This window comes from Microcoleus harperi Pol14_C6 (assembly GCF_036701295.1).
Classification (GTDB): domain Bacteria; phylum Cyanobacteriota; class Cyanobacteriia; order Cyanobacteriales; family Microcoleaceae; genus Microcoleus.
Genome location: NZ_JAUBQN010000020.1, coordinates 1 through 115,343 on the forward strand (window position 1 = coordinate 1; position 115,343 = coordinate 115,343).

General features: G+C 46.1%; 99 protein-coding genes (1 of these 99 running past the window's edge). 42 read left to right on the forward strand and 57 right to left on the reverse strand.

The genetic code is table 11. From position 1 onward, the window contains the following. Positions 1 to 118: 118 nt before the first annotated feature. The 6 genes from QUA27_RS15060 to QUA27_RS15085 all read right to left on the reverse strand — a co-directional run bounded on the left by QUA27_RS15060 (position 119) and on the right by QUA27_RS15085 (position 4,373). Complete coding sequence (locus tag QUA27_RS15060; RefSeq protein ID WP_333068833.1) at positions 119 to 982, reverse strand: DUF1822 family protein; 864 nt, start codon at positions 980 to 982, stop codon at positions 119 to 121. Next, a complete protein-coding gene (locus tag QUA27_RS15065) occupies positions 982 to 1,938 on the reverse strand; it encodes a hypothetical protein (protein ID WP_333068834.1) in 957 nt (318 codons plus the stop codon). Before QUA27_RS15065 ends, QUA27_RS15060 begins: the two co-directional genes overlap by 1 nt. 294 nt (positions 1,939 to 2,232) lie before the next feature. Further along, complete coding sequence (locus QUA27_RS15070) at positions 2,233 to 2,442, reverse strand: CsbD family protein (protein ID WP_333068835.1); 210 nt, start codon at positions 2,440 to 2,442, stop codon at positions 2,233 to 2,235. Positions 2,443 to 2,642: 200 nt separating this feature from the next. Further along, the gene (locus QUA27_RS15075) at positions 2,643 to 3,470 is read right to left on the reverse strand and encodes a PHP domain-containing protein (RefSeq protein ID WP_333068836.1); all 828 of its coding nucleotides are present in this window, start codon (positions 3,468 to 3,470) and stop codon (positions 2,643 to 2,645) included. 304 nt (positions 3,471 to 3,774) lie between these two features. Then, a complete protein-coding gene (locus tag QUA27_RS15080) occupies positions 3,775 to 4,056 on the reverse strand; it encodes a hypothetical protein (RefSeq protein ID WP_172186971.1) in 282 nt (93 codons plus the stop codon). A gap of 38 nt (positions 4,057 to 4,094) precedes the next feature. Continuing rightward, positions 4,095 to 4,373, reverse strand: a complete 279-nt coding sequence (locus tag QUA27_RS15085) for a hypothetical protein (RefSeq protein ID WP_333068837.1) — start codon at positions 4,371 to 4,373, stop codon at positions 4,095 to 4,097. A 154-nt stretch (positions 4,374 to 4,527) separates the two neighbouring features. Here QUA27_RS15085 and QUA27_RS15090 point away from each other — a divergent pair, with 154 nt between their 5' ends. Then, positions 4,528 to 4,854 carry a hypothetical protein gene (locus QUA27_RS15090; protein WP_333068838.1) on the forward strand — a complete coding sequence of 109 codons (327 nt, stop codon included), beginning with the start codon at positions 4,528 to 4,530 and terminating at the stop codon, positions 4,852 to 4,854. Positions 4,855 to 5,002: 148 nt separating this feature from the next. On the opposite strand, the gene QUA27_RS15095 is transcribed toward QUA27_RS15090, so the two are convergent. After that, positions 5,003 to 5,470: a tetratricopeptide repeat protein gene (locus tag QUA27_RS15095; protein WP_333068839.1), complete on the reverse strand. Its 468-nt coding sequence runs from the start codon at positions 5,468 to 5,470 to the stop codon at positions 5,003 to 5,005. A gap of 55 nt (positions 5,471 to 5,525) precedes the next feature. Between QUA27_RS15095 and QUA27_RS15100 the strand changes: the two genes are divergently transcribed. Together QUA27_RS15100 and QUA27_RS15105 are read left to right on the forward strand one after the other, a co-directional pair. After that, positions 5,526 to 6,146 (forward strand): histidine phosphatase family protein, encoded by a 621-nt coding sequence (locus QUA27_RS15100; RefSeq protein WP_333068840.1) that lies wholly within the window; start codon positions 5,526 to 5,528, stop codon positions 6,144 to 6,146. Positions 6,147 to 6,206: 60 nt separating this feature from the next. Next, positions 6,207 to 6,584, forward strand: coding sequence for a VOC family protein (locus QUA27_RS15105; RefSeq protein ID WP_333068842.1), 378 nt, complete (start codon positions 6,207 to 6,209; stop codon positions 6,582 to 6,584). A gap of 152 nt (positions 6,585 to 6,736) precedes the next feature. Here QUA27_RS15105 and QUA27_RS15110 read toward each other — a convergent pair whose 3' ends face one another. Then, the gene (locus QUA27_RS15110) at positions 6,737 to 7,027 is read right to left on the reverse strand and encodes a hypothetical protein (protein ID WP_190661269.1); all 291 of its coding nucleotides are present in this window, start codon (positions 7,025 to 7,027) and stop codon (positions 6,737 to 6,739) included. Between the two features lie 42 nt (positions 7,028 to 7,069). Then, on the reverse strand, positions 7,070 to 7,741 hold the full coding sequence (locus tag QUA27_RS15115) for a phosphoribosyltransferase (RefSeq protein WP_333068843.1): 672 nt from the start codon (positions 7,739 to 7,741) through the stop codon (positions 7,070 to 7,072). Positions 7,742 to 7,909: 168 nt separating this feature from the next. Between QUA27_RS15115 and QUA27_RS15120 the strand changes: the two genes are divergently transcribed. Then, positions 7,910 to 8,587, forward strand: coding sequence for a uracil-DNA glycosylase (locus tag QUA27_RS15120; protein WP_333068845.1), 678 nt, complete (start codon positions 7,910 to 7,912; stop codon positions 8,585 to 8,587). Between the two features lie 263 nt (positions 8,588 to 8,850). On the opposite strand, the gene QUA27_RS15125 is transcribed toward QUA27_RS15120, so the two are convergent. From QUA27_RS15125 to tyrS, 3 genes are read right to left on the reverse strand one after another with little or no spacing between them, the layout of a single operon-like run. Beyond that, on the reverse strand, positions 8,851 to 9,447 hold the full coding sequence (locus QUA27_RS15125) for a hypothetical protein (protein WP_333068848.1): 597 nt from the start codon (positions 9,445 to 9,447) through the stop codon (positions 8,851 to 8,853). A 37-nt stretch (positions 9,448 to 9,484) separates the two neighbouring features. Then, positions 9,485 to 10,195 carry an orotidine-5'-phosphate decarboxylase gene (gene pyrF / locus QUA27_RS15130; protein ID WP_333068849.1) on the reverse strand — a complete coding sequence of 237 codons (711 nt, stop codon included), beginning with the start codon at positions 10,193 to 10,195 and terminating at the stop codon, positions 9,485 to 9,487. A 39-nt stretch (positions 10,196 to 10,234) separates the two neighbouring features. Continuing rightward, positions 10,235 to 11,467, reverse strand: a complete 1,233-nt coding sequence (tyrS, locus tag QUA27_RS15135) for a tyrosine--tRNA ligase (RefSeq protein ID WP_333068850.1) — start codon at positions 11,465 to 11,467, stop codon at positions 10,235 to 10,237. Positions 11,468 to 11,775: 308 nt separating this feature from the next. On the opposite strand from tyrS, the gene QUA27_RS15140 reads away from it, so the two are divergent. Then, complete coding sequence (locus QUA27_RS15140) at positions 11,776 to 13,695, forward strand: transglycosylase domain-containing protein (RefSeq protein ID WP_333068851.1); 1,920 nt, start codon at positions 11,776 to 11,778, stop codon at positions 13,693 to 13,695. Positions 13,696 to 13,786: 91 nt separating this feature from the next. Here the strand turns inward: QUA27_RS15140 and QUA27_RS15145 are convergent, their stop codons facing one another. The 3 genes from QUA27_RS15145 to QUA27_RS15155 all read right to left on the reverse strand — a co-directional run bounded on the left by QUA27_RS15145 (position 13,787) and on the right by QUA27_RS15155 (position 17,795). Then, the gene (locus QUA27_RS15145; protein ID WP_015176373.1) at positions 13,787 to 14,110 is read right to left on the reverse strand and encodes a DUF1825 family protein; all 324 of its coding nucleotides are present in this window, start codon (positions 14,108 to 14,110) and stop codon (positions 13,787 to 13,789) included. Positions 14,111 to 14,313: 203 nt separating this feature from the next. After that, positions 14,314 to 14,907: a signal peptidase I gene (gene lepB / locus QUA27_RS15150; RefSeq protein WP_333068852.1), complete on the reverse strand. Its 594-nt coding sequence runs from the start codon at positions 14,905 to 14,907 to the stop codon at positions 14,314 to 14,316. A 410-nt stretch (positions 14,908 to 15,317) separates the two neighbouring features. Further along, the gene (locus QUA27_RS15155) at positions 15,318 to 17,795 is read right to left on the reverse strand and encodes an ATP-dependent Clp protease ATP-binding subunit (protein WP_333068854.1); all 2,478 of its coding nucleotides are present in this window, start codon (positions 17,793 to 17,795) and stop codon (positions 15,318 to 15,320) included. A gap of 488 nt (positions 17,796 to 18,283) precedes the next feature. On the opposite strand from QUA27_RS15155, the gene QUA27_RS15160 reads away from it, so the two are divergent. After that, positions 18,284 to 18,589 (forward strand): cyclic nucleotide-binding domain-containing protein, encoded by a 306-nt coding sequence (locus tag QUA27_RS15160; protein ID WP_333068855.1) that lies wholly within the window; start codon positions 18,284 to 18,286, stop codon positions 18,587 to 18,589. Positions 18,590 to 18,668: 79 nt separating this feature from the next. Here the strand turns inward: QUA27_RS15160 and rimI are convergent, their stop codons facing one another. Then, positions 18,669 to 19,340: a ribosomal protein S18-alanine N-acetyltransferase gene (gene rimI / locus QUA27_RS15165; RefSeq protein ID WP_333068856.1), complete on the reverse strand. Its 672-nt coding sequence runs from the start codon at positions 19,338 to 19,340 to the stop codon at positions 18,669 to 18,671. 19 nt (positions 19,341 to 19,359) lie between these two features. Beyond that, complete coding sequence (locus QUA27_RS15170; protein WP_333068857.1) at positions 19,360 to 20,571, reverse strand: RNA-guided endonuclease InsQ/TnpB family protein; 1,212 nt, start codon at positions 20,569 to 20,571, stop codon at positions 19,360 to 19,362. A 259-nt stretch (positions 20,572 to 20,830) separates the two neighbouring features. Between QUA27_RS15170 and lysA the strand changes: the two genes are divergently transcribed. The 3 genes from lysA (at position 20,831) to uppS (ending at position 24,133) form a co-directional block, all read left to right on the forward strand. Beyond that, positions 20,831 to 22,249, forward strand: a complete 1,419-nt coding sequence (lysA, locus tag QUA27_RS15175) for a diaminopimelate decarboxylase (RefSeq protein WP_333068858.1) — start codon at positions 20,831 to 20,833, stop codon at positions 22,247 to 22,249. 223 nt (positions 22,250 to 22,472) lie between these two features. After that, on the forward strand, positions 22,473 to 23,366 hold the full coding sequence (gene cdaA / locus QUA27_RS15180) for a diadenylate cyclase CdaA (protein ID WP_333068859.1): 894 nt from the start codon (positions 22,473 to 22,475) through the stop codon (positions 23,364 to 23,366). A 20-nt stretch (positions 23,367 to 23,386) separates the two neighbouring features. Then, positions 23,387 to 24,133 (forward strand): undecaprenyl pyrophosphate synthase, encoded by a 747-nt coding sequence (gene uppS / locus QUA27_RS15185; protein WP_172185480.1) that lies wholly within the window; start codon positions 23,387 to 23,389, stop codon positions 24,131 to 24,133. A 112-nt stretch (positions 24,134 to 24,245) separates the two neighbouring features. On the opposite strand, the gene QUA27_RS15190 is transcribed toward uppS, so the two are convergent. From QUA27_RS15190 to QUA27_RS15215, 6 genes are all read right to left on the reverse strand, one after another. Next, positions 24,246 to 24,518: a DUF3143 domain-containing protein gene (locus QUA27_RS15190; protein ID WP_333039717.1), complete on the reverse strand. Its 273-nt coding sequence runs from the start codon at positions 24,516 to 24,518 to the stop codon at positions 24,246 to 24,248. Between the two features lie 76 nt (positions 24,519 to 24,594). Then, the gene (locus tag QUA27_RS15195; RefSeq protein ID WP_333068860.1) at positions 24,595 to 25,074 is read right to left on the reverse strand and encodes a J domain-containing protein; all 480 of its coding nucleotides are present in this window, start codon (positions 25,072 to 25,074) and stop codon (positions 24,595 to 24,597) included. Between the two features lie 151 nt (positions 25,075 to 25,225). Continuing rightward, a complete protein-coding gene (locus tag QUA27_RS15200; RefSeq protein WP_333068861.1) occupies positions 25,226 to 26,812 on the reverse strand; it encodes a chloride channel protein in 1,587 nt (528 codons plus the stop codon). Between the two features lie 399 nt (positions 26,813 to 27,211). Continuing rightward, the gene (locus QUA27_RS15205) at positions 27,212 to 28,648 is read right to left on the reverse strand and encodes a hypothetical protein (RefSeq protein WP_333068862.1); all 1,437 of its coding nucleotides are present in this window, start codon (positions 28,646 to 28,648) and stop codon (positions 27,212 to 27,214) included. A gap of 49 nt (positions 28,649 to 28,697) precedes the next feature. Beyond that, the gene (locus QUA27_RS15210) at positions 28,698 to 29,213 is read right to left on the reverse strand and encodes a methyltransferase family protein (RefSeq protein ID WP_333068863.1); all 516 of its coding nucleotides are present in this window, start codon (positions 29,211 to 29,213) and stop codon (positions 28,698 to 28,700) included. A gap of 106 nt (positions 29,214 to 29,319) precedes the next feature. Next, the gene (locus tag QUA27_RS15215) at positions 29,320 to 30,264 is read right to left on the reverse strand and encodes an aldo/keto reductase (protein ID WP_333068936.1); all 945 of its coding nucleotides are present in this window, start codon (positions 30,262 to 30,264) and stop codon (positions 29,320 to 29,322) included. 142 nt (positions 30,265 to 30,406) lie between these two features. Between QUA27_RS15215 and QUA27_RS15220 the strand changes: the two genes are divergently transcribed. The 3 genes from QUA27_RS15220 (at position 30,407) to QUA27_RS15230 (ending at position 32,973) form a co-directional block, all read left to right on the forward strand. Next, positions 30,407 to 31,840, forward strand: a complete 1,434-nt coding sequence (locus QUA27_RS15220) for a BCD family MFS transporter (RefSeq protein WP_333068864.1) — start codon at positions 30,407 to 30,409, stop codon at positions 31,838 to 31,840. A gap of 72 nt (positions 31,841 to 31,912) precedes the next feature. Beyond that, positions 31,913 to 32,743: an inositol monophosphatase family protein gene (locus QUA27_RS15225; protein ID WP_333068865.1), complete on the forward strand. Its 831-nt coding sequence runs from the start codon at positions 31,913 to 31,915 to the stop codon at positions 32,741 to 32,743. Positions 32,744 to 32,808: 65 nt separating this feature from the next. Further along, entirely contained in the window at positions 32,809 to 32,973 is a 165-nt protein-coding gene (locus QUA27_RS15230; RefSeq protein WP_190661231.1) for a hypothetical protein, read from the forward strand. A 256-nt stretch (positions 32,974 to 33,229) separates the two neighbouring features. Here QUA27_RS15230 and QUA27_RS15235 read toward each other — a convergent pair whose 3' ends face one another. The 5 genes from QUA27_RS15235 to QUA27_RS15255 all read right to left on the reverse strand — a co-directional run bounded on the left by QUA27_RS15235 (position 33,230) and on the right by QUA27_RS15255 (position 36,219). Beyond that, positions 33,230 to 33,400: a hypothetical protein gene (locus QUA27_RS15235; RefSeq protein ID WP_333068866.1), complete on the reverse strand. Its 171-nt coding sequence runs from the start codon at positions 33,398 to 33,400 to the stop codon at positions 33,230 to 33,232. 34 nt (positions 33,401 to 33,434) lie between these two features. After that, entirely contained in the window at positions 33,435 to 34,016 is a 582-nt protein-coding gene (locus tag QUA27_RS15240) for an NADPH-dependent FMN reductase (protein ID WP_333068867.1), read from the reverse strand. Between the two features lie 44 nt (positions 34,017 to 34,060). Further along, positions 34,061 to 34,936, reverse strand: a complete 876-nt coding sequence (locus QUA27_RS15245) for a ChaN family lipoprotein (protein WP_333068868.1) — start codon at positions 34,934 to 34,936, stop codon at positions 34,061 to 34,063. Between the two features lie 549 nt (positions 34,937 to 35,485). After that, the gene (locus QUA27_RS15250; protein WP_333062924.1) at positions 35,486 to 35,848 is read right to left on the reverse strand and encodes a cupin domain-containing protein; all 363 of its coding nucleotides are present in this window, start codon (positions 35,846 to 35,848) and stop codon (positions 35,486 to 35,488) included. 95 nt (positions 35,849 to 35,943) lie between these two features. Then, on the reverse strand, positions 35,944 to 36,219 hold the full coding sequence (locus QUA27_RS15255; protein WP_333068937.1) for a hypothetical protein: 276 nt from the start codon (positions 36,217 to 36,219) through the stop codon (positions 35,944 to 35,946). Between the two features lie 160 nt (positions 36,220 to 36,379). Here QUA27_RS15255 and QUA27_RS15260 point away from each other — a divergent pair, with 160 nt between their 5' ends. The 4 genes from QUA27_RS15260 (at position 36,380) to QUA27_RS15275 (ending at position 39,406) form a co-directional block, all read left to right on the forward strand. Continuing rightward, entirely contained in the window at positions 36,380 to 37,018 is a 639-nt protein-coding gene (locus tag QUA27_RS15260) for a peroxiredoxin (RefSeq protein ID WP_006632618.1), read from the forward strand. 334 nt (positions 37,019 to 37,352) lie between these two features. Then, positions 37,353 to 37,934, forward strand: a complete 582-nt coding sequence (locus tag QUA27_RS15265) for a Uma2 family endonuclease (RefSeq protein WP_333068869.1) — start codon at positions 37,353 to 37,355, stop codon at positions 37,932 to 37,934. Positions 37,935 to 37,999: 65 nt separating this feature from the next. Further along, a complete protein-coding gene (locus QUA27_RS15270) occupies positions 38,000 to 38,974 on the forward strand; it encodes a cysteine synthase A (RefSeq protein WP_333068871.1) in 975 nt (324 codons plus the stop codon). A 132-nt stretch (positions 38,975 to 39,106) separates the two neighbouring features. Further along, a complete protein-coding gene (locus QUA27_RS15275; RefSeq protein WP_333068872.1) occupies positions 39,107 to 39,406 on the forward strand; it encodes a (2Fe-2S) ferredoxin domain-containing protein in 300 nt (99 codons plus the stop codon). A gap of 11 nt (positions 39,407 to 39,417) precedes the next feature. On the opposite strand, the gene QUA27_RS15280 is transcribed toward QUA27_RS15275, so the two are convergent. The 7 genes from QUA27_RS15280 to QUA27_RS15310 form a co-directional block, all read right to left on the reverse strand. Then, positions 39,418 to 40,650, reverse strand: a complete 1,233-nt coding sequence (locus tag QUA27_RS15280) for a hypothetical protein (RefSeq protein WP_333068873.1) — start codon at positions 40,648 to 40,650, stop codon at positions 39,418 to 39,420. 171 nt (positions 40,651 to 40,821) lie between these two features. Further along, positions 40,822 to 41,226, reverse strand: coding sequence for an HNH endonuclease (locus tag QUA27_RS15285; protein ID WP_333068874.1), 405 nt, complete (start codon positions 41,224 to 41,226; stop codon positions 40,822 to 40,824). A gap of 38 nt (positions 41,227 to 41,264) precedes the next feature. Beyond that, positions 41,265 to 41,888, reverse strand: coding sequence for a cytochrome c oxidase subunit 3 (locus QUA27_RS15290; RefSeq protein WP_333068876.1), 624 nt, complete (start codon positions 41,886 to 41,888; stop codon positions 41,265 to 41,267). A gap of 196 nt (positions 41,889 to 42,084) precedes the next feature. After that, positions 42,085 to 43,890 carry a cytochrome c oxidase subunit I gene (gene ctaD, locus QUA27_RS15295; RefSeq protein WP_333068877.1) on the reverse strand — a complete coding sequence of 602 codons (1,806 nt, stop codon included), beginning with the start codon at positions 43,888 to 43,890 and terminating at the stop codon, positions 42,085 to 42,087. Positions 43,891 to 43,968: 78 nt separating this feature from the next. Next, positions 43,969 to 44,970: a cytochrome c oxidase subunit II gene (locus QUA27_RS15300; RefSeq protein ID WP_333068878.1), complete on the reverse strand. Its 1,002-nt coding sequence runs from the start codon at positions 44,968 to 44,970 to the stop codon at positions 43,969 to 43,971. Between the two features lie 221 nt (positions 44,971 to 45,191). Further along, complete coding sequence (locus QUA27_RS15305) at positions 45,192 to 45,950, reverse strand: class I SAM-dependent methyltransferase (RefSeq protein WP_333068938.1); 759 nt, start codon at positions 45,948 to 45,950, stop codon at positions 45,192 to 45,194. A gap of 97 nt (positions 45,951 to 46,047) precedes the next feature. After that, positions 46,048 to 47,085 (reverse strand): S66 peptidase family protein, encoded by a 1,038-nt coding sequence (locus QUA27_RS15310; RefSeq protein ID WP_333068939.1) that lies wholly within the window; start codon positions 47,083 to 47,085, stop codon positions 46,048 to 46,050. A gap of 73 nt (positions 47,086 to 47,158) precedes the next feature. Between QUA27_RS15310 and QUA27_RS15315 the strand changes: the two genes are divergently transcribed. Together QUA27_RS15315 and QUA27_RS15320 are read left to right on the forward strand one after the other, a co-directional pair. Beyond that, the gene (locus tag QUA27_RS15315) at positions 47,159 to 48,592 is read left to right on the forward strand and encodes a carotenoid oxygenase family protein (RefSeq protein ID WP_333068879.1); all 1,434 of its coding nucleotides are present in this window, start codon (positions 47,159 to 47,161) and stop codon (positions 48,590 to 48,592) included. 758 nt (positions 48,593 to 49,350) lie between these two features. Continuing rightward, a complete protein-coding gene (locus tag QUA27_RS15320; protein ID WP_333068880.1) occupies positions 49,351 to 50,172 on the forward strand; it encodes an SDR family NAD(P)-dependent oxidoreductase in 822 nt (273 codons plus the stop codon). Between the two features lie 320 nt (positions 50,173 to 50,492). Here the strand turns inward: QUA27_RS15320 and QUA27_RS15325 are convergent, their stop codons facing one another. Both QUA27_RS15325 and QUA27_RS15330 read right to left on the reverse strand, forming a co-directional pair. Further along, positions 50,493 to 54,188: a CHAT domain-containing protein gene (locus QUA27_RS15325; protein WP_333068881.1), complete on the reverse strand. Its 3,696-nt coding sequence runs from the start codon at positions 54,186 to 54,188 to the stop codon at positions 50,493 to 50,495. 49 nt (positions 54,189 to 54,237) lie between these two features. Continuing rightward, positions 54,238 to 57,294, reverse strand: coding sequence for a CHAT domain-containing protein (locus tag QUA27_RS15330; RefSeq protein WP_445251512.1), 3,057 nt, complete (start codon positions 57,292 to 57,294; stop codon positions 54,238 to 54,240). A gap of 150 nt (positions 57,295 to 57,444) precedes the next feature. On the opposite strand from QUA27_RS15330, the gene QUA27_RS15335 reads away from it, so the two are divergent. Continuing rightward, positions 57,445 to 57,708: a hypothetical protein gene (locus QUA27_RS15335; protein ID WP_333068884.1), complete on the forward strand. Its 264-nt coding sequence runs from the start codon at positions 57,445 to 57,447 to the stop codon at positions 57,706 to 57,708. Positions 57,709 to 57,768: 60 nt separating this feature from the next. Beyond that, on the forward strand, positions 57,769 to 58,599 hold the full coding sequence (locus QUA27_RS15340; protein ID WP_333068885.1) for a hypothetical protein: 831 nt from the start codon (positions 57,769 to 57,771) through the stop codon (positions 58,597 to 58,599). A gap of 25 nt (positions 58,600 to 58,624) precedes the next feature. Here QUA27_RS15340 and tsaB read toward each other — a convergent pair whose 3' ends face one another. The 3 genes from tsaB to QUA27_RS15355 form a co-directional block, all read right to left on the reverse strand. Then, positions 58,625 to 59,284 carry a tRNA (adenosine(37)-N6)-threonylcarbamoyltransferase complex dimerization subunit type 1 TsaB gene (gene tsaB / locus QUA27_RS15345; protein ID WP_333068886.1) on the reverse strand — a complete coding sequence of 220 codons (660 nt, stop codon included), beginning with the start codon at positions 59,282 to 59,284 and terminating at the stop codon, positions 58,625 to 58,627. A 2-nt stretch (positions 59,285 to 59,286) separates the two neighbouring features. Further along, the gene (locus tag QUA27_RS15350) at positions 59,287 to 60,999 is read right to left on the reverse strand and encodes a protein kinase domain-containing protein (protein WP_333068888.1); all 1,713 of its coding nucleotides are present in this window, start codon (positions 60,997 to 60,999) and stop codon (positions 59,287 to 59,289) included. A 226-nt stretch (positions 61,000 to 61,225) separates the two neighbouring features. After that, positions 61,226 to 61,474 carry a Ycf34 family protein gene (locus QUA27_RS15355; RefSeq protein ID WP_006632635.1) on the reverse strand — a complete coding sequence of 83 codons (249 nt, stop codon included), beginning with the start codon at positions 61,472 to 61,474 and terminating at the stop codon, positions 61,226 to 61,228. 108 nt (positions 61,475 to 61,582) lie between these two features. Here QUA27_RS15355 and QUA27_RS15360 point away from each other — a divergent pair, with 108 nt between their 5' ends. Beyond that, positions 61,583 to 62,830, forward strand: coding sequence for a tRNA nucleotidyltransferase/poly(A) polymerase-related protein (locus tag QUA27_RS15360; RefSeq protein ID WP_333068889.1), 1,248 nt, complete (start codon positions 61,583 to 61,585; stop codon positions 62,828 to 62,830). Between the two features lie 131 nt (positions 62,831 to 62,961). Here QUA27_RS15360 and QUA27_RS15365 read toward each other — a convergent pair whose 3' ends face one another. The 3 genes from QUA27_RS15365 to QUA27_RS15375 all read right to left on the reverse strand — a co-directional run bounded on the left by QUA27_RS15365 (position 62,962) and on the right by QUA27_RS15375 (position 64,883). Next, positions 62,962 to 63,309, reverse strand: a complete 348-nt coding sequence (locus tag QUA27_RS15365) for a DUF952 domain-containing protein (RefSeq protein ID WP_333068890.1) — start codon at positions 63,307 to 63,309, stop codon at positions 62,962 to 62,964. 104 nt (positions 63,310 to 63,413) lie between these two features. Then, complete coding sequence (locus tag QUA27_RS15370; RefSeq protein ID WP_445251513.1) at positions 63,414 to 63,851, reverse strand: cupin domain-containing protein; 438 nt, start codon at positions 63,849 to 63,851, stop codon at positions 63,414 to 63,416. A 261-nt stretch (positions 63,852 to 64,112) separates the two neighbouring features. Beyond that, on the reverse strand, positions 64,113 to 64,883 hold the full coding sequence (locus tag QUA27_RS15375; RefSeq protein ID WP_333068892.1) for a cysteine hydrolase family protein: 771 nt from the start codon (positions 64,881 to 64,883) through the stop codon (positions 64,113 to 64,115). Positions 64,884 to 65,303: 420 nt separating this feature from the next. Between QUA27_RS15375 and QUA27_RS15380 the strand changes: the two genes are divergently transcribed. From QUA27_RS15380 to QUA27_RS15400, 5 genes are all read left to right on the forward strand, one after another. Then, positions 65,304 to 66,563 (forward strand): serpin family protein, encoded by a 1,260-nt coding sequence (locus QUA27_RS15380; RefSeq protein ID WP_333068893.1) that lies wholly within the window; start codon positions 65,304 to 65,306, stop codon positions 66,561 to 66,563. A gap of 131 nt (positions 66,564 to 66,694) precedes the next feature. Beyond that, positions 66,695 to 67,897 (forward strand): glycoside hydrolase family 10-like protein, encoded by a 1,203-nt coding sequence (locus tag QUA27_RS15385; protein ID WP_333068894.1) that lies wholly within the window; start codon positions 66,695 to 66,697, stop codon positions 67,895 to 67,897. Between the two features lie 14 nt (positions 67,898 to 67,911). Next, positions 67,912 to 68,589, forward strand: a complete 678-nt coding sequence (locus QUA27_RS15390) for a TIGR02117 family protein (RefSeq protein ID WP_333068896.1) — start codon at positions 67,912 to 67,914, stop codon at positions 68,587 to 68,589. Positions 68,590 to 68,720: 131 nt separating this feature from the next. After that, positions 68,721 to 69,494: a 1-(5-phosphoribosyl)-5-[(5-phosphoribosylamino)methylideneamino]imidazole-4-carboxamide isomerase gene (hisA, locus tag QUA27_RS15395; RefSeq protein ID WP_333068898.1), complete on the forward strand. Its 774-nt coding sequence runs from the start codon at positions 68,721 to 68,723 to the stop codon at positions 69,492 to 69,494. A 126-nt stretch (positions 69,495 to 69,620) separates the two neighbouring features. Further along, entirely contained in the window at positions 69,621 to 71,030 is a 1,410-nt protein-coding gene (locus QUA27_RS15400) for a cation:proton antiporter (RefSeq protein WP_333068899.1), read from the forward strand. A gap of 352 nt (positions 71,031 to 71,382) precedes the next feature. Here QUA27_RS15400 and QUA27_RS15405 read toward each other — a convergent pair whose 3' ends face one another. The 3 genes from QUA27_RS15405 to QUA27_RS15415 form a co-directional block, all read right to left on the reverse strand. Then, complete coding sequence (locus tag QUA27_RS15405) at positions 71,383 to 74,214, reverse strand: PAS domain S-box protein (protein ID WP_333068900.1); 2,832 nt, start codon at positions 74,212 to 74,214, stop codon at positions 71,383 to 71,385. Positions 74,215 to 74,255: 41 nt separating this feature from the next. Further along, positions 74,256 to 75,350 carry a BMP family protein gene (locus QUA27_RS15410; protein WP_333068901.1) on the reverse strand — a complete coding sequence of 365 codons (1,095 nt, stop codon included), beginning with the start codon at positions 75,348 to 75,350 and terminating at the stop codon, positions 74,256 to 74,258. A 250-nt stretch (positions 75,351 to 75,600) separates the two neighbouring features. Continuing rightward, positions 75,601 to 77,775: a glutamine synthetase III family protein gene (locus tag QUA27_RS15415; RefSeq protein WP_333068902.1), complete on the reverse strand. Its 2,175-nt coding sequence runs from the start codon at positions 77,773 to 77,775 to the stop codon at positions 75,601 to 75,603. Positions 77,776 to 78,283: 508 nt separating this feature from the next. On the opposite strand from QUA27_RS15415, the gene QUA27_RS15420 reads away from it, so the two are divergent. Continuing rightward, positions 78,284 to 78,532 carry a hypothetical protein gene (locus QUA27_RS15420; RefSeq protein ID WP_333068903.1) on the forward strand — a complete coding sequence of 83 codons (249 nt, stop codon included), beginning with the start codon at positions 78,284 to 78,286 and terminating at the stop codon, positions 78,530 to 78,532. A gap of 140 nt (positions 78,533 to 78,672) precedes the next feature. Here the strand turns inward: QUA27_RS15420 and QUA27_RS15425 are convergent, their stop codons facing one another. The 4 genes from QUA27_RS15425 to QUA27_RS15440 form a co-directional block, all read right to left on the reverse strand. Then, entirely contained in the window at positions 78,673 to 79,923 is a 1,251-nt protein-coding gene (locus tag QUA27_RS15425; RefSeq protein WP_333068904.1) for an alpha/beta hydrolase fold domain-containing protein, read from the reverse strand. A gap of 356 nt (positions 79,924 to 80,279) precedes the next feature. Continuing rightward, a complete protein-coding gene (locus QUA27_RS15430; protein ID WP_333068905.1) occupies positions 80,280 to 82,082 on the reverse strand; it encodes a serine hydrolase in 1,803 nt (600 codons plus the stop codon). 71 nt (positions 82,083 to 82,153) lie between these two features. Further along, a complete protein-coding gene (locus tag QUA27_RS15435; protein WP_333068906.1) occupies positions 82,154 to 82,888 on the reverse strand; it encodes a calcium-binding protein in 735 nt (244 codons plus the stop codon). A gap of 348 nt (positions 82,889 to 83,236) precedes the next feature. Next, a complete protein-coding gene (locus QUA27_RS15440) occupies positions 83,237 to 87,280 on the reverse strand; it encodes a Calx-beta domain-containing protein (RefSeq protein ID WP_333068908.1) in 4,044 nt (1,347 codons plus the stop codon). A 288-nt stretch (positions 87,281 to 87,568) separates the two neighbouring features. Here QUA27_RS15440 and QUA27_RS15445 point away from each other — a divergent pair, with 288 nt between their 5' ends. Further along, positions 87,569 to 88,921 carry an AAA-like domain-containing protein gene (locus tag QUA27_RS15445; protein ID WP_333068909.1) on the forward strand — a complete coding sequence of 451 codons (1,353 nt, stop codon included), beginning with the start codon at positions 87,569 to 87,571 and terminating at the stop codon, positions 88,919 to 88,921. Here QUA27_RS15445 and QUA27_RS15450 read toward each other — a convergent pair. Together QUA27_RS15450 and QUA27_RS15455 are read right to left on the reverse strand one after the other, a co-directional pair. After that, the gene (locus QUA27_RS15450) at positions 88,918 to 89,775 is read right to left on the reverse strand and encodes a calcium-binding protein (protein ID WP_333068910.1); all 858 of its coding nucleotides are present in this window, start codon (positions 89,773 to 89,775) and stop codon (positions 88,918 to 88,920) included. The two genes, QUA27_RS15445 and QUA27_RS15450, sit on opposite strands and share 4 nt — an antisense overlap. A gap of 79 nt (positions 89,776 to 89,854) precedes the next feature. Continuing rightward, positions 89,855 to 90,751: a calcium-binding protein gene (locus QUA27_RS15455; protein ID WP_333068912.1), complete on the reverse strand. Its 897-nt coding sequence runs from the start codon at positions 90,749 to 90,751 to the stop codon at positions 89,855 to 89,857. A 298-nt stretch (positions 90,752 to 91,049) separates the two neighbouring features. Here QUA27_RS15455 and QUA27_RS15460 point away from each other — a divergent pair, with 298 nt between their 5' ends. Further along, positions 91,050 to 94,883, forward strand: a complete 3,834-nt coding sequence (locus QUA27_RS15460) for a WD40 domain-containing protein (protein ID WP_333068913.1) — start codon at positions 91,050 to 91,052, stop codon at positions 94,881 to 94,883. A gap of 328 nt (positions 94,884 to 95,211) precedes the next feature. Here the strand turns inward: QUA27_RS15460 and QUA27_RS15465 are convergent, their stop codons facing one another. Then, positions 95,212 to 95,823 (reverse strand): 2OG-Fe(II) oxygenase, encoded by a 612-nt coding sequence (locus QUA27_RS15465; protein ID WP_333068914.1) that lies wholly within the window; start codon positions 95,821 to 95,823, stop codon positions 95,212 to 95,214. Between the two features lie 638 nt (positions 95,824 to 96,461). Between QUA27_RS15465 and QUA27_RS15470 the strand changes: the two genes are divergently transcribed. Further along, on the forward strand, positions 96,462 to 96,821 hold the full coding sequence (locus QUA27_RS15470; RefSeq protein ID WP_333068915.1) for a group I truncated hemoglobin: 360 nt from the start codon (positions 96,462 to 96,464) through the stop codon (positions 96,819 to 96,821). A 255-nt stretch (positions 96,822 to 97,076) separates the two neighbouring features. Here QUA27_RS15470 and QUA27_RS15475 read toward each other — a convergent pair whose 3' ends face one another. Continuing rightward, entirely contained in the window at positions 97,077 to 98,681 is a 1,605-nt protein-coding gene (locus QUA27_RS15475; RefSeq protein WP_333068917.1) for an alkaline phosphatase D family protein, read from the reverse strand. Between the two features lie 909 nt (positions 98,682 to 99,590). On the opposite strand from QUA27_RS15475, the gene QUA27_RS15480 reads away from it, so the two are divergent. The 5 genes from QUA27_RS15480 to QUA27_RS15500 all read left to right on the forward strand — a co-directional run bounded on the left by QUA27_RS15480 (position 99,591) and on the right by QUA27_RS15500 (position 106,256). After that, positions 99,591 to 99,728 carry a hypothetical protein gene (locus QUA27_RS15480; protein WP_333068918.1) on the forward strand — a complete coding sequence of 46 codons (138 nt, stop codon included), beginning with the start codon at positions 99,591 to 99,593 and terminating at the stop codon, positions 99,726 to 99,728. A gap of 174 nt (positions 99,729 to 99,902) precedes the next feature. Next, a complete protein-coding gene (locus QUA27_RS15485; RefSeq protein WP_333068919.1) occupies positions 99,903 to 102,239 on the forward strand; it encodes a glycoside hydrolase family 31 protein in 2,337 nt (778 codons plus the stop codon). 288 nt (positions 102,240 to 102,527) lie between these two features. After that, the gene (locus tag QUA27_RS15490; RefSeq protein WP_333068920.1) at positions 102,528 to 103,676 is read left to right on the forward strand and encodes an AAA family ATPase; all 1,149 of its coding nucleotides are present in this window, start codon (positions 102,528 to 102,530) and stop codon (positions 103,674 to 103,676) included. Next, complete coding sequence (locus tag QUA27_RS15495) at positions 103,673 to 104,290, forward strand: hypothetical protein (protein ID WP_333068921.1); 618 nt, start codon at positions 103,673 to 103,675, stop codon at positions 104,288 to 104,290. The genes QUA27_RS15490 and QUA27_RS15495 overlap by 4 nt, the downstream gene beginning before the upstream one ends. Positions 104,291 to 104,360: 70 nt before the next feature. Continuing rightward, positions 104,361 to 106,256, forward strand: a complete 1,896-nt coding sequence (locus tag QUA27_RS15500; protein ID WP_333068922.1) for an ABC transporter ATP-binding protein — start codon at positions 104,361 to 104,363, stop codon at positions 106,254 to 106,256. Between the two features lie 53 nt (positions 106,257 to 106,309). On the opposite strand, the gene QUA27_RS15505 is transcribed toward QUA27_RS15500, so the two are convergent. Beyond that, a complete protein-coding gene (locus tag QUA27_RS15505) occupies positions 106,310 to 106,732 on the reverse strand; it encodes a hypothetical protein (RefSeq protein WP_333068923.1) in 423 nt (140 codons plus the stop codon). Between the two features lie 293 nt (positions 106,733 to 107,025). On the opposite strand from QUA27_RS15505, the gene gnd reads away from it, so the two are divergent. Beyond that, complete coding sequence (gene gnd / locus QUA27_RS15510; RefSeq protein WP_333068924.1) at positions 107,026 to 108,480, forward strand: decarboxylating NADP(+)-dependent phosphogluconate dehydrogenase; 1,455 nt, start codon at positions 107,026 to 107,028, stop codon at positions 108,478 to 108,480. A gap of 60 nt (positions 108,481 to 108,540) precedes the next feature. Here gnd and QUA27_RS15515 read toward each other — a convergent pair whose 3' ends face one another. Continuing rightward, the gene (locus QUA27_RS15515) at positions 108,541 to 110,025 is read right to left on the reverse strand and encodes an alpha-amylase (protein ID WP_333068926.1); all 1,485 of its coding nucleotides are present in this window, start codon (positions 110,023 to 110,025) and stop codon (positions 108,541 to 108,543) included. 345 nt (positions 110,026 to 110,370) lie between these two features. Here QUA27_RS15515 and QUA27_RS15520 point away from each other — a divergent pair, with 345 nt between their 5' ends. The 3 genes from QUA27_RS15520 (at position 110,371) to QUA27_RS15530 (ending at position 112,312) form a co-directional block, all read left to right on the forward strand. After that, positions 110,371 to 110,841, forward strand: coding sequence for a restriction endonuclease (locus QUA27_RS15520; RefSeq protein ID WP_333068928.1), 471 nt, complete (start codon positions 110,371 to 110,373; stop codon positions 110,839 to 110,841). Positions 110,842 to 110,916: 75 nt separating this feature from the next. After that, positions 110,917 to 111,330: an alternative ribosome rescue aminoacyl-tRNA hydrolase ArfB gene (arfB, locus tag QUA27_RS15525; protein ID WP_333038823.1), complete on the forward strand. Its 414-nt coding sequence runs from the start codon at positions 110,917 to 110,919 to the stop codon at positions 111,328 to 111,330. Between the two features lie 316 nt (positions 111,331 to 111,646). After that, positions 111,647 to 112,312: a sulfotransferase family protein gene (locus QUA27_RS15530; protein ID WP_333068930.1), complete on the forward strand. Its 666-nt coding sequence runs from the start codon at positions 111,647 to 111,649 to the stop codon at positions 112,310 to 112,312. A 157-nt stretch (positions 112,313 to 112,469) separates the two neighbouring features. Here QUA27_RS15530 and QUA27_RS15535 read toward each other — a convergent pair whose 3' ends face one another. Next, positions 112,470 to 112,751, reverse strand: a complete 282-nt coding sequence (locus QUA27_RS15535; RefSeq protein WP_333068931.1) for a helix-turn-helix domain-containing protein — start codon at positions 112,749 to 112,751, stop codon at positions 112,470 to 112,472. Between the two features lie 361 nt (positions 112,752 to 113,112). Here QUA27_RS15535 and QUA27_RS15540 point away from each other — a divergent pair, with 361 nt between their 5' ends. The 3 genes from QUA27_RS15540 to QUA27_RS15550 all read left to right on the forward strand — a co-directional run. Next, positions 113,113 to 114,111 carry a hypothetical protein gene (locus tag QUA27_RS15540; RefSeq protein WP_333068932.1) on the forward strand — a complete coding sequence of 333 codons (999 nt, stop codon included), beginning with the start codon at positions 113,113 to 113,115 and terminating at the stop codon, positions 114,109 to 114,111. A gap of 7 nt (positions 114,112 to 114,118) precedes the next feature. Continuing rightward, a complete protein-coding gene (locus QUA27_RS15545) occupies positions 114,119 to 114,280 on the forward strand; it encodes a hypothetical protein (RefSeq protein WP_246276752.1) in 162 nt (53 codons plus the stop codon). A gap of 417 nt (positions 114,281 to 114,697) precedes the next feature. Further along, positions 114,698 to 115,343: the 5' portion of a TIGR04255 family protein gene (locus tag QUA27_RS15550; RefSeq protein WP_333068933.1), read on the forward strand. 176 nt of this gene lie beyond the right edge of the window; the window shows 646 of its 822 coding nt (coding positions 1-646); the start codon lies at positions 114,698 to 114,700; the stop codon falls past the right edge of the window.

The window sequence follows — 115,343 nt, forward strand, 5'->3', positions numbered from 1 at the left end:
GGGATTTTAAAATCCCAAAAGCCTTTCGACCCCAATTATTTGACTGCTACCCCTTGACAGGTCAAGACAGTATCTACAAGTCATGGAAATTTATCCAGATTTCTGGGAGATTGCCGATTTATGACAAGGCAAAATCATCACCATCTCCCCAAATCTCAGCCAACTTCTCCAACAAATCTTCAGCAATCAGATTCAGTTCCGCTTTCACATCCTCCTCAATATCTGAAGGTTTCTCAACAGGTGAAGATTTATCACCAGAGAAAGATATATCTCTCTTTCCCAAACCTCGACTACTATAACCACTTCCCGCTAAAGCCTTCCCCCCTTCATATCCCCAGTCAGATTTCTCACTACTGTGCAAAACTTTATTCAAAATTGCCACTATTTCAGAAATAGATTTATTTTGCAATTTTTCCCGAACTTGTGCTTGTACAGGGTCATCTTCTTCCAAATCAGATAGCAACTCTTCAATTTCATTTTGCACTAGCGGAATTGCCAACTCAATCCGATCCAAATACTCCCACAACTCCTCAACTGGTTTGAGATTAGTTAGAGAAAACTCTTCAGTTTCATCCAGAATTTCCACAGCCGGAATAAAGCCCAAAAGTTTCACCTTATCGAAAGGTTCGGCAAACTGAACGACGATATATGCAATGCGATTTTCCCGCACTTCCGGCAGAGAAATAGCCCATTCTCCGATCTGAACCGGACAGCATTCTATCTTGCCAATTCCCGGCAAAACCAAATCGCCCACATCCACAACCGCCCGCATTACTGGATTCCAACTATCACCGCCATCAATATCGGTTTCCATTTCCATCCATTCCAAGAAATAGTTAACCGCCCAAACCGCCAGGGTATTGAAATAAACCCGCTTGCCTTTTTGCGGATTAGCTTGCTCTGAAGCAAATTGCAGAGCCAAATTGCGGGCAGTTTGCTCCAGAGGAATTTCTAACAAATAAGTATCTATGCTATTCACCATTATTCCTCGGGTTGATATCCAAACTTAAGTGCAATCTCTTTGACGAGAGCCAAACCTGTTCTTTTCCAGTGAGAGTTGAGAGTTTGATAGTCAATGTTTAACTCTGTGGCAATTTTAGACAATTTATCTGGAGGGTCTTGCAACAGCAATCGCAGTGCGAGTACGTGAGAATTGGCATCCGGCCGAGGGCGGCGATTTTCGGGATGATTTGGCTTCTTCTTATCTATTTTTTCATTGGGATAACTGTTTCGCAGTTCTCCCGTCGGATCGTCTTCAATACACTGCCATAGTTTGCGACCGATGCGCTGCTTGTTTTGAGCTTGTTCTCTCTCGATGAGTTGCTCAATCCCATTTTTCGTAGTATCGTCTATCGGTTCTTGAGCCTCAAATTTTTCACCTCGGTTGCTCGTAATCGGAGCATCAAAACTAAGAGTGAAAATCTGTTGCTGCCTCCGGCGATATTGGTCATAGACTTTGTTCTTAAGAGTTTTATTGAACCGCTGAACCACTCGGGTTCGCAACACATCAGCAGCGAGATTGTCGAGGTCAATTCCCCTCAAAAATGCCGAAAGCGTTTTGAGAAAACCGCAATAAGCTTCCTGCATCATTTCCTCTAAATCAATATTAGGATAAGGATGCTTGCGAATTCCGGGCAAATGGGGAATGAGTTGGCACAATTGATTTTTGAGTCTTTCTTGTTCCTTACTACTCTCTTGCGAGTCTTTCAAGAGTTGGAGAAGTTGGCGTAACTGTTCGTCGGTGTTCACAGGCACGTTCGGATGACATCGAGATAATTCGATTATCCCAGGGAAAATAGCGCTGTAACGTGCCAGCAATAACAAAGTCAACGAAATCGGTTTTAGTTCCCAACCCCTAGGTGGAAGCAACAAGTTGAAACTTGCCGCTACAGGAACTAAACCTGCTAAGGCTTCGACGGGGGTATAATGTCTCGTCATAGTCCAGTTTTTGCGTGTAGATACTCTGATATCGCAGGTTTTGGCGGCTTTATGCAGAATAGAGCAAAAATTTTTCGTAAAGGCAATGCGATAAGGACTTCAGTCCTTACTACGAAATTAATCCGGTGTAAAATTAACAATTATAGGGACTTCTCCATTGCGCTTTTGAAGAGATATCGCAGGAGTCACTCAGTTTATGCACATTCCAAAAATAAATCATATCAAACCCTATTGATAGCAAAGGATTTGATATGAAGCGAATTCTATTAGCCCGGATTTGGTATAACGCAGTTTCTACAATTTGTCGATCGACCTTTTGGCTTTATCTGCCAGATTTCTCACCGCATTTTTAGCATCTTCTGCTGCGTGGCGGGCGGCGGCTTCCGCTTGTTTGGCTTTGCCTTCAACCTGGTCTTTTCTGTTGCCAGTAATATTACCGAAAATTTCCTGAGCTTTGCCTTCTAAATTTTTGCCGATCGCCTTCGCTCTGTCTTCTGTAGTCATGATAAGCTCCGTTTGGCAAGTTGCTTTAGTAACATTGTAAAATTAACTCGCCTGCAATTGCCTTTAACTTCATATTAATTTATATTCTGCTTGACCTCGGTCTTCTTCTAAGGACTTACTTCGTGCAAATTCCTCACTCAAGAAGTAAACACTTCCTTTTTTTGACAACTGTATACGTCGGCAAAATTCGTCCTAAAAAACTATTTCAAACTCGCCGCCGCAACTTTAATCGGTTCGAGCAATTCTAACGGCAAATGCAGCATATTCAATTGGGTGCTATCTCCTGCTTTCCTTTCAGGATCGGGGCCGTGATAATCGCTGCCACCAGTTGCCAGCAAACCGTAATGAAGGCACAAATCTTTCAACTTTTGGATTTGGCTAGAACTGTGGCTGGGATGGTATACTTCAACTCCCATTAAACCAGCATCTACTAATTCTTGTAAGACTTCCTCAACAGCGCCGCCGCGAAATAAATAAGGGTGAGCCCACACTGGTACGGCGCCGCAACTCTTCAGTAAATCAATGCCTTCGACGATCGAGAATTTCTCGTAATGAACATAAGCCGGGCCGTCATCTCCCAGCCAGCGATCGAATGCTTCTCGCGATGATTTCGCGTGACCGGCTTTTACAAGTGCAGAGGCAATATGAGGTCTTCCCGGTGCCATTCCTGGGGATGTTTTTGGCAGTTCGATCGCGTATCCCATTGCTGCTAATTTTTCGACCATTTCCTGCGATCGGCGAAACCTTCCTTGCAGGCGATCGTTCAAAGGAACTCGCAACTTATTTGCATCGGGATAAAAACCTAAAATGTGCAGCGAACGGCCGTTGTGAACGGTGCTGAGTTCGAGTCCGGGGACTATTTCGATACCGTGCAAAGCAGCAGCGGCGAAGGCTTCATCCCAACCCGACATCGTATCGTGATCGGTGATTGCCAAGGCGCGAACCCCCGAAGATGTGGCGGCGGCTACGAGTTCGGCAGGGGTGAGAGTGCCGTCGGAATAAGTAGTGTGACAGTGGAGCTCTAGCATTTTTTTTTGTAAGTTAAAGTCTGTAAAACCTGCAATTATTCCCCTCACTCATGTGAGATATATCCTCATACTATTTTATATTTTAGATTTTAAATTGGTAATGAGTGATACTATAAGGGCTTCGCTCTTGTCTAAAGTTGCATTTTTTTTGGAACAGGTTTCACGGTCAGCAACCTTTTTTTCTCGTTATTTGTAATAACTTGTTGCGCTTTTAATTGGTACATTTATGTTTATTCAAACTCTGCATGACCTGGTGGATATTCCGCCCGCCTTTTCAGTTGAATTTAGATGCAGAACACCTTAGCTATTTCTTGATTTCTCGCATTGGGGAAATGACACCCTCTGGCAATTTGGGAGGAACTGGCGATATTTCAATACTTTGTATGTTGTGAACTGGGATAACTACCAGTTTATCTGCCAATTCGAGAATTATCGGGTCTGCCGTCAACATTTTGTGCAGGCGAGTGCCTAAAGTTGCTTGCTCTCCTACTGTTCCCTCTGGTGCACTGAACTGGAAGTGTTGCTGTTTGCCGTTGGTATAGTGGATTGTCAGATCGATAATTCTTTCTTGGTTGGTTGCTTGCATAATTTTTTTCCCTAACAGTCGATGGGGACTTGGCAAAATTAACAATAAATCAAAACTGGCGATCGCACCACGATTGGAAAGCTCGTTGCAAAGCTTTTGACCAAACCAGGCTGTCGGTACGAAAGCCCGCTTACTGCTAATTTTATCACAAAAACTGTACTGAAAGTTGCCAACTTACCCAGTATAGAATTGCCAGTTGCACTGTCTTCGCTCCCCAATGCGGGAGATCCTTCGCCAGCAATATTTGGTCGATCGGGCTTTCTTGTATGCCACTTGGCAAAGTGGTTCAATTTAGCCTGTCTAGCGACTTGAGTCAAAGCGGTCTCAAGCCATACAGCAGAGGCATTTGAGCGCTTTGGGTGTCAAGGTTTTTCGAGGTGCGAACTGTGGAGGTTAGGATAGTGGCATTCTGCGGTCACTGACCTAGAGGATTTTTTTATAAATTAATAACATAACATTCAGGTACAGCTTATGAAATCCACACTTTGTTTTCCCGAAACTTCTCTTTACTCTAACGCAGTCACTGTTAATAATAATGCTATTGACTCTTGTATCCTTACAGCTTGGATTGACTTAGTAGGAGGAGATTTTGAGAGCTTGGGAGGAGATGATTGGCTTCCCTTGTGCGGCGACATTGATGACGGCGAAATTTACCGGGAATGGTTTTTGTGGCAAGACAGCGAAGTAACTCAAGAGTGGGAGGCTTACGATCCCATTACTAATTATCGAGTTGTGGCACCTAGCCGAGAAATGATGATTGCTAAAATCGACCAAATAGAAGCTTCCAGAACAATTTAGTTGAACAGGAGAAGGTTAAATCTTGAGTTTCAACTTTAATAAAAATTTTGTAAACCAACCCGGTTTCTCCCAACCACACTCAAGAAACCGGGTTTTTCCGACCACAAATCTAAGGTTTGGTTGAGTTCCACTGGCCCAACATAATAATTTAGGTCGCTACTGCTTTTTGTTTTTCTCGTTCTAATTTGCGCTGCTTCAATACTGCCAGATTTTGTTTAATCGTGTCGAGCGCAAATCCAGCCCCCTGCTGTTGGTATAATTCGCTGGCACGGATAAAATCTGCAACGGCCTCCTCGTCCGATCGCAAATTCGCACAAGCCAAGCCGCGATTGTGGTAAGCTTCTGCCAAAGTTGAAACTTGTTCTAAAGCGCTGGTAAATTTATCTTTTGCTTTGCGGTACTTTCCTGACTGATAAGCCTCAATTCCTTGTTGAAAATAAACGGAAGCTTTGCTGCCGCTGTCGGTATCGGGAAATTCTGGGTAAGTTAAAATTGGTTCTTTAAAGAGTACAGAAATGCTGCCCTTGCCGAAGTAAGCCCAAGTCATTGTTCCCAACCCAATCCCCAGCACGAGGGCAATAATGACAGACAGAGCAATAAAATTGGTGAGTTCCATAGAGCAATATTTGTTGTATTATAATATGATAAGTTAATTCCTAACTTCTGCACCAATGGCTGCGCGGATTGACCTCAACTGGAAATGGTTTTTCGGATCGCTAGCTTTAGTATTGTTGATCGGCTTAATTACTGTAACTCCAAGTTCTGACGCAGCAACCAACCCGCAAACTCAAGCAGGGTGGCAATTGTTGCAGCGGGGGGAGACGGGGTTGGTGGTAGCAATGCGACACGCGATCGCCCCTGGTACGGGAGATCCTGCTAACTTTAAGTTAGGCGACTGTTCCACCCAGCGCAATTTATCAGCACAGGGAAGAAGCCAAGCCAAGCAAATTGGAGCCGAATTTCGCAACCGCAACATCAAAGTGGCCAGAGTTTTATCGAGTCAGTGGTGTCGGTGTTTGGAAACAGCAAAACTGATAAATTTAGGCAAAGTCGAACCGTTCCCAGCGCTGAACTCGTTCTTTAGCGATAGCACTAAAGAAGCCAGACAAACAGCGACTATTCGCAAATTAGTTGTTGATAATCGCAACACAACAGGCGCGATTATTATGGTAACTCATCAAGTAAATATTACCGCTATCACTGATATTGTACCGCAAAGCGGCGAAGCTGTCATTCTCAAAAGCGATCGACAAGGTAAAATCCAAATAGTCGGACGAATTGGAGGATTTTAAATAGAGAGAAAGTTATAATATTATCAATCTCCCATTACCAATTCCCCATTACTAATTTATATGAGTTTCCTATACAGCGCCGCCCTAGTGACTTTAGCAGACCTTGATAAGGAAGTTCTCGTTAAATTTTACAAAAATTTTCTAGACATAGAACCAAACCCTTATATTCCCAATACTTATGCTGAATTTCAACTCCCAGGTTTAAGGCTTGGCATATTCAAACCCAAAGATTCCCACAAATCGGAATTTGCAAATCGATCAAAAACAGGCATGAGTCTGTGTTTGGAAGTCAGCGATATCGAAACTGCGATCGCCAGAATTTGGGCTTTAGGTTATCCGCCCAACGGAGAAATTATTAAAGCTTCTCACGGTCTAGAAATTTATGCCTTCGATCCTGCAGGTAACCGCATAATTTTACATCAATCCAATCAGCCGTAGAGACTGTAGAGAAGACTGGGCGATTTCAATCGCTACTACACTTGCTTCTCGTCCGAACTCAGAGTGGCTAAGAAATCAAGGGGATATTTAAGGCGGACTGGCTATCAAACCAGCACTTACCATTCAAAACTCAAAACTCAAAACTGCCTTAACTATCTAATCAGTTCAGCAAAACTATAAAAACTGATAATTAATAACAACAATGCTGTCAGATGAGTTAGTTGAAATTGAGGCCGTGGGCCGATAGATTCCCGCACCAAAATTGAAAAAGACGAACCAATTATATAACTCAGAGACAGCGTTAAATACTGCCACTGCAATGTTACACTCCACAGCCCGAGCAAAATCATCGCCAAAGTTAACATTACCAGCTCAACAAAGCGAGGCGGATTGTGCTGAGTAGACAGAATCAAAGTGTCCAACCAATATTGCCAAGGTCTCATGTTTTAGCGATCGAGCTTTTAGATTTAGCCTTCTAGCTTAACCTACGATCGCCATTCAGTTTGTTGCTGCAAACACCTTAAAGCCTCCGCCGTCTCAACCTGCGGAAATTGCCCGTAAAAGCGACTGACACTGTAAAAAGGGTGAGGAGTCTCCAGAACAATCAACTTATCGCCCATCTGGGCCAAAAATCCTATCAAATCTGCCGGGGCGACAGGCGCGCAAATCCACAAAGCCGCCGGTTGCTGCGACTCCACAGCCTTAGCCGCCACAGCCATCGTCATCCCCGTAGCAATGCCGTCATCTACCAAAATTGCCAAAGCCCCAGCCACGCTGATATTTGGGCGTCCAGGAGACAAATCTGCCAGCAGAGATTGAGCATTATTTTGAGCCCGGGGCAGGGCTGATTTTTGCAAGCGTAAATTGTGCTGCTTTTGCTTTTCCCAGAGTACGTGACCGTCAGCCGTTGCAGCCCCGATCGCCAATTCTAAATTATCTGGGCGAGTAATTTTCTTGGCGACAACCACATCCAAAGGACAGCCCAAGCGGCGCGCAATCGGCACCGCAACGGGCAAACCCCCGCGCGGCAAGGCGTAAACAACCGGTTTCACCGTCTTCTGTGCCATTAAACTCAACTTGCCGAACTCGTCCACAACTGCCTCGGCCAGTTTTTCGCCTGCATCGGCGCGATCGTCAAAAAACGGGTTAGAGAACATATTTTTGCCTGTACGAGCTCAACCAAACAATTGGAGATTGTGCCAGTGTTAATTGGATATTGTGCGCTCGACAGCATCGCACACAAGCTTCTAGCCAATCTCAAATCACCAAACCCGATCTAAACTATAAACTCTAGACTCCAAAATCTCTCCCTAATTGTAAAATTTATGTCCAGCGACTTGCAACTCAGCCTTTTTGACAACAATCAAAGTGCCACTTTCCAAACAGACTCAATACCAGCAAATGCCAAAATTCCCATTCCTCCCGGCACTTATCAAAATATGGAACAAATTGGCGAGCACTGCAACCGCTGCTACCGCTGCGAATTGGGCAACAGCCGCACTCACGCCGTCATCGGGCGCGGCAATCCTCAAGCCTCAATTTTGATTGTGGGAGAAGCGCCCGGACAAAACGAAGACGAAACCGGATTGCCCTTCGTCGGGCGATCGGGCAAACTGTTAGATAAGATTTTAGAATCCGTGGGATTGAGTGCAGAAACCGACGTATTCATTGCCAACGTCATCAAATGTCGCCCTCCCAACAACCGCCCTCCGACAGCAAAAGAAATCGAAGCTTGCAAACCATACTTGCTCGAACAAATTCGCATTTTAGATCCCAAAATTATTTTATTAACCGGTGCAACAGCCCTCAAAGGTTTGCTAAGCGACAAGCGGCCAATTAGTAAAATCCGAGGTCAATGGATTGAATGGGAAAATCGTTTGTGTATGCCGATTTTTCACCCATCGTACTTGTTGCGAAATCCCTCCCGCGAACCGGAGACTCCGAAATGGTTTATGTGGCAAGATATGCAAGCTATCAAGGCGAAATTGGATGAATATAAATAGCAATTATAATAACTTTTTGTTTTTGCGTTGTATGGGCGGGTTTCACAAACAATAATTTCCTAAAACAGATAATCTCGTAAACCCGCCCCCCACGGTAAATCGCTCAACCAAAAATTCGTGGATTTTCTGATACCTCTGTCAGGAACAGGCATCTTGCCTGTTCCACAATAAAATTATTTTCTGTCAGGAACAGGCAAGATGCCTGTTCCACAATAAACAATATTTCATGTGGGGTGGGCGTCTCGCCCGCCCCAAAATACAATTTAGTTGCGGGACAACTTATTTTTTGCATTACAATCGCGCAACCACAAACGAATCGCCTCAGCAATTTCGCTTTCACTATCTTGGCCTAATAAAGGACGAATATCCGCTGCAGTACCAAACCGAGAAAAGATTTTTGCCAACTCCCAGCCGTTCTCCGTTTGAGTTAAAAACAGCCAATGATATTGCTGAATTTCAACTCGTTGTCCCCTGCGATACTGCCGTTCTAAAGTAGTAATGAAAACTTGACTGGCATTTTCAGGAAGCGCATCTTTAAAATTTAAAGGTAACGGTTCAAACTCCGGGCGGCCGGCTAAAATTATTTGAGGCAGCGCGTAACCGGATGGTGTGTTTTTGTTAGAAGAAAAGTGCGATCGCACAATTACGCGATTAGCATAACTCGGCAAATCTTGCAACAGGCGCTCGACCAAAGTTTCTAAATCTGCCGGACAGGGCGATCGCACTAACAAACCATACCGACTTGCATTCATACTATTAGTATGATTTGTCACAAAATTAACTGCAAAAGTCGGAGTTGCAACCGCAGATATCAGCAGATAAACACAGATAAACGCAGATAAAATTTTATTGGCGTTCATCGGCTTTTATCGGCGGTAAAAAACAACATTTCTATTGTTACTCCAACTCTTCACAAATACGGGTAAAAGCCGCCACTGGATCGGGCGCAGCAGTAATTGGCCGCCCAATCACCAGATAATCCGCACCAGCTTTCAAAGCAGCCTTTGGAGTCATCGATCGCCTTTGATCGCCCCCATCAGCCCATTTCGGACGCACACCGGGACAAACTAACAGAAAATCATCCCCGCAACTCATTCTTAACTGTTCTACTTCTTGCGGAGAACAAACAGCCCCAGCTAAACCCGTTTCCTTAGCCAACAATGCCATGTGCAAAGCAAATTCCGGCAACTCCAAAGGTATTTTCAACTCAAAAGCCAACTGTCGCGAATTCAAACTCGTCAACAGAGTAATTGCAATCAACTTAGGACTCGGTTTATCCACAGCCGCCGCCCCTTCAGTCAAAGCCAACTGTGCCGCTTTCAAAGCATCTTTACCGCAAGTAGAATGGATAGTCAATAAATCCACATTGTACTTAGCAGCAGCCCGACAAGCACCAGCCACAGTATTCGGGATATCGTGAAACTTCAAATCGAGAAAAATCCGCTTTTCCCGCTGTTTTAAAATTTCCAAAATCCCCGGCCCGGAGCTCACAAACAGTTCCAAACCCACTTTCCAGAAAGATACTTGCGGCAGTTTGTCCAGAAGTGCGATCGCATCTTCCTGACTCGAAACATCCAAAGCAACAATAATTCGATTATCAGCGTTCATCAGCATTCATCAGCCTTCATCTGCGGTAAAAAAAGAGATTCAAGACACCAATCGCACAAACTTATTCTTCCCAACCTGCAAAACCTTACCGCATAAATCAGTCGGTGATTCAAAAGTAAGATTAACATCAGAAACCCGATCGCCCTCCAACTTCACCCCGCCGCCCTGCATCAGCTTCCGCGCATCACCGCTGCTTTTACAAAGCCCGCTAGCACTGAGAATATAAAACAACTTAGCCGGAAACTGCACACTTGCCAAAGAAAACTCCGCCACAGCATCAGCTTGTCCAGCAGCACCTTTGACCAGCGCCATTGCATCTTGTTGTGCGCGTTCGGCCGCTTCCTTCCCCCGATACTGGCGCACCACATCCACAGCCAAAAGTTTCTGTTTTTCTCGCGGATTTTCTGGCAATTCATCAAGCGGCCAATCTGTCAATAGTTCAAAATACTGGGCGATCGAATTATCAGCAATTTTCTCCAATTTAGAATACATAGTCAGCGGGTCTTCCGACAAACCTACATAATTTCCCAAAGACTTCGACATCTTTTGTACGCCGTCAGTGCCGATCAGAATTGGCATTAGCAAACCAAACTGCGGTTTCATCCCAAAATGCCGCTGCAAATCTCTCCCCACCGCAATATTAAACTTTTGGTCGGTTCCCCCCAACTCAACATCAGCTTCCAAAGCCACCGAGTCGTAACCCTGCATTAGTGGATACAGAAACTCATGCAGATAAATCGCATTTTCCTGCTGCATCCTGTTATCAAATCCCTCTTTAGCAAGCATCTGCTGGACCGTCATCGTCCTCAGCAGTTCCAAAATCTTCGCCAAGTCCAATTTCGACAACCACTCGGAGTTGTAGCGAATTTCCAAACGTCCGGGTGTGTCAAAATCTAGAATCGGACGCACTTGGTCTAAATAAGTCTTGGCATTTTCCGCCACTTGTTCGGCTGTCAACTGGCTGCGTGTCTCCGATTTCCCTGTCGGATCGCCAATTCTTGCGGTAAAATCTCCGATGACCAGTACCGCTGTGTGACCGGCATCTTGAAAAGCCCGCAGCTTGCGGACGCAAATGCTGTGCCCCAAGTGAATGTCACTCCCAGTGGGGTCAATTCCCAGTTTGACGCGCAACGGTCGATCGACTTTTGCCAGCAGTTGGGCTAAATTTTCGTCAGGGTTGCTAGAATCAGGTCGATCTGGAAAAATCTCGCTGACGCCGCGGTAAAGCGCTGAAAGGTTAGGAGTTATCATCGGGAAGCGATCGTTCATCATAGTTTTGCCAAAGTGCAGCAGAATTAGTTACACTCACTGGTTGACGCATAAAAACATAACTATCAAGCTACTATAATCCCAAAGCTGACCGGCTTTCATTAGCTGACCCCGCCCAAAAACGGATACTAGCCCCCGACAACAGTCGTGGAGATCCCCAAATTTTAGACTCTTGTTCAAACCCCCAGATTCATCTGTGGAATAAATCTAAAATCTAAAATCTAAAATCTAAAATCGACTGACAGTCTTTAGGGTTCGCATCTAAAATTAAAAGTCTTAAACCCCAAATCGAGTGAGGAAGTGAAATCCACGTGTCAACCAACGCCGTCCGCAATAACACGGAAAACTCAGCCCCCGTATTCGAGTTTGTTCAGTCAGTCAGTAAAGTGACCGCCGGAACCATACTCAGCATGACAATGCTTGCCAGTTCCGTAGTCGCTGGCGGACTGGTTGGCTTAGCGATCAGCTTCCGCAATTTGCCAGATGTTCGGATCTTGCAAACCTACTCTCCTACAGAAACTACCCACATTTACGACATCAACGGCAAGCCCCTAGCCAGCATCCACGACGAAGCCAACCGGGATGTCGTACCCCTTGACCAAATCTCCCCGAACCTAAAACGAGCTGTTCTGGCGATCGAAGATAGCAACTTTTTCACCCACAAAGGCATCAACCCTGGCGGGATAGCCCGAGCTCTTCTAGTCAACCTAGAGAAAGGTAGAACCGTGGAAGGGGGCTCGACTATGACTATGCAGCTAGTCAAGAACCTGTTTCTTTCTCCCCAGTCAAAATTTAGTCGCAAGGTAGCTGAAGCGGTAATGTCTATCCGCTTGGAGCAAATTCTCAACAAAGACCAAATTCTGCAACTATACCTGAATCAAATCTACTTAGGTCACAACTTGTATGGCGTAGAGACAGCCTCTCGAAGCTATTTCAACAAGTCAGCAAGTAATTTGACTCTTTCAGAAGCAGCGATGCTGGCCGGCTTAATTTCTGCCCCCGAAGAATACAGTCCTTTCGTCAATTACAAGTTGGCAAAAGAGCGGCAAACAATCGTTTTAGGCCGCATGAAGGATCTTAAATGGATTACGCCCGCCCAAGAGACTGCTGCCCGCCAGGAAAAAATTAAGCTAGGCAAAATTACCTCTTTTGGCGGCTCTCAAGTTCCTTACGTAACACAAGCCGTAGTCCAAGAACTGACAAGGCGTTTCGGGCGGGATGCCGTGGTTAAGGGAGGAATGCGCGTTCAAACCACGATCGACCTCAGAATGCAGCGCATAGCCGAAGAAACCGTCAAAGCGTGGCACAATCGGCTTTACTACCAAGGGCTGTTTTACGATCGCGAGGAAGGTCAAATTGCCCTAGCCGCCGTCGATCCCCGCACCCACTTCGTCAAAGCAATGGTGGGCGGCGTCGATTACGAAAAGAGTCAGTTCAACCGCGCCATCCAAGCACGCCGCCAGCCCGGATCTTCTTTTAAGCCTTTTGTCTACTACGCTGCCTTTGCTAGCGGCAAATACACCCCGGATTCAGTTGTCTACGACTCCCCTGTCGGCTACCGCGACGGCGACGGCTACTACTATCCTCAAAACTACGGCGGCGGCTTCTCCGGTGCCGTCACCATCCGCAGAGCTTTGGAATCATCTCTGAACATTCCCGCCATCAAGCTTGGACAAGAAGTCGGATTGAATAAAGTGATTGAGATTTGTCGCGTGCTCGGCATCAGAAGTCCCATGGAACCGGTGATTTCTTTGCCCTTGGGTGCCGTTGACCTCACTCCTTTAGAAATGGCCGGAGCTTTTGCTACCTTTGCCAACAACGGCTGGCATTCTGACACCACGTTTATAGTGCAAGTAACTGACAGCAGCGGCAACGTCTTGCTCGACAACACCCCCAAACCCAAATTAGTTCTCAATTCCTGGGCGGCGGCATCTGTCAACAGCGCCCTGCAAGGGGTAATTAACAACGGAACGGCAAGGGCTGCTCAACTTGGGCGACCGGCTGCTGGGAAAACTGGTACAACTTCCTCAGAACGAGATATCTGGTTTGTAGGTTACGTGCCGCAGTTGTCGGTGGCTGTTTGGATGGGCAACGACAATTACAGACCGATGAGCTACGGTGCTACTGGCGGTACTATTGTCGCCCCTGTTTGGCGTGATTTTATGAGCCAAGCTTTGGAAGGCGTTCCCGCAGAAAGTTTCAAACCTGCTTCATCTTTTGAGCGACCTTAATTATCAGTCATTAGTCATTGGGCATTGGGCATTGGGAATACTTTCTTTTTCTTCCTTCTTCCTTCTTCCTTCTTCCTTCTTCCCTCTGACACTAAGACTGTTTTTCCAGCTCAGATTTCATCCGCTCCAGCGTTGAGTTCATTTGCTCAAACATCTGCTGGGGCGTGATACCAAATTGATTGAGCTGTGTTTTTAACTGCTCTACAGTCATCTGAGCCATGAAGTCCTCCGACAGCTCGAAGCGCTTCATAAAAATACGGTAGCGCTCCATCATTGATTCCATCTGAGCGATGAACATTTTCTTGCCTTCGCGATCGAATTTGCCGTAACTGCCACCTAGTTTGATGAGAGATTGATAGTCTTCAAACAATAGCTTGGCTTCTTGCTGAACAATTTCTGAATCAAAAAATCCCATAGCTTTCCTAAATTTTTAATATTCAACTAATTTTGATCGAGGCGAGAAATCTCTCTGCTTTTTCTACCATTTTATCAGTTGCCGGAGGAAGTCCCTACCCCTTAAGGCACAAGAATAAGTAGAAATTTCCGTACAGCATAAGGGATGGGCATTGGACATTGGGCATTGGGCTGGCGATAACAACAGTCAACTGTCAACTGACTTCAAACTTGACCGATGCGTTCTAGAGGCCAAAATCGCACGACAGCGCGGCCGATGATGTTCTGCTTAGGTAAAAATCCCCACCTGCTGGAGTCGTTGCTGTTGTTGCGGTTGTCTCCCATCACAAAGTATTCATTTTCTGGGACGCGATAAGGCCCCCACTGGTATTTAGGAGGTTCGGCAATATATTTTTCGACGAGGGGTTGGTCGTTAAGATAAACTAAACCTTTTTTAACGGCGACGGTTTGACCCGGTAAGCCAATTACCCGCTTGATGAATGCTTGGTCTTGGGTAAAGCCTTGTTCTTGCAACTTTTCGGGGGGAGTAAATACTACGATGTCGCCAGTTTTTGGAGGTTCGAGGTAGTAGGAGATTTTTTCGACGACGACCCGATCGCCCACGTGCAAAGTGGGTACCATAGAATCTGAGGGTATATAGCGCGGTTCGGCGACCAAGGCTCGAATCACTATTGCTAAACTCAAAGCAATAATCACTATCTGAAGATTTTCTCGCTGCGACTTCCACGCTTTCTGCCACCAGCTTTCAGGCGGATTTTCTGCTACTTGTGTACCCAACTTATTTTTTTCAGATGTCATGAAAGTCCTCGCTAAATAGTTGCCATTAATTATCTGATTAAGCTCGCTCAGCATTTAAATTGCATCTCAAGAAATAATCCAACCATGAGCGAGCTGGACACGCGAACCCGCCCAAAATATACAATTTAAATGCAGTACAGCTTACCATTGAAGTATGTCGCTGTTAATTACTAGACGTGAAATGCAGGCATTCGCAAACAATCTTGAAAAGCATCTGCGTTGCATCTGCGTTGCATCTGTGGTTTCCCTATCAATCAAAGATTTATGCAATAAGTCTCCTCTTGATATTAACTCATAAAAAAGGCAGAGAATTTAAATTCTCTACCTTTTTTATTTGAGGATTTTGAGTTGTTTGCGACTGCGAGATTGGTTATTTCCAAACTTAACTCGCGATCGCAAACAACTCAATCTTACTCAGCGCCTTGGGGCAGCAATTCCCGCTTTTGACCTTGCAGCACCTTAACAATTCCGTCCTCGCCCACATCCACAACAGCGGTGTCGCCGTCTTTGATGCGGCCAGAAAGGATTTCCTCAGCCAAACTGTCTTCCAGCAAGCGCATGATGGCGCGGCGCAGGGGTCTGGCTCCGTAGCTGGGGTTGTAGCCTTCTTCTACCAGCCGTTCTTTGAATTTTTCGGTCACTTCCAGGGTGATTCCCTGTTCTGTCAAACGACTGAATACTTCTTTGAGCATGATGACCGCGATTTCCTTGACTTCTTCCTTGTTCAACTGGCGGAAGACGATAATTTCGTCGAGTCGGTTGAGGAATTCAGGGCGGAAGTAGTTTTTGAGTTCTTCATTAACCAAGGAACGAATGCGGTTGTAATTAGCATCGGCTTGGTTGTCGCTGAACTCGAAGCCGAGGCCGCCGCCGCCTTTTTCAATCACCTTAGAACCGATGTTTGAGGTCATGATCAGCAGCGTGTTTTTGAAGTCCACGGTGCGACCTTTGGCATCTGTTAAGCGGCCGTCTTCCAATATTTGCAAAAGCATATTGAAGACATCGGGGTGGGCTTTTTCGATTTCGTCGAACAGCACGACGGTATAAGGACGGCGGCGGACTGCTTCTGTGAGTTGGCCGCCTTCGTTGTAGCCGACGTAGCCTGGAGGAGAACCGATGAGTTTGGAGACGGTGTGCCGTTCCATGTACTCCGACATATCCAACCGAATCATGGCGTCTTCGGAACCGAAGAAGTAGCCGGCTAGGGCTTTGGTGAGTTCGGTTTTGCCGACGCCGGTGGGCCCGGAGAAGATGAAACTGGCGATCGGGCGATTGGGATTTTTCAAGCCAACGCGAGCGCGACGGATGGCGCGGGAAACAGCTTTCACTGCTTCTTCCTGCCCGATCAAGCGCTGGTGCAAGGTATCTTCCATGTGCAGCAGCTTTTCGGATTCGGATTCGGTCAGTTTATTTACCGGGACGCCCGTCCAGCTTGCCACGATTTGAGCGATATCTTCTTCGCTGACTACTGGCGAGGGGTCTGTTTCGCCGGTGCGGGCCGAGTCGGTTTTTTTGGCTTGGGAAATAGCGCGAATTTCGGCTTTGATCGTCATTTCTCGATCGCGCAATTCGCCGGCTTTGTCAAAGTCTTGAGAACGCACCGCTTCGTCTTTATCTTTGAGGACTTGGCGCAGTTCTTTGTCAAGTTCTTTGGCTGCGGGGGGCAGTTGGGAGTTGATCAGGCGGACTCTCGAACCTGCTTCGTCTACCAAGTCAATTGCTTTGTCTGGAAGGAAGCGATCGGAGATGTACCGGTGAGAGAGTTTGGCTGCGGCTTCCAGCGCCGTGTCCAAGATTTTCAGCTTGTGGTGCTGTTCGTAGCGTTCCCGCAGACCGAAGAGAATCTCGATCGTCTCGTCAACGGTGGGTTCGCCGACCATGACGGGCTGGAAGCGCCGTTCTAGGGCTGCGTCGCGCTCGATGTGCTTCCGGTACTCGTCTAGGGTGGTAGCACCGATACATTGGAGCTCGCCTCTTGCCAGAGCCGGCTTGAGAATGTTCGCTGCGTCGATCGCCCCTTCAGCCGCACCTGCACCGATCAAAGTGTGTACTTCGTCAATCACCAAAATCACGTTACCCGCTGTGCGGATTTCGTCCATGATTTTTTTGAGGCGTTCTTCAAATTCGCCCCGGTATTTAGTACCGGCAACCAGCAAGCCGATGTCGAGGGTGACGACGCGCTTTTCTTCAAGGATGTCTGGGATATCGTTGTTAGCGATGCGTTGGGCCAGGCCTTCGGCGATCGCGGTTTTGCCAACTCCGGGTTCCCCAATGAGCACCGGGTTATTTTTGGTGCGGCGACCGAGGATTTGAATTACCCGTTCGATTTCTTTTTGGCGTCCGACTACTGGGTCTAGTTTCCCATCGACCGCCATTTGAGTGAGGTTGGCTCCAAATTCGTCGAGGGTTGGGGTTTTGGTGCGGGCACCTCCGCCAGTGGCTGCGACTTCTGCGGTTTCTCCCAGCATCCGAATCACTTGGGTGCGGACTTTCGACAAGTCTACTCCCAGGTTTTCTAATACTCTGGCCGCTACTCCCTCACCTTCGCGGATCAGGCCCAGCAGCAGGTGTTCGGTACCGATGTAGTTGTGTCCGAGTTGACGAGCTTCTTCTAGGGATAGTTCTAGAACCCGCTTGGCGCGGGGGGTGAACGGAATTTCTACTGCTACGAAGCCGGAACCGCGCCCGATGATTTTTTCCACTTCAATGCGCGCGTCTTTCAGGTTTACGCCCATTGATTTGAGGACTTTCGCTGCAACCCCGGTTCCTTCTCCGATCAGACCCAGGAGGATCTGTTCTGTCCCTACGAAGTTGTGACCCAGGCGGCGAGCTTCTTCCTGGGCCAACATGATTACTTTTATTGCTTTTTCTGTGAAGCGTTCAAACATGATTTATTCCCATCACCTGCTGCTATGTGCCCGTTTCGAGGTCACGCTCGCACAACGAGCGTTTGTGTTCGAGTGTTAACTCGTACTGCTTATTCTAGCGCGACACTCCCAACCTATCTGCCGCACTCGGCTGCGGTTGCAGATTCCAGGCTCATGTTGCAGGGTGGCTTTCAACTGGGAAGACCCAAATGGTGGCTGACCTACAACCTCCCCTAGACTGCAAGAAGATTGCTCTTCTCGGCCCGTGCCCAACCTACGACTGCGTATTGATGGATTCTAGCATAATCTTTTTGGCTGTCATGCAGGCGCAAAATGGATATTTCTCGAAGTGTAGGACAGTTTTTTTACAAAAGTTCTTGGTTAGATGGGCGATCGATCCCTAAACTCACCCTTAAGCTGTTGTCAATCTCAAGAATCTGTTGGTTTGGGAGGGCGAGAGCGAGCTGGGCTTTCTTCATCTAAAATTTTGCCCCCGATTCGTTGAAAATTTGGGTATTGTTCCTGTTGTCAGTTGTGCGATCGATCCTGCATCAATTAGTGAGGTAATGACTATCTTGCGCGGTGAGTTTTTTGGTGAGAGGGCACTGTTTAGTGGAGAACCAAGTCCGGTATCAATCGCTGCCGTTGACGATTTGCAAGTTCTTGTCATCGACTCAGATGCTGTAAATACGATGATTGAACGTCAACCCAGCTTGGGGCGCGATATCAGTCAAATTATCGAAGCGCGAAGCAAAGCGGTAAGGATGGCCCGGCAGGCAGATGTTTCTTCCCATGCTGAGGTTGATTCCCTATGAGGATTTTGAACTAAATTGATATCGAGTAACCAATTATTTGTCAATGCCAGTTAAAGAGGCAACAAATTACACTCAAAAATCAAAATTTATCGATCGCCAAATGCCAGTTTTTCTGACGCAGCCGAGCGCAAATTTGCACTTTTTTAACCGCCAAATATTGCTGAAATTCTGGTTTCTCTATGCCGCTGCGCCACATTACCAGAGCATCTTCTCCGGTGTCTTCGTAGTACCGTTTCCGCCGTCCTGCCTCTTTAAACCCAAATTTTTGGTAAAGAGAAACTGCGGCTAAATTAGATTCCCGTACTTCTAACGTTGCCCGTTCTAATTGTCTATAGTGAGCCTTTTTTAGTAAATCCCAAAGCAGAGCTTGTCCTAAACCCTGACCTTGAAAGCGAGGATGAATTGCCAAAATTGTAATATGAGCTTCTTCTAAAATTGCCCACAGGCAGCCCAAGCCGATCAGGGTTGGGGTAAGTTTTGAGTTCGGAGTTGCTGGCGAGGAACTCTCAACACTCAGCGGTTTTGAGTTGAGAATGCTGTTCGGCTCGATCGACTCAAGTTCGCTGTCGAATCTTTCTGATTTGCCGACCTCGGTTTCCGATGCCCACAAACCCAGTAAATCGCTGTTAGGACTGCCTAACTCGCGCCCATAGCCTTCGATAGTCCACAGTCCGCCAAAACATAGGCGATCGAGTTCGACTGCACTGTTGAGGTCTTCGGTGGCGAGATGTTTAATTTGTAGAAAACGCACGGCTTTGACACTCCTAGGCCTAAAGGCGAGAGGATTCTTTGTTCATAGACCCAACTTGCCCAGACAGGATTTCTCCAGCCAAAGTAGAGGTCGAATCTCCCAAAGCGTTCGGATCTAAAATCCAAGTTCCGGTATGCCCTACCGTACTCAATGCCCTTTTCAGGATATTAATCGCAGCGTTCCAATCCCTATCCATAACGAACCCACATTCACAAACATGGGTTCTTACGGATAGGGATTTTTTTACGATTGCGCCGCAGTTAGAACATTTTTGTGATGTGTAGGCAGGGTTGACGGCAACCGTTACCCTGTCAAACTTCACTCCCAAATACTCTAACCACTTCCTGAACTGATACCAACCAGCATCATTAATCGACTTCGCAAGACAGTGATTTTTAACTAAGTTTTTAATCCTCAAATCTTCGTAGGCTACCAAATCGTTAGATTGGATTACGCAACGCGCCAGTCTCTTAGCGTGTTCTTCGCGTTGCCTACTTATTTTGAGGTGTACTCTTCCTAGTCGATTAATGGCTTTCTTGCGGTTAGCCGAGCCTTTCTTTTTACGAGAAACGATCCGATGCCTAAACTTCAGCCGTTTTTCACTCTCTCGATAAAACTTGGGGTTAGGTTCGCTGTGACCGTTAGAGTCAGTATAAAACTCTTTAAGTCCAACATCTAAGCCAAGCGTTTTGCCTGTCGGAGCTGCGTCTACTTTGTTCTCAGCACCGATTAAGAACTGAACGTAGTAGCCGTCAGCACGGCGAATTAAACGCACCCGTTTTATCTGGTCGAGTTGGTAGAAGTTTAAATCCCACGTTCCTTTGAGCTTAAGCTTGCCAATTCCTTTCTTGTCAGTGAAAGTGATTTGCTTCCGCGTTTCTGAAAGTTTCCAGCCGCTAACTTTATATTCGACTGAGCGACAGTTTTTTTTGAATTGCGGATACCCCTTCTTTCCGGAGATAGCTTTTTTGCAATTATCGTAGAACCGAGCAATTGCAGAATAAGCTCTTTCGACTGAAGCTTGGCAAGCGCTAGAATTCAAGGATTTGACAAAGGAAAACTCTTCTCTCAGTACGGTGCTGTGACGGTACAGTTCTTTTTGCCCTACGCCTCGGTTATCCATCCAGAAACGGATGCACTTGTTCCGAACGAACTGAGCAGTCCTGATTGCCTCGTCTATTGCTGCGTACTGATTTGGCTTTCCTTTAGCCTTGAATTCTAAAGCAAACATTTTACGTGTAAAGTCGCTACGTTAAAATACTAGCACAAAGCCGTCCTAAAAGGACGGGGCTTTAAACCCAATTTTCTGGTAAATTGTACACTGGAAAACACAGTAGCGATTAGCTGTTTGTTGCTAGTTTTGAGTCATGACTCACAAGTCTCCAGACATTAGTCTACTGCCAACGACCAATGACTGCTGATTAATGACTGCCGACTGCTGACTGCTGATTAATGACTGCTGACTAATAACCTAGGATAGTTATTGCGCGATGGTATCAACTCAATCTTTCGGGGTCGAATCGGGACTTAAGTATCTGTCTGAGTCGAAGCCGGCCCTGCAAAATCGATCGCCAAATCAAGAACTGTTACCGCTGACAGCCAGTGTTAACAGCAGCGATCGGTTGGAAATCGGAGGCTGCGAGGTGACAGCTTTGGTGGAGCAATTTGGCTCGCCGTTGTATATTTTAGACGAAGAAACGCTGCGGGCGGCTTGCACCCAGTACCGGGATGCTTTCGAGCGTTACTATCCGGGCGAATCCCAAGTGCTTTATGCTTCTAAAGCTTGGAGTTGTTTGGCAATTTGCGCGATCGCAGCTTCCGAAGGCTTAGGCATCGATGTCGTATCCGCCGGAGAAATCCACACTGCACTGCAAGCCGGCGTGGGTCCCGACAAAATCTACTTCCACGGTAACAACAAGTCTCGCGAGGAACTACAGCTAGCTGTCGAAAACGGCTGCATTACCGTAGCCGACAATTGGCGGGATTTAGAGACTTTAGCAGAGTTGGGAGAATTGGGTGTCAGCAGCCTCACAGGTGGGCCGACACGAGTTATGGTGCGGTTTACTCCTGGAATTGAGTGTCACACCCACGAGTACATTCAGACGGGTCAAATCGACAGTAAATTTGGCTTCGATCCCAACTCGCTCGATCGAGTATTTACTTTTATCAGCCAACAGCCGTCGTTATTTTGCGTGGGAGTGCACGCTCACATCGGCTCTCAGATTTTTGAACTGCAACCCCATGACGATTTAGCCGAAGTCATAGTTCAGGCATTGACAAAAGCACAGAGTTATGGTTTGCCAGCAACAGAAATTAATATTGGCGGTGGGTTGGGCATTCGCTATACTGAAGCGGACGATCCTCCTAGCATTGAAGATTGGGCTCGTACGATTTGCAAGGCAGTGGTAGCAGCTTGCGAGCGGCAGCAATTGCCCTTGCCTAAATTGCTTTGCGAACCTGGTCGATCGCTCGTGGGTACAGCTTGCGTTACAGCTTACACCGTTGGCTCTAAAAAAGTCATTCCGGAAATGCGGACGTATATAGCTGTCGATGGCGGGATGTCGGACAATCCGCGTCCTATTACCTATCAATCAGTTTATCGAATCCTCGCAGCCGGCAAAATGTCTGCTCCCTTAACGGAAACAGTGACAATTGCTGGAAAACACTGCGAGTCAGGCGATGTTCTGATTAAAGATGCCAAATTGCCAGAGTGTCATGCCGGAGATGTCCTCGCGGTTACGGCCACAGGGGCATACAATTACAGTATGGCTTCTAACTACAACCGAGTACCCCGACCGGCCGCGGTTTTAGTGAGAAATGGGGAAGTTAACACGATTATACAGCGGGAAACTTACCAGGATTTGCTGAGGCTTGACCGCCTTCCTGAACGACTCGGAACTCAAAAGTAAAAACTTAGAAGTTAAAAGTTAAAAGAAAGACAATCCATGTTTACTTAGTGAGGATTGCCTTTTCACTTTTAACTTTTGCCTTGTTCAGTCACGCGATTGGATTGACACTTCCCGGTCTAAAAATACGGGGATTTTCAGCATATTCCTTATAACAACTGTTCATGGTTCATGGGTTCGAGTGCATCACGGTTCGCGGTTCACAGGCGGTAGCGTTCGATGAACCATGAACAATCAACAATCTGGCTTTGACTTGGCCCTGGTTCAGTCCTTATTGATTCAAGGGATAGATATTGGACTGGTTTTTGCCCTTGCGTATTTGGTACTCGTCATTGTTGGCGAGCGCAGAACGCTGTGGATGGTACGGGGATTTATTATTTTGATGCTGGCGGCGGCGGTGAGCAACTGGGCTGGATTGAGGCTATTGCACGTTGCCCTCAACAGCTTGGTGACTGGTTCGGCTGTGGCAATGGCGGTAATATTGCAGTCGGAGTTTCGCCGATTTCTGGAACAATTGGGTCGGGGGGAATTTCGGCAATTGTTTGGACGCGATCGCCGACCAAATCCCGAACCGGACAGCGTAATAGATGAAATTGTGGACGCAGTAAAAGAACTTTCGCAAAACCGCACGGGCGCTTTACTAATTATAGAAACAGATTCCCCGATCGACGATCGAGATTTTTCGGTGCCGGGACTAAAGCTAAATGCTGAAGTTTCTAAAGAATTGTTGCAGACAATCTTTCAGCCGCAAACTTTGCTGCATGACGGAGCTGTTTTGATTCGAGGTTCGCGGATCGCGTCGGCGGGGGTAATTTTGCCTTTGTCCGATCGCAGCGCGTCGCGCCAGTTGGGAACCCGCCACCGGGCTGCGATGGGGATTACGGAACGGGTGCAAGCTTGCGTGTGCGTGGTGGTGTCCGAGGAAACGGGTTCTATTTCTTTAGCCCAGATGGGACTTTTAAATCGACCTTTGACTAGCAGCAAACTTAAGGAATTGCTGGAAGCAAAGCTGTTTCCGTCCGAGGGAGAAAGAGTTGTGGCTCCAATTCCGATCGGCAATCTCGGACGCCAGATAGGATTGAAGGGAGTGACGCTATTAAAACGGATACTGCGCCGTTAGTCGGGTAATCGGGAGAAACCATGAGTCAAGGAATTTGCTTGGAAAAGTTGCCGGAGGATCTGCAACAAGAACTACTGCCTAAGCACATAGCAGTGATTATGGACGGGAACGGGCGCTGGGCTAAGAATAAGGGGTTGCCGCGGATTGCGGGGCACCGCCGAGGAGCTAGCACTCTGAAGGAACTGCTGCGCTGCTGCAAAGATTGGGGGATTCCAGCTTTAACGGCCTATGCTTTTTCGACGGAGAATTGGGGGCGGCCGGCCGGAGAGGTCGATTTTTTAATGAGTTTGTTTGAGGGAAAGCTGCGGCAAGAATTGCGGGAGATGGTGGACGAGGACGTGCAAATTCAATTTATGGGGAATTTGCAGGCTTTGCCGAAGTCTTTGCAAGCCGAAATCGAGCGCTCTGTGACGGCCACTCAGCACAATCAGGGGATTTTGTTTACGGTGGCGACGAATTACGGGGGGCGTCAGGAGATTGTACAAGCTTGTCGGGCGATCGCCACTCAGGTGAAAGAGGGCAAGTTGCAGCCGGAGGAGATTGATGAGGTTTTATTTAAACGCTATTTGTATACTGCTGATGTTTGTGACCCGGATTTGCTGATCCGGACGAGTGGGGAAATGCGGTTGAGCAATTTTCTATTATGGCAAATGGCTTATTCGGAAATTTACATTACTGAGACGCTGTGGCCGGATTTTGATCGATCGGAGTTTCACCGCGCTTTGTCTACTTATCAGCAACGCAACCGCCGATTTGGCAAAGTCTAACTATTTTGGATTTTAGATTTTGGATTTTAGATTAATTTTTCACTTTCCAATTAGGTAGATTCTGAAATGTATTTCTCAATCTAAAATCTAAAATCGCCCATCTAAAATCAAATTAGGGGCCGGAGAAAACGGCCGCTTCAATGTCCTGACGTGAGAGGGAGTATTTGAATGCTCGCTGAATGTCTTGGCCGTCGGCTCCAGCATCGATGTAGCGGACGGTAAGTTGGTCAATATCGAGGGAGAGTTCTGCTTTCCATGTAAGTTGCTCGATCTGCCAGCAGTGGAGTTCTCGCCGATCTTGCTGGCAGCCGCGGCTTTTTAGCCACTGCTCGATTTCAGGGAGTGGGTGGTTGTACAAAGGAGTGTCAGCGGAAGGAAGAGTCATGGGATTTTAGATTTTAGATTTTAGATTTTAGATTGGGGATTTCCGATTGAGGATTGGAGATTGGGGATTGGAGGCTTTAATTGCCGCGAATTAAGCCGATCGCGATCGCCAGTACCAAACATCCGATTAAGCTAGCTCCCATGATAAACAGAGCGAACATTTCTCCAGGAGAAAGAGGTCGATCGGTGGGATCTAGGTAAGCGGAGTTGTAAGTTTTTTTGCCGGAGCCCGAAACCGGAGCATCGAAGCCTGGGGGTGGCCCAATCACGTTCAGGCGAGAATAGCCTATTTTGAGGTCGTAGGCGAGCCGACGTTCTGGGTTGCTGAGGGTGGCGTAGGCGTTGTTGAGCTGCTGAAATTTGGCGGTGGCGACTGCGGGTGGCAGCTCGGTGGTATCGGGATGGTAGAGTTTGCTCAGTTCCCGGTACGATCGCCGAATTTCAATTACTGAGGCTGAAGGATGCAGCCCTAACAAGCTGTAATGAGTGGAACCCAAGGGGGTTTTTCCGGGTATTTTTTGACTTTTGTTTTTTGCAGTTGCCTCGTTTCCTGCCACCGAAGCCCCTCTCTGCCTATTGTTAATAATATTTGGTTATTTTAGCGGAAATCTGAAGGAAGAGGAATTAACCGCAGAGGGCGCGGAGAACGCAGAGGGAATAATTCTCAATTCTCCCGTTCTTTTGCTGTTGCTGCTGTCACGCTGTTTTTTATTCTTTATTGGGGTTGACTTTGTCCGAGGAAGGTCGATTTGCTAGGGCTAGCACTGGAGCGTCGGTGGGTTCTCGTCGATCGATACTGTGTTCGCCGTCGGTGGGCAGTGGGCAAGAAATCAGTTCTGTGACGATGCGATCGCCCAGAGCGTCTTCCCAATCTTGCAACTGTTCTCTGGCTTTGATCGGTGTATTGAGAGCCACGTCTACGCCCATTTGCTGAAGGTTGAGGCTGTGGGCAGTCGATCGACGGTTGACACACTCCACCAGCCAAACGCTCAATCCGACTGCTGCCATCAAAGGCAAGACAATCCGATAATCGCGGGTTAATTCAAACATCAATAGGATGGCTGTCAGCGGTGCTCTGGCACTGCCGGCGAGGACTGCGGCCATTCCCACCATTGCGTAGGCGGGAGGGCCGGCGACTCGATCGCTCATTGCCGGCAGCATTTCCAAAAAGAGGCCGTAAGCCGAACCCAGGGAAGCTCCCAAAAACATCGCCGGAGCGAAGATACCGCCCACTAAACCGCTGCCGAGGCTGATTGCTGTCATCGCCAGTTTTACAAACAGCAGCAGCAGCAGCAAAGGCAAGGAAAATTTAACATCTTGGAGCATTGCTTGGACTGTTTCGTAGCCGACACCCAAAATTTGAGGAAATTGCAGGGCGACTAAGCCGACGCAGGCCCCGCCGATGAGGGGCTGAAGCGGCCGGGGCATTCGTCCGAGCCAAGCAAATCCTCGGATTTTGCCTTGAAAACAGCGATCGGCCAATTGAATTGCTTCTGTGTAGGCTAAGGAGACTCCGCTCGCCAAAAGTCCCAATCCCATGTACAGAGGTAGTTCTAAGGGGCTGCGGACATCGTAAACCGGCAAAGCAAAGGCCGGCTGAGATCCCAAGCAGATTTGAGCGATCAGCGCTGAAACTACGGCGGAGAGCAAGACAACGCTGACTGACGAAGTGGCGAAGGTGCTGCCGAGTACGACTTCTAAAGCAAAGAAGACTCCAGCGATGGGAGAGTTAAACCCGGCGGATAAGCCTGCAGCAGCTCCGGCGCCCAGGAGCAAGCGCTGCCGTTCTGGGGAGAGCTGCAAGACTTGAGCCAGCAGCATTCCAAAATTAGCGCCGATTTCGACGCTAGGGGCTTCCGGGCCCAGGGAGGCGCCGGTGCCGAGGGAAACTGAGGCTGCCACCATTTTGGTGATGGGTTTGAGGGGGGAGAGTTCTTGCAGCCCGCGGGTGGCTGCAATTAAGGAAGACATATTCGGGCCAAAATCCCGAAACCGCCACCGCATCAGCCCGATGATGACTCCGCCGAGGGTGGGAATGCAGGCTAGCGTCCAAGAGCCTTTCGACGCGATCGCACCCATGAAGTCTTCCAGCATCAGGCTGTGGATGAAGTGGATGAGGTAGTGAAAAGTGACGACGCCTGCGCCCGTAACTCCCCCTATGACTAGGGACAGGATGAGCAAGAGGGTTTCTGGGCTGGGGTGCAGGCGGTTGAATAGCGGGCTTAGTCGGGAGGCTTGGGGAGTTGCTGCAGTTGGCCCGGGTGGCGGCAGATCCACAGGAGGGATGGCTCTCATTTAGCGGTTAATTCTTCGGTGAGAAGTTATATAATATTACAATTTATTTCTTATTTTCATTTTGAGTGATTTTAGGGGAATTGACAACTTAATTAAGGCGTATTTTAGGGTAAATTTTTTGGGCGGCCCGCTGGGGTGGAATGACTGATTCTGAGGAGCGGCGGATTTGGCGTGATTGTATGCTAAGTTACATTCAAACTTAGATATAATACTCTGGCGATAATGCTAATTAACTATATTTAGCGTGTTGGCGTTTAGGGCGATCGCATCAATGAACGGGTCATATCATATAACTCACTGCAAAACAACTTTCAAATTAAAGAATTGGCGATTTGAGGTTTTACCTTACAATCACAAATCTCAAATCTCCAATTTTAAATTCCTCGATCGCGCATAATCTCACATCGGTTGTTTAGTGGGTGGGATTCTTGGTCTGGGTTTGGCGATCGACATTAGCGGATCGCCGATGGTGGCGACTTTCCAGGGTGGGGATTCTAGCTGGCGTGCTGCGATTAAAAAGGGTGCGCCTCGCTTCAGGCGATCGACCATTAATTTAGGTGGAATAAAGGCAGATAAAAAAGGTTCGCTGACGCTGCCAATATATACGTAAGCACCATTTTCTAACCACCTTCCGGCAACCGTGTTGTTGTCATCTGGGGCGGCTGCTGACCAACTGTGGATCATGTGGATTGCTGCGGGAAATTGGAGTTTTGGTATGTCCTCAACTGAAGCGTCGCCGTTGCCGACTTGGAATGATTTAGGATAGCCTTTGGAATTCATTAATATTAAGTCAAATGTCCACGGTTTTGAGGCTAAACTCCGCCACTTTTCCAGGCTAGATTCGGGTTTCTGCACTACTTCGACATTCAAACCTATAGTTTTTAGTCCGCTAGCTGCTGCCTCCATTTCATATTTCCCCCAATTTCCTTCCTTGGGGTAACTGTCATAAAGCATGGCGGTTTCGGTATCGAGAAATATGGCACACATCGCTTGATAGATCGATCGTACCTCGGAGCCGTAAATCCAGCCGGCAGCCGCCCAGCGTTCGCCGTTGGGGTGCCGTCCCAAACCGTCGGTAACAGCTAGTTGTTCGTCGGGTTTTTCAGGAGATTGATATTTGACTGCTAGTTGGCGTACAATGGTTATTGTGTCGATCGGGTCTGCGAGTTGAGAGTAAAAATATCCGGTTGATTCGACAGCTTTTGTAACTGCTAGTTGCAGATTTTTCCACTGTGTGTTATTGAGGGTATCGTTGGGTTTGCCGAAGTTGTCTTCTAGAAATACTAAAGGTTCGCCGTGAGCGGCTGCTAAGGCAACTGCTGCTAAGCGTGCCGGGTCATTTTCTGATGTGATTACTACTCCTGGGGGTTCCCAGCCGAGTTGCTTCCATTGTGCTTTTAAGGTTGGAGTATCGGTGGCATTCCAGGCTGCTGCAGCGCTGTTGAGCATTAGTTGTTGGAGTTTTTGATTTTTTGGCAGTTGCTGTTTGATGCTGGGCAAACGCACTATTTCTTCGGGTTGAAAGCGCTGCACAAACATGGGCGTATATTTTTTGTCTTCGATGAGAATAGGCCAGTTTCCTTTGAGATTCCATTTTTGGATTGCTGCTAAGAATGTGCCTTCGTCTGGTACTAAAACTATGCGGTTGACTGTTGGTATGTTGTCGCGGAGTATGGCTGTTCGGAGGCCTGTTTGAATTGGCCAGGGTTCTTGTTTGGCTGAGGCGGGAAGTTGAAAGGGTTTTTTGAGAAAGCTGCACGCTGTTAATTGCTGTGATAAGCATAAAAATAGTGTTAAGGCTAGCAGTAGAATTTGTATTTTTTTGTTATATTTCATTTTTTAACCGCAGATAGAAGCAGATTAACGCAGATGCAGATGGGATGTGTTAATAGATTCCGGGAATTAGTTTTTTGACTCGCTGGCTGTATTCTGAATAGTCGGGATATTTTTTGGTTAACCAGCTTTCTTCTCGGTTGGCTTTGATCTCGAAAAATATTATTAATAGTGCGCTGGCTATTAAGTGGGATATACTCATTTGAAAAATTGTCCAGCCGAAAGCTGATAAAATTAAGCCGCTGTATAATGGGTGTCGCACAATTCCATAAATGCCTGTTTGGATTAATTCTCCATCTTCTCTGGGATAGGGTAAAGGTGTGAGGTTTTTACCCAAATCTATCAGCCCTTTGACAATTAAAATTAATCCGCCTAAACCGAGAATACTTGCTATAATCCAGGTCAGATAAATTAATTGAGTTGATGCGATTTTGAATTTCGGCGGTTGATAAACAGGCAAGAGTATAAATGCTGTAAGCAGGGCTCCTTGCAGCAAAACTAAATATTCGCCGCGGCTGTTGTTGCGCCAGCCTTCGCGCGTGAAACCCCAGTCAGTTAAAATTTTCATAATAGAAGGAAGAAGGGAGAAGAAAGTGAACTGTAGGTTGGGTAGACTGAAGTAAAACCCAACCTACGGTGAACAGTCAACAGTCAACAGTCAACAATTAACAAATTTATTCTCGCCAGGGACGAGTCATTAATTCTAGTTGGTTAACTTCATCTTCGCTCAAATTCCAGCCTAATGCGCCTGCATTTTCTTGGGCTTGTTTTGCGGTTTTGGCACCGGGAATGGGGATGACTCCGTTTTGGCATATCAACCAGTTTAGGGCTACTTGGGCGGGCGTGCGATCGCGCTTTCTGCCCATTTTCCGCAGGGTGGACATGACTAATTCAATTTTTTGAAGGCCGCTTTTACTGAAGCGGGAGTCCATTTTGCGGGCTCCTGTAGGTTGTTCTTGGGCTGTGTATTTGCCGGTAAGCAATCCTTGGGCTAAGGGGCTGTACGCTAAAATTGTGACTCCCAATTCGCGGGCTGCACTCACAATTCCTTGTTTTTCTACTTGCCGCGACAGCAAGGAGTAACGGACTTGATTTGTTGCTAGGGGAACGCCTCTTGCTGCTAGTATTTTGTGGGCTTGCCGCATCTGTTCTACTGAATAGTTGCTGACTCCTACTGCTTGAATTCTGCCTTGTTTTACTTCATCCGCTAAGGCGTTCATCAGGGTTTCTTGACTCAGTAAAAAAGTGAAGGGCCAGTGCACTTGGTAGAGGGCTATTTGTTCTACTTGCAAGCGTTTTAAGCTGGCACTCAAAGCGTCGGAAACTGATTTTCCTGTAATCCGCCAAGGTACGGGGCCGAATTTGGTGGCTATCTGCACGGGTTGGGTGGTTTTTTTGAGAAACTGCCCCAGTAATTCTTCTGACAAGCCGTTACCGTAGACTTCGGCTGTGTCGAAAAAGTTGAGTCCGCTGTCTAGGGATGTTTTGAATGCTGCTTCGACTTCGGCGGCGCCGTAGTTGCTGCCGTAGTTCCAAAATAGTTTGTCGCCCCAAGCCCAAGTTCCGACGCACAGGGGAATGACGGCTGGGCCATTTTGTCCTAGGGTAATGGTTGTCACGGTTGGTAAATCCACAATTCTTTATTGTCTATTATTTTTCTATAAATAGTCGCCATCGAGCTTCTAGCCGGGGGAGGAAACGCGGCTGGTGGCGAGTATGTCAGTTACTATAAATGCAAATGCTGTGTTTATTTGAATAGCTATGTCGATCGACCGTTTGCCAGATTCAAGATTAACAGATTCCGCGACTCCTGCCATCAAGAGAGTTACCCTCCTGACTATGTTCCGGTTGGGTTTGTTTCAGATGGGATTGGGCATGATGTCGATTTTGACGCTGGGGGTGCTCAATCGCGTGATGATTAAGGAGTTGGCGATTCCAGCTACTGTGGTGGCGGGTACGCTGGCGATGCACCAGTTTGTCGCCCCGGCTAGGGTATGGTTCGGGCAAATGTCTGATGCTAAGCCTTTGTTTGGCCATCACCGCACGGGTTATGTGTGGGTAGGAAGCGTTTTGTTTGTGATTTCCGCTTTTTTGGCGGTGCAGGTGATGTGGGGCCTGGGCAGCAGTTTGGAGACTGTGGGGTGGACGACTGCTACTTACGGTTGGGTGGGTTTGTTGGGTTTGATTTTTGCGCTTTACGGTATTGCTATTTGTTCGAGTTCGACTCCTTTTGCTGCTTTGTTGGTCGATGTTTCGGATGAGGAAGATCGATCGAAGTTGGTGGGGGTGGTGTGGTCGATGCTGATGGTTGGTATTATTATCGGGGCGATTGTTAGCAGCGGTTTGCTGAAGCAAATTGATGGGGACGTGTCGCGGGAAGTGTTGCAGGCTTCGATTAATGGTTTGTTTGTGAAAGTGCCGGCGGTTGTTTTATTTTTGGTGGGGATTGCGACTTTTGGGGTTGAGAAAAAGTATTCGCGGTACGGCGTGCGATCGTCGGCAGTGAATCGAGAAGATAAAATTACTCTGGGAAGTGCGCTGCGGATTTTGACTGCTAGCCGCCAAACCGGTTTGTTTTTTACTTTCCTGCTGATTATGACAATTTGCTTGTTTATGCAGGATGCCGTTTTGGAACCTTACGGCGGGGAAATTTTTAAGATGCCGATTTCGGAAACTACGCGGTTGAATGCTATTTACGGTACTGGTACGCTGATCGGTTTGGCTACTACTGGTTTTTTAATTGTGCCGCGAATTGGCAAGCAAAATACGATTAGGTTGGGCTGTTTGTCGGTGGCGGTTTGTTTTGGCTTGATTATTTTATCTGGATTCACTGGTAATCCAATTGTGTTTAAGTCGGCTTTAATGTTGTTTGGTTTAGCTTCGGGAATTACGACGACGGGGGCGCTGAGTTTGATGTTGGATTTGACTGCTGCGGAAACTGCTGGGACTTTTATTGGCGCTTGGGGTTTGTCGCAGGCGATGGCGCGGGGTATGGCAACCGTTAGCGGCGGTGCTATTTTGGATTTGGGCAGGAGTTTGTTTGGGGTGCCGATGTTGGCTTACGGGTTGGTGTTTGCTGTGCCGGCGGTGGGTATGATTCTGGCTGTTTGGCTTTTGGGTAGGGTGGATGTTGGGGAGTTTCAGGATAATGCTAAAAGTGCGATCGCTACTATTCTTGAAAATGAATTAGACTAAGGTTTTGTCAGTTAGTCGGTGGCTTGTGGCAGTTGTTAGTTCCAATAACGAATAACGAATAACGAATAACTAATGACTAATTTTTGGGATTCTATTTTAAGTTTTGCACGGGTTACTGTCGAGAGAGTCGGACAGCAGTTGCTGCAAGATTTCGGTTCCGCACAAGCGGATGAAAAGGATGACGGGAGTTTGGTGACGAAATCCGATAATTGGGCGGATGCAGAAATTAGAAGTGCGATCGCATCTGCTTTCCCCAGTCACGGCATTTTGAGTGAGGAAGGAGAACAAGTTTTCCCCGATACTGAATGGTGTTGGGTTGTCGATCCTTTGGATGGTACAACTAATTTTGCTAGGGGAATTCCGATTTGGGGTATTTCTTTGGGTTTGTTGTATCGCGGAACTCCGGTTTTTGGCTGCGTGCATTTGCCGCCAATTAATCAGTCTTTTCACGGTTTTTTTGCACCTGATTTGGCGGGCGGCCTGTTTGACAATATGCCTCAAGGTGCGTTTTTAAACGGGCAGCCAATTCGGCCGAGTGCTGATAAAATGAGCGGCAATCATTTTTTTAATTTGTGTTCGCGGAGTGTGGGAATGGGGCCTCATCTTCCGAGTAAAGTTCGGATGTTGGGTATGGCTAGTTACAATTTTTTAACTGTGGCTTCGGGTGCGGTGTTGGGAGGAGTGGAAGCGACGCCGAAAATTTGGGATATTGCCGGGAGTTGGGTAATTGTGAAGGCTGCTGGTGCGGTTTGGTTGCCGCTGGAACCCCAGGCAATTTTTCCGCTGGAAGTGGGTAAGAATTACGCTAGGGTTTCTTATCCGACTTTGGTGATGAACCGGCAGGAGTTGGTGTCGGTGTTTTTGCCGTTTGTGGAGGCTTGGAAGAAGAAAAAAAGGGGGTGATTTGTGCGAAGGGAAGCTATCCCGTAGGAAATCGAACAATTATTAAATAAAACTGCAGGGCAGGCGTGACGGAGGAGTCTCCCACGCCTGCCGTGCTGTTTGGAAGAAATATACCGACCGATGACCGATGGTTCAAGTATGCCTACTCTTGTCTATTTCTGCCAATCTGCGATCGGGTGGTTTTATTTTACGTCGATCGGGTGATGCGGTTTTGGTACAATTTGTGGTAATTTTTGAACTCGCTATTATATCTGAGAAATAAAATTATACCCGTTTTCAAGTAGAGGCACAAGGGTAAATTGATTTACTGCGGTGTTGGAAAAAGTAGATGAGTGGTATATGGGCTAGGTCGAAGAGTTAGCTTGTGGGAAGATACAAGAATAAACTTTGGAAGAAACTGGGAAAAGTCTGCGGTTGGCGATCCGGCTAATCTCGATAGTAGAATTTCAGGGATTCACCAGACGGATGATTTTCTAAGGGCAATTCTCAAGCGCGACTACTCGTTTTAGCAGGTGCTGAGTCGGGAGATCCGGTAAATGTCATGTTAATTTGCGGGTGAGAATAACAGTCAACCGACTCGGATCGTAGCAATTCTGCGGCGCGATCGCACTTGATGCAGCCAGCGAAATAACAGATGCTGGGATTGGGACACAACATTGCTGTGTCCCTACTGCCAAATGAATTTAGTGCTTCAGGCGATTAATTTCGACAGCACATTAGACAACTTAGCACCGAGATTTTCAACAGCGTCCTGCTGTTTGGGGTCTTTCATCGTACCGTCAGCATTAAATGCTTCAAAAGCTTGGGGAATTGCTTTCTGATCGGGGAGTACCAATACGTTAATATTCCCCAGGATCGATCGCAAATGCACTAATCCCCGCAAACCGCCCATTCCCCCTGGGGAAGCACTCATAATTACCGCTACTTTGCCAGTAAATGCCACCAATCCCGGTTCACCCGGTGCTGGGCGCGATACCCAATCGATCGCATTTTTCAACACAGGCGTAATTGAACTGTTATATTCAGGGGAAGCTATCAAAAACCCGTCATGCGCTACCATCAATTCCTTCAATTTTCGGGCATTTTCTGGCATTCCCTCTTTTGCTTCCAAATCTTCGTCAAATAGCGGCATCGGCAAATCGCGCAAATCTACATAAGTAACTTCTGCGCCCGCCGCCCTCGCCCCAGCCGCCGCAACTTTTACCAGCAGTTTGTTATAGGATGCTTCGCGGGTACTTCCGGCAAATGCGAGAATTTTTGGTCTGTTTGTCATTGATTTTTTCCTGATTATTGCTTGCGCGTATAATTGTACTATTTCTAGTGATTCCAAACAAAGTCAGCAATGGGTTTATCTGCCGATAAAGCAGGATTGTCACTGGAATTTAATAAAACCGATCGCACTTTGAGATTTCCGACTCCCAAACGCCTCTCGACGCGACTGGGAATGCCGTAACCGTACATAATGTGTCCTTTACCCGCCAACACGACAACTTGATAGTCGGGGTTTGCTTTGACAAATTCAGCTATTTTTTCCGCCATAGTTTCGTCCCACAAAACTTGGGCTTGCAAGAATCTTTCAAAAGCCGTACTATTTCCCTGTTCTGCCTTTTGGTGTTGCTGGTAAACTTCTAGCAGCAGTTGCCGATATTCGGCGTTGTCGGTGCGAATTTCGGATATTGGGGGAATATGCTTTTTTTCCTCTGCTGTGAGGCTTTCTAAACCTTGAGACGCAACTTTTCTCGTTACTTCGGATGGTGTATTTAAGGCGAGGACGGGTAGTTGATTTTCTTTGGCAAACCGCAAAATGGGGGCGTAAGATTCCCAGGGAAAACGCCATCTGCGATCGTACTCTGTTTGCTCGACTAATTGCTGTTCAGTCAGTTTACCTGCTAAGTAGTTGTCGATCGCGCTTTGAAAGGGACGCTGAAACATTTCCATCGCGATCGCAATTTTCCGATTTTGGCGCTGCATTTCTCGGATAATCGCCAGTTGAGCTTGATGGTCTTCCGCGCTATCGTGGGTTTCTCCCAGATACACGACTTTTGCCTTTACCAACTGTTGCAGAATCTCTTGGTTCGTGTAAGTTTGCGGAGGTTGAGGGTTTGCTGTCGTTTGCGCTGTCACTGCACTGCTGCACAGCAGGAAGATGCCGAGCGATAAGGCGCACAGTTTGATGAGTTTGGTTGTTTTCATACAAATATTATGCCGTTTCTCGCAGCAGCAAGCACAGCCGAACTCTACTATTTTAGCTGAGCAGCTAGAAAGCTCAATGCTTAATTTAAGTTCATAATTATCCACCCTTACGTCTAAAAATGTAAAGTTTAGTTGCAGGTACTTGCGCTTCTAGAAGAAGGTGCTAAATTAATAATATGAAGCGAACAAAAAGCTTCTCTGACAGATACAACCTCTAGATACCACAGCGAAGTTCACAATAGAATCTAAGGAGTAAAAACGCTGTTTAATCTCACATCTGTCTCATCAAAAACCAATAGCAGCACCCACCAACAAAGCTGACACTTCCTCAACTAATTAGAGGGGAGCAATGCAACTGAATCTGAGGATTATTGCAACTCCACATCGAAGTTGAAAAAAGAGGAAATCACTCGGTACATATGGCTGGGTGCTGTTGTTGTTAAAAGAGATTTTCGGTTTGTGATGTTTTTTTAAGTAGAGGCAGAGCTTCTAGATAGGCGTTACCGGGCAGAGCCGGGTAACGAGCCTCAAATGAGAAAAACTAGAAAATTACTGGAAAATAGTCTCGTCTTCCTTTCGCCACGCGGGATCGACGATACAAATAAATATTAGCGGCTCTGTGCCACAGTTGTAAATAAACTGCTTGGCGTTTGGCGGAATGTAAACTGCATCTCCGGCTTCCACGAATTGATTTTCGTCGTCGATGTGCATCTCTCCAACGCCGCTAAGGATGTAATAAACTTCAGAAGTTGTCAGGGAGTGCAGCGCAGAAGTTTGTCGCGGTGGCAAAACGGCGTGGGCTAAACTGTAACGCAAATCCACAGCTTGTTTGTCTGGATGCAATAATTCTCGCAGTTGAGTACCGTCGCCAGCAATAAACTCATCGCAGGCATTTAGCTTTTGAATTAGCATTCTTTCCCCTCTCCTGAAAATCTCTTTACCACAACTTAAGTTTAATTGAAAGAGCCAGAGATGTTAAGAAATATGTATAGCGGCGGCCGGATTTTTTAACCGTAAATTCCCGAATGCGCTCGATAATCAGGACAGTCGATCGCATCTTCAGATAAAGCTATAGTAGGCTGAACGGGACACTTGAGGTGGTAGTCGCCGGTGAAAAATACGCAGTTAGCACAAGGGATTTGGTGCATCCGCTGAGCTCGACGCAGGGAGTCGGTGACAGCACGCCCGACACTCAAAAAAAGCAAAAAAACTAAACCCCAGGCGGACACAAAACACAGCGGGACTAAAATAGGCTGTATTGCCTTCAGCAGAAAGTAAAGCATAGCAAGAAAATTTAGCGGTATAAGCCACACATACATTACAGTAGTGGAATTGCCGATCGATCGACCAAAAAGTTTAGAATCCTTTACAGCTCGATCGAGAAACCGGGCAATTATGGCATGATAAGGAACAGTCCTTAAATAAAATTAGAGGAAATCAGTTATGACTCTGCGATTAGGCGATACAGTTCCCAACTTTACCCAAGCTTCGTCTGAAGGCGAAATCAATTTCTACGACTGGGCTGGGGATAGCTGGGTCGTGTTGTTTTCTCACCCGAAAGACTATACTCCAGTTTGCACCACAGAACTCGGTGCAGTGGCCCGTCTAAAGTCTGAATTTGAAAAGCGGGGCGTTAAAACCATTGCCCTCAGCGTCGATGATGTGGATTCTCACATGGGCTGGATTAAAGATATTGAGGAAACTCAAAATGTCACCCTCAATTATCCGATTTTAGCAGATGGCGATCGTAAAGTCTCCGACATTTACGACATGATCCATCCCAACTCGCTGAACAACTTAACAATCCGCACAGTTTTTGTGATTGACCCGGAAAAGAAATTGCGTTTAAGCATTACTTATCCGGCGAGTACGGGTCGCAATTTTAATGAAATTTTGCGAGTAATTGATTCCTTGCAACTTACCGACAAATATAGCGTTGCGACTCCAGTTGATTGGAAAGATGGCGACGATTGCGTAATCGTACCTTCGATTACCGACCCGAAAGAGTTGGAAGAGAAATTTCCTAAAGGTTATACGCCGATTAAGCCTTATTTGCGGATGACTCCTCAGCCGAATAAATAGGTTTAATTTACCACCCTGTTTGTAGTAAGGACTTTAGTCCCATTCGTGTCAACTTAACGTCAAAAGTAGTATCAGTATACCGTCTACCGATTAACCCCTCGATCCCCCCTAGCCCCCCTTATTAAGGGGGGGACAGGAAGCACTCAAAGTCCCCCTTATTAAGGGGGATTTAGGGGGATATAGACTCAGGTAAGAGCGATATTTATCAAGGGTTTTAGGCTTAAGTTTACACCAATGCTTTAGTCCTTAACCCTGATTTTTGAGGACTAAAGTCCTAACTACAAAAAAAATTGTGCAATCTTGTGTAAACACTTTAGATTTGAGGAAAGGCAAAATGCTGTCATCAACAATTGTGTTGCGAATACCGCCCAAATTGCAAATGACAGACGACGAGTTTTTCGAGTTCTGTCAAATCAATAGTGAATTACGCATTGAACGCAACAAATCGGGAGAATTGCTAATTATGCCTCCTACTGGTTCGGAGACGGGAAATCGCAGCGGTAGCGTGTTTGGAGAGTTGTATATTTGGGCCGGGCAAGATGGAACTGGTATCTGTTTTGACTCCAGTACGGGATTTAAGCTTTCAATGGGTGACAAGTCTCCAGATGCCTCGTGGATTAAACTGGAACGGTGGAATGCTTTGTCACCAGAACAAAAGCAAAAGTTTGCCCCGATTTGCCCGGATTTTGTAGTAGAACTGAGGTCGGCTTCTGACAATCTCAAACCATTGCAAGAAAAAATGCAAGAATATATGAGAGAACCCGGAGTGCAGTTAGGCTGGTTAATTGACCGCAAAAATCGCCGAGTTTATATTTACCGTCCTGGTTTGCCAGAGGAATGTTTGGAGAATCCCGCGACAGTCAGCGGCGACCCCGTTTTGCCCGGATTCATACTCAATATGAGCAAGATTTGGTAAAAGTGGTAGCAATAAATATCAACTTATTGTAAAAATTAATCATAGGATACACACACGCCAAAAATATGGATATTAAAAATGGCTTTGTAGGCACAATCGGCAACACACCACTAATTCGCTTAAACAGCTTCAGCGATGAAACTGGCTGCGAAATTCTCGGCAAAGCAGAGTTTCTAAATCCCGGCGGTTCCGTTAAAGATAGGGCTGCTTTATACATCATCAAAGACGCAGAAGAAAAAGGCTTGCTGAAACCGGGCGGCACCGTTGTTGAAGGCACTGCCGGCAATACTGGCATCGGTTTAGCCCACATTTGCAACGCTAAAGGTTACAAATGTTTGATCGTGATTCCCGATAACCAATCTCAAGAAAAAATAGATGCTTTGAAAACCTTGGGCGCTGAAGTTCGGACTGTTCCGGCGGTTCCTTACAAAGACCCGAATAATTATGTCAAATTGTCGGGAAGAGTGGCTGCGGAAATGGAGAATGCAGTCTGGGCAAATCAGTTTGATAATTTAGCCAACCGCCGAGCTCATTACGAGACAACGGGCCCGGAAATTTGGGAACAAACCAACGGGAAAGTTGATGCTTGGGTAACAGCTACTGGTACCGGCGGCACTTTTGCTGGCGTAGGAATGTTTTTGAAAGAAAAAAATCCTGCTGTTAGAATTGTCTTGGCAGACCCGATGGGCAGCGGGCTTTACAGTTATTTCAAAACAGGGGAAATTAAGACTGAAGGCAGTTCGATTACTGAGGGAATTGGCACCACTCGCGTCACTGCAAATATGGAGAATGCCCCGGTAGACGACGCCATTCAAATTGACGATACTGAAGCTGTCCGGGTGATTTACCAACTGCTGAGGAAAGAAGGGCTGTTTATGGGCGGTTCTGTGGGGATTAATGTAGGGGCGGCAGTGGCTTTAGCGAAGCAAATGGGACCTGGACATACGATTGTTACGGTACTCTGCGACGGCGGGGCTCGGTATCAGTCGCGTTTGTTCGATCGACAATGGTTGGCTTCCAAAGGTTTGTCACCAGATTAACCCTAGGGTGCGTTGCGGCGCACCTTAAAATTTGGGCCTATCTCAAATCTGGGCAATCTGGGCATATATGCGCGCACCTATTCCCATGATAAAAAAATAGCATATATGTAGCAGAATGTCAAGTAAAAAAACATGAAAATGATCGAATCTTCTAGGCAAGTTCTTGTTTGCCAAAACCGCACTTGTCGCAAGCAAAATTCAGCAAAGGTACTGGCAGCTTTTCAGAAATTGTCGCCCTCAGAAGTTGAAGTTGTTGCTAGCAGTTGTTTGGGACAGTGCGGCAACGGGCCGATGGTGTTAGTGCTGCCAGAAGAGGTTTGGTACAATGGCGTTTGCCCTGAAGAAGCTGCGACAATAACTGACCAACATTTGCGGGGAGGAAAGCCGGTAGAGAGGATGCTTTACCGCAAGTTTCACCGACTTTCTAAGTAGTCGATCGCCCTTTAAAATTCTTCCGCAAACAACCGGCGGAGAATTTCCGTGACTTCGGCGCAAAATCTGGCGTCGAGTTCGATCGCCAAGCGATCGACATTGGTGGAACCGCCTACAGCTTTTTCGGCCCGCAAACTCATGGCTAAAGTTCTGAGTTTTGCCGGCTTTCCCGCAGCCTTCGGCCGCTCGTCAACAAACCGCACTAAAGCCACATAAACTGTTTCTAGGGTTCCCCTGATCGAGCTCAGTCCGTAACCCAATTTTGAGATAATTACTGGAGAAGTGATAAGGCTATCCATCCCCAAAGTTTTAATTGCTACGTCCACATATCGAGCCGTGTCATTTCCCATTGCTCTGACAATGCTTTCTAAGCTGTTCCACTGAGATGCTTTCATGCGCGATCGCTGTTCGATGTGGAAGTGCCATCCTAACATGGAAATCAGCCTGGTTAAGTCATAAGCAGATACGGAATTTTTTTGTTTGGTGGTGTTTAATGCTGCACTTAGCAGCACTTGTTTTTTGGTGAGATCGAAGATTTTAGGGTTGTTGAGATAAGGATTTTCGCCGTAATCGCCGCGAAAAATTAGGTCATTATTGCCAGTAGCGCTCTTCAGCCATTGCTCTAGTCCTATGCGAGTATCGAAGCGTTTGAACATCGCGGCTAAGGAGTTTGAACTTGCTATAGTTGAGGCATAGCTAATCATGTCTTTTGCTACATCATAAAAGTAAAAATCATGTTTTAGCCCGTTCCCATCTCTAACAACGCAGTTGTCAATGTCGCAGTCGGGATATTTGTTATTTACTTGACTGACGATATTAAGGAGTGCAATAATTTTAGTGGCACTCCACTGCTCAGCATTGGTAAGTGCGTTTTTTCCCAGCCACTGCGCCTGAATTTTGCCGTCTACAAAAGTACCAATGCAAACGCAGGCTTCTTTGATGTCTTCGTGGAGAAAATTTAAAGCTTGAGAGTTAATTTGAGGTACTTCTCCCAGACTGGGAAACGGGGTAAGTTTGAGGGGATTATTGGGGCCGGGAATAGAGCTAATTACTTTTAAGCCGTCGGGTTTCTGTTTGAGATAATCAGGATAGTTTTTAATTTCTTGTTGGTAAGGGGATTTTTCAAGGCCCCGGTCTAAAAAAGCTAGTTTGTTTATGTTAGCTTTGCCATCTATTTCCATTTGGAGGTAGTTTTTGAAGATGCGCGCTCGGTCTTTTGCGAGTTCGAGGGAGGTGAGGTTCATAATAATTGTTGGCAGCTTGTTACTAATAAGTAAATTACTATACTAGGATTTATGCAAAAAAACCGGGTTTGTCTGCAAAATTTTAGTTTCGTAAACTAAAATTTTATGAATAAACCGGCTTTGAGACAGTAACTGCGTCCAGGACTATATATCTGAGTCGGGGCCCTACGATCAAGCTTTTTTGCCGCGTACTTGAATGCGTTTGTCGGTTTTTTGTTTCTTAATCCAAGAGAGAAATTTCTGGAGTTCAGGGTCATTTTTGAGCTTTTCCACGGTGTTGAGCTCTTGGGCGAGGTGTTTGTTGTCAAATAGAGAGTGAATCTGGCGGTGACAAGCGGAGCAAATGTCGATTGTCGGGCTGGGATCTTCGTTTTTCCGCTTGGTGTTTTGTTTGGGGATGAGGTGATGGGCGGTTAATGCTTCCATTTGTCGATCGCACAATTCGCACTGCATAATTTTCTCAATGCTGCTGGATAAGAGAATTGCTACTTTTAGTTTAGCGCGATCGGCTTTGAGGAAGTGAATGAAAGTCGATCGCACTCTCCAAACAATAAAAAACCCCCAATTGGGGGTCATACAAATCTCTTGCGGCAGAGGCCCAAAAGCCTCTGGGATTACAAAATATACAGCAGCAGAAACAACACAATCCAAATTACATCCACAAAGTGCCAGTAAATCTCAGTCGCTTCGATTCCGAAGTGGTGCTCGCTAGAATAGTGACCTTGCGCGCGCGATCGCCACACCACCGCCACCATCAACAGCACTCCCAACGTAACGTGCAAACCGTGAAAAGCAGTCAAAACGTAAAAGCAACTGGCATACAAATTCGTCGTCAAGCCAAACTCTAAATGAGTGTATTCGTAAACCTGGCCGAACAAGAAAACTGCGCCCATAGCAATAGTTACGAGCAACCAATTCCGCATTCCGGTGGCATCATTTTTTTTGATTGCAGTATCAGCATTGTGAATCACAAAACTGCTAGCAATCAGAATTACCGTATTGATTCCCGGTAGCAATAACTCTCGCGCTGGCGTACCTTCAGGAGGCCACACGGGGGCCATCGCCCGATAAATCAAATACGCGGCAAACATACCGAAAAATATCATGCCTTCAGCACACAGGAACACAATTACACCTAACATTCGGTGGTCGGGATGCTCGACGCCGTGTGCTTCTACTTCACCCTCGTGGTGGTAATTTAGGGCTGTTTTTGTCGGATCGATCGCTGGAATTTGCATAATTAAATTGCTAGTTGGTAATGGGATATTGAAGGAAGAGGGAAGAAGCAAGAGGGGAAAATTTTTATCCCTACATCGCTGGTGTGCTGTTACTATCAAAAGTCATTTGTCCCAAGTTGTGATATTGCAACGAGCAATAACTAATAACTAATGACTAATGACTTTTGACTAATAAATGATGAATGATGACTAATAACTATTCGCCATCTTGACTCTCATCAGCAGGAGAATCAGCATTTACCTCTGATTCAGGAGCGACCAAAGTTGCAGTACGGCCCAAGAAAGTTGAAGCTTGAGCCTCCGCAATAGGAATACCTGTTTTCTGGGCGTTGCGGGTGGCATTTTCCCTCAGCTTAAGCCTGAGACGTTCCCCAGTATGCTGAATTTTTTCCATGCCGTAATCGTAGGGCCCCGTTGCCAATACCGGCACTCCTTCAAAATTTTCGATGGGGGGCGGCGAAGTCGTCATCCATTCCAAACTCAAAGCTTGCCAAGGATTGTCACCTGCTTTCGGGCCGTACCTCCAGCTCCAAATCACATTAATGATAAATGGGATTGTAGACACTGCCAGCATATAAGCACCGACAGTACAAATGACATTAATTGTGGTAAATTTCGGGTCGTACATTGCCACGCGCCGGGGCATTCCTTGCATCCCCAAAGCGTGCATCGGCAAGAAAGTTACAGTAAAGCCAACATAGGTTAAAACAAAGTGAACTCTACCCCAAAATTCATTAATCATCCGCCCCGTCATTTTGGGGAACCAGTGGTAAAAAGCAGCGTAAATGCCAAACACTGAGCCGCCAAACAGCACGTAGTGTAGGTGAGCGACGACAAAATAAGTGTCGTGAACGTGAATGTCGAAAGGTACGGAAGCCACCATGATTCCGGTGATGCCACCGAGCACAAATGTTGAGATAAAACCCATCCCAAATAGCATGGCGCTAACAAGCCGGAGTTTTCCTCCCCAAATAGTTGCCAACCAGCTAAATATTTTAATCCCAGTTGGTACGGCGATGATCATAGTCGTGATCATAAAAAACATCCGCAGCCAGCCGGGAGTGCCGCTGGTAAACATATGGTGCGCCCACACGATCAAGCCCAAAAAGCTGATCGCGAGACTGGAATATGCGATCGCCAAATAACCAAAAATTGGCTTGCGGGAATGCACCGGCAAAACTTCTGAAATCACCCCGAAAAAGGGCATAATCATAATGTAAACTGCCGGGTGCGAATAAAACCAGAATAAATGCTGGTAGACGATGGGATCGCCGTTGCCGGTGGGGTTAAAAAATGCCGTCCCTGCTAACAAGTCAAACGACAGCAAAATCAAAGCTGCGGCTAAGACTGGAGTCGCAATCAAAGTCAGCGCTGAAGTCGCAATCATCGCCCAGCAAAACAAAGGCATTTCATTGAGACTCATGCTCGGAACGCGCATGGTAAAGATGGTAACGGCAAAATTCACCGCGCCCAAAATCGAAGAAGTTCCCAGAATCAAAACGCTGAGAATCCAAATTTCTTCCCCGGCTTGAGCAGTAACTAAGCTCAAAGGCGGATAGGAAGTCCAACCAGCCTGCGGAGCTCCTACCAAAAAACTGCTCAACAGCAACACGCCGCCTACGGGAATCATCCAAAAGGCGATCGCATTCAGCCGGGGAAATGCCATATCTTTTGCCCCAATCATTAAGGGGATCAAAAAGTTAGCAAATCCCGCTCCGGCGGGTACGATCCACAAGAAGATCATCACCGTGGCGTGAACAGTAAATAAACTGTTGTAGAGTTCGGGGGTGACAAAATCGGCGTCGGGGGTGGCGAGTTCTGTTCGCACCAAAGTTGCCATCACGCCGCCGATTAGATAGAAAATAAATGTTGTTACCAGGTATTGAATACCGATGACTTTGTGATCGGTATTAAAAGTGAAGTAGTCGCGCCAGTGTCTATCAGCGGGCGCTGTTCCGCGAGCCTCAGTGTTTGCACTTTCTTGGAACTGTGCTTGTGTCATAGTTATTAGTCATTAGTTATTAGTCATTAGTTATTAGCTGAGGAGCAAAGACCCAGTAGCCAGAACTAATGACTATTTTTAGTGATGAGTTGGGTGAAGTTGTTCTAGGGCTTCGGAATTAATTTTTATTTCCCTGACGTAGGGAGCCAAAAATTCTCCTTCTGACAATTCCCCTGGATTGACTGCAACTGCTTGCTCTAAGTTTTGACTGCTAGCAACTTGCTGGCTTTGCAGCCAAGTGTCGAATTCTTCTGGCGTGTGAACGACTGCTAGAGCTTTCATCGCTCCGTGATAAGCGCCGCACAATTCAGCACAAACAACCCGGTATTCGCCGGTTTTAGTTGGTGTAAATCTCAGTTCGCTCGGCCGCCCGGGAATTGCATCTTGTTTGAGGCGAAATTCCGGCAGCCAAAATGCGTGCAGCACGTCTTGAGCTGAGATATTTAGCTGTACGTCGCGGTTGACTGGCATATGCAGTTCGCCGGAACTAACGCCGCTTTCTGGATAGCTAAAAATCCAGGCGTACTGCAAACCTGTGACATTTACAACTAAGTCTGCTGGTTTGTCTTCATTTTCTGGGGAAGCGCCTACGCCTAAAGCAACGAGTTTTTGAGACGGAATTTGAGGGGCGTTTTGGGGTGTATCTGAGAGTGTGGCTGCGATCGCACTTCCGCGCATTTTTGAGTGCGCTTGCATGGTGCCGTGGTCGTGATTGCCCATCGGATCGAGGCCTCCCATTGAGTTGTAAATCTCAAAACTGTAGACTCCGATTCCTAAAATAATCACCGCTGGCACGGCTGTCCAAAGAATTTCTAAGGGAAAATTGTCATGCCAAGGTGGCCCGTCTGTGTTGTCTCCTTGACGGCGGCGATATTTAATTGCAGCAAAGATTAGCACTCCCTGGACCATGATAAATAATCCAGTGGAAATGGTCATCATTGTATTGAAGAGTGCGTCTATGTCGGATGCTTCATCAGAGGCGGCGATCGGGAGTAAACCGTGATTCTGCCCGTACCAGAGACTGATCAGAGTCACTACGATGCCGGCGAGCATGGTGAGGATGGAACTTGGAATGTTCACGCTGGTACTTCTTAATAGCGACACTTCTTCGCTTGAAAAATGAAGGAAGCGCCTCTGGGTTATCAATTTTTAATTGTAAATGGTATTTTTAGTAAAATGTCTATCTTAAGGGTTACTTAAGGCTTAGTATGTGTGACCGATCGCCCGCGCGCCTCAAAAATACGTCTTTTGTACCTTGACAAAAATGAGTAAAAATGGTATACAATCGCTCTTTTTGGTTGCTAAATTTGAGAGGGTTTCTCAAACACCATCAAATGCTGCTGGGGTAACATATCTTTTGTCTCTTTCCATACTAAACCGACGGCGGCCATTTCTTTTTTCACCTGCTTCTGCGTCATTTTGTGCAAACCTTTAATGGGAATCATCGGGTTTTCGCCCCGATACTCGATCGATACCGTGCGGCCTCCCGGTTTGAGTGCTTTCACAATTCCTTGCATCATTTCTCTGGGATATGCAAATTCGTGATAAGCATCCACCATCACAACTAAATCTACGCTGTTTTCGGGCAAATTCGGATTGTCGATACTTCCCAAAACTGGCTCAACGTTAGCAATATTTTTTTCTTGTTTATTCAATTTAATAAAATTAATCATTTCCGGCTGCACGTCAACTGCCAAAACCTTTCCTTCTGGAACTAAGGCAGCGATGCGAAAGCTAAAATATCCCGTTCCCGCTCCAATGTCGGCTACAATATCGGTTGGTTTTAAATCGAGATTGTTCACTAATCGAGCTGATTTTTCTTCCATGCCGCGAGACGGTCTTTCCAGCCAACCAGCACCTTGATATCCCATGACTTGGGCAATTTCTCGACCCATGTAAAATTTGCCGGTGCCGTCGGGATTGTGGACGGTTCGCTGCTGATAAATTGTGTCGCCATTTGCGGTTTTACTTGCTGCTGCACAGGCATTGAGCGGCAACAGGCAAATTATTGCTAAGGTAATTGCTGCTAGATGTTTGAGGAATTGTCGGTTTTTCACGATCGTCCTAATTGTATGTTTAATTTTTTCATTACCAGGCTCTGCGCGGTAATGCAGGAGCAGAGGAAGAGCTTCGCGAATATCGAGAATAGTTTAAAATTTAGCTGACAGCGGATTCTAACAATTTAATTGTACCAGAGTCAGCGTCAATTTCAACTTCTAGGCCGATCGGCAAAGTGAACTGCTCCCGAATGTGCCCCACCATTGAACCGTACCACGCAGGAATCTTCAAAGGGCGAATGTGGTCGGACAAGACTTGAGGTAAGGTTAGGGACTCTTGCGGTTTTTCAGCTTCGCACTTGCTACACTGTCCGAAAAAAAAACCTGATATTTTATCGAGAATGCCCGCTAATTTGAGCTGCGTCAACATTCTATCGATGCGATAAACTTCTTCGCCAACTTCCTCAACAAACAAAATACTGTTTTCCCACTGCGGTAAATATGCAGAACCCACCATTGCTGCGATTACTGATAAATTGCCGCCGATTAGTTTTCCCCTAGCTGTGCCGCGCCCGATTGTTTGAACTTGCACGCTTTTGGAGTTTTGCATCGTCACAGAACCTCCGTCAAACAAAACTTTTTTGACGTAATCCACTGTAAAGGGACTCCAAGTTGACGCACCTAAAGGGCCGTGAAAAGTAACTCTATTAGTTTTAGCATAAATCGCCAATAACAGCGCAGTAATATCGCTAAATCCCATAATAATTTTGGGATTGTTGCCGATAATATTGTAATCCAGCAGCGGCAATATCCGACCGCAGCCCCAGCCACCCATCCCGGTAAAAATAGCTCGCACGGAGTCATCGGCAAAAGCTGCGTTGACATCGGCGGCGCGATCGGCATCCTTGCCTGCTAAATAGCCGTAGCGATCGTAAAAATGCTCTCCCAATTTAACTTTTAATCCCAGCTTTTCGATAACTTTAAAAAAATCCTCGATTTCTTTTTTATAGTTGAAAGCGGCAGGATTGATTAAAGCTATAGTATCGCCAACTTGCAGGCGGCGCGGCTTAACGATCGCACTTTTGGGAGATAGGTTGGTTTGCGCGATCCTCTTCGAGGGGTTCGCTAACGGCGCAAGCTGAGTACCAATAGCAGTCAGCCCAAAAGTTGTCAGCAGAGCACGGCGGCGGAGAGTCATAGCTGTTAGGTAACTTTTGCTATAATTGTATAGGAAAATCTCTGCCATATCACTTGAAAATTGCGAGTTTCAAATGAAAACCGACACTAAAATCTCAGCTAAAAAATCCTGGGCCAAATCTTTAGCCCTTCCTGCTGCGGAGTTTCCGCTGACTCAGCTATCGGTTAAAACTGGTAAAATTCCCGAAGGATTGCGCGGCAGTCTCTACCGCAACGGGCCCGGACGTTTGGAACGCGGCGGTGTTGCTGCGGGACACTGGTTTGATGGCGACGGTGCAATTTTGGCAGTACATTTTACCGATGTCGGTGCTACGGCTGTTTATCGCTACGTGCAAACAGCGGGATATCTAGCTGAAGAAAAAGCTGATAAATTTCTCTACAGTAATTATGGCATGACAGCACCGGGCCCTGTGTGGTTGCGGTGGACTAAAACTGTTAAAAATGCTGCCAATACTTCTGTTTTAGCTTTGCCCGATCGCCTTTTGGCATTGTGGGAAGGTGGCCCGCCTCACCGCCTCGATTTGCAAACCCTGGAAACTCAGGGAACTGATGATTTAGGCAGTTTAGATAGTAAATTTGTTTATTCTGCTCACTGCAAGCGCGACCCGATTACTGGCAATATTTTTAACTTTGGAGTTACCAACGGTGCGACTACACAGTTGAATCTGTATAAAAGCGATTTTACTGGCAAAGTCGTGCAACAATCAACAGTTGCTTTAGATGGAATTTACGCGCTCCACGATTTTGTTTTTGCGGAAAAGTATCTGATATTTTTTATCCCGCCGGTGCAAGTCAATTTTTTGCCATTGTTAACGGGAATTAGCAGTTATAGCGAGTCGTTTAAGTGGAAACCGGAGTTAGGTACTCAGATATTAGTTTTTGACTCAGAAACTCTATCTTTAGTTAGTCGCGGCAAAACTGATTCTTGGTTTCAGTGGCATTTTGCTAACGGTTTTGTCAAGGAAGATGGTTCGGTAGCGGTTGATTTTGTGCGCTTCGCTGACTTTCAAACTAATCAGCGGCTGAAAGAAGTAGCGGCGGGCGAAACTCGCACTGATGCGGAGGGGACTCTGTGGCGGGTGTGTCTCAATCCTCAAACTGGCCAAGTCACAGCAGCCGAAGAATTGCTGGATCAACCTTGCGAATTTCCGACGGTACCTGCTTCAGAAATAGGGCAAGACTCGCGATATATTTATCTGGCAATGTATCGGCCTGACGTTGATATTGTACCGGAACGTTATGGCGCGATCGCCCGTTTGGACACGCAAACCCGCAATCTCACAATTGCGGACTTGGGCGAAAATCGCTATCCCGCAGAGCCCATCTACGTTTCAGATATTGCCTCGGAAAAAGGTTGGATAGTAACAGTTGTTTACGACGGCAATTCTGACAGCAGCGAAGTCTGGATATTTGACAGCGACGGACTTTCCCGCGAACCTGTTTGCAAGCTAGAATTGCCCGGTGTCATACCTTTGGGCTTTCACGGCACTTGGAAATCGGCAGTATGAGAAAATTGTAAAGAAGTGTTGCGGAAGATTTATTAAAAATTGTTGCCGCTTTAACTTCTAGTTGTTAAGGTGTGTGTAGATAGGAAATTCTCATATCTAGGAGGTGTGGAATTGATAATCTGCATTGCTCAATTATCCTGTGCCAATTCGCACGAATCCCCGGCGATTTTAAGTCGCGGTTGCACAGGATATCGTCTGCCTCTGCGGACTAAAAAAAGAGGGGTAATTAAGCCCTGGCGAATAACCAATCCCGGCGAATATTCCCGGGGAATGAATGCGTGGCTACCCAGGCAAAGTCCGCCTCCACGGAGTGAAGAAAGAGGGGTTCTCCAACCCCGGTAAATGACAAATTCGCGGATCATCAATCCCCGGCCAGTTTATTCGCGGCTACACAGGCAAAGTCCGCCTCCGCGAACTGAAGAAAAAGCGGTAATAAAGCCCGCTTGGCCATGATTTCGACTCGGTTTGCCCATCTCAAGTTTGTCTATTGGCATGAGGTTAAAAGACCAGATATTTGACTGATTTGTGGCAAACCCAAAGTAAAGTTTAGTTCAACTCACGCGCACGTTAGCGATTCAACAGTTTTTAGTTTTGAGTTAACCCCACAAATAGATGAGGTCTATCGAAACAAGATAGCCTTTTCAACAATTATGAATTATGAGTTGTTACCGCCAAAATATTCAACTCATAACTGATAATTCACAACTCACAACTCATAACTCCGTGCCGCGGTGAGCATCAACCAAAAGGTTTAATCTATGCAACTTCAAGGAAAAACAGCTCTTGTTACAGGAGCTTCGCGCGGAATTGGGCGATCGATCGCCCTGGAATTAGCGAGACAAGGAGTCAAACGTTTGTTGATTGTGGCGCGCAACCGCAAGCAATTAATTGAACTGGCCGAGGAAATCGATCTTTTTGGCACAGAAGTAGTGCCGTTAGCTTTGGATTTAACTCAGTCAGTAGCGGTGAATATTGCGATCGCCCAAGCTTGGCGAGATTGCGGCCCGATTCACCTGCTAATCAACTGTGCAGGCGTCGCCCACCAAGCATCTTTCTTGCGTTCTCCGCTGCCATTAATCGAGGAAGAAATCGCCTTAAATTTGCTCGGAACCTACACAATTACCCGCTTAGTAGCGAGGCGAATGGCGACTCAAAAAGAAGGAACCATCGTCAATGTTTCGAGCTTAATGGGAAAAATTGCCGCGCCCACAATGGCGACTTATTCTGCTACGAAATTTGCCATTTTAGGATTCACCCAAGCTTTACGCAGCGAGTTAACTCAGTACAATGTTCGAGTCACAGCTTTATTGCCATCTCTAACAGATACCGACATGGTGCGAGACTTGGAACAATTCCGGTGGGTAGTGCCCACAACTCCCGAAAAAGTTGCCCTAGCACTTGTCGCGGGATTGCAGAAAGATGCGCCGGAAATCTTGGTAGGATGGCAAAGTCATCTAGCAGTTTGGTGTCACCGAATTGCACCTTGGTTGCTGGATTTTGTGTTGCGGATGGCGACTCCCGAACTTCGGGATAAATCGCGGGGCCGCAAATTGCGAGAGGCTTTAGCTAGCGGGCGATAAACCCTTTTCTGGGCGGGCTCTTCGGCCATTGGTGTCAACTTAAGCTGTCAGCTCGCCCACCCGTTAGTCTGCCAGGGGTTTCAACCCCTGTCGGACTGTCGGACTATCGGACTGTCGGACTATCGGACTACCGATTTAACCTTAACTTGACACCAATGGGCATTGCCGTGTCCCTACAAGGGCTATGTACTTAGTTACCAGCAAAAGTGGTGTATAGCGGTTCTCAAGTAAATGAGGTACGTAGTTGGGATGCGAGCCCTCTTCTTTAGTCGTTATATAAGTTGTCAGTCATACCTCATCTACCTGAGAAGAGCTATATATCATTTCCACTCCCCTTGCAAGGTAAAAGCAGCCCAATAATAGGGAGATTTCCATTTTTCCTCCTGCATCATTTCCATCTGCGCCGCCCTCAAAGCTGCCGCCGGGGCTAACTTTTGTTGCACCATTTTTTGATAAAACTTTTGCATTAACACAGCAGTTCCTTCATCATCCACACTCCACAAACTCACCGCCACCCGCTGCGCCCCCGCATACATAAAACCCCTAGTTAATCCCACCATTCCTTCGCCTTTAACATTCTGTCCCATTCCCGATTGACAAGCACTTAAAACCACTAAATTTGCCGCCAGTTTCAAGTTGAAAATATCCGTGAGGCGCAAAAAACCATTGACAAGATTGCCTTTGTCATCTATCATCGACATCAGAATTCCTGACAATTCGGGATTTTGGCTGTTGGCCATGCCGTGAGTGGCGAAGTGAACGATTTGATAATTGGCTAAACTGCCGTCGGTGGCGGTAGTGCGACTGGCAGAAAAATCAATCTTTTGACTGCTAGAATCTGAGGGTACTAAGCTTAATATTGTTTGGGCTTCTTGGCGGGTAAATCGTAGGCGTTCGGGCGGCCATCCCCGATTAGAAGCACGAAGCGATCGATTTAAACCGAGGTTATTTGCTTCTAACTTTTCGGTGGTTGCTGGGGTAAGTTGTCCTTTGACTCTTTCATCATCTGGACTGAAAACAGGATCGGCTAAAATTGCTAAAGTTTGGCTTGGCGGTTTTCTGTCTCCGTAATTTTGCCTGAGAATGGCGAGAGTTGAGGCGGAAGGCAGGGTAATAATTTCATGTTGCGTGATTAAGGGAATATTGGCATTTTGTCCGGCGGCTTGGTCAAGAGTTAAAGCTGGAAAAGGGGTATAGTGCAGCACGCCGTCGGGAACAATTAATAAGCGTTTATTGCCTAATTGGGCTGCTGCAGGCTGTAAAATTAATTGACCCAGGTTTGCACTCGCTTCGGCAAGTTTTTGGGGAATATTTCTGTAAGTTGCGCTAGTTATTGCGTCTCTGAAATTGCGGGCTGCTGTTTCAATGTCCACCTGTTTTGGCAATTCATAGCTAGTTAGTCCCGTTGAGGTCACGACCCACAAATAACTGCGGTCTTCGCCGAGGGAATACTGCAATAAAATCGTGTTTTCATCGAGAATCTGTTTCTGAATTTCTGGCAGTGTTAAAGGTTGGGGTTGGGTGAGGGCAGCGTAGCGGGGGCTGGCGCTACGAATCCCGGTTTGAATTTGCTGATATTCTTGCAGGAGTGTGAGGCGCTGTTTCTCTATTTCATCGATTTTAGCTTGCTGGGGATTGGGGCGACTGAGGGCTTCGATGCGCTGCTTTTCAATGGCATCAAGTTGCTGTTTTGCGCTATTTTCTTGTTGCAGTAAATCGGGGGAAATGCCTTCGCGAATGTTGGCGTTACTTTCTTGGAGAAGTTCGAGGAGGCTGCGGGCCCTCGAACGTTCGCTGGCTTCTAAGGCTTTGGTATCATAACCGGATTTAGGATTAGTTTTATGCAGTTGCATTAACAGGTCGATGTAGAATTGGTAGTAGTTTTGTACTGTGGCAAAGTATGAGGTGCGGAGTTCAGGGCTGGCAATTTTGGTGCGGAGATTTTCGATTATTTTGATAGAGGCTTCAATGTCATTGAGGGCTTCGGTAAGATTGTTTTGGTTGCGTTTGAGAAAAGCCATGTTGTAAAGGGTGAGAGCTTCTTTTCCAGCGTTGCCAACAGCCCGGCTCAGGGGAAGGGATTGGCTGAAATATTCTAAAGCTTTCTGTTTTTCTCCCAAATCTGAGTAAACTAACCCAATATTGTTGAGGGTAATAGCTTCCATTGAGCGATCGCCGACGGCCCGACTCAGGGGAAGGGATTGGCTGAAATATTCTAAAGCTTTCTGTTTTTCTCCCAAATCTGAGTAAACTAAGCCAATGTTGTTGAGGGTGATAGCTTCCTTCGATCGATCGCCGACAGCCCGACTCAAGGGAAGAGATTGGCTGAAATATTCTAAAGCTTTCTGTCTCTCTCCCAAATTGTCGTAGATACTGCCAATGTTGTTGAGGGTGATAGCTTCCACTGAGCGATCGCCGACGGCCCGACTCAGGGGCAGGGATTGATTATAATATTCTAAAGCTTTTTGTTTTTCTCCGATATCTTCGTAGATTCTGCCAATATTGTTGAGGGTGATAGCTTCCTTTGAGCGATCGCCGACGGCCCGACTCAGGGGAAGGGATTGGCTGAAATATTCTAAAGCTTTCTGTTTTTCTCCCAAATCTGAGTAAACTAAGCCAATGTTGTTGAGGGTGATAGCTTCCACTAAGCGATTGCCGACGGCCCGATTCAGGGGAAGGGATTGGCTGAAATATTCTAAAGCTTTCTGTTTTTCTCCCAAATCAGAGTAAACTAAGCCAATGTTGTTGAGGGTAATAGCTTCTTGCCATTGATTGCTGACGGCTCTACTCAGGGAAAGAGATTGATTATAATATTCTAAAGCTTGTTGTTTTTCTCCGATATCTTCGTAGATTCTACCAATATTGTTGAGGGTGATAGCTTCCACTGAGCGATCGCCGACGGCCCGACTTAGGGGAAGGGATTGGCTGAAATATTCTAAAGCTTTCTGTTTTTCTCCCAAATCAGAGTAAACTAACCCAATATTGTTGAGGGTGATAGCTTCCACTGAGCGATCGCCGACTACCCGACTAAGGGCAAGAGATTGATTGTAATAGTCTAAAGCTTTTTGTTTTTCTCCCAAATCAGAGTAAACTAAGCCAATACTTTTGAGAGTGACAGCTTCTTGCGATCGATTACCGGCGGCGCGACTTAAGGGAAGGGATTGATTGTAATAGTCTAAAGCTTTTTGTTTTTCTCCGATATCTTCATAGATTTTTCCAATATTATTAAGGGTGAGAGCTTCTCTTCCTGGGTTGCCGATCGCCCGAGTCAGGGGAAGGGATTGGTTGTAATAGTCTAAAGCTTTCTGTTTCTCTCTCAAATAGTCATAGATACTGCCAATATTATTGAGGGTGATAGACTCCTGCGAGCGATTACCAGTAGCCCGACTCAGGGGAAGAGATTGATTGTAATATTCTAAAGCTTTCTGTTTCTCCCCCAAATTTGAGTAAACTAAGCCTATATTGCTGAGGGTAACAGCTTCCTGCGATCGATTACCAGTAGCGCGACTCAGGGGAAGAGATTGATTATAATATTCTAAAGCTTTCTGTGGCTCTCCCAAATTTGAGTAAATTAAGCCAATATTATTGAGAGTGATGGCTTCTTGCTTGCGATCGCCCACAGCCCGACTTAGGAGAAGCGACTGATTGTAATAGCCTAAAGCTGTTTGTGTTTCTCCCAAATCTGAGTAAACTAAACCGATGTTGCTGATAGTGACAGCTTCTTTAGCGCGATCGCCCGCTTCTCGATATAGGTTTAATGCTTGTTCATATTTGACGAGCGCACCTTTGAAAGATTCTATCGTCCCTTGGTAGTAAAGTTGTAATCCTTCGTTTAAAGCTTTTAGAGCAGCGTCACTACTGCTATTTTGCGCCGTTTGTACGGCTTTGCCAACGGGCACGGCTGCTGCCACTGGCTGACTTAGCTGAACCGAAAGTGCGATCGACATACCGGCCAAAAACCATTGAGTGCGATCGAACATAGCCACCCCTTTTGTATTTTTGTCAATTTTACTCACTAGCCCGCTTAGTGTAAAGGCAGGAAGAAGTGATCTTATGTCCGCTATATCATTTCCACTCCCCTTGCAAGGTAAAAGCCGCCCAATAATAGGGAGATTTCCATTTTTCCTGCTGCATCATTTCCATCTGCGCCGCCCTCAAAGCTGCCGCCGGCGTTAACTTTTGTTGCACCATTTTTTGATAAAACTTTTGCATTAACACAGCAGTTCCTTCATCATCCACACTCCACAAACTTACCGCCACCCGCTGCGCCCCCGCATACATAAAACCCCTCGTTAATCCCACCATTCCTTCGCCTTTAACATTTTGTCCCATTCCCGATTGGCAAGCACTTAAAACTACTAAATTTGCCGCTAATTTTAAGTTAAAAATATCCGTGAGGCGCAAAAAACCATTAACAAGATTGCCCTTGTCATCTACCATCGACATCACAATTCCTGACAATTCGGGATTTTTACTGTTGGCAAGGCCGTGGGTGGCTAAGTGAATGATTTGATAATTGACTAAATTTCCATCGGTAGCAGTAGTGCGACTGGCATCAAAATCAAATATTTGACGGCTAGAAGCTGAGGGGAATAAGCTGGATATTGTTTGGGCTTCTTGGCGGGTAAGTGGTAGGCGTTTTGGCGGCCATTCTATCTGGGAAGCACGAAGCGAGCGATTTAAACCGAGGTTATTTGCTTCTAACTTGTCAGTCATTTCTTGGGTGATTTTTCCTTTAATTCTTTCATCATCTGGACTGAAAACTGGATCTGCTAAAATTGCTAAATTTCGGCCCGGCGGTTTTCTATCTCCGTAATTTTGCCTGAGAATGGCGAGACTTGAGACCGAAGGCAGGGTAATAATTTCATGTTCGGCAATTAAGGGAACATTGGTATTTTGGCCGACGGTTTGGGAAATAGTTAATGCGGGAAAAGGGGTATAGTGCAGCACGCCGTCGGGAACAATTAATAAGCGTTTATTTCCTAATTTGGCTGCTGCGGGCTGTAAAATTAATTTGCCCAGATTGGCACTCGCTTCGGCAACTTGTTGGGGAATATCTCTTTGGATTGGGCTAGTTACTGCGTCTCGGAAATTGCGGGCTGCTGTTTCAATGTCAACCTGTTTTGGCAATTCATAGCTCGTTAGTCCCGTTGATGTCACCACCCACAAATAACTGCGGTTTTTGCCGAGGGAATACTGCAATAAAATCGTGTTTTCATCGAGAATCTGTTTTTGAATTTCTGGCAGCGTTAAAGGTTGGGGTTGGGTGAGGGCAGCGTAGCGGGGGCTGGCGGTACGAATCTGGGTTTGAATTTGCTGATATTCTTGCAAAAGTGCGAGGCGCTGTTTGTCGATTTCAGCGATTTTAGTTTGATAGGGTTTGGGGCTGCTGATTGCTTCGATGCGCTGCTTTTCAATGGCATTGAGTTGCTGTTGCAGGCTCTTTTCTTGTTGCAGTAAATCGGGGGAAATGCCTTCGCGAATGTTGGCGTTACTTTCTTGGAGAAGTTCGAGGAGGCTGCGGGCCCTCGAACGTTCGCTGGCTTCTAAGGCTTTGGTATCATAACCGGATTTAGGATTAGTTTTATGCAGTTGCATTAACAAATCGATGTAGAATTCGTAGTAGTTCTGGACTGTCGCAAAGTATGAGCTGCGGAGTTCTGGGCTGGCTATTTTGGTGCGGAGGTTTTCAATGATTTTGATAGAGGCTTCAATGTCATTGAGGGCTTCGGTAAGATTGTTGTGATCGCGTTTGGCAGAAGCCATGTTGTAAAGGCTGACAGCTTCCCCAGCGCGATCGCCTACCGCCCGATGCAGCGCAAGGGACTGGCTATAATACTCTAGCGCTTTGTGTTTCTCTCCCAAGACTGAGTAGACATTGCCGATGTTGCCGAGGATGGCAGCTTCCCCAGCGCGATAGCCTACTGCCCGAAACAGGGGAAGGGACTTGCTGTAATATTCTAAGGCTTTCTGTTGCTCTCCCAAATGATTGTAGACACGGCCGATGTTGTGGAGGGTGGTAGCTTCCTCACGGCGATTGCCCGCTGCCCGACTCAGCGCAAGGGACTGGCTGTAATACTCTAGCGCTTTCTGTTTTTCTCCCAAATCTGAGTAGACATTGCCGATCTTGGTGAGGGTGACTGTTTCGCCACCGCGATCGCCCACTGCCCGACTCAGGGAAAGGGACTGGCTGTAATACTCTAGCGCTTTCTGTTTTTCTCCCAAATCATCGTAGACACTGCCGATGCTTGTGAGGATAACAGCTTCCCGGCCGTGATCGCCCAGAGCCCTATTCAGCGCAACGGACTGGCTGTAATACTCTAGCGCTTTCTGTTTTTCTCCCAATTCTGAGTAGACAGTGCCGATGTTGTTGAGGGTGACTGCTTCCCCACCGCGATCGCCTACTGCCCGTTTCAGCGCAAGCGACTGGCTGTAATACTCTAGCGCTTTCTGGTTTTCTCCCAAATCTGAGTAGATAGTGCCGATGTTGCTGAGGGTGACTGCTTCCCCACCGCGATCGCCTACTGCCCGTTTCAGCGCAAGCGACTGGCTGTAATACTCTAGCGCTTTCTGGTTTTCTCCCAAATCTGAGTAGAGACTGCCCATGTTGTTGAGGGTGACTGCTTCCCCACCATCGCCTACTGCCCGATACAGGGTCAGGGACTGGCTGTAATACTCTATCGCTTTCTGTATTTCTCCTAAATATGAGTAGACAGTGCCTATATTGCCGAGGGTGGTAGCTTCCCCACGGCGATCGCCTACTGCCCGATACAGGGTCAGGGACTGGCTGTAATACTCTAGCGCTTTTTGTTTTTCTCCCAATGCTGAGTAGACACTGCCGATGTTGTTGAGGCTGACTGCTTCCCCATCGCGATCGCCCGCTGATCGATACAGTTTTAATGCTTGTTCATATTTGGAGATCGCACCTCTTAAAGCTTCCGCTGTTTCTTGCTGGTAGAGTTGTAGTCCTTCTTTATATACTTTATCAGCAGCCTCGCTACTGTTAGTTTGTGCCGTTTGTACGACTTTACCAACGGGCACGGCTGCTGCCACTGGCTGACTTAGCTGAATCGAAAGCGCGATCGACATACCAGCCAAAAACCATTGAGTGCGATCGAACATAGCCACCCCTTTTGTATTTTTGTCAATCTTAATCACTAGCTCGCTTAGTGTAAAGGCAGGAAGAAGTAAGGGCGATCGGCATTTTTGCTAGAGTTAACGAGTAGTGCGATTCCCTGCAGGATCGCTGCGCCGCGCGTACTTTTTCCTAGCATGAACAACATCCTAACTACCCCCGATCCCGTAACCAGCCACTGGGATTGCCCCGAATGCGGCGGCACCGGTACCCTCAGCCCAGAAATTTGCCCTGTTTGTCTCGGAGCAAAATACATCGATCTCGTTACAATAACGAACTGGATGCTCGATTTTATGGAATCTCGCGGCTGCGATCGAGCTGAGATCGAGCAATTGCGAACCGAAAACCCAGACCCGCTGACATTAACTTTTTGCCTCGAAATTTGTATCGCGCTTAAATAAACAACGAAGACTTATGTTATAATTTATAGCATTTAAAAAATAATGCCAATTTGAACAGAGATGAGCGCTATCAAAGCAGGACAAAAATACTCAAAAAACAATATTTATCAAGGCTTCAATTTTGAACAGCACAAACATTTGGGGATATACATTAAACACCGGAGAGATGAAGCACTAAGCCTGAGTGTTGTATCTAGTTGGTGCTACGGTAAAACCTCAAAAGTTCGCAGGCTTGCTTGCAAGCTGCAGAGTGCATTGTCAACCCTTAAGTCTAACCTAGATGACATCGTTTGTGCTGAAGTCCCACCCAATCACGTTCTTTTCAGAAAGGGCTACAACTCTGAAATTGATCCAATAGAATGCTACTACGGGCAAACTGAGTTCGCTGAACAGTGGGCCAATGAGTTTAGCGCGGGGTTTAGAGAAGAATTTCATGAACAACCATCAGGAAAACTTTGTTTACCCCTAAATCTACCCAGACCATATAAAGGCTTCACGCTGGACGAACATCTCCACGTAGCTAAGATTATGCGTTGTCAGATTAGGCAGTCAGCAATCACAACTATCCTGATATGGAATGCTTATGGAAGCAATTCTAAAGCAACCAAGGCAGCTTACAAATGGTGGAAAGCCGCAACTGCCCTAGTCTCGGAACTTCATCAAGTCTCAGGTGAGATTGGTATATATGCCACAACATATCCTAGTGATGAAGCCGAGCGATTTGAGGTACAAATTGCTGCCGATCAGAGCTTTGCTGAGCCGCTGAGAATGCCATTGCAAAAATCTCTTCTTCAAAAGGCTGTGGTGGCTCATGCCGGAAAAGTCACTAACGATACGTACAACCTGGATCTCGGATTGGATTGGCTAAAAGTCAAGATCACTTATCCCTAATTACCAATTTACCAATGCCCAATACTCAGTGTCCCTTAACCGGATGTTGCCCGTAAAAAGGCAAAGCATCCGACCAATCAGGACGACTTCCTATTTGCCACTCCAAATAAGCCAATTCCAACACACTAGAAACCGACCAACCCAACTCGCTACCAACTTCAATTAACTGATAAGAATTCCCCCAGTTATCCAACTTTTCCTGCCAAGATTCAGGAGTCATCACCGTATCAGGAAACAACTCAGTTAAACCAGAATCTTTGTTAACTGAATAAACCGCCCCAAACAATTGTCCCCGCTGTGCAGGCATTTGCAGCGCGATATCCTGATTTGAGATAGATTTTTTACTGCTGCTGCAAGCGACAGCCGCCAAAGTTGAAACCGCAAAAACCGGAATATCCAACTGTTGGGCCAAAGTCCGCGCCGTCACCATACCCATCCGAGTCCCCGTGAAACCTCCGGGCCCCTTCGCCACAGCAATAAAAGCCAAATCCGCCCAAGTTTGCGGCTGAATAAACTCGACTAAATACTGATGCAAATGAGTTGCTAAATCGCGATCCAAATTCCAAGTTTGGCAGCGAGAATCCCCGGCAAAATTGCTGATGGCTAAACCGAGTTCGCGACTAGCTGTGTTCAGGGCTAAGCCGTATTTTTTAACTGATGTTCCGTCTTGGGGATGAGTATTCACGATTACTGATAATTTTCCTTAACAAAAAACAGAGGCAAAGCCACAACTAAGCAACCCAAAAGAATACCAAATATTCCCGTATTTAAAATCCTGGAATTACCCATGCTCCCAGTCATCAAGAACAGCACAACTAAACTTGCAAATAAATTTTTATTTGCAAATTCTTTGTGTTGGGAAACTTGATGCTTCACCGTCATAAAACCCGACGTAACTATTAGCGCAAACCAAGAATTAAAAATGACTATTTGAGAGCCAAAGATAAACCAAACTAAGGCAAACATTAGCGCATCTATCCAAAAATCCTGAGTTTTTAACTTAGGCAGCCAAAATTCTTGGGTAGTAACAGGGGCGATTTTCTTGACTAATTGATTGTGTTGCAGCCGCACGAGTTTGTTTCTCAATTGAATCTTGGGATCGATTTGCAATATTTGCTTCCACTCCGGGCGGCGAGAATTGTTGACTCTTCCCAACAGCTTCACGGCTGCGACTTTATTTAACTGCAAATCGGTGAGTCTGGTGGCAATTATTTGAGATAAGTGCGGATAGTAAACGGGGTTGTCTTCGGTTCTGTTGATGACGATATTGAGCTGTTGCTTGGCTTGACTGACTTGGATTGTAACATTGTAGGGGGCGATCGCCTCTTGCAAAGCTTCCTGAATTTCGGCTTGCTGTTGGCGAGTAAAAAGCGATACACCGGGCGCAGGTGTAACCACCCGTTCTGCGGGCGTTTCCGGCGCGTCTAGCACAGGCTCTGCGTCTAAATAGACTGGTTTGGGGTTCAAGTGCCGGATGACTGCTGATGCTGAACTGTAGCGCCGATTGGTGGCACTTTGAAGCATGGTGTCGAGGATGCGGCCGAAATCGTCGCTAACAGCAGTCTTCAAATAATTTCGCCAAGCCCAAGAATCCTCTGTACTGTCGAACAAATCGAAGGGAGGAATTTCTGTCAGCAAGTGAATGCAGGTAACGCCCAAACTGTAGATATCGCTGGCAAAAACTGCTTTCCCCATCAATTGTTCTGGGGCTGTATAAGCAGCACTGCCGATGATTGTACCAGTTGGCTGCAAGCCGTTTGCTGTTACTTTCTTAGCTGCACCAAAGTCTACTAAAACAATATCTTTTTGGAAAGGAGACCGTTGATAGGAACTTTCTAAAGCGGGTAAAGGAGTTGGAGATAGCCTGCGGCGAATGATATTTTCGGGTTTGATATCGCGGTGAATGACTTTTGATTTGTGGACGAAGTGGAGCACTGGCAATAAATCGTTGAGAATTTGCCGAATTTGAGTTTCGGTGAATGCTCCTTTTTGTTCTAATTCTCTAGCTAGGTTTTTGCCGTCTATAAATTCTTGTACTAAATACTGTCTCCCGTCTTGTTCAAAATGCGCGATTAATTCTGGAATCTGGGGATGTTTTCCCAAGGTTTCTAGCTGGGCTGCTTCTTGGTGAAATAGTTGAGCGGCTTTTTCGGCGGCGGTATTTTGTGGGAAAAATTGCTTGATTACGCACTGCGAAAAAATCAGGGGTTTGGTTTCATCAACTGCTAGAAATGTTCGGCCAAAGCCTCCTTGCCCGATCGGCTTTATGGTTCGGTAGCGAGATGCTGATGGCGTTTCTGGGTCAATAGTCAACAACAATTTTGAGCCGCAACTTTGGCACAATTCTGCATCCCCTGGGTTTTGCGGATTCTGACAAGTTGGGTTTAAGCAATAGCACATTGGATTTTAGATTTTAGATTTTAGATTTTAGATTTTAGATTGGGAATGGGGAATGGGGAATGGGGAATTGGGCATCGGGCATCGGGCATCGGTAATTGAAAATTGGGAATTGAATATTGGAAATGGAAAATTGAAAATTGGGTAAAAAGAAGAAACAAGAAAATGAGAGCGTTTTATTTTTTCGTTCTTCCTTCTTCCCTCTTCCTTCTTCCCTCTTCCTTCTTCCTTAAGTCGGGACGAGTTCGCCTGGCCGCAATTTTGCCCATTTGCCGGTCTCTTGCTTGAAACTCTGACACCCGACTACATCCCATTCCATTTCAATTTCGTCTTGGCGGGGGCGGATGTTGACGTTGATGGTGGGTTCTACGGGGTCGAAATCGGGTGTTTCGGTGAGGTGAAGCTGTTCGTGCTGTTCTTCTACGGCGTGGTAGGTGAAGCAGCGGTCTACATAGTGGCAGTTAATACAAATACACATTCTTGATATCCTCTGTGCATTTCAAAAAGATTGGTGAAAATTGAGCTTTCTGTTAATCTAGCGTAGCAAGAGTTTAATTGTTTGTAAGGAAAGTAGATTTTTGTTGCAATGCCGATTAATTTGCCCTCTTCATTATCTCCTGATACTTGGCCGTTTGATGTGAAACTGCTGACACCGCCTGCTTATCTGGTGGGCGGTGCAGTGCGGGATGCGTTGCTGGGGAGGCGATCGCACTATTTTGATTTGGATTTCGTTATGCTAACACGGGCCGTGAAGACTGCTCGAAAAATTGCCGATCGCACGAAAGGTGGATTTGTCTTGTTGGATGCGGAACGCCAAATTGCGCGGGTGGTGTTTGCGGGCGGTACGGTGGATTTGGCGCAAGCGGAAGGGGGGAGTCTGGAGGGGGATTTGCTGCGCCGAGATTTTCGGATAAATGCGATCGCCTGCAATCCTTTTACCGGAGAAATCATCGATCCTTTGGACGGTCAAACTGATTTGCGCTTGGGTTTGCTGCGGATGGTTTCGCGGTCAAATTTGGAGGACGATCCGCTGAGGTTATTAAGAGCTTACCGCCAAGCGGCGCAGTTGGGTTTTGCGATCGAACCTGAAACTCAATCGGCGATTCGGGAATTAGCACCGCTGTTGAGTCGGGTAGCGGTGGAACGGGTGCGGACGGAATTGGGTTATTTGTTGAGCAATCCTGACGGTGTTCCTTGGATTTGTCGCGGTTGCGAAGACGGTTTGTTTTCGATTTGGTTTGAAAGTGCGATCGACCGTTTTGATATTTTGACAAAAATTGACGCATCTGCTGACAAATTAGCGGCTATTCACCCGGAATTAGGGAAGGAATTCGGGCGTCAGATTCGAGATACAATTAAAACGCCTTTGTTGGCTGTCGCGAAGCTGGCTATTTTGGCAGATTCCGACCCGACAATTGCTGAAATCCAGTTGCAGCGGCTGAAATACAGCAATGCGGAGATTAAAAGTGCGATCGAGCTTTTGAAATACTTGCCACAATTGCAAGCACAACCTATTGCGGAAATGTCTTTGCGAGAACAGTATTTTTTGTTTCGGGATGTGGGAATAGTATTTCCAGTTTTAGCGGTTTTAGCCGTGGCGGCAGGAGTGGCGGTTGAGAATATTTCACTGTTAATTAATCGCTATCTGGATGCTGATGATATTGTTGCTCATCCCACACAGTTAGTTACCGGCAATGATTTAATGGAATATTTGAAATTGCCCAGAAGTCCCCGCATCGGTCAATTGTTGATGGAGATTCAATTAGCGCGGGTGGAAGGGAGAATTGCGACTCCCGAAGATGCGCTGAAATTAGCGCAAGAGTTACTTAATTAGTAAGTTGAAATTGATATATTGCAGAAATTAGAACGGGCAAGATACCCGTTCCACAAAATTCAACTTTCCCGTGGGGTGGGCTTTGAGCCACGCCCTAAAAAGTTAGTTGACAATGGCCAAAAATCAGAATATTAAACAATATCTCTTAATTCTTCCAGCAATTCAAACTTGCCATCGGTACCAGGTTCAAACTCAACAACTTTCAACACAGCATCAACATTCAGCGGCCCGTAAATGTGCGGGTAATTTTCACCCGCCGCCAATTCATATTTGATTTCAGATTTTACTTTTTCCGAGTCAATCAACAGCAGCAGCAATCCTTTTTTACCAACAAAGAACTTATTGGCAGATTTAACAACTTGCGGCCGAGTCGAACAGTGGATAAATCCTTCAGAGTCTAGGGTCTCACCGCGATAGGATTTAAGCTGTTTTGCTTCTTCCCATTGTTGGCTTTGAGTAATGTGAAAAATAACGCTCATAAATTATGTTACCTGGAAAAGAGAAGCTAGGTAGAGCATCTAGATATATGTTCCAAGGCTCTACCTAGGAACGAGATTAAAGGACTAAAGTCCCTACTACAAAACTAGCACGATACGAGTAGATCAGATCGCCCGAGAACTCTCATATCTTCGTCATCGAGTTCGACTGGTGTGCCGCTGCGAATTAGTTCTACAAAATCCTCATTCGGCACCATGATGCACAAAGCGTACAAACGTTCGCTGCCCGTATTCTCAATTACGTGAGTGCCCGTTGGAGGCACTAACAAACTATCTCCCGGTTGAATAGTAACTGTTTTGCCGTCGCAGGTTGCTTGCCCTCTTCCTTTGAGTACAAAAAACATTTCTACTGCGAATTGATGGCGGTTGGGAGGAGTTTTGCCGCCCGCATCGAAAATCTCCACACAAACAGTTAATGAAACATTAGCTGTTACCGGATCGAAGACGATAGCTAATCTATTAGTATCGCCCGGACTGATGCGAAATGCTTGGTAGTCTTGCGGAGACTTTACCACTGGAATCATACACTGGTTTGTCATTTTTTTATTGTGAGTTGTCGGTTGTTATGTTTCTGATATGATTAGCGAGCGAGCCAGAGTCATTAGTTTAGGACTTACGCATGGGCGGCGAGAAACCGGGTTTTTACTGAGAAGATGTGTTACAGGCGACAAAAACCGCAAAAACCCGGTTTCTTTGCTGCTGAGCCGTAAGTCCAGTAGTTGCGAGCTTAGCCTCAAAAAGTTATTCTTAGTGACTAATGACTGCTGACTAAGGACTAAGGACTGCTATTTAATTGTTTCTAACATAGCCTGAGAATCAGACACAAAACCAAAACATTGCTTAACGTTATAAAGAGTCGCTTGCCAGCAATAATCTGGCGATGTCGTAGCTGTACAATCTTTGACTAAAATACAGTCGTAACCGAGGAAATTAGCATCTTGCAGGGTAGCCATCACGCACTGATCGGCGTTTACTCCTCCGAAGAAAAGTGTAGTTCTACCGAGGTTCCGCAAGATACTATCTAAAGGAGTATCCCAAAAGCCGCTCATCCGATATTTATCAACGCAAATATCCTCCGGTTTGGGTTTTAATTCATCGACAACCTGCGCCGCCCAACTCCCTGCCATCAGTACAGGGGCGTTGTTTTTTGGCAGCGGATCTCCCAAACCTACGCCGTCGCCTGTGGGATTGTAAACGTGACGGGAAGCTGCACTAATATTGAGCAAATCGGGGCGGTTTCCCCAGTTTATCCAAATAATTGGCACTGCGTGCGATCGCAATTTGGGCAGCAAATTTTTTAAAGGATTAATTGGAGTGCGGGCGGGCGTTACATCTACGCCAATATGGGCTAGCCAACCGTCAGAATGACAGAAATCGTTTTGCATATCTATCACCAACATTGCTGCTTTTGCCAAATCCACACGCAGAGTTTTAGTTTCTGTTTCTAAAGTAACAATTTGTGGGTCAAGTTGCGATCGGGTGATATCGGCAATTTTGGCATCAACTTTCCAAGCATTCGGCGGTACGCCCAAGGTGCGGAGAGAATCAGGATTCATAGGAATTTTGACTCAAAAACAATTTCGATCTTATAACTATTTGATTGTTACTAACTTGTCATATCTTAAATCTTTGTTATAATTAACTATTTGGGGAACTTTTTAATAAAGTTTAGAATTTATTAAGTTTATTATCGTTGGGCGATCGCAATGTTAGCGCCCTGCAATCATACAATAAAAATCAATATAAATTTACAAATCTCTTTTCTGATAATATGATCCCGTCCTTGGCTAAAATCTCAAGTAGCATTAGAAACCGTATTTTAGGGAAGCATCACCAGCGTTAAAAGTCAGTTAAATTATCCCATACAGCCTCAAACTAAAAATATAGGTCACAATAAAAGCAGTCAAAGTAAATTAATTAACACAGGTAAGTCATAATAGTAAAGTAAGATCACTCCCCAACCAAAGATAACAGTTATGTCATGGAAAACCAGGCAGGCTACTGTCGCCATCATTACATTAACAATTTTCGCTGAATTAGCGCCGGCACTTAAAATTAACCCCATCAACCTCGCAAATCCTAATCACTCCAAAGCTGCAGCCATGACACCCCCTAACAGCCAGACCGATGTAGACGCCCGACTTGTTGCAGCTAATACCAAATTTGGTTTTAACTTGTTCAACACCCTCAGCAAACAACAGCCGAATCAAAATATCTTTATTTCCCCTACTTCTGTCGCCCTCGCACTGTCAATGGCATACAACGGAGTTAGCGGAGAAACGAAACAAGAAATGACAAAAGTTCTCGAATTAACGGGAATGACTCCCCAAGAAATCAACGCAGCAAATCAAGGTTTGCAAAATAGTTTGCAGAAAGTTGACCCCAATGTCCGAGTATCAATTGCCAACTCGCTTTGGGCGCAACAAGGCTTCTCCTTAAAACCAGAATTTCTGCAAACAAATCAAAAATACTACAATGCTAATGTTACCGAACTAGACTTTATGAATCCGCAAGCTATTAGCATCATTAACAACTGGGTAAGCCAAAAAACTCAAGGAAAAATTGATAAAATAGTCGATCGAATTAGCCCCGATCAACTCTTGTTTTTGATTAATGCTATCTATTTCAAAGGCAACTGGAAAACCCCCTTTGATAAATCTCAAACTGCCAACAAAACTTTTGCTTTAACCGATGGCAGTTCAAAACAGCATCCGATGATGTCTCAGAAAGGCTTTTATTGGTACTACGAAACACACCAATTTCAAGCAGTCAGTTTACCTTACGGAAAAGAAGGCGCTCTGGCTATGTATATTTTCTTGCCCAACTCCAATAGCAATTTTGCCACTTTCTTGCAGCAATTAACACCAGAAAACTGGAAAAAATGGATGCAACAATTTAGCGAAGAAAAGGGTGAAATTGAAATACCGCGCTTCAAGATAGAGTATGAAGTTGAACTCAGCAACACACTCATACCTTTGGGAATGGCAGGATTTTTTAATATTTCACAAGCCGACTTTTCGCCGATGACTGATGACAACGTAGCAGTAGCTTCAGTAAAACACAAAACATTTGTCGAAGTGAACGAAGAAGGTACAGAAGCAGCCGCAGTGACTTCCATCGAGTTATTCAGAAGTTTGCCTTTTCAAATGAATGTAAACCGTCCATTCTTTTGTGCCATCCAAGACAATACTACAGGAACAATATTATTTATGGGTACCATCGTTGACCCCCAATAATATCAAAAATAGTAGGTGCGTCAGGAAATGTTCGATCGACTTTTAATCAAATAACCCTAGCTGGCGCACGCTAACAAGCTAATTATACGGTAAAATATCAGTCTAAAAATAATCATATTTGCGACAAATTGATGATTAAATTGCACAAATGGCAGCGGATACTGGCTTTAATAGTTGTTTTTGCGATCGCCCTTACCTCCTCCGCCATATTATCCCCGCGTCTGTTGGCTCAAACCCGCCCCCAAACCCCAACAACCGAATTGCGCGGCGTCTGGCTGACTAACATTGACAGCGACGTTATTTTCTCCCGCAACAACATCATTGACGCTGTAAATCGACTGGCTCAACTCAATTTTAATACCATCTATCCCACGGTTTGGCAAGGAGGCTATACGCTTTATCCCAGTGCGGCAGCCCAACGAGCATTCGGACAGTCGATCGACCCATCGCCCGGATTGAAAGACCGAGACATACTCAAAGAAATTATAGCACAATCCCATCAAAAAGGTATAGCAGTAATCCCCTGGTTTGAGTTTGGTTTCATGGCTCCCGCCGAATCGGAATTAGCCGCACTTCACCCCGATTGGCTGGCGCAGCGACGCGACGGGTCAACTATTTGGAAAGAAGGCAAACACGATCGAGTTTGGCTGAATCCATTTCATCCCGAAGTTCAGCAATTTATCTTAGATTTAATCATAGAAATTGTCGATAATTATGATATAGATGGCATTCAATTTGACGACCATTTCGGCTTGCCAGTAGAATTTGGCTACGACCCACGAACAGTGCTAATGTATCAAGAACAAATCAAAAGCCCTCCCTCCGACGACTCCCGCGAAACCTTCTGGGTGCGCTGGCGCGCTGACAAAATCAATGACTTCGTGGGGCGAGTTTCCCGCGCCATCAAATCCCGAAAAGAAAAATGTATTGTCAGCTTATCTCCGAACCCTTTTCACTTTTCTTTACCCGCCCACTTGCAGGACTGGTTTACCTGGGAAAGACGTGGCTACATCCAAGAAATTGTATTGCAAATTTATCGCAGCGATATCAAGCGTTTTAGTGCCGAACTGGAACGGGAAGAAGTCAAATTAGCTAAACTTCACATTCCAACTGCGATCGGCATTTTAACAGGTCTTAAAAATAATTCGGTGCCGCTCAAACAAATTCAAGAACAAGTGCAAGAAGTGCGAAAAAGAGATTTCGCGGGCGTGTCTTTCTTTTTCTACGAAAGTTTGTCGAATTGGGCTAACGAAACCCCCGAACAGCGCAATTCGGCTTTGCAAGAATTCTTTCCCACAAAGATGCAGCGCCCCCCCTCCGAAGCCCAAATTTAAAACCTACGGTTAAAATGAGAAAAAGCATACAGCGCTTAGGAATAGTCACCTTATCTTTAACTGCTTTCCTAACAATTGGCTATCTCACTCCTAGAAAGTGGGGCAATTACTCGCAAGCCGATTGCATAATCTCTCTATACATTTCCAATGAAGGCATTCACACCGAAATTATTGTTCCAGTTAAAAATGAATATTTTGACTGGAATCAATTTTTACCGCTAACAGAAATAGGGCGGGATGCCACTTCTGATTATAAATATCTATCTTTTGGCTGGGGAGATAGAGCTTTTATGCTGGAAACTCCCACCTCAGGAAGTATCAATCCAGTTACAGCTTTCAAAGCCCTATTTCTCCCTACTCCCTCTACCGTACACGTTCAAGGTTTTCGGGTTCCTCCCCAAAATATTGAAACCAAATGTGTAAAAATTAGTGGAGCGAATTATATTAAAATAATAAGTTTTCTTAAAAATACCTTCCAATTAGACGCCGCAGGTAAGAAAATGAAAATTAGCTACGGCTACGATAACAGCGACAGTTTTTATGAAGCAAAAGGCAGTTACTCTATTTTGAGAACTTGCAACGACTGGACGGCCGAAGCTTTGCAAAAAGCTGATGTCAATACTCCTTTATGGTCAACCCTTTCTTCGGCTATTATGTTTCATTTAAATAGCGGTTGCGAAGGTAAAAAATAAATGTAATGGGTAATACGATTTGAGATTTTAGATTAAACGATGGGGAATGAATGATTATGTATGGGTTGGGAGATTGCCTAAAGTTGCATTCTTTTTTTTAACTGGTATAATTAGCAATTTGAGGAAAAATCATGAATGTAATTCCAGCGATCGACTTATTGGATGGAAAATGCGTCAGATTGTATCAGGGAGACTACGCGAAGTCTCAGACTTTTAACGACAACCCCGTCGAAGTCGCCAGACAGTGGGTAAATGAAGGCGCAACCATGCTGCATTTAGTAGACCTCGACGGCGCTAAAGCAGGTCATCCAGTCAACCAAGCAGCCATTGAAGCGATCGTCCGATCCGTAGACGTTCCCTGTCAAGTAGGTGGGGGAATGCGCGATCGCGCTTCTGTTGCTGCTATCCTCAATTTAGGCGTCCGGCGCGTCATTCTCGGCACTGTCGCCGTCGAACAACCGCAATTAGTCGGCGAATTGTGCGCCGAGTTTCCCGGCAGAATTCTGGTGGGAATAGATGCCAGAAATGGTAAAGTTGCGACTAGAGGCTGGCTAGAAACTTCGGAAGTTTTAGCAACAGAATTAGCGCAAAAAATGGCAGAGTTAGGGGCCGCTGAAATTATTTACACCGACATTCACCGCGACGGTACTATGGAAGGGCCGAATTTGGAATCTTTGCGCGAAATTGCTAACGCTATTTCGATTCCCGTGATTGCTTCCGGTGGCGTTAGTTCGATCGCCGATTTGTTAAGTTTACTGGCTTTGGAACCCATTGGTGTCAAAAGTGCGATCGTCGGTAGGGCAATTTATACCGGCGATATCTTGCTAAAAGAAGCAATTCAAGCAGTCGGACAAGGGCGGTGGCAGGATGTACCGCCAGAGGTGGGTTCTTCAAGCTTTGCTTGATAGTTATGTCGAGTTAACTGGCTACCCAATATGTAACAGTTATCAATTTTCCGACTCACAGTCAACAGTCAACTGTCAACAGTCAACAATCAGCGTAGAATCGTCTTTCTTACCATCATCGTACCCATGTTTTTGAACTATACAATTACAGCTTTAAGTTCTGGGATGGCATCCCTAGTTGCTCCCATACCTTTGTTAGCAACAGTGGATGCAGAAAATTCGCCGATCGTCCTCAGCGGAGTTTTGCTCAGTTTAGTAGTGATTTATCTCGCCAGCAAAATCGGCGCGGAAGTGGCTAGAAACTTCGATTTTCCGCCGGTTTTGGGTGAACTTGTAGCAGGGGTAATTGTTGGCGTATCTGCTTTACACCTAATCGTTTTTCCCGAAGCAGGGCTGTCAGCCTCAGACTCAGGGATTATGACAGTTCTGCAATCGATTAATCATCTGTCTCCTGCCGCCCTCACCAGTGTCTTTGAATCGCAGAGTGAAGTCATTTCAGTGCTGGCTGAATTAGGCGTGATTGTTCTGCTGTTTGAAATTGGTTTGGAGTCGGATCTCAGACAACTAAAAGAAGTGGGGGTTCAAGCCGTTGTTGTCGCTTGTGCCGGCGTGGCAGTTCCCTTTGCCGCTGGTACTGCGGGCTTGATGATAATTTTCCACACGGCGGCAATTCCAGCAATTTTTGCGGGGGCTGCTTTGACGGCAACCAGCATCGGAATTACATCTAAAGTGTTGTCTGAACTAGGACGGCTGAAATCTAAAGAAGGTCAAATCATTGTCGGTGCGGCGGTGATTGATGATGTGTTGGGAATTATTGTCCTGGCTGTTGTCGCCAGTTTAGCGAAAACTGGTGAGATTGATGTTGTTAATGTCATCTATTTGATTGTCAGTGCAACTGCGTTTCTGTTGGGTTCTATTCTGTTGGGCGGCATCTTCAACAAAACTTTCACTGCTGTGGTGGAGAAACTCAAAACTCGTGGCAATATAGTCATCCCGGCATTTATCTTTGCTTTCTTCATGGCTTTTCTGGGCAACGCAATTCATCTCGAAGCGATTTTGGGTGCGTTTGCGGCTGGTTTGGTGTTGGATGAAAGCGATGCCCGCAACGAGTTAGATGAACTGGTGAAGCCGATCGCGGATTTCCTGGTTCCCATCTTTTTTGTAAGCGTGGGAGCTCGGGCGGATTTGGGGGTTTTGAACCCAACAGTGCCGGATAATCGGGCTGGTCTTTTGATTGCTGCTTTCTTGATTGTGGTTGCGATTTTGGGCAAGCTGGTGACTGGTTGGGTGGTGTTTGGTCAGCCTGGAATCAATCGATTGGCGATCGGAGTGGGGATGATTCCTCGGGGCGAAGTCGGGTTAGTGTTTGCCGGCATCGGTTCCGCGAGTGGGGTTCTGGATAAACCGTTAGAAGTCTCGATTATTATCATGGTGATTCTGACGACTTTTTTGGCTCCGCCTTTTCTGCGGATTGCCTTTGGGGATACGGTAGAGCCTCCTGCGAGCGGGGAACTTTCTAGCGAGAAAATCGTTTAATTAGCGGATGATATTAAGTCTGTTTTGAGGTGGTTGGGGGCGATCGGCTGGTCTTGCACTTTCCGGCGATCGTCTCCATTGCTACTCATATCAATTCCCGTTGCACCGGAATGATATAACATCCCTCTCAAAACCCACAATGCCGTTCATCAAACCCTCACGAAACCTGTTCGATAAACTATCCCAGCGCGATTTTTAGCTAGCTTCATAGGTGTCTATCATCAGAAACGCTAAGCTGTCGCGCATTTAAATTGTATATTCAGGGCGGGCGGGACGCCCACCCCACAAGACTTTGATTTTTTTTGAGATACAATTTAAAGGCCCAACAGCTTATAGAGGAATGTGATAGCAGTTATTTACCCACGAGTGCTACAGCACCGCTTTGCAAAACAGGAATTTCAATTCGGAACTCTGTTCCTTGATGGAGTTGAGAGAAGCACTCGATGGAGCCACCGTGCTTATCAACTACAATTTGATAGCTGATTGATAGCCCTAATCCAGTTCCTTTACCAGTTGGTTTTGTGGTGAAGAAGGGATTGAACACCTTTTGTCTAACAGTTTCCGTCATCCCCGATCCATTGTCTTGAAATTGAATCACCACGTTTTTAGAATAACCGGGCCCAGTTTCGTTTGTGACTAGCTTAGTCCGAATAGTGATGCGACTGGGATTTTTTTGGATGTCTTTTGGAGAACGCTGATTGTCGTAGTTTTCTAAAGCATCGATCGCATTTGCCAGAATATTCATAAAGACTTGGTTCAACTGTCCGGCATAGCACTCTACCAGCGGTAAGTCGCCGTACTCTTTAACAATTTCAATAGCAGGATGATCGGGTTTTGCCTTCAGTCGATTTTGCAAAATCATCAATGTGCTGTCAATTCCCTCGTGGATATCAACTGGCTTCTTTTCTGCCTCATCCAGCCGCGAGAAGTTTCGTAGCGACAGGACAATTTGACGAATGCGATCGGCTCCTACCTTCATTGAAGTCAGCATTTTGGGCAAATCTTCACTAATGTAGTCCAGATCGAACTCTTCAATTTTTTCCTCAATTTGGGCATTAGTTGGATAGGTTTGCTGGTAAAGCTGAATCAACTTTAGTAAATTTTGCGTGTAGTCGGCAGTATGGCTCAGGTTGCCATAGATAAAGTTGACTGGATTATTAATTTCGTGAGCAACACCAGCAACCAGTTGCCCCAAACCTGACATTTTCTCTGCCTGAATAAGCTGTGCCTGAGTTTGCTGTAAGGTTTTGAGTGCAACCTCAGCTTCCTCTTTTGCTTGCCTTAACGCAGCTTCGGCTTGCGTGCGCTCAGTAATATCCAGTGCCAAAGATGCAACTCCAGCAATCTTTCCAGCATCCCCTACTAAAGGCGTATTGAACCATTCGCAAATAATGGTTTTGCCGTCTCTGGTAATATTTTCGTTGACACTGTAAATTCCTCCAACCTGACTCAACAACTCGTTCATAACTCGATCGACTACCTCTCGGGCAGACGCAGGCACAATTAATTCTGCGGCATGGTGTCCGATCGCCTCTGTAGGCGTGTAACCAAAAATCTGCTCTGCCGCTGGATTCCAAGCAGTGACTTTAAAGTTTAAATCCCATTCCACAACTGCCAGTGCACTTTGGCGGAATAGAAAAGATAGCCGCTGCTCCGACGCTTTGAGTTCCTCTTCTGCCTGTTTCCGTTGAGTAATGTCAATCCCTGTTTTGATGATGTACTCAATTTCACCTCGCTCATCCAGTAAAGCAGTATCTGACCAGGCAATAAGTTTGAGTTGTTGATCTTTGCTCACCCAACTGCCTTCATACTGCTGGGGAAAATTACCAGATTGTAAAGACTCAAAAGCAGTTTTGGCTTGTCTAGCTAAGTCTGAGTTCGGGAACAAGTCCCAAATGTAGCGCCCTTTCACTTCACTAAACGAGTAATGAGTGATTTGTTCGCAAGCTCGGTTAAAGCGAACGATTTGTCCCTGGGGGTCGAGCACAACTACCAGGGCACCTGCAATTTCAAGAATGGCTGAAACGAAATTGCGTTCCACTTCAACTGCTGTAATCAGTTCCTCTAACTGGGTTGCCATATTGTTAAATGCGATCGCCAATGTCCCCAGTTCATTTTGGCTGTCGATGTTGACCCGTGTCTCTAATTGCCCCCCACTGAGTTCAGTAGCTGCCGTGGTTAAGCGCTGTAGCGGCACCACAATTTGCCGAATAAATAGAAAGCCAATGCCAACAGCAACGATCGTCACCACCGCCAATGAGCCTCCCATAACTGAGAGCATTTGGTAAACGGGAGCATAGGCTTCAGCCGTTGGCAGTTCTACAACCACATTCCAATTCACGCTCCGAACTAAGGCACTGGCTCCCAATACTTCTACCTGCTTTAGACCCGGATAAACGTTAAGGCGCTTAGTATCTTCGGATGCTTTCAAGAATTGAAAGAAAGGGCGCTTAGAAATATCTTGAAGTTGAAATGTTTGTGGCTTACTACCCTTTTGAGCAATGACAAAATTACGCTCATCGACTACATAGACATAACCCGTCTTGCCAACCTCCGTTTGGGAAACAACAAACCAGAGAAAGTTGAGATTTAGCTGCGCTAATAGCACCCCATCCACCTCATCTCGCTCATTCCGAATCGGAACCGCCAGAATGGTTTTTGGTTCGTGGGTTTGAGGATTAATTTCTACAGGACTGACATAATCTTCCTGTTGTTTAAAGGCACGAATAAACAGTGGCAAATTGGCTGGATTTTCTAACTTGAGCGGTTGGTAGGGTGAAACTGACGCGACAACTTGTCCCTTCCGGTTCAAAATGGCAACGGCTTCATAAGCATCATTATGACGAGTCAACCCTTCCAACAGGCTCTGCTGCGCCTGAGGTTGAAAGTTTGTGAGTCCTTTGACCCTAGCTAAATAGCTCAGTTTTCGTTTCAAGTCATCTAGATAATTATCAATCTGCCCTGCTGCTGTCTGGCTACGCTCTTCTTGGAGCGATCGCGATTGCTGGATCTGCGCCTGAAAGCTGAGGTAGATCAGCAAGCCACCTGTGGGCAGTAAGCTCAGAAGAACCAAAAATATCAAACCATAGCGGAGCTGATGTGCAATAGAAAAGAAGCGTTGCCAGAGATGTGAAGGGGAGCTTTTGGCAATCGGAAGAGCGCGATCGTTGCGTTGATTTTTCATCGGACTTAGGATCAATATTGGTAAATCAATTAATCGGCGCACTAAGGAGAAACATCGATTTTGCCAGTCGTCACAGCTTCTCGGATGGTGTTGAAAGTGTCCTCTTCCTGAGACGTGAGACTACCACGGAAAGGAGCAAAGTCGTAGATTTTCTCCTTGAGTCCAAACTTGTAAAGTTTTCCTTCCCAGCGACCTTGCTGGGTTAACACTGCCACATTGAGCACCAGATTGGGAATGTCCTGCAGAACGCTAGTTAGGACTTTGCCGGGAGCCTGTTCGTACTGATCCTTGGCCCAACCAATCACAAGGACTCCTGGCTTTTGCGTAACGGCTTTTAGCGCGGCTAATCCTGCCTCATCCGCGTTGATTGTCAAAACATCTACTCCAGAGGCAACCATATCCGTTGCGACTTTAATGGCTTTGTCCGTATCAATCCAACTGTTGAGAAAAGCAGTCGAAACTTGAACAGAGGGATTCGTTGCCTTCACTCCCCGCCTAAACAGGGCTTCTTCTTCTTTGTAAACCGGATAAGGTTGACCCACAATATAGCCAACTTTATTGCTTTTGGTCTTCATGGCAGCCAAAGCACCTGTAAGGTATCCCACCTCACCCGATCGAAAAGCAACAGCCCCCAAATTTGTGTTATTCCCTGGATACGTGGTAAACAGGGCAAATTTCGTTTGCGGAAATTCTTTAGCGACCTTTTCGGCCGCTTTGATATAGCCACCACTGGCTGCAATTACCAGGTCATAGCCTGACTGGGCATATTTGCGAAGGGCAGCTTCACTATCTTCACCGTCAATGCCTGTAAAGTCTACCTGAGCATTAAATTTATCTTTGATTAGGTTTAACCCTTCAAAGCAGGCTTGAGCCCAACTGTTGTTGTCTTTGGAACCTGTGACGACCAACGCCACCCTAAAGCTGCTAGAGGTACTTGCTTCAGGGGAAGAGTTTACGTTCGGAGTCGATCGACTGCAACTGATCGCAAAAATTAGAGCTAGAGCCGCCAGAGTCATTTGTTTCAAGAAAGATTGAATTCGCATAATAGCTTTTCGCAGCAATATTACTTTTTCTACGCGGATAAATTTGTCGAAGGGTATCTCAACAATCTTCACCAATCTTACTCTCGCTCGCATTTAATGAGTCTGATCGAAAGCATCCAGGATACAAGCCCCCGGATTCATCCGTGGAGAAATAAAAAACCTGTATCCGATGAAACTTGCCCCCCCAATTTATCCATGGGGTCAAGGCTTCAATCTCAAATCTCAAATCTCAAATCGATTGACAGATTCAGCGTCACACTCATTTAAGCTCAAAAACAAGTAAGGACACGGCAGTGCCGTGTCCTTACAAATCTAACCTGCAATTAACCCAATTTGTTTGCTACTACTTAACAAACAGCATTTCTTGATAAGTAGGTAGTGGCCACAAATCATCAGCCACTTCACCTTCCAGAGCATCCGCATACTTGCGAACCTCATCCATCAAAGGACGAATTGTTTGCGAAGCATACTGCATATGTTCTTCTGTCGAATCAAAATCGTGCTTGCTCAAAGCAGAACTCAATTTGGTCGCAGTATCCATCATTGACTTAACCAGCACCGCTACTTTTTCGGCAGTTTCCTTTTCCAGTTCAATCCCAATTTCTTTCAACTTAGAAACCGTGCCGGAAATTTCAGCTAAATACCTCACCGCTGCGGGGTAAATAATGGTTTTTGCCATGCTTATTACCAGTTTTGCTTCGACTTCAATTGCCAGCAAATACTGCTCAGCATAAACATCGTAACGGCTTTCCAATTCAACGGGAGTCAGAACACCTGTCTTTTCAAACAAGTCTTCAATGTATCCTTCTTTCAAAACGGGCAAAGCATCTGCCGTAGTCCGCAAGTTAGCTAAACCCCGTTCCTCAACAGCCATTTTGTGCCATTCTTCCGAATAGCCGTTGCCGCCAAATACAACCGCACCGTGCTCGTCCATCACTTCTTTAAGAAGTGTTTGGATGGCAGCATTCAGTTCAGTTCCGTTAGCCAAATCGCTTTCTAATTTGTTAGCAATCCAGTCCAAAGAATCTGCAAGAATTGTATTCATCGCCACCAGCGGCCCGGAAACAGACTGACCGGAACCTACTGCACGGAATTCAAATCGGTTGCCAGTAAAGGCAAAGGGCGAAGTCCGGTTTCTGTCCCCAGCATCCTTCATGAAAGTAGGCAGTGTTTCTACACCTAAGTTCATAATTCCCCGACCTTTAGAGTCCTTAACTTCTCCCCGGCTAATTTGCCCGAAGATATCTTCTAATTGCGAACCCAAATAGACAGAGATAATTGCTGGTGGAGCCTCATTTGCACCCAATCGGTGGTCGTTGCTGGCAGTAGCAACTACGGCGCGCAACAGCGGGCCGTATTTGTGAACTCCGCGAATCACAGCGCCGCAGAAAACTAGAAATTGTATGTTCGAGTGCGGTGTATCGCCGGGGTCTAATAAGTTCCCTTGGGTGGCATTGCCGACCGACCAGTTGACGTGTTTGCCGGAACCGTTAATGCCGGCGAAAGGCTTCTCGTGCAGCAAGCACATAAAACCGTGTTTCTTCGCAGTGTTGCGGAGAATTGTCATGGTTAATTGTTGGTGGTCGCTGGCGACGTTTGCAGCTTCAAAAACTGGTGCAATTTCAAACTGACCGGGAGCTACTTCGTTGTGGCGGGTTTTGGCAGGAATTCCCAGCCGGTACATTTTTTCTTCTACTTCCTGCATGAAGACTTGAACGCGCTCTGGAATCGCTCCAAAATAGTGGTCGTCAAATTGCTGACCTTTCGCAGGAGGTTTGCCGAAAAGGGTGCGACCTGCTAGCAGTAAATCGGGGCGGCTGGTGGTGAAATTGGCATCTACCAGGAAGTATTCTTGTTCGGAGCCGCAACTGGAATTGACCGGAGCAACTTCGGTATTTCCTAATAGCTTTAACACTCGGGTTGCTGCTTTGTTCATTGCGGCAATGGAACGTAAAAGCGGCGTTTTCTTGTCTAAGGCTTCACCTGTCCAGGAGATGAAAACAGTGGGAATGCACAATGTCATGCCGTTGTCTGTTTCCATGACATAAGCAGGGCTGGTGACATCCCAGGCTGTGTATCCGCGAGCTGCGGCGGTGGAACGGATGCCGCCGTTGGGGAATGAGGAGCCATCGGGCTCCCCTTGTACGAGAACTTTGCCTGCAAATTCTGAAATGACGGACCCGTCGCCTTGCACTGAGATGAAACCGTCGTGCTTTTCGGCGGTGCTGTTGGTTAGCGGGTAAAATACGTGGGCGTAGTACAGGGCTCCTTTGGAAATAGCCCAGTCTTTCATTGCGGCTGCAACTACATCAGCGACGGAATCATCTAGTTTTTGGCCGGTTTGAATGGTGTTTTTTACTGATTTGAAAATACTTTTGGGCAGACTTTCTTGCATCTTGCTCAGACTAAAAACGTCTGTTGCCCACATATCTTCTAACCGCTTGGGAGGCCGACAAGGCATCAGTTTGCGGTTGACGATTTGAGAAATTGCTTGAACGCGCGATTCGTTTCCACTCATGGTTATTTTTATTGGGGTTGCAGGACGAGTAGTTGTGAAAAAATAGATGTTAGCAAAAGTTTAACGATTGACAAATATGTTGGATTTACCCAACGTTTTTAGTCAAAGCTAACTTTGGGCAGAATGCCTTTTTTGGCAGGCTCTAAAAGATTGGATGAGCGAGGCCCTATCACTTCGCCCATCGGGCGTGACAATCCAGTGTGAGATGCGGTTGGATTTCGGTTATTAGCAGCAATAAAATAGATGACAAGAGCCTGTACTAATTTGAGTCAACATGATAGATGTCTGCGCTGCACAGATTTAGTAACTAATCTTCACCCTGGTCAGCTCAAAAATTTTGTGCGAATCATTTCCGATGAATTCAGGTCAAAACTACTTATGGTTTTTAACGGTTCGACGATCGATAAATCGCAGTCCAGCAAACAACGCACTCGTTTAGGGGTTTTGGAGAATTATGGAGAGTACACAATCTACACTTGGAGAGTTTAAACAATCATTAACCAAATAAATGTATTCTAGGCTACAGAAGTTTAGTTTTTTTTCCGAAGGGTCGATCGCACCGATCGCACAACCGCAGGATTTCAGTGTATCAGGACGCGGGGCGCTGAAACAGAGGGCGATCGTACATTTACAGGACTTACCCAGCCACACTATATATAGTGTGCCAAGAAACGGCTCTCGCTTTGACGTTGCTGAATTCGGGTATGAATTTTGTAGGAGCAATCCCCCCGTGGTGGTCGCACCACTGACGGGGTAAGCTTTGATTCAGCCACACCACAAAACTTTCTCGGCGCCGTAATGGGGATTTCTATGAATTTAAAATTAAGAGATTTAGAGGAATTTATCAGACAGTTTGAGACGACGTTTATTGATAGTAAATGAGTAAATTTTAAACTTTTATTTAACTCGTTGGTAATCCGAAGACTTCAGAGCATGAGCCAAAAAGCGTTCTGTGTAGTACAAAGCAAGTTGATTGCTCGGTCCATTAAAAACTGCATCAAAGGCGTGTTCAGCCCAAGGAATTTCGAGCAAAATAGCTCGATCGCCCGTGGCTCGCAATCGTTCGTAGAGCGATCGACCAAACTTAGCCTGAACTATATGGTCGCGACCTGCATAAACCAGTAGAGAAAGGGGAAGATTGGGTTTAATATAATTTATGGGAGAAGCCCGCCGGTAAAGCTCATTGAGTTCGTCTGGGGTTCCTCCCAAAAAGGCACGCAAGACGGCTCGAACATTTATGGCATCAGGAAAAGGTGGGTCATTGTATCCCCGGATCAGGTCATTTGGCCCGTAATAGTTCACCACTGCTCGAACTGGAAGCACACTAGAATTATAAGCAGTTAGCATTGCTAAATGGGCACCAGCAGACCTTCCCATCAGAGCAATTCGATCGAGATCGATTTCCCAATCAGCAGCATGAGTTTTGATATAGGAAAGAGCGGCTTGTACGTCCTCAAGCTGAGCAGGAAATCGATACTTGGGAGCGTGGCGGTAATCAATTGCAACCACACAATAGCCTTGGGCGGCCATGTAGCGGCTGAATTCCTCATTGGCATCGGGATTGCCTCTTTGCCAAGCTCCCCCGTAGAGGGTGATAATCGCCGGATATTTGCCAATTTGCATCGGCCGATAAAGGTTTAGTTGCAGTGAAACTCCGTCAGGGTTGGCAAATCCAATAGCCCGATCGATCCTAACGTCTCTAATCGGAATTCCTCGGAACGCATCTGCGAGGATAAACGGTTGAGGGCGTAGCTGGGCGCGATCGGCTTGAGGAATGGCTGCTAAATAGTTTTCCCCTAGAACTGCTTGCATTTGGGTAGCTACCGCTGCATTGGCTGCGGGGAACTGAATCAGGGGTAGGAGGCCCAGGATGAGGGCGAACAGGTTACAAATTAACAAAATAATGTAGACTTTGCCTTGATGCCGTCTGAGGAGGTTCAGCAGAAGAGCGATCGTATTGATACCGACCAACCAAGGACTGATTTCTGGTGCTCCCACCGCCAAAGGGTACAGGAACATCGTGGGTGCTGGTACGATGACCCAGAAACTGAGAAATAGTGCGATCGCACTCAAGAACCAAGGGATAAATCGCGAGACTAAGAACGCGGCTAATAAGGCTAACTTTTTGCGGTTCTTCTTGTGGATCATCGGATTGTCTCAGCCTAATTTTTTCTCAGCTTAAACTAATATGGCAGTTCCTAGATTGATAAGAAAACCGCAGATTAAGGCAGATTAACACAGATTAACGCAGATAATTTCAATATCTGCCGGAGAATGGCAATCACTTGTAGAACAAAGCACTGCTTTGAGCAGCGTCCGAAAATTTGATGAAAAAGACTTTTGCAAGAGGTCTAGTAATCACCTCATTGTGCGAGCAACAATTCTTGCGAATGGATTTTACCTCGCTGATAATTAACTCTGCGTCACAAGCATTTTACGAGGTTAATAAAAATATTTTTAGCTGTTAAACTCTACAAAAAAAACATTTTATAGAATTAAAACTTCTATTTTTTAACTGCACGAGATGCAACCATATTCCAATTTACCTGAGAAATACCGTACATAATAAAATTATCCAAAAGTCCGTAAGCATCCCCGCAATTGTAGCTTTTAGCCTCAACACATTTCTTGTCCGCCCTTTGATTCACAGCCACAAAAACATCAACTCCATCCGGCAACACACGCGCATACATCTTCAAATTAGCAAAATCATCAAGGATGCGACCTCGATCGTCCAGCGGGGGCAATTTCCACTCTTTCGGATTATTATTTCCCCCTAGCTGGATTGCCCAAGCATGAGTGCCGTCAAGCGCTCCGTTGTGGGCAGTATATCGATTCCAAACCTGGTTTCGCTTTTCTCCGATGCGCGGGTTATTCTCATAACCGCCCACCCAATGTTCTGACATGAATTTGAGAAAAACTTCAGCTTCCGCAGCCAGCGAACCAGTACCAGGACTCAAATCAGTGTTTCTGCTGCTAAACGGAACTTGGCTTAAATTCCAAGACCAATTTATTCTACCCGGCTTCGGGTTTAGCCAAGTAGCAAAATCGCAGAAGCTACCCTTCCAGATGCAGTGCGGTCGCTTCAAATCCCATCCTTGACCATAGTAATTTTTCCCGTTCCAATGCCGTTTTTTAGGTTCGCGCTCGCCAATATTTTCTACTTCTTGGCTCATGAAAATTCCCCGGTCAGCCGCAGTAGAAATTCCTAATTCGGTTTTGAAGAAAACCTCTAAAGCAGAACCTTGATGAGTTGCTGGTTTACCCATTTTAGCAGCATAGCTGCCGGAAGCTACAAGCTGCTGCAAAATAATCGTAGGAAATGCGGGACTGGTATTGGAATAATGATATTGACCGAGAGGATACTGAAGGCATCGCCCAGCCAAAACCATCATAGATTCTTCTAAGGTAGGACTCGGCAAAAAATAGCCGGCGCTAGGAGAAATGCCGAGTTGATTTTTAGCTGAAATGACAGATTTACTACCCCACTCATTGACAAGTAGCTGTTCTTGTGATTGGAAATCTGCTGGGGTTTTCAGATTGCGAAGCACTGGCAAATTTGCAATCATATCTTGACCGTATCTGGGCGCGCTCCGCTGAAGTCCCGATCGGTGCGACAAAAAATGTCCGAGGGTGACGTTTTGCCACTGTTTGTCGGCAAATCCTGAGTTAAGATTGGCGCAACTACTATCTTTAACTGCAACGGGAAATTTTACTTTCCCCGAAAATACGGCGTGCAATTTTTCAGGGATAATCGCTACTGGATATTGCTTGTTCAAACCTGGAATTAGCGGCGGATAATGCTGGGGGTCGAACAATTTCATCCCTTCAATTTGGTCGTCAGTCAGTTCTAAACCGGCCCGATCGCGCGCCGTCTGTTTAAGCACCCAGCGCACCATTGCAAAGGTAACAGGCTTGCTGATACTGCCCATGCGCATGGGGGTATCTGCCGCGACAGGGGGAGCCAGAGTCGCCTGCATATCGTCGCCACAAGCCGGATTCCAGTTATTAGTAGGTCTGCCTTTCATGCGGCCTAAACCCCACACACCGACCGGTTTACCTTTAACAGAAACACCGAGTACGGCCGCACCGACGCAGCGGTGGCGCATGAATTCTGTCAACGATTGCAAAATCGGCTGGAGTTGCGCGTCACCGCTACCGCTAATGGGGATGTTTTCTTGCGCTAAAGCTGTGTTGTTGTTGTACTCGGAAAGCTTTCCCAACCCTCCTAAGAGGATAGCTGAAATCAAAGTCAAACTTGTGTAAAAAAGTCTGTTGATTTTTTGGCGACAATTCGCACTTCTCATGATAAAGAACTCCAGATTTAAAAAAGTAGGGCGGTGCTATGCTACCCGCCCTTTGACATTGATAATTAAGGCTATTGAGGGATAGGAGGCGCCGATAAGAATACTTGATTTGGGTTGACATTAGTTAAGTTTGTGCTTTGTACAACGCCAATCAAATTATCCTGGTAGAAGATACCAGTATCTTGAACATTGTTGCCGTTCCAATCGCCGATTTTAAGGGAATAGCCGTCCGCTAAATTACCTTTAATTTGGATTTTATCTTGACCTAATGTAAAATCCGTAATTGTAGCATGGCCAGTTCCCAGGTAGTAAACGTTATTAACGTTGCCAAGTACAAATGTGTCTGCTCCCGCGCCGCCGGCGAGAGAATCGGATTCGCTACCTGCGCCGATACCGTTACCAGCACCAGAAAAATTAGCACCGTCAAGGTAATCGCTGCCGTCGCCGCCGATGAGATAATCTTTGCCGCTTCCTCCGAATAGATAATCGTTGTGAAGCCCTCCCGATAGGGTATCTTTACCGCTGCCTCCGTATAGGAAATCTTCGCCAGCTTCGCCGTATAATTTATCGTTGCCGGCGTCGCCATTTAAATTGTCGCTGCCGAAGCCGCCGTAGAGGAGGTCATCTCCGCCGCGGCCGAACAATTTATCGTTGCCTTGATAGCCGTAGATTGTATCATTTGCAATCTGAATTTGACCTTGACCGTCGATCGTCCAATCGTCTCCAACTAAGGACTGGTGGAATTGACCGTTGCCGTTGACAGTGTTGTTGTCGTCGAATTGAGTACCGTTGATAACTGATGACATTTCTGTTGCTCCTTCTTGTTGTGGACTTGGTGCAATAGCAATTGCGACCAAAGCAATTTGTTCTATGTAAACCAGTTTGTTCTCAAATCGAGTGAGCGACAATGGGAATAAAATCAGGTAATTTAAAAGCCAAAAAAATGGTGTTTGGTAATGATATATCCGAAAAAATCAGGTACTCAAAATATTCAAGTTGGAAAAAGTCAGGTTGGCGATCGTAATTTTTAGGTCACTCCTGGACGCACTCTCACCAAAGAAACCGGGTTTTTTACCGAATCTGCGGGTCACAACCTGCGTATTTTCGTAAAAAAACCCGGTTTCTCAACCGCCAAGCGCAACTACAAACCAATTTTAATATCCTAGTTGTGTCAGTCCTGATACGTTATTGAGAGTAGCTAAAATTTGACCGGTTGCTGTCAAGCGGATTAAGGTGTCGCTGTTGGCTTGAGTAATTGACAGTTGAGAGAAAGTCAAACCTCTAGTAAGGGCGATCGCATCTTTTCCGGGTTCAAAATCTCGAATGATATCCATCCCTGAATCGGCCCCAAGCAGAAAAAGATCGTTCCCACTTCCTCCAATTAAAAAATCATCTCCCAAATCGCCGCTTAAAAAGTCGTCTCCCGCTCCCCCAAATATGGTATCATTGTCTTTTCCTCCCCAAATCGTATCATTTCCTTCACAGCCATCAAGTAAATCGTTATTTTCATCACCCAGCAAGTAATCGTTGCCACCGCCACCACAGGCAGTATCGTCACCTACATTTCCCAACAGAGTATCGTTTCCTTCACCGCCTAAAATTAAATCTCTATCCTTACCTCCCAATAAGAAATCGTTTCCTTTGCCCCCATCCAAGAAATCGGAGTCTTCGTTGCCGTGAATAAAGTCGTTATCTTCTCCGCCATTTAGCGAATCTTCTCCTCGATTGCCACATAATGTATCTCTTCCTTCATTACCAAGAATAATGTCTTGATTGTTGCCACCCAAAAGCAAGTCATCTTCCGTTCCACCAGAGATAAAGTCGTTGCCTTCGTTACCGTTTAAAAAGTCATTTCCTTCGCCGCCAAACAGGTTATCGTTACCTTCTTTTGCCTGGAAATAGTCCTCGCTGCTGCTGCCGTCGAATGTCTCATTGCTAGCAGTACCTGTGAGGGGTAGATCGATCGTACTATTCACAACTACCTTTTCTACAGGATGGGGTTGGTTGAGATTTGGGAGGGATAGAGAGTTACAAGGGCAATCTTCTGTCGGAATTTCTGTCGGTGTCGGAGTTGGCGTTGGTGTCGGAATTTCTGTCGGAATTTCTGTCGGAGTTGGTGTTGGTGTCGGAATCGGTGTCGGAATCGGTGTCGGAGTTGGCGTTGGCGTTTCTGTCGGAATCGGTGTCGGAGTTGGCGTTGGCGTTTCTGTCGGAATCGGTGTCGGAGTTGGCGTTGGGGTTGGTGTTGGCGTTTCTGTCGGAATTTCTGCCGGAGTTGGCGTTGGTGTCGCTGTTGGAATTGGTGTCGGAGTTGGCGTTGGCGTTGGTGTTTCTGTCGGAATTGGTGTCGGATTTGGTGTTGGTGTCGGAATTTCTGTCGGAATTGGTGTCGGATTTGGTGTTGGTGTTGGCGTTTCTGTCGGAATCGGTGTCGGATTTGGTGTTGGCGTTTCTGGCGGAATTGGTGTCGGATTTGGCGTTGGTGTCGGTGTTGGAATTGGTGTCGGAGTTGGCGTTGGCGTTGGTGTTTCTGTCGGAATTGGTGTCGGATTTGGTGTTGGCGTTTCTGTCGGAATTTCTGTCGGAGTTGGCGTTGGTGTTGGTGTTTCTGTCGGAGTTGGTGTCGGTGTAGGCGTTTCTGTCGGAGTTGGTGTTGGTGTTGGTGTCGGAGTTGGAGTGGGATTAGAGTCATCACTATCATCATTGACAATGATGCCCGTACTTTGGTTGGCGGCGGGATCGATGGTGGCGTTGGTGGCGTTGTTGAGGGTAACGCTGAAAGTTTCATTCGCCTCGAATTTGTTGTCGCCGTTAACAATTACAGCGATCGTTTTTGTTAGCGATTCTCCCGAATTAAAGATGAGATTACCGTCATTATCTTCGTAGTCGAGATCGCCCGTAGTAGCAGTACCGTCATCTGTCTTGTAGTTAACAGTAATGGGCAAACCAGAAGCATTGGAGAGGCTAACGGTGTAGTTGTAGGCAGTTGTGCCTGTATTGCCTTCAGCTTGGTTAATCGTGGCGGGGGCGATGCTGACAGTTGGAGGGTTATCGTTATCTGCAATTGTCAAAACTGCATTGTTGTATCGATCGCCAACTGTAGCATTTCCCGTTGGATTAGTTAGAGATAAATTAACCGTTTCGTCAGCTTCGTCGATCGCGTCATCGGCGATCGGAATAGTAACAATTTTTGGTGTCGTATCGCCGGCGGCAAAGTTAATTGCGATCGGCGTATTGGTGTAGTCAGCAGCAACAGCAGTACCATCAGTCAGCGTCAGCGTTGCCCCAACTGCACCTTTATTACCACCGATGCGATTGACGGTAATTGCAGTACCTACAACTGTGCCGTTTTCATTCACAGTGTAAGCGGGGTTGCTAAATTCCAGTAAGCCCGAGGAAGGTTGAGAAAATTCCGAAGTATCGTTAGTTGTTAAGTTAGTAGCAGTAGTGACGATCGCCCCTGTTGCAGTTAAAGGCGGCGATGTAAAATTAGCATTGCCAGCAGCATCAGTCGTGACATTAACAAAGTTGAGATAAGTTTGTCCTTCGCCGTTACCGCTGGGATCTAAGGCAATATTGTCAAAAAATTCGACGCGGAAAGTAGTATTGGGAATGCTGTTGAGAGTGCCGCTAATAGTAATGTTGCCGTTGCTAGCAGTTGCCGAGGTTAACACCGGGAAATTTTGCAAGCCGTTGCCACCTGTATCCCCGTCTCCCAAGTCGTTTGGAGTAACGCCGTCGCTAGTTAGAACATCGGCATCGTTATCGAGATCGATGCCTAAACCATTATTAGAAAAGATAGAATTGCCTAAAATTGCCAAACCGTTGCCACCAGTCACTTGAATGCCGCTGCTACCGCTAAATGCGATCGTGTTGCCTTCCCCTGCTGCGGTGCCGCCGATGCGGTTATTCACACCAGCATCTTGAGCTATGACGTTGCTGTACAAAGTATTGGGTAAAGGAGTGCTGCCGTCAGCTTGCGTGCCGAGATAGTTGCCGATAACGCGGTTGCCAGTTGTCTCGTTGCCAAGGAATAAGACGCCCATTTGATTGCCGGAAATGACATTGCGTTCTTGCGGTGTCGTGCCACCGATGATGTTACTTTCGCCAACAGCGATAACGACGCCGATCGGATTTCCCAAAGCGGCAGTACCGCTGATATTTGTGCCGATATAGTTGCCGACAACTCGGTTTGTCGCAGGTACACCGCCTGAAGGTTCGCCTAAAACTGCGGGCCCAAATGCAAAAAAAATACCCGCAGTCTGACTGCCAGAAATGATATTGCGTTCTTGAGGCGTCGTTCCGCCGATAATATTGTTAGAAGCGCTGCCAATAGAGATGCCATAGGTACTGTTTCCTAGCGCTACAGTACCAGTAACATCAGTGCCGATGAGGTTGCCGACAACTCGATTTTGATTGGCAGTTGGGCCGTTAATCGAAATTCCGCTACCGATGCCCACATTGCCAGAAATCAGGTTGTCCTGAATCAAGTTTTCAGGCGCATTGCGGATGCTGATGCCAGCGTTGTTGCCGATCGCAACAGTACCAGTAACATCAGTGCCGATACGGTTGCCGATTACTTGGTTGTTGCGCGCAGCGATGCCGGAAATCTCGATGCCAAGCCCGACACCAATAGTGTTGTTGCCAGAGATTAAGTTGTTCTCGATCCGATTATCTGGAACGCCATCAATCCAGATCCCCCTGCGGTTGCCCCGATCGACCGTACCCGCAAGATCCGTGCCGATGTGGTTGCTGACGATCTCGTTGCTGCCATTGCTTTGCAAGCGGATGGCTGCCAACTCAAATTTGTTGATGGCTAAACCTCGCACGATACTGTTTCCAGCAGTGATATCAAGTCCGACAATCGAAGTTCCGGGGCCGCTGATTTCCACCAGGGGCAAACCGTGATAGCCCGCGCCGCCTTGACTCCAACCATCGACGATCACGGGATCGGAGATCGGCGGCAGTGCGGATAGAGGCTGAATTAATTGCTGAGAACCGATCGCCCCGATATTAAACGCGATCGTGTCGCGATCGGCCGCAGTACCGACAGTACCGTTAATCTGTGCTTGTTCTGCCACTGTCAAAGCAGGAAGATTCAGAGTGCCATTCGCAATCAGAATTGCCTCTCTGAGGGTGAGGACGGCATTCCTGATATTGGAGTCATCTGTGCTATTAACGGTAATGGTAGCAGCCATAATTTTTCTCCTTATACCCTGGTGTTGGCGAGGTTGGGCTATTGTTGGTTAGGCGATCGATAATTGCGATCGGGCTCGGCAATCAACTTGCTTTTAAACCAGTTTATTTTCTAAGAACAAAAGCGACCAGGGGAGTAAAATCAGGTGTTTCAACAAGGATTGACAGTAAAAACTCAGGTTAAATGAGTTAAAATAGGGAAAAGTCAGGGTAACTTTCCAGTGCAGGAACAACTGCTCTCTTGCAAGCATCTGCATACTTACGTATATGGGTACTTACCCGTCAATCCCATGAACTCAGAATTAGAATTCTCTTGGAGCAAAACCAAAGAATCTGCCGATCGCATTTTTGCTCAAAACACCGGCAAACATCTCAGCGACCTCGAAATGAAAGTCCTTCAAGGTTCCTGGGAAGGCAAAAGTTACGATGAAATCGCCAAAACTTACGGCTACAGTGCTGAATACCTCAACAAAGATGTCGGCAATAAATTGTGGCACAAGCTTTCGGAAGCCTTAGCCGAAAAAATTACGAAGAAAAATTTTAAAGAAGCTCTGAGGAGATTTGCATCGCAAGAATCCACTCAATATACTAACACAAACCTGCTCTTACAACCACTGACTGCGGCAAATTTGCAGTTTCCCGAAGGATCGGTATCATTAGATTCTCCTTTTTATGTTGAGCGTTGCAACATTGAATCTTTGTGCGGCGAGACAGTTGTAAAACCCGGTTCGCTGATTCGGATTAAAGCACCGGAGATGATGGGCAAAACTTCACTGATGAACCGAATTTTAGCTGGCGCTGTTCGGGAAAACTATCACGCAGTTTATCTCGACTTGAGCGCCGCAGACCGAGGAATCTTAACAAACCTTGATAAGTTTCTGCGCTGGTTGTGTTTGATGGTAAGCCGACAGTTAAAGTTAGAAAACAAGTTAAACGAGTATTGGGATACAGATATTTTAGGCAGCAACGATAACTGTACGGTTTACTTTGAAGAGTATTTGCTGGCAGAAATAGAAACTCCTCTGGTGTTGGGATTGGATGAAGTCGATCGCATATTTCCCTACACCGAAGTAGTTGAAGATTTTCTGGGGATGCTGCGAAGCTGGCACGAAAAAGCCAAGATTTCGGATATCTGGAAAAAACTGCGGTTGGTAATGGCGCATTCTACCGAAGTTTATATTCCTTTGGACATGAACCAATCTCCGTTTAATGCGGGCGTGCCAGTTGAGTTGCTGGAGTTTGAGAGCCAGCAAATTCACGATTTAGCTCGGCTGCACGGCTTGGAATGGGAGCAGGGGCAGTTGGGAGAGTTAATAAGTGCGATCGGCGGACATCCTTATTTAGTAAGATTGGCAATGTATGAGATTAGTTGTGGCAAAATCTCATTAACTCAGCTATTAGAAAATGCGGCATCAGAATCGGGAATTTACAGCAGTCATTTGCGAAAGTATTTGGAAATTTTGCAACACAATACCGAATTAGCTTTGGCTTTGAAAAAAGTTGTCAATTCTGCCGAAGCAGTTGAATTAGATTCAATGCAAATTTACAAATTGCACAGCATGGGAATTGTGCGGCGGCAAAACAATTATGTCATGCCGCGTTGCAATTTGTACCGCGAATATTTCTGCCGCGTTTTAGCTTAAAAAGCGGAGATGAAAACCTGATTGGGGTTGACATTGGTAATATTTTGGTCTTGCACAACACCAATCAAATCACCCCTGTAGAAAACTCCAGTGTCTTGGGCATTGCTACCTTCCCAGTTGCCAAGTCCAAGCGAATAACCGTCTGTTAGAATGCCTTGAATTTGGATTTTATCGCTTTGAGTTAAGCTAAAGTCCGTAATTGTAGTGTAGCCATTTCCGAGGTAGTAAACGCTATTTGCGTCACCCAACGCGAACCTGTCGTTTCCAATGCCACCTGTGAGGATGTCGAATTCATTTTCGCCAAAGCCGAAACCAGTAAGTTGATCGTTACCGCTTCCGCCTAAGAGAATGTCGTTGCCCGTACCGCCAAGTAAAGCATCGTCTAAATTACCACCAATCAGCCGATCGTTACCAGGGCCGCCAACTAGATAGTCGTAGCCAACGCCGCCATATAAAGTGTCATTACCAGCCCCACCATCGAGAACGTCGTTGTTAGACCCACCATCTAGATAGTCATTTCCACCAAGACCCAACAATATATCGCTTCCTGTATCACCATAGATTGTGTCAGCTCCCAGCGTTAATACAGGGCCATTGGGGCCTTGCATCCATTCAGGATCTTTACCAACTAACTTGGGTCGGAATTGACCGTTATTGAAGGTATCGTCGTCATTGAAAGGGGTTCCATTAATAATTGCCATTTCGGTTGCTCCTTGTTCTTCAAAATTAGGGCGTAGAGATTGAGCGAAACCCACGTAGATGAATTTTGTTTGTGTAGGCAAGGGTGCAAGTTCGATGACGGGCGTCGCCACATTCGACTTGCACCCAGACGACCGGTTTCCAATCGCAGGCAACCGGGGCTTTTTCCCTTAATTTGACACGCCAAGAATGGGCGGATCGAAGCGGAGGGTGTGCAGCGCCCTACAGATAAAATTACACAAAAGAGAGGGTTAAATCCGCAGCCATTGTGTCTGAAACTACGGCAATCATGTCACCTTGATAAAATATTCTCGTGTCATCGATTGACTGATTTCCATAACCGTAGTTGCCAGACTTAAATTCGTAGTCTTGCTTTTTACCCAGCATTAAGATTGCATCCCCATCAGATTTCTTAAAGTCCAGAATAATCGCATAAGCAGTCTCGCCCTGGCCATCGAAGTAAGGAAGCTTAGGGTCTGGACCCCCGTTCATAACTAGCGAGAATGTATCGGCTCCCGAACCACCAATTAAGGTATCGATTTCATAATAATCGTGTCCGTCATCATTGGCGTGACCGATGAGAATATCATTGCCACTATTGCCTTCCAACCAGTCGGAACCGCGGCCGCCATAAAGCTGATCTTTACCACTACCGCCAAACAGGAAGTCGTCACCGTCAAGACCTTTCAGTGTATCTGCACCGCGACCACCAAAGATTGCATCACTAACCTGATTGTCATCATTCCCGATTAGGTAGTCATCTCCTGGTGTTCCCGTTATGTTGTCATTGGGTAAGCCACTGATTTTATCGATGCGGCCGAATAAGCTGTTAGTAGAGTTGCTATCTGCGGCGATTACTTCACGTATTTCTACCACTCGATTACCATCGTCTTCTGTCCGGGGAACATCGGTGAAGTCTTCAATAAAAGGGGATTTATTGGGATTCGGATCGCCATCGGGGTCTGTCCGGGGAACATCGGTCAAGTCTTCAATCAAACCGAATTTATTAGGCTTAGGATTCGGATTATCTGAATCAGGGTCTTCAGTCCGGGGAACGTCGGTCAAGTCTTCAATTAAACCGAATCTCAGGGTAGAAATGTTAGCGTCGGCTATCGTTCTAAGTTCTGTCATGGTATTAATCCTATTTATGAGTGTATTCTGAGTTTGTCAAAGCGCTAAGTGTTTGTATTTGTTTGCTGCACCTTTCGCTTTCTGTTATCAGTTTCTTCGTAAAACTCTTGAACTGCAATGGTGATAAAATCAGGTATTATAGGAACTGACAAAGAGCTTCGCACTCGGAATTTATCGGAAAAAATCAGGTGCAGCCTGACAAAGCATCCTCAAAATCAGCAAAAATCAGGTTTTTTGGTAAATCTCTACATAGTCAGGTTTGCAATCGTACAATCAAATCTAGATTTTGGTGCAGGCAATGATGAAAGAATCTCCAGTAAGTTATGAATATCAGATTGGCGGGAGTCTCCCCGCAGATGCGACGAGTTACGTGACGCGCCAAGCAGACTGGGACTTTTACGAAAGTTTGAAAGCGGGTGAGTTTTGTTACGTTTTGAATTCGCGGCAAATGGGCAAATCTAGTTTGCGGGTGCGGGCAATGCAAAAATTGCAAGCTGAAGGTACTGTTTGCGCTTTTATCGATTTAACTGGGATTGGCAAGGAAGATGTAACTCCCGAAAAGTGGTATGCTGGCATTGTTAATTCTTTGGTCAGTAGCTGTCAGCTAGGTAATAAAATTAATTGGCGGAATTGGTGGCGCGAACGCCGGGATTTGTTATCGCCAGTCCAGCGGTTTAGCTTGTTTATTGAAGAAGTTATTTTAGTTGAAATAGAAACCAGTATTGTTATTTTTATTGACGAGATAGATAGAGTGTTGAGCATGAACTTTTCTACCGATGAGTTTTTTGCTCTGATTCGCTGGTTTTACAATCAAAGAGTTGACAAGCCTCTATACCGACGTTTGACTTTTGCGCTGCTGGGGGTGGCGACACCTTCGGATTTGATAGCGGATAAAACTCAAACTCCTTTTAATATTGGTAAGGCGATAAATTTAGGCGGTTTTCAGATTGATGAAGTGCAGCCTTTAATTGATGGTTGGCAGGGGCAAGTTGGCAATCCTGAAAGTGCGATCGCAGATATTTTGGATTGGACGGGGGGACAACCTTTTTTGACGCAAAAGCTGTGCAAGTTGGTGCAGGAAAAGGAGTTGAAGAAAGTTAACCGCAGAGGCGCAGAGGGCGCTGAGAAAGACAGGCAGGATGCCTGTTCCACCCCCACAGACAGGCAGGATGCCTGTTCCACCCCCACAGACGGGCAGGATGCCTGTTCCACAGAAGAGGAGGGAGTTGAGGGGTTGGTGAAGTTGCAGATTGTGGAGAATTGGGAGTCTCAGGATGAGCCTGAACATTTGAAAACTATTCGCGATCGGCTTTTGAGAAATCAGCAAAAAGCGGGGCAGTTATTGGGGCTTTACCAGCAAATCTTGCAATCCGCGAACCCCCCCCAACCCCCCCTTGCTAAGGGGGGGCTAAATAGTGATTTATCTCTGAGTAGTTCGGGGCTAAATGCTGCTGCTTCACCCCTGGGAGAGCAAGAAATAGCCACTCTTGCTCCCCCCTTTAGCAAGGGTGGGCTGGGGGGGGTGATTGCTGATGGCAGTCCCGAACAAACGGAATTGCGACTGTCAGGTTTAGTGGTGCAACAGCAGGGAAAATTAAAAGTTTACAATCGAATTTATGCCAAAGTTTTCAATCTTGAATGGGTGGAAAAACAGTTAGGAAAGCTGCGACCTTATTCGGAAAGCTTTAATGCTTGGAATGCTGCCAATTTTGAGGATAATTCGCGGCTGCTGCGGGGTCAGGCGCTGCAAGAAGCTTTGGAATGGGCAAAATATCAAAGTTTAAGCCATTTGGATTACCGGTTTTTAGCGGCGGCTCAGGATTTGGAAAAGCGAGAAGTTGAATTGGCTTTGGCACTGCAAGCTGAGGAAAGTCAAATATTGGCACAAGCTAATGAAACTTTAAATCTGGCTCAGCATCAAGCTAAAACAGAGTTAACGTTAGCTAAAAAACAAGCTAGAAAAATAATTGCGATCGGCTCGACAATTTTAGCGACATCTTTAGCAGCAGCGATCGCCGTACAATTACAAGTAATTAAAGCCGATCGAGAACTCGCAGAAACAAAAATAGTCCTCGAAAGTTTGTCGTCAAAGACAACTTTAGCCTCAAACCCTTTTCCAGCACTGATCGAAGCACTGCTTGCAGCACATAAACTTAAAAAATTAGAGGCATTCAGTCCGGCAAAATCCGAAACTAAGATGCAAGTATCGATCGCCCTCCAACAAGCACTTTACAGCATCCGAGAGCGCGATCGGCTTGCAGGCCACCAAGCTAGCGTCAAAAATGTCGTTTTCTCCCCCGATGGCAAAATCCTCGCATCCGCTAGCGAAGACGATACCGTCAAACTCTGGAACCCAGACGGCATCTTGCTCAGAACCCTCACCGGACACCGCGACAACATTTGGAGTGTCAGTTTCTCACCTGACGGCAAGACGATCGCATCTGCTAGCGAGGATGCTACGATCAAAATCTGGAACCCCGCCAATGGCACAGAAATCAGAACCCTTACAGGACATAGAGGCTGGGTGAGAGGTCTCAGTTTTGCTCCCGATGGGTTGACGATCGCATCTTCGGGTTCCGACGGCACTGTCAAACTCTGGAATCCGGCCGACGGTACTTTGCTCACAACCTTTACCGGACATAGGGGCTGGGCAACAAACGTCACTTTTTCGCCCGACGGGAGGGCGATCGCATCTTCGGGTAGCGATCGCACTGTCAAACTCTGGAATCCAGCAGACGGAACCGAAATCGCAACGCTCAAAGGCCATACCAACGCTGTCAGAAGTGTCAGTTTCTCCGACGACGGCAAAATTCTAGCATCCGCTGGCGAAGACGGCTTAGTCAAGCTGTGGGATGTCGAAAACCTGACTCTCCTCAAAACCCTGCAAGCCGACAGCAGGGAAGTCTGGAGCGTCAAATTCAGTCCCAGAGGCAGCCTCCGCCAAACTCTGGCTACCGCTAGCGAAGACGGCACCGTCAAATTGTGGAATTTATCGCAGTTAGGAAACATCGAGCCGCAAACGCTCAAAGGACACAGTGGCAGGGTTTCGAGCCTCTGTTTCAGTCCCGACGGCCGCACTTTGGCAACCGCAGGTACCGATCGCACGGTACGACTCTGGAATCTCACCGGCATCGAACCGAAAGTTCTGGAAAGTCACCGCCGTCAGGTTTTCAGTGCGAGTTTCTCGCCCGACGGCAAAACTGTTGCCTCCGGTAGTGGCGATCGCACTGTTAAATTGTGGAATGCACAAAACGGCAGCGAAATCAAAACTTTTCTAGGACATCGAGGTGCCGTCACCAGCGTCAGTTTCGCCCCTGACGGCAAAATTTTAGCATCGGCGTCGGGCGATCGAACTATTAAATTGTGGAACCTAGAAACGGGCACCGAAATTAAAACTCTTTCAGGACATAAAAGCGGAATTGACAGCGTTGTTTTCAGTCCCGACGGTAAAATCTTAGCCTCAGCAGGAGTTGATAAAACTGTTAAATTGTGGCATCTCGAAAGCGGTACCCAAATCAAAACCTTCAAAGGACATTTAGAAAGAGTTAGAAGTGTCACATTCAGTCCCGACGGCAAAACTTTAGCATCAGCAGGGAACGATCGCGCAATATATTTCTGGGACTTAAACAATTTAGAATCTACCCCGAGAAGGATTCTGAGAGCGCATAACAGCCGAATTACCAGCGTCCGTTTCAGTCCCGACGGCAAAATCTTAGCATCCGCCTGCGATGACAGCACAATTAAATTGTGGAATGCAGAAACAGGCACCGAACTCAAAACCATCAAAGGACACGGAACTTGGGTAAAAAGCATTAGTTTCAGTCCCGACGGCAAAACGATCGCATCGGCAAGTTTCGATCGCACAATTAAACTGTGGAATGTAGCAGACGGCAAAACGGGATCGGAGGCGCTGCCCCTACAAACTTTTGAGGGACATAGCGATCGAGTTAATGACGTTAACATCAGTCCCGACGGCAAAACTCTTGTTTCGGCCAGCGATGATTCTACTTTAAGAATCTGGAATTTGGAACTCGATCTAGATAGTTTAATGAAACTGAGTTGCAAATGGCTGAGTAATTATATTGCTAATCATCCCGAAGAAAAGGCGATCGCCGAAATCTGCAATCCTTAAAAAACAGGATTTAGACAACTGGCACTTTAAACAAAGGTATGTTGTTGCGCTTCAGCGCTCTTTCATATCCTAAGAGCGCTGAAGCGCAATAACATACCTAAAAGTCTTGTGACAGTTGCGTAAGTCTTGAGATTAAAGATTTGGCAACCACTAATGAACTAAGGGTTTGGTTCAGGGACCTACAGTTGCCTTCTTTTTTTACGGGTATAAACAAGCGCCAAACATAGAGCTAGGTATTTGAGTTTGTTTTGTAGGTAACCTGACAGTAATTCTTGCTTAGGGAGACATTTTGATAGTCAAAGAAGCTGTTTTTTTTAGATAATAAACCTTACTTGGTTTTGGCTTTCACGGCCCTAGATTCCACTGTGAATCCTGGAATATCTTGCAGTTCGGTTTCGCTCAAACTGTACTGTTCGCAAACCAAACTCAAACGAGTTCCGGTACTGTTAACAGCGTTGACAGAGTGAGTCAAATCTCCTTGAAAATAGATCAGCGAGTTCGCTTGCGGCTTAATCTGCCCGACTTGCTGTTTGTTGCGCCGCAGTATCAACTCTCCCCCTTGCAAGTTCGGCGGTACTTGTACGTATAAAACGCTGACGGCTGCGGGAGGTTCAACTGTTTTGCAGTACGATCGCAAAGATCGATCGATATGCGGATCGACGCGGGAACCTTCACCCAGCAACAAAGGGTTGAGGTAAAAAGCATTGCATTCAGGCTGTAATGCTTGGTCTAGATAGGGTTTGAACAAGGGGAACCGCCGTTCTACTTCGGCGATTTCCGCACGTTGAAACACCACGGAAAACCCTTTTGTGCCAATGAAATCGCGGTTGAGGTTGTTGATTGCTAGATATGGGGAGGCTAGAATTGCTCCTCGCAAGTCGTTGAGGTAGTCGATCGAGAAAGCGTTAGGATGTTGGCTATAGTATTTCAAGGCACTCAAAAATCATCAAAGTTTAAGGAAACAGCAGATAGAAATGCAGCAATCGCTCAGACTTGGGATTGCTTCGTTCCTCGCGGAGGACATAATAATCTTGATTTAAGTCCGCGTACTTAAGTCAAAGGTTTTTCTTAACTGCGGGCGATCGCCAGGAAGTGTCGCAACCAACTCGCAACGGCAGAATATCAGTATACAGGCGATCGTTGTGGTGATTCGATTATATTGGCAATTCCATTATACATGATGCCGCTCAGCAGCCGATCGCCCATTTATATTAACTTGTGGAATTGCAGGGGCGGGCCTAATTTTCGCGATCGCATCCGGCCTCTGTTTTATCACTAATTTCTTGAGTTTGCTAGCTGGAAAACAGATGCGTGTTGGGCCTTTTTCGCAAGCATCTTGCTAAAACAAGCAATCCGTGCATTAGGTCAAAATGCAGGGAGGGCGATCGACAATCTCTAACTGGCGATCGAACCTTAATAAAGTTTAGAATGATAGAAAGTAGTCTAAGAAATACCAGCCGTTGCAACAGTTACTAAGTAATTATTTCAAATTAAATTAATATTTCACAGAGCCGAAAAAAGCAAAGCGGTCCCCTATAATTAAAGAGTAAGTAAAAAAAAACAACTCGCTGAAACGATATGCCAACAACATTGTACGAAAAAATGGGTGGAGAGTTAGCCATTAAAGAGATGGTGGATGATTTTTACCGCGATGTCTTGGCGGACGAGATAGTGAGCCACTTCTTCGATCATACAGATATGGAAAAGCAGCGCCACCATCAAACTGCTTTTATCTCTTATGCCCTCGGCGGCATCGAGCAATACTCAGGCCGTTCAATGGAGAAAGCACACGCAGGTTTGAATTTACAGCCAGAACACTTTGATGCAATTGTGAAGCATTTGACCGATGCCATAATTGCCCACGGCGCATCCCAAGAGGATCTCGATGAAGCGCTAGGTAAGATCGCGACTTTGAAAGAGGCTGTTTTGTACAAGTAAGATCTACAGTCCCTGACGCAGGGGTACCTTCATAACCGAGTTTTTTTTCCGAAAATACTGCCTAAAGATTTTTAATCGCCGTAAAAAACTAAGGTGGTGAAGGTATTGATGCGTAAGTTTTTATTTTCGATGGGTAAGTAGATATCGCTTTGAGCGCGTTACTACTCCCCGATTGCTCGCAGATGATAGAACTTGATATTACTCCTACATTTTGTAATTTTGCCGATCGACTTGTCCAGCGTCCTTGAAGCTGTTTTAAACCTCCGGCGGCAAGTCCACGCTGTAAAGAATTTTGCCTTCAAGGTTGTGCAGCGCCACAGTCATCACCTGGCTGTCGCCATTAATTTTAACCGTACCAAAGAACTGAAAACCTTTTGTAGGAGGTAGATTTTCTACTTCTGGCAGCGACAAACTTTGGAACTTAACTAGGGGACCAAAAGTATTGTCAAGCTTGTTTGGTCCGTAATTTCCAGCGTGAAGTGGCCCGGCAACAAACTCCCAAAACGGTTTAAAATCAGTGAATTGAGCTTGACCGGGATCGTAGTAGTGCGCGGCAGCATAATGCACGTCAGCGGTCAGCCAAACGACATTTTGGATATTGTTTTGCTGGATAAAGCGCAACAATTGGGCAAGTTCGAGTTCGCGTCCTAATGCAGGGCCATCTCCATTGGCGAGGTTCTCAAATTTGCCGCTGTTTTTGCCATCTTCAATCACCAATCCGACTGGCATATCGCTAGCAATTACTTTCCACCTTGCCTTTGAATTCTGCAATTTGTTCTTTAACCAGCTAACTTGGGCATTACCCAAAAACGCTGTTTCTTCACTGGCTGCTGTCTGACGGTTGGTAGTGTTTATTCCTCGGTAGCTACGCATATCCAGCATAAAAATTTCCAGGGAAGAACCGTAATTGAACGAACGGTAAATCCGTTCTGGGTCGTTAGCATCGAAGCGGATCGGCGTATACTCCATAAATGCTTGCTTGCCTCGCGCTGCCAGTAAAGAACTGCTTTTGACTTTGTAGCGGTCATCGCTCATTAGCATCTCGCCGGGATACCAGTTGTTTGTAGTTTCGTGGTCATCCCACTGAACTAGCTGAGGCACTTCGGCGTTGAAGCGCCGGATGTTATTGTCTAGCAGGTTGTAGATGTAATTTCCGCGAAACTCTGTTAAGGTTTCAGCTACTTTTGACTTTTCTTCTGTTGTGATGTTTTTCCAGATGCTACCGTCGTCAAGTTTTACCTCAGATTGAATCGGACTATCTGCATAGATGTAATCGCCAGAATGAATGAAGAAGTCTGGCTTAAGCTGCCTGATAGTTTCATAGATTTTCATGCCGCCCCATTCAGAATTGATACCCCAACCCTGTCCGGCGGTGTCTCCGGACCAGGCAAAAAAGATGTCGCGCTTGCTGTTTGGAGGTGTGCGGAAACTCCCCGTAACGGGGACGCTGTAGATGTTTGGATCGGCTAAATTCTGGAAGCTGACTCGGTAGAATATTTGCCTATCGGCTGGTAGGTCAATCAGGTTGATACGCGCCGTGTAATCGCTAGTTTCCAACGCTGCAGGTCCGATGATGCGCTGCACGTTGCCGAAAGTGTCGGCGGTGTCATATTCGACTATCATCCGGGAGGAGCGATCGCACCGACTCCAAATCACCGCACTGTTGCCGTTAATATCACCGCTAGCAACACCGTATGGAATGCTGGGGCGCATCCGATCCGAGGTAATAATTGCCGGTGCAGAAGATTGTGCTAACCCAGATTTCGATCGCAGGTTTGCGGCAACAATACCGCTACCTGCAATTGCCGAACCGAGTAGAAAATGGCGGCGGCTGAGTTGGTCTTGTTTTTTACGTTTCATGGCTACCCTCATCTTTAAAAATACCGAGACTGTACTTGGGCTAATTTGTGATGTACGCAACAATCAGCAAATTCACCGCTGTTCCTGAGAGGCCCCGAACTGTGATGAGGAAAACAACTCCCACAGACAAAGGCAGGTTTTCTATCAAGTTTTAGTGTACCCAAAATAAAGGTAGTAGGCGAGCTATGAAAAAGCAACCATCTAGACTACCAAAGTACGATATTAACCGTGTGTCTTAGCTTTTTCCTCTGCAACCGTGCCTTCGCTAAACCAGCAGCACCTTCCAAAGAATCATATAAACCTTGACTAGCTACTTTGTTCTGAGCATCCAATGGGATTAAACCCGATTCATTCAATAATTAGGCTACCACGAAATTTAGTAGCAACAGTCGATCGGAGTGAGATAACTCTTTGAGGAGGGGTAAAATTTCGGTAAGAGGCCTAAGTTAAAGGTTTAATAAACTTAGGTAACATTTATTTTAGATTCTTTAGCTCTCACCTTTACAATACTCCCAGGCGATCGGGTTAATCAGGCGGTCGATCGGACGGATCGGAGATATTGGGGTTTTGCTGCATGAGAGCGATCGTTGTAGTTCAGCCTTTTGCCAGATGACAACCCTTAACTCGTGAAAGCAAAATCGATAATATAATGCTGACAAGTTATATTCCTCCTTTAGCTAGAGGACGGTCCCTGAAAACCCGTCTACAATATAGGTATCGATCGTTAGGGCAAAAATCAATTTTTTTGTTTCTGAGATCCAAAAGCTTCTCCCCGGAAGGGAGGGATTTGTTGGCGCAGGCTAAGATCGTGGCGGATATGGCTACAGTGATCGTTTACGTGGCGACTAAGCTACCGAAAAAATCAAAAAGCCTGTCTGCAGATGACGGCGCAAAAGGAGGAAAAAAGCTATGAAAAAAGTCATAGACGAAATTAAGATATTTCTCCAAATCAAGAGTGGATTAGAGTTACTAAGCTTAATACTAGCCGCCATTTACTTGCTCTTCGCCAACGGTTCCTATCCAACCCTAAAACTGAATAGCCTGTAACTAGAGCCACCTCAAAAAACAGAACACCCAGATCCCCGACTTCTTAAAGAAGTCGGGGATCTAACAGCGAGATAGTTTTACGTTTAATTAGTTCATTTACTTAGTTCAGCCTTTTGCCAGATGACAACCCTTAACTCCTGAAAGCAAAATCGATAATATTTTGACTCAGAGTGTATGCCACAATACTTCGGAAAACTTCAAAAAACTGAACAGCCTTGGTCAACCATCGGCTCCATACAATCCATAACTAAAACCGATCGCACCTTTCACTTTAATTGCGGTGAAACTTCCCTAAACCTCAGCATCCTCGCGCCGAATTTGATCCGAGTGCGAATGTCCCCGACAGGTGAATTCAAAAGCCGATCGCAGTCAATAACTGTCCCTGACGAAGAGTGGCAAATTGTACCATTTGAAGTGCGAGAAACAGACGAAAAAATAGAAATTGAAACATCACAAATATTGATTTCTGTCAAGCGATCTAGCTCTGCAATTGAATGCTTTGACAAATCGGGAAAACCCTTTGCTAGTGACTGCGATCCGAGTATGGGATGGCGCACCGGCGCAACCGCCGGCTGGAAACGCATCGAAGCAGACGAACACTTCTACGGTTTCGGCGAACGCACCGGCTTTCTCGACAAACTCTCCGAAGTCAAGACAAACTGGACAATAGACGCGCTTGACTACAATTCCCTCAGCGATGAAATGTACCAGGCGATCCCATTTTACATCGCCCTGAATCCCGATCGCGCTTACGGTCTCTTTTTCAACACTACATTTTGGAGTCAGTTCGACATCGGCGCCCAACAACCGGGAGTTTTGCGGATGGAAACCAGAGGCCCGGAACTCGATTACTACATCATTTACGGCCCGGAACCCGCCCAAATTCTCGCTACCTACACGCAGTTAACCGGCCGGATGCCGCTTCCGCCCAAATGGGCGCTGGGATACCACCAATGCCGCTGGAGCTACGACTCCGAGGACGTTGTGCGGGAGTTGGCGAAGGAATTTCGCGATCGGGCGATTCCCTGCGATGTCATCCACCTCGACATCGACTATATGAACGGCTACCGCATTTTTACCTGGAGCCCGAAGCGTTTCCCCGATCCCGCGAAACTGATCGCAGACTTGAAAGCAGCAGGTTTTAAGGTTGTCACGATTGTCGATCCCGGTGTCAAGTACGAACCGGAAGGAGATTATGAAGTATTCGATGAGGGTGTGGAAAACGACTATTTCGTCCGCACCGCAGAGGGAAGGCTATTCCACGGTTACGTTTGGCCCGAAAAAGCGGTGTTTCCAGACTTCCTGCGGCCAGAGGTGCGCGAGTGGTGGGGCGAATTGCACAAAAACCTTACAGATATGGGGGTTGCGGGGATTTGGAACGACATGAACGAACCTTCGATCGCAGAACGGCCTTTTGGCGACGGCCACCAACACATCTGGTTTCCGCTGGATGCACCGCAAGGCCCGGCATCCGAGGGCGCCACCCACGCGGAAACGCACAATTTGTATGGTTTAATGATGGCGAAAGCTTGTTCGGAAGGGTTGCAAAAAGTGCGATCGGGCGAGCGATCTTTTGTGCTGACGCGATCGGGTTTTGCGGGCATTCAGCGTTACTCCTCGGTATGGATGGGCGACAATCTATCGCAGTGGGAATACTTAGAAATGTCGCTACCAATGCTTTGCAATATGGGGCTTTCCGGCGTGGCGTTTGTCGGTTGCGACATCGGGGGTTTTGCGGAGAATGCAACCGCTGAATTGTTCGCGCGGTGGATGCAGGTGGGAATGCTGTATCCCTTGATGCGCGGTCATTCGGCGATAAATACGGCCCAACACGAACCGTGGGTTTTTGGCGATCGCACTGAGAAGATTTGCCGCGAATACATGAATTTGCGCTATCAGTTGTTGCCTTACATTTACACCTTGTTTTGGGAAGCAGCGACGGCGGGAACACCGATTTTGCGACCGTTACTATATCAATTTCCGCGCGATCGGGCAACTTATCACCTTTACGATCAAGTATTACTCGGCCCGTCGCTGATGGCTGCACCTGTTTACCGCCCGGGAGTTGAACACCGCGCCGTGTATTTGCCGGAGGGGACTTGGTACGATTGGTGGACGGGTGAATGCTATCAGGGCCCGAGGCACATTTTAGCTTATGCACCTTTGGAGAGAATGCCGCTTTACGTGCGGGGTGGGGGCATAATTGCGATCGCACCTGTGAGGCAATTTGTCAGCGAAGAACCGCTTGAGTCATTAAAAATGCGAATTTGGCCCGGAACTGGTGAATGGACGCTTTATGAGGACGACGGACACAGTTTTGAACATGAAAAAGGTGTCTGGGCAACGACTAATTACAAGGTGTATTTGGAAGAGGAAAAAATCATCGTTGAAATTGCCGCGCGCGAGGGTCAATTTTCGATTTCTGAACGCGAAGTTATTGTGGAAGTTGTTGGCGTTGGCGAACAGCGATTTACAGATGATGGTACGTCGCGGCGTTTGACATTTGGATAACTTTGGCATAAAGCGGTTTATGCTATGGTGGGATTCATTCAGGGCGATCGCTCGATCTGGTAGAGTTTGAGATGGAAAGGGCGATCGTCTGTGATTCCTGTGTAGCTAGATAAAATTCATTTTTAGGGTAGCAAAGATGTTAACGGGTTAGAGAAATGCCCAAAAAATATCCAAAAAATTCCCCAAAGGGGTTGGATAAATTGTAAAGTAAAGGTTTTGAGGATATTTTTTCCCCTGAAGACCGAAAGAATTTTAAAGTATTACAAGAACAAGGGAAATTTTATCAGTATGATTATCTCCCATATAGCTCTGAAAAATTGGCGCAATTTTCAGTCAGTGGATGTTGATTTGCGCGATCGCGTTTTTGTGGTAGGCCCTAATGCTTGTGGTAAGTCAAACTTTCTCGATTCATTGCGCTTTTTGCGGGATCTGGCTAAAGCAGGAGGCGGATTGCAGAAAGCCGTGAGCGATCGACGTGGCGTCTCAAAAATTCGCAGTCTTTATGCGCGCCGTTATTCAGATGTAGAAATAGAAATTCACCTTTCCGAATCTAATGCCCAACAGCCATTATGGAGGTATGGGCTGGGAATTAAACATAGAAAAGGCGGCAAAAATGAGCCGATTGTTGCCTACGAACGAGTTTGGAAAGGTGAGCGCCAAATTGTCAATCGCCCTACTCAAGAAGATGACAAAGATGAGCTACGTCTCACCCAGACTTATTTAGAGCAAATTAATGCCAATGCAGAATTTCGAGAAATTGCTAAGTTTTTAGAATCGATTTTATATTTACATTTAATTCCTCAGTTAGTTCGCCATCCCGAAGCTTTTGCTACCCCTGGACTTTCCGAAGATCCTTTTGGGAGAACTTTTTTAGAGCGAGTTGCTAAAACTACAGTAAAAACCCGAAGATCGCGATTAAAAAAAATTGAAGATGCTTTAAAGCTGGCTGTCCCCCAATTGAAAAACCTCACAGATACCAAAGATGTGATGGGGGTTCCGCATTTGGAAGCTGTTTATGAACATTGGCGACCCGGAGCAGGAAAACAACGGGAAGACCAATTTTCTGACGGAACATTACGGTTAATTGGTTTGCTATGGTCGCTGTTAGAAAGCGATTCATTATTGTTACTAGAAGAACCAGAACTTTCTTTAAATTCGGCAATTGTTAGCAATTTACCGTCTCTGATTTATCGCCTTCAGCGCCCGAGAAAGCGACAGGTTATTCTTAGTACCCATAGTGCGGATTTGCTCTCAGACAAAGGCATTGGTGGCGAAGAGGTGCTGCTAATGACACCGACTCCTGAAGGAACTCAGGTAAAACTTGCTTCAAGTAATCAACAAATCAAAATGCTATTAGAAGGAGGTTTAAGCATAGCTGATGCTGCACTTCCTCTTACAGCACCGCCCGACATCGAACAAATGAGTTTATTCAAATGACGGATATTCCCATCAATCTAGTGTTTGAGGATGTACTCAGTGAAGCAGTTCTTAAACAAATGCTCAAACAGTCTCAACGTCCCTTTTCAGTGGGACAGTGCTTGAATCAGAGAGGATATGGCAAAATTAAAAAGATTATTTTTGGATTAAATTATGCCGCCAAGGGAATGCCATACTTAGTCTTAACTGATTTGGATAACGCAGAATGCCCCCTAGTAATTCTTTCCGAGTGGTTAACTCAACCAAAACATCCTAATCTGCTGTTTCGGATTGCTGTTAAAGAAGTGGAAGCGTGGTTACTTGCACATCGATCGGCATTTGCCGAATTTCTGGGTATTTCAGTAGACTTGATTCCTGGCGACGCGGATCGAATTCCTGATCCCAAGCAGCTTTTAATCAATCTGGCTAAAAAGTCAAAGAAGCGAAATCTGCGGGATGCGATCGTCCCCGATCGTAATAGTACGGCAAAAATTGGTAAAGACTACAATGGTCAACTGATCCAGTTTGTCAATCAAAGTTGGCAGGTTGCGTCCGCACAGACTAATTCCCCCAGTTTGGAACGAGCTATGAATGCACTCATAAATTTTCAACCAACCTGGGAAAATTTAGGATAAATACCAATACTGCGCCCTGTCAATGCTTGGGAAACAGTTAATAACTACTGTTATAATATAACGGGAGAGGATGAGTAGACCAGACACCCATCCACAAACTATGCAACCCATCCAAGTTACCACATTCCAAGCTCTGTGGCGCAGCCTGGGCCTGATAATCAAAGCCGCACCAATAGAACTCCGCAATTTAATAATACTCAACATTATCAGCGGTGCTGCTCCATCTGCCGTGCTATTTTTAGATAAATTAATCATTGATGAAGTATCTCGGTTGCTGTCGCAAACCCAAACAGCACAGCCATTAGCTTTGATGCTTTCCCGGCCAATATTGCTGTGGAGTATTGGCGGAGTCTTAAGTCTCAAGTTAGTCGGCGATGCCCTAGACACAATGAACTCTTTTGTCGCGACATCTTTGCGCGATCGCGTTCAAGGCTTTGTCGAAGGAAAAGTCCTCGAAAAAGTCGCCAATTTCGACGATATTGCCCTCTTTGAAAACCCCGAACTATTAAATATAGTAGAACTCGCAAAAACTGGAGTATCCAAAATACAGCAACTAGCATTTACTATCAGCATGACCATCACGGGAATTTTTATATTTATTCCATCGATAGGTCTTGCTGCTGCGATAGCTTGGTGGGTGCCAGTGCTGATGTTAATCTCATCATCTCCCTCAATTTATACCCAAAGAAAATATAGCAGAATCATCTGGAGAGTTCAAAGAAAGCAAGCTAAAATCAGCCGCGAAATGAACTTATCCAGTAGAGTATTGACGGGCGAAGAATATGCTAAAGAATTGCGTTTGTTTGGGTTGCAAGAACTTTGGCTCAAACGCTGGCAGGGTCAGTTTTTGCAATTTTTTAGCGAGATGCAGCAAATCCGAAAAAAAGGAGCGATTGTTGTACTTTTCTGGTCGATGTTCAGTAGAATCGGAGTGGCTTTGCCATTTATTTATGTAGTAATGGGAGCTTTGGGGGGTCGCTATACTTTGGGCGATTTAGCACTCTATTCTGGTTTGATTGTTCAAGTAAAGCAAAGTTTGCACATACTGATTAGCACTTCTACTAATTTGTACGATATCTCTCTCAGCGTTAGTCCGATTTTTCAACTTTTGGAACTCAAACCAGAATTGCAGTCTCCGCTTGTGGATGTGGCATCTCGCCTGCCTAGTTTACCAGATGGCGGACAAGATTCCCGCCCCACAAAAGATAAAATTGGCATCGAGATTAAGCATCTATCTTTTTGCTATCCTGGTAGCAATAAAAGCACGGTTGAAGATATCAACTTAACGATTAATCCGGGTGAAATGCTAGTGCTTGTTGGTGAAAATGGCGCGGGTAAAACAACTCTTGGCAAACTCCTCGGCCGCCTGTACGACCCCACAAGTGGTACGATCGACTGGAACGGCAAAGATTTGCGATCGTACTCTCTAGCATACGTGCGATCGCGCATCGCCGTCGTTATGCAAGATTACGCCCGTTTCCCCTCCACAGTCCGCGAAAACGTCGGTTTCGGCGACTTGCTTTCACTCTCAGATGACACGGCAATTAACGAAGCTATTTCCGAAGCAGGAATTAGCGCAAAAGTCAATAGTCTTTCCGCAGGCTTAGAGACTCCCTTGGGGAAACAATTAGAAGACGGCATAGACTTATCGGGGGGACAGTGGCAAAGAATTGCGATCGCCCGCGCCTTAATGCGGCTTTCTACAGCCGAAGTGCTAATTTTTGACGAACCAACCGCCGCCCTCGACCCCAAGACAGAACACGAAATTTACAGCATCTTCCGCCAAATAGCAGCCGGGAAAACAACCATAGTCATCAGTCACAGATTGGGATTGGCCAAAATTGCCGATCGTATCGCCGTCATGGAAAACGGTAAAATAGCAGAAATAGGAACTCACGACGAATTGATCGCATCAAACGGAATTTATTGTGCGATGTTCACCCGTCAAGCTAGCAGCTATATTTAGTCATTAGTCATTAGTCAACAGTCAACAGTCAACAGTCAACTGTCAACTGTTGACTATCTCCCAGTCAGCGTATCCGCATAAGGATCGGGCAAAGCTTGCTGCACCTCCAAAAGCGGCAAAGGATCTCCAGTCAACGGTTGGCTAATCAAATTTTTTTTTACCCCATCCCCCTTGCGATCGCGCTCTTGCAAATGCGATAATTCCTCTTGATAAACCGCAACAATCCGCGCCAAACTCGCCGCCAAATCATCCCAATTATCATCTCCCACCAACTTCTCAGAAATTCCCTCAAATAACTCTCCCGCTTGCCTTTTTTGAACATAAGCTTTCAAAAGCTTTCCCGACTTTTGCAAAACGGCCTGATAAATATCCCCATCCGACCACCACAGCCCCTGTTGACTCAGCAGCCAAGTCAAAATATACTCGCGAGCGTGTTGCTCCTTTACCCAGGCCGCGAGATACTGCAAATCTTCCATAGTTACAACAGTCTCCTCAATTTTCCTCAAAATGTCCGCTTGTTTGTATCTACCGTTACTGCGATCGACATAATACCTGCCTTATCATCACCTGCCCGCGTCATTAATATCCCTTAAATCTTAAAAAAACCCTACTGATTTACCAAACAGCAATTCTGGGAATATAAAAATAAACTTAAACCTCCTAGGTCTATTGTCCAATACTTTTAGTCCACCGGAAAGCGGTACACCCCGCCTCGCTTTCCTCTCTCGCAAACCTATCATCAAGCGGGAACAACAAGCGGGTTATTAGCATGACAAAGCAAAATTTTGGTTTAATCGGTCTAGCAGTGATGGGCGAAAACCTAGCGCTCAACGTCGAAAGCAGAGGCTTCTCCGTGGCTGTATACAACCGCACAGCAGCCAAAACCGACGACTTTATGGCACAACGCGCCCCCGGCAAGAACATTGTAGCCGCCAAGACTCTGACAGAATTCGTCGATGCCCTAGAAACCCCGCGCCGAATCTTAGTCATGGTGCAAGCTGGGAAACCCGTAGATGCAGTCATCGACCAACTCAAACCCATGCTGTCACCGGGTGACATGATTATTGACGGCGGCAACTCGCTATACGACGACACCGAACGCCGCACCAAAGATTTAGAATCGATGGGACTGGGATTTGTCGGCATGGGCATCAGCGGCGGCGAAGAAGGCGCGCTGAATGGTGCTAGCTTGATGCCCGGTGGCACCCGCACTGCTTACGGTCTACTAGAGCCAATTCTCACCAAAATTGCGGCTCAAGTAGATGACGGCCCCTGCGTCACATTCATCGGCCCTGGTGGCGCCGGCCACTACGTGAAGATGGTTCACAACGGTATTGAGTACGGTGATATGCAGCTCATTGCTGAAGCCTACGATTTGCTCAAAAACGTTGGTGGATTGAACGGCCAGCAGTTGCAGGAAGTTTTTGCGGAATGGAATACCACAGACGAACTCAACTCGTTTTTGATTGAAATTACGGCTAACATTTTCAAGTACATTGACCCGGAAACTAAGCAACCCTTAGTTGAGGTAATTATGGACGCAGCCGGTCAAAAAGGCACCGGCCGCTGGACTGTTATGAGTGCTTTGGAATTGGGAGTGAGCATTCCCACAATTATCGCTGCTGTGAATGCGAGAATCATGTCTTCTTACAAAGACGAGCGCGTTAAAGCTTCCCAAGCACTGATGGGGCCTAGCGGCAAGTACGAAGGCGATACTAAAGAGTTTGTGAACAAAGTCCGGGATGCGCTTTACTGCTCGAAGATTTGCTCCTACGCGCAAGGCATGGCGCTGTTGAGCGCGGCCTCTAAGTCCTACAATTACGACTTGAGTTTGAGCGAAATTTCCAGAATTTGGAAAGGTGGCTGTATTATTCGGGCTGGCTTTTTGGACAAGATTAAAACAGCTTTCAAAGACGATCCCACGCTGCCGAATTTGCTGTTAGCGCCGGAGTTCAAACAGAGTATTCTCGATCGCCAATCGGCTTGGCGAGACGTGTTAGCTACTGCTTGCCAACTGGGGATTGCAGTGCCAGCATTTAGCGCCTCCCTGGACTATTTCGACAGCTACCGCCGCGAAAGATTGCCGCAAAACCTCACGCAAGCTCAGCGTGATTATTTTGGGGCTCACACCTACGAACGCACCGACAAACCGCGCGGCGAATTCTTCCACTCTGAGTGGACGCAGACTGCTAAAGAATCGCTGCAAACCGGTACTACCGATTAATTAATTTTTGTAGGGTGCGTTTCGGCGCACCTTACAGATAGACAATGATATTACTGCCAACTAATCTTTTTCCTGAATCCACACCGATACTGAGCCACCTTGACAGCGAAACTCGCCCCAACCCCACTCGTTAGTAGAAACAGGTTCCTTAATATGCCCTGTTAAGTCCACAAACTTAGCATGAGGTTTACCAACTTCCATCCACTTAAAACCCTCCGGGCCGTCACTCATAATTACTGCCATTGCCTGTGGATGTTTCCGATTGCCCAATCTCGTCCAGCCAATGGTATTCCAATGATCTAAATAGTCATATTGAGGGCCGTAGGCGAAGTGTTTGCGAGCATGGAGAAACTTGTCAATTAGCGATCGATGAGAGGGCATAACAATCTTGTACCGATTGCCATCACGCCCCCAATCTTCATATTCTGCACCGTAATAATCGCCGTAGAAAACGCAGGGATAACCTTCTCTTCGCAATAGAATAATCGCATACGCAAGAGGTTTAAACCAGGGTTCTACAACAGATTCAAGTGCTTGCAGCGGTTGGGAATCGTGGTTTTCGACAAACGTTACTGCATGAGTCGGTTGCTGCTGCATCATTGTACCGTCTAAGATGCGCCGCATATCGTAATTACCGCCCTGTTGGCTGGCGTAATGAAAGTTGTAATGCAGCGGCACATCAAAAACTGACATTTTGCCCTTAACTGAACCGACATACCAGTGCAGGATATCGATATTTTGTGCCCAATACTCACCTACAACAAACAAATCTTTGCCTACATATCGCTCCAATTCATCCAACCATTCCGGAAAAAACCAAGACGATATGTGCTTGATTGCATCTAAACGGAAACCGTCGGCACCTGTTGTGTCGAGATACCACTTACCCCAGCGTGTAATTTCATCTCGTACCCATTGATCCTGAAAATCCAGATCGCACCCCATTAAATATGCAAAATTGCCATTTTCTAGGGCAACATAGTCATCAAACATTCTCCCTTCTACCAAATAGACTGTGCCGCGATCGTCTGGATTGTATTCGTTGTAGTCTACTGCGTCAAAATGCCACCAGTGCCATTCAAATTGAGAATATTTACCTTTGCGTTCGGCAAAGTTAAAATGAGTGTAGCTTTTGATTTCTTGCAACCCACCTTTGGGATTTAGCCGATCGTGGTGAGGATAAGGAGTTGCCTTAAATATCTCTGCTGCATCTGCACCAATTTTATGGTTGATAACTACATCGGCATAGATTTGGATCTGATATTTGTGCAGGGCTGCGATCGCATCCAAATATTCCTGCTTAGTACCATATTTGGTGCGAATTGAACCTTTTTGGTCGAATTCTCCCAAATCAAATAAGTCGTAAACCCCATACCCAACGTCGCTTTGCCCGCCCATTCCTTTGTAAGCTGGGGGCAGCCACAGTGCGGTAAAACCCGCATCAGCCAATTCTTGTGCTTGATTTTTCACCTCATCCCACAGGGTTCCTCGATCGGGAATGTACCAGTGGAAATATTGCATCATCGTGCCGTTGATATCTGCCATTTTTCACCCTTGCCTTGAGATGATACTGACAATTTAAGGCGATCTTAGGCTACAGCCTTGCCCCTTGTCACTGTATCCCATTAATTTTTTCTCAAAATCGGGTTTGGGTGTGACTAAAGTTTTGTTACAGTTCTCAACTAAAACATCTCTTGACTTTCGCCTTACTCTTTGAACCATACTTGAACTTGAGTGCAGACAAAAAGCCTAAGTCCTAGATCGGGAATCTAAAAGAATCACTAAGTAAGATCACAAGCACCTTGTGATCTTACTTGTTATCTTAGTAGATAACTATACTGAGCAAATCTGCTACCATCATAATTACTCCTTGTAAAAAAATGTAATTTTATGAAATCTTTTATTGGAAGAGCTGCTGCCGTTTTGGGTGTGATTGCGGCATCGGTATTGGATACATTGAAAGAAGAAGAGGAAAAGAAGCGTTTATTAGACAGTGGTATTTTGGAAGTGGATGAAATGACGGGAAAAGAGTTTGAAAAATTTCTAGAGGTTCATTTTGTAAACCTTGGCTATACTGTTACTTTAACTCAAGATAGTCAAGATTATGGGGCGGATTTAATTTTATACAAAGATGGCTTCAAAACCGTGGTTCAAGCGAAAAGAAGCAAAAACCCAGTTGGTATTAAAGCAGTTCAAGAAGTAGCAGGAGCCGTCAGACATTATAAAGGAAATAAAGGAAGAGTCATCACCAACAACAGATTTACCGAAAATGCTTACAACCTTGCTGAATCTAACGACGTAGAGTTATGGGATAGAAAAAAACTCATCGAATTTATCTTGACAGCTAAGAACTGTAAATAACTTATACACTAAACTAAGTTATATATAAAAGATGCACTGCTTTCCCAGTATCTTTAATTTCACTGATGATGAATCATGCTACAAATTTCTAATACAGTGTTCATAGACGATCGCGAAATCGAGATTAGTGCGATTCGCTCTCAAGGCGCGGGGGGGCAAAATGTAAATAAGGTGGCGAGTGCGATTCACTTGCGCTTTGATATCCCAGCTTCCTCATTGCCCGATCGCTACAAGGAGCGTTTGTTGCAAATCAACGACCAGCGCATCACCTCCGAAGGTGTGATTGTGATCAAAGCCCAGGAACACCGCAGCCAGGAACAAAACCGGGAGGAGGCTTTGAGACGGCTGCAAGAACTCATTAAAAGTGCGATCGTCATACCGAAAAGGCGCAAACCCAGCAAAGCAACTCGTAGTTCCCAGCGCAAGCGTCTCGACAGCAAAACGAAGCGAGGCCAGATTAAAGCTCTGAGAGGGAAAGTCACGGATTGAGCGATGAAAGATCCTTGTCACCCTCTAGACATCGATCAGTTGCAGTTAATTCCGGTCGAAATGGATGATTGCAGGCTCATTTGCAGTTAGCCCTGGGTTTGTGTTGCAGTTAATCCTGGCTGAACAGTAATTTCAGTTGCAATTAATCCATCCTCAAAAATCGCAGCATTGCAGGGACAGAGGGTTTAGTATTGCAGGTCGCTACACCTAGGGGGGAAAATCTATACCCTAGTACCAGAACTGTTGCGCGCTCGCCTGATCTACAATTGAGGCAGTAGGCTTCGACTTTTAATGGAAACAGAATATTGAGGAATTTATGGCAATTAAGGTGATTGGTGCAGGTTTTGGACGAACGGGAACGCTATCTATCAAAGCTGCTTTAGAAGAACTCGGTTTTAGTAAATGCTACCACATGGTAGAACTTCTAACACACCCTTCTGATGTAAAGTTCTGGGAGGATGCCAGTCAGGGAAAACCTGTCAATTGGGATGCTTTGTTTGATGGCTACCAAGCAATAGTAGATTACCCAGGTTATCGTTACTATAGTCAACTTATGCAGCACTATCCTGATGCTAAAGTTCTGTTGAGTATTCGAGATGCAGATAGTTGGTATGAGAGTACCTTGAAAACAATCTACCAAGCAGGGCCAAAAGGTTGGGAGAAGCTAAAGATGGCTTTATCGCTCCCATTTTCTCCAAAGCTGCGGAATCTAGTTCGCATCTTCCGCATGGCAGATAAAGATGTTTGGGGGAAGGATTTTCAAGGGAAATTTGAGGATAAACCCTACGCGATCGGAATTTTCAATCAACACATTGAAGAAGTCAAACGTTTGGTTCCACCAGAGCGCCTGTTAGTTTACCAAGTGAAGGAGGGTTGGGAACCCTTGTGTCACTTCCTTGGCGTATCTGTTCCTCCTGACAAGCCTTTTCCACATCTCAACGATCGCGCCACATTTCAACAGGCATCAAAAGAGCTTTACTAGCATTGAAGTTCCTGCCCAATTAAAAATTACTTATTATCACGGTACCTCTCCCCCCCTTCCAGGGGTAGGTTCGATCATGGTCGGGTTAAGGTCGATCGACCTCACAGCCTGACTCAAAATTGTATCAAATGTCAACACCCGGATTTAGCTGTGCTTGTTAGTTGTCCTTCGGTGAGGGCTCACGACTTGGTAAGTCATCGGGAATTTTAGTTACGTCTAATCCTAAAACCTCAAACATAGTTTTTAGAGAAACCTGGTACAGGTTAGCCATAGCAAGTATGTTTTCAGCATTAGGTAGAGCCTTGCCTAATTCCCAGTCAGCTTGTCTTCGCTCGGAAATTCCGATTTTTTCTTTGACTTGAGGGCGTGTTAGTCCAGCTTGTTCTCTGAGTAGTCTCAATGGAGACTTCTCCTTTTCTTGTAAATCTTCTTCTATCATAGGACGAAATATTCATGATGTAAACGTCTTGACAAACACTTTGATAAGACGTAAACTTCATGTTGGTAGGCACAACAAAGGCAGCTCAACGAGCCTCCAAGGTCAAAATGCAGGTTTGAAGAACCGCCTGATTTTTCGTGTCTATCAATTGTGCTTGCATACCCAAGCGTATGTTCCGGGCAAGGGTGCATACCTCAAGCCCCTTTTTTCTTAACGCCGAGGAGGTGGTGCCATGTAAAAGGTCGATCGACCTCACAGGACAACACAACTCAAAATTGTATCAAAGATCCAGACCAAAACTTCTCCTTTGCGATCGCACAACTTCCGTGCTATCGTGCCCTTTCTCGAACCATTCCAGATCATGTCCACATCAATTGACAACTTCTACCTAGGCGATGTCGCCTCCAACTTTCACTTTGCAGGCCCGCTGCTAGACTTTGAAGAAGAAATCCAGAATCAATCTCCCTTTCACGATTTAGACTACCTGACAGGCGAAATTAAAAGGGGATTTCTCGACTACGTGCGTCAAGGAATCATGCTCGACGCCATCCGAAAGCTGCGATTGTACAAAGACAAGTTCAAAACTTTTAAAAGTTACTGCGAACAAGCATTAGGCAGGCAGTATTTTTATTGTACACAAATTATCAAAGCTGCGAGCATTTGCCTGCGCTTAATTAAAGCAGGATTTGAGATTTTGCCTAGCTGCGTTGCTCAAGTTGTTCCTTTGTTCAAACACGCAATTACCGACCAATATGGCGACTGTCGTTTACAGGAAAAGTGGCAAGAAGTTGTCGATGTCATACCAAAAGAAAGGATTACCGCAGTAACTATTGCCGAAACAGTTGACAACAATCCCAACCTCCGGCTAAAACAAATTCGCATTAAAACCGACACCTACGCCCTTTTAACAAAAAAAGCAGCCGCAGCGGGCCTGTCTATTTCGGAATTTTTGGCAAGGTTGGTTGGCGAATACAATCCCAGAAATTTAGAGCAGCCAGCGGAACATACTCCCGAACAAGAGGAGATTTTAGACCAATTAGACGCGGAGTTTAAGAAGCCGGCAACGGAACAGACTTCAACTTCTGCCCCAGGAAAAGTTAAGTCTAAAGGTTTTGGAGTCAAAGTTGGCCCTAAAGGTGGTAAAAGGGAAGTTAAGGCGAAAACTTCGGAAAGGGAAGTTAAGGCAAAAACTTCGGAAGGTGAAGTTAAGTTCAAAAATCGGCAAAGTGAAATCAAAGCCGAGAAACAGTCGAATTCATTTAATGAGAAAAATCATGAAGTCATCTGCCCAAAATCCAATCATGCGTCAACTGAAATTAATGGAGGCTCAACTGAACGAAATTCAGTGCCACCTTATTAAAGCCACTGTGTTGAATTGGTGGCAAATAGTTTTGCCTGACGGACAAAAGATTGCGATCGAGCACGCGGGCGGCGGACACTGGATTTTTCGGGCTAACGGGCTTGAGAAATCTCATCCAGAAGTGCGGCTAGCGGTGTTAAGGGCGATCGCCGAAGGCTGTCGCCGATAAGTTACGGCTAAGGACACGGCACCGCGCCGTGTCCTGAAATGGACTGGCGGAGTGGTGGGCTGGGGGTGATCGACATTGCTTAAGGTTGCGATCGGAGTATCCCAAGTGTGGGGCGAGGTTTAAGGTGCCGGCGTTGTGGGTAGAGGGGTGATGTCTGCGGTGTTTTATGACCTTTGTAGAGACGATGGAACACCAAAAAACCTCAGCTCTTAAAACTTGGATGGTTTGGCATCAACAGTATCAACCGGAAAAGCTGATAGCCCTGTTCGCCCGGGACAAAGAGCATGGTCGGCGAGGATACGCCGATCAGAGCCAACGTTCTCTTAACGATTGAGCAACGTGGTTCATACTGAGTTAGACTGAATACTAGAGTATAAATCTAAGGAGTAGTTTTTTCAGGAAACCACAGGAGGCAGCGTGACATTAGGCGTAGAGAGCAGGCAATTACTATCTTATGAGAAACCACCTGTTAATGAGGTGGTTTGCAGTGTTTTGTTCGACCCTATCGAAGCCTTACTGACTCCCCATATCGGCTTCTTATGGCAGAGGTTTCAACCGGACTACCCGTTTTGCTACGAGGTTGACCCCATACCACCAAAGGTAGAAGTTTTCAATAATCAGGTTATTGAAACTATGCTGGAAGAAAGTGATATTCCTTATTTGCCCAGAGTATGGTTCATTAGCTCTGATGACACAAAGATTGTCCAAATCCAGCGAGATCGGCTGATTCATAACTGGAGAAAAATTAGTCCAAATAGTGAGTATCCTAGATATGACAGCGTTATTAAAGCATTTCAAGGTCATTTTGAAAGCTTTAATGCTTTTCTACAAGAGGGGGAGCTAGGTACAATTCAGATACGTCAATATGAACTAACTTATGTCAATCAAATTTCACAAGGAGAAGCCTGGGAAACTCTTGAGGACATCGGCAAAATTTTTCCTGACTTTAAATGGCAGAACAGTCTAGAGAGATTTCTTCCAAAACCTCAATATATTCATTGGGATACGAGATTTGATTTGCCCGAAGAATTTGGTCGATTACATATATTGATAAGGAATGGAC

Coding starts and splice junctions, on each gene's coding strand:
- QUA27_RS15245 (WP_333068868.1), bottom strand. CDS start 34,936: ATGAAAACAACCAAACTCATCAAACTGTGCGCCTTATCGCTCGGCATC.
- arfB (WP_333038823.1), top strand. CDS start 110,917: ATGCTACAAATTTCTAATACAGTGTTCATAGACGATCGCGAAATCGAG.
- QUA27_RS15155 (WP_333068854.1), bottom strand. CDS start 17,795: ATGTTTGAACGCTTCACAGAAAAAGCAATAAAAGTAATCATGTTGGCC.
- QUA27_RS15235 (WP_333068866.1), bottom strand. CDS start 33,400: ATGTTGTGTCCCAATCCCAGCATCTGTTATTTCGCTGGCTGCATCAAG.
- QUA27_RS15425 (WP_333068904.1), bottom strand. CDS start 79,923: ATGATCCACAAGAAGAACCGCAAAAAGTTAGCCTTATTAGCCGCGTTC.
- QUA27_RS15505 (WP_333068923.1), bottom strand. CDS start 106,732: ATGGAAGATTTGCAGTATCTCGCGGCCTGGGTAAAGGAGCAACACGCT.
- QUA27_RS15060 (WP_333068833.1), bottom strand. CDS start 982: ATGGTGAATAGCATAGATACTTATTTGTTAGAAATTCCTCTGGAGCAA.
- QUA27_RS15100 (WP_333068840.1), top strand. CDS start 5,526: ATGGCTGCGCGGATTGACCTCAACTGGAAATGGTTTTTCGGATCGCTA.
- QUA27_RS15480 (WP_333068918.1), top strand. CDS start 99,591: ATGAAAAAAGTCATAGACGAAATTAAGATATTTCTCCAAATCAAGAGT.
- QUA27_RS15335 (WP_333068884.1), top strand. CDS start 57,445: ATGAACAACATCCTAACTACCCCCGATCCCGTAACCAGCCACTGGGAT.
- QUA27_RS15210 (WP_333068863.1), bottom strand. CDS start 29,213: ATGAAAATTTTAACTGACTGGGGTTTCACGCGCGAAGGCTGGCGCAAC.
- ctaD (WP_333068877.1), bottom strand. CDS start 43,890: ATGACACAAGCACAGTTCCAAGAAAGTGCAAACACTGAGGCTCGCGGA.
- QUA27_RS15535 (WP_333068931.1), bottom strand. CDS start 112,751: ATGATAGAAGAAGATTTACAAGAAAAGGAGAAGTCTCCATTGAGACTA.
- QUA27_RS15365 (WP_333068890.1), bottom strand. CDS start 63,309: ATGAGCGTTATTTTTCACATTACTCAAAGCCAACAATGGGAAGAAGCA.
- QUA27_RS15435 (WP_333068906.1), bottom strand. CDS start 82,888: ATGTCATCAGTTATCAACGGTACTCAATTCGACGACAACAACACTGTC.
- QUA27_RS15495 (WP_333068921.1), top strand. CDS start 103,673: ATGACGGATATTCCCATCAATCTAGTGTTTGAGGATGTACTCAGTGAA.
- gnd (WP_333068924.1), top strand. CDS start 107,026: ATGACAAAGCAAAATTTTGGTTTAATCGGTCTAGCAGTGATGGGCGAA.
- QUA27_RS15355 (WP_006632635.1), bottom strand. CDS start 61,474: ATGTGTATTTGTATTAACTGCCACTATGTAGACCGCTGCTTCACCTAC.
- QUA27_RS15520 (WP_333068928.1), top strand. CDS start 110,371: ATGAAATCTTTTATTGGAAGAGCTGCTGCCGTTTTGGGTGTGATTGCG.
- QUA27_RS15420 (WP_333068903.1), top strand. CDS start 78,284: ATGTATTCTAGGCTACAGAAGTTTAGTTTTTTTTCCGAAGGGTCGATC.
- QUA27_RS15370 (WP_445251513.1), bottom strand. CDS start 63,851: ATGATTCCAGTGGTAAAGTCTCCGCAAGACTACCAAGCATTTCGCATC.
- QUA27_RS15075 (WP_333068836.1), bottom strand. CDS start 3,470: ATGCTAGAGCTCCACTGTCACACTACTTATTCCGACGGCACTCTCACC.
- QUA27_RS15470 (WP_333068915.1), top strand. CDS start 96,462: ATGCCAACAACATTGTACGAAAAAATGGGTGGAGAGTTAGCCATTAAA.
- QUA27_RS15445 (WP_333068909.1), top strand. CDS start 87,569: ATGAACTCAGAATTAGAATTCTCTTGGAGCAAAACCAAAGAATCTGCC.
- QUA27_RS15090 (WP_333068838.1), top strand. CDS start 4,528: ATGAAATCCACACTTTGTTTTCCCGAAACTTCTCTTTACTCTAACGCA.
- lysA (WP_333068858.1), top strand. CDS start 20,831: ATGGTATCAACTCAATCTTTCGGGGTCGAATCGGGACTTAAGTATCTG.
- QUA27_RS15080 (WP_172186971.1), bottom strand. CDS start 4,056: ATGCAAGCAACCAACCAAGAAAGAATTATCGATCTGACAATCCACTAT.
- QUA27_RS15250 (WP_333062924.1), bottom strand. CDS start 35,848: ATGCTAATTCAAAAGCTAAATGCCTGCGATGAGTTTATTGCTGGCGAC.
- lepB (WP_333068852.1), bottom strand. CDS start 14,907: ATGACATCTGAAAAAAATAAGTTGGGTACACAAGTAGCAGAAAATCCG.
- QUA27_RS15485 (WP_333068919.1), top strand. CDS start 99,903: ATGCCACAATACTTCGGAAAACTTCAAAAAACTGAACAGCCTTGGTCA.
- QUA27_RS15415 (WP_333068902.1), bottom strand. CDS start 77,775: ATGAGTGGAAACGAATCGCGCGTTCAAGCAATTTCTCAAATCGTCAAC.
- QUA27_RS15475 (WP_333068917.1), bottom strand. CDS start 98,681: ATGAAACGTAAAAAACAAGACCAACTCAGCCGCCGCCATTTTCTACTC.
- QUA27_RS15315 (WP_333068879.1), top strand. CDS start 47,159: ATGAAAACCGACACTAAAATCTCAGCTAAAAAATCCTGGGCCAAATCT.
- QUA27_RS15145 (WP_015176373.1), bottom strand. CDS start 14,110: ATGGGATTTTTTGATTCAGAAATTGTTCAGCAAGAAGCCAAGCTATTG.
- QUA27_RS15205 (WP_333068862.1), bottom strand. CDS start 28,648: ATGAAATATAACAAAAAAATACAAATTCTACTGCTAGCCTTAACACTA.
- QUA27_RS15220 (WP_333068864.1), top strand. CDS start 30,407: ATGTCGATCGACCGTTTGCCAGATTCAAGATTAACAGATTCCGCGACT.
- hisA (WP_333068898.1), top strand. CDS start 68,721: ATGAATGTAATTCCAGCGATCGACTTATTGGATGGAAAATGCGTCAGA.
- QUA27_RS15455 (WP_333068912.1), bottom strand. CDS start 90,751: ATGACAGAACTTAGAACGATAGCCGACGCTAACATTTCTACCCTGAGA.
- QUA27_RS15065 (WP_333068834.1), bottom strand. CDS start 1,938: ATGACGAGACATTATACCCCCGTCGAAGCCTTAGCAGGTTTAGTTCCT.
- QUA27_RS15265 (WP_333068869.1), top strand. CDS start 37,353: ATGCTGTCATCAACAATTGTGTTGCGAATACCGCCCAAATTGCAAATG.
- QUA27_RS15200 (WP_333068861.1), bottom strand. CDS start 26,812: ATGAGAGCCATCCCTCCTGTGGATCTGCCGCCACCCGGGCCAACTGCA.
- QUA27_RS15225 (WP_333068865.1), top strand. CDS start 31,913: ATGACTAATTTTTGGGATTCTATTTTAAGTTTTGCACGGGTTACTGTC.
- QUA27_RS15125 (WP_333068848.1), bottom strand. CDS start 9,447: ATGAACGCCAATAAAATTTTATCTGCGTTTATCTGTGTTTATCTGCTG.
- QUA27_RS15430 (WP_333068905.1), bottom strand. CDS start 82,082: ATGAGAAGTGCGAATTGTCGCCAAAAAATCAACAGACTTTTTTACACA.
- QUA27_RS15500 (WP_333068922.1), top strand. CDS start 104,361: ATGAGTAGACCAGACACCCATCCACAAACTATGCAACCCATCCAAGTT.
- QUA27_RS15440 (WP_333068908.1), bottom strand. CDS start 87,280: ATGGCTGCTACCATTACCGTTAATAGCACAGATGACTCCAATATCAGG.
- QUA27_RS15170 (WP_333068857.1), bottom strand. CDS start 20,571: ATGTTTGCTTTAGAATTCAAGGCTAAAGGAAAGCCAAATCAGTACGCA.
- QUA27_RS15320 (WP_333068880.1), top strand. CDS start 49,351: ATGCAACTTCAAGGAAAAACAGCTCTTGTTACAGGAGCTTCGCGCGGA.
- QUA27_RS15460 (WP_333068913.1), top strand. CDS start 91,050: ATGATGAAAGAATCTCCAGTAAGTTATGAATATCAGATTGGCGGGAGT.
- QUA27_RS15290 (WP_333068876.1), bottom strand. CDS start 41,888: ATGCAAATTCCAGCGATCGATCCGACAAAAACAGCCCTAAATTACCAC.
- QUA27_RS15330 (WP_445251512.1), bottom strand. CDS start 57,294: ATGTTCGATCGCACTCAATGGTTTTTGGCTGGTATGTCGATCGCGCTT.
- QUA27_RS15340 (WP_333068885.1), top strand. CDS start 57,769: ATGAGCGCTATCAAAGCAGGACAAAAATACTCAAAAAACAATATTTAT.
- QUA27_RS15120 (WP_333068845.1), top strand. CDS start 7,910: ATGTCCAGCGACTTGCAACTCAGCCTTTTTGACAACAATCAAAGTGCC.
- QUA27_RS15405 (WP_333068900.1), bottom strand. CDS start 74,214: ATGAAAAATCAACGCAACGATCGCGCTCTTCCGATTGCCAAAAGCTCC.
- QUA27_RS15280 (WP_333068873.1), bottom strand. CDS start 40,650: ATGAACCTCACCTCCCTCGAACTCGCAAAAGACCGAGCGCGCATCTTC.
- QUA27_RS15490 (WP_333068920.1), top strand. CDS start 102,528: ATGATTATCTCCCATATAGCTCTGAAAAATTGGCGCAATTTTCAGTCA.
- QUA27_RS15390 (WP_333068896.1), top strand. CDS start 67,912: ATGAGAAAAAGCATACAGCGCTTAGGAATAGTCACCTTATCTTTAACT.
- QUA27_RS15310 (WP_333068939.1), bottom strand. CDS start 47,085: ATGACTCTCCGCCGCCGTGCTCTGCTGACAACTTTTGGGCTGACTGCT.
- QUA27_RS15380 (WP_333068893.1), top strand. CDS start 65,304: ATGTCATGGAAAACCAGGCAGGCTACTGTCGCCATCATTACATTAACA.
- QUA27_RS15110 (WP_190661269.1), bottom strand. CDS start 7,027: ATGAGACCTTGGCAATATTGGTTGGACACTTTGATTCTGTCTACTCAG.
- QUA27_RS15285 (WP_333068874.1), bottom strand. CDS start 41,226: ATGACCCCCAATTGGGGGTTTTTTATTGTTTGGAGAGTGCGATCGACT.
- QUA27_RS15540 (WP_333068932.1), top strand. CDS start 113,113: ATGTCCACATCAATTGACAACTTCTACCTAGGCGATGTCGCCTCCAAC.
- QUA27_RS15375 (WP_333068892.1), bottom strand. CDS start 64,883: ATGAATCCTGATTCTCTCCGCACCTTGGGCGTACCGCCGAATGCTTGG.
- QUA27_RS15400 (WP_333068899.1), top strand. CDS start 69,621: ATGTTTTTGAACTATACAATTACAGCTTTAAGTTCTGGGATGGCATCC.
- QUA27_RS15515 (WP_333068926.1), bottom strand. CDS start 110,025: ATGGCAGATATCAACGGCACGATGATGCAATATTTCCACTGGTACATT.
- QUA27_RS15115 (WP_333068843.1), bottom strand. CDS start 7,741: ATGTTCTCTAACCCGTTTTTTGACGATCGCGCCGATGCAGGCGAAAAA.
- tyrS (WP_333068850.1), bottom strand. CDS start 11,467: ATGATGAACGATCGCTTCCCGATGATAACTCCTAACCTTTCAGCGCTT.
- QUA27_RS15410 (WP_333068901.1), bottom strand. CDS start 75,350: ATGCGAGCGAGAGTAAGATTGGTGAAGATTGTTGAGATACCCTTCGAC.
- uppS (WP_172185480.1), top strand. CDS start 23,387: ATGAGTCAAGGAATTTGCTTGGAAAAGTTGCCGGAGGATCTGCAACAA.
- QUA27_RS15260 (WP_006632618.1), top strand. CDS start 36,380: ATGACTCTGCGATTAGGCGATACAGTTCCCAACTTTACCCAAGCTTCG.
- QUA27_RS15255 (WP_333068937.1), bottom strand. CDS start 36,219: ATGCTTTACTTTCTGCTGAAGGCAATACAGCCTATTTTAGTCCCGCTG.
- QUA27_RS15095 (WP_333068839.1), bottom strand. CDS start 5,470: ATGGAACTCACCAATTTTATTGCTCTGTCTGTCATTATTGCCCTCGTG.
- QUA27_RS15350 (WP_333068888.1), bottom strand. CDS start 60,999: ATGTGCTATTGCTTAAACCCAACTTGTCAGAATCCGCAAAACCCAGGG.
- QUA27_RS15360 (WP_333068889.1), top strand. CDS start 61,583: ATGCCGATTAATTTGCCCTCTTCATTATCTCCTGATACTTGGCCGTTT.
- QUA27_RS15240 (WP_333068867.1), bottom strand. CDS start 34,016: ATGACAAACAGACCAAAAATTCTCGCATTTGCCGGAAGTACCCGCGAA.
- QUA27_RS15530 (WP_333068930.1), top strand. CDS start 111,647: ATGGCAATTAAGGTGATTGGTGCAGGTTTTGGACGAACGGGAACGCTA.
- QUA27_RS15270 (WP_333068871.1), top strand. CDS start 38,000: ATGGATATTAAAAATGGCTTTGTAGGCACAATCGGCAACACACCACTA.
- QUA27_RS15385 (WP_333068894.1), top strand. CDS start 66,695: ATGATTAAATTGCACAAATGGCAGCGGATACTGGCTTTAATAGTTGTT.
- QUA27_RS15070 (WP_333068835.1), bottom strand. CDS start 2,442: ATGACTACAGAAGACAGAGCGAAGGCGATCGGCAAAAATTTAGAAGGC.
- QUA27_RS15105 (WP_333068842.1), top strand. CDS start 6,207: ATGAGTTTCCTATACAGCGCCGCCCTAGTGACTTTAGCAGACCTTGAT.
- QUA27_RS15190 (WP_333039717.1), bottom strand. CDS start 24,518: ATGACTCTTCCTTCCGCTGACACTCCTTTGTACAACCACCCACTCCCT.
- cdaA (WP_333068859.1), top strand. CDS start 22,473: ATGAACAATCAACAATCTGGCTTTGACTTGGCCCTGGTTCAGTCCTTA.
- QUA27_RS15275 (WP_333068872.1), top strand. CDS start 39,107: ATGAAAATGATCGAATCTTCTAGGCAAGTTCTTGTTTGCCAAAACCGC.
- pyrF (WP_333068849.1), bottom strand. CDS start 10,195: ATGAACGCTGATAATCGAATTATTGTTGCTTTGGATGTTTCGAGTCAG.